Below are 115,343 nucleotides of genomic sequence, written 5' to 3' on the forward strand. Positions count from 1 at the left end.
ACAGTTACAACGGTTACCACTCACCTGTAGCAGCGGAAAAGCTGGCGGCGTGAGAACCGAAAAAAATGTCCAAAATTACTGGACCAGTTCAGCCTCGCTCCTACAGGGGATTGTGCTTGGGCTTACGCGAGTTTGGCGTCGTAGCCTTCTTCGGCGATCGCAGCGATCACTTGATCGCTCGTCAGCGTGCTTTCAACACCGACTTCTTTGGCCGCCAGATCGACTCGCACGCTGGCCGCAGGATCCTTGGCTTGCAGCGCCTGGGTAATGGCTTTGACGCAGTGACCGCAGGACATGCCTTGAACGTTGAACACTTGCATGGTGTGGCTCCTTTTATGAGGTTGCGAGCAGTCTCGAGCTTGCCACCATGGCAAGGTCAAGTTCTGCAGAAGTCTGCCGGGCTGGCAATCGGCGTCGCGCTCGGCCAAGCTGCGTGCATCAATGACTCGACTTCAGGAGATTCAGCCATGCGCTGGTCAGCTCTCAGCCTGTTTGGCTTCCTCAGCCTATTTGCCGCGACACCTTCGGTTCAAGCCGCCGGGGAGGACTATGGCGTACTGATCATTTCCCGCGAGCGCCTGGAAGTCGCGACCTCCTGCGAGATCGGCGTGTACATCCAGGACCAGCTGTCGGCGCGGCTGTTCCAGGAGCAAAGCACCTCGTTCAACCTGCCGCCGGGCAATGTGTCCCTGCGCCTCAAACTGTTGCCCGGCCAGGCACCGGGTTGCAACCCGGGCATGCTCGCACCGGGCTCGCAGAACATCACGCTCAAGGCCGGGGATGTGCTGAAGTACCGGATTGCGATGACGCAGGAAGGGATGTACCTGAAATCCACCGCCCTCGATTACTGAAACAATTCCCTGTGGGAGCGAGCCCTAGTGGTGAGGGGATTTATCCCCGTTCGACTGCGAAGCAGTCGTAAACCAGTGCACTCGGTGTAACTGATACGCCGAGGTTGCAGGTATTGGGGCGGCTTCGCCACCCAACGGGGATAAATCCCCTCGCCACAAGACCCGTTCCCACATGGGGTCTGCGGCGATTTGAAGACTGGCGCTTGACCTTGCCAGCATGGCAAGGTTGATCCTGTAGGCATCTTCTACAGGGAGCGCGACCGATGTCCGAATCCACTACGTTCGATCTGCCGATTGCCGGCATGACCTGCGCCAGCTGCGCGGGTCGTGTCGAGCGTGCCTTGAGCAAAGTCATCGGCACTTCTGCCGTCAGCGTCAACCTCGCCACTGAGCAGGCGCGGATCCAGGCGCCCAGCGACAGCTTGCCGGCGTTGATGGACGCAGTGCAGCAGGCCGGTTACAGCGTGCCGCAGCAAAGTCTGGAATTGAGCATCGACGGTATGACTTGCGCCTCCTGCGTCGGCCGCGTCGAACGGGCGCTGGCCAAAGTGCCCGGGGTGAAAAGTGTCAGCGTCAACCTGGCGAACGAACGGGCGCACCTGGAACTGCTCGGACACATCGATCCGCAAGCCTTGATCGCTGCGGTCACCAAGGCCGGTTATAGCGCCAGTGTCTGGGAAGTCGAACACCCGCAAACCGATCAGCAACAACAGCGCCTGCACCGTGAGCGCTGGGCGCTGATCATGGCGATCACCCTCGCCTTGCCGCTGGTCTTGCCAATGCTCCTGCAACCGTTTGGCGTGCACTGGATGCTCCCGGCCTGGGTGCAATTCGCGTTGGCCACGCCAGTGCAATTTATCTTCGGCGCGCGTTTTTATGTGGCCGCCTGGAAAGCCGTGCGCGCCGGAGCCGGCAACATGGATTTGCTGGTCGCCCTCGGCACCAGCGCCGGCTATGGCTTGAGTCTTTATGAATGGGCCACCGCGGCCGGGCGCATGCCGCATTTGTACTTCGAAGCCTCGGCGGTGGTGATTGCCTTGGTGTTGTTGGGCAAATACCTCGAAAGCCGCGCCAAACGCCAAACCGCCAGCGCCATCCGCGCCCTCGAAGCCTTGCGCCCGGAACGCGCCATTCAAGTGATTGACGGCCGCGAGCAGGACGTCGCCATCAGCGCCTTGCGCCTCAACGACCTGGTCATGGTCAAACCCGGCGAACGCTTCCCGGTGGACGGTGAGGTGGTCGAAGGCCAGAGCCACGCCGATGAAGCGCTGATCAGCGGCGAAAGCCTGCCGGTGCCCAAGCAACCCGGTGACAAGGTGACCGGCGGGGCAATCAATGGCGAAGGCCGGTTGCTGGTTCGCACTCAAGCGCTGGGGGCGGAAACCGTGCTGGCGCGGATCATCCGCCTGGTCGAAGATGCCCAGGCCGCCAAAGCGCCGATTCAGAAACTGGTGGATAAAGTCAGTCAGGTGTTTGTACCCACCGTTCTGTTGATCGCGTTGGCGACGTTGATCGGCTGGTGGTTGTACGGCGCGCCGATCGAAACTGCGTTGATCAACGCCGTCGCCGTGTTGGTCATCGCGTGCCCTTGCGCACTCGGACTGGCCACGCCGACCGCGATCATGGCCGGCACCGGCGTCGCGGCCCGCTACGGAATTCTGATCAAGGACGCCGAAGCCCTCGAGCGCGCTCATGAAGTCAGCGCCGTGGTGTTCGACAAGACCGGCACGCTGACCTCGGGTGCGCCGCGCATTGCTCATCTGAGTGCAATCGACGGTGACGAAGCCGCCCTGCTGCAAATGGCCGGTGCCCTGCAACGTGGCAGTGAACACCCGCTGGCCAAGGCTGTTCTGGACGCCTGCGCCGAACGCGGTTTGACCGTGGCCGATGTCAGCGACAGTCAATCGCTGACCGGGCGTGGCATCGCCGGCACGCTCGACCGTCGTCGTTTGGCCTTGGGCAATCGCAGGCTGCTGGAAGAATGCGGTTTGAGCGCAGGGCCATTGGCTGACTCCGCAACCGCGTGGGAAACCGAAGGCCGCACCCTCTCCTGGCTGATCGAACAAAACCCCGAGCCAAAGGTACTGGGCCTGTTCGCGTTCGGTGACACGCTCAAACCCGGCGCGCTGCACGCAGTGCAACAACTCAGCGCACGCAACATCAGCAGCCACTTGCTGACCGGCGACAACCGCGGCAGTGCCAAGGTGGTTGCCGAAGCGCTGGGCATTACCGATGTCCACGCCGAAGTCTTGCCGGCAGACAAAGCCGCCACCGTCGCCGAACTGAAGAAAACCGGCGTGGTGGCGATGGTCGGCGACGGCATCAACGACGCCCCGGCCCTGGCGGCCGCCGACATAGGCATCGCCATGGGCGGTGGCACCGACGTGGCCATGCACGCCGCCGGGATCACCCTGATGCGCGGCGATCCACGGCTGGTACCCGCCGCGTTGGAAATCAGCCGCAAGACCTGCGCAAAGATCCGGCAAAACCTGTTCTGGGCGTTCGTCTATAACCTGATCGGCATTCCGTTGGCAGCGTTCGGCTTCCTCAACCCGGTGCTGGCCGGCGCAGCGATGGCGTTGTCGAGCGTCAGCGTGGTGAGCAATGCGTTACTGTTGAAAACCTGGAAACCCAAGGACCTGGAGGACAATCGATGAACATCGGCCAAGCAGCCCGGCACAGTGGCCTGAGCGCGAAGATGATTCGTTATTACGAGTCCATCGGCTTGCTCAGGGCTGCCCATCGCACCGACAGCGGCTACCGCGTTTATGGCGACGACGACCTGCACACGCTGGCGTTCATCAAGCGCTCCCGGGACCTGGGGTTTTCACTGGAAGAAGTGGGAAAGCTGCTGACCCTCTGGCAGGACCGCCAGCGAGCCAGCGCCGACGTCAAAGCCCTGGCCCGCCAGCACATTGAAGAACTGAACCAGAAAATCCTCGAACTCGGTCAATTGCGCGACACCCTGCAAGACCTGGTCGAGCACTGCCAGGGCGACCATCGCCCCGATTGCCCGATCCTCAAGAACCTGGAGTCGGGCTGCTGCGCGCCAGCCGTTCGCCCCTGACCGCGAGCACCTTCACCACCAGCAACGTGGTCAGGGGAATACCGTGGAACAGCAGCACCACGACCCCCGGCGTCCACCACGAATAGAACGGCGCGGCGATCAACATGCCGACGCCGAACCCGGTCATTTGCAGCAGTGTCAGCAAGCTGAAGATTGGCAAGCGCAGGCTGTCCGGTTCACGTTGCAGACGCGACATCAGGCCGACTTCGGAGAAGCCGTCTCCCAACCCCGCCGGTAACGAGAACAACAGCAAACCGTAGAGGGTCTGCTGCTGGAACATCAGGATGAAACCGCAGGACATCAGCAGTACCCCGAAGAAAAAACGTCGCTCCAGGTGTGCATTGTCCGACCCTTTCAGGCGACTGGCGATTCGCGCGCCGATCAGTTTTCCGCAGGCCCAGACGGCCAGCATCAGGCCCAGCGTGGTGCTGGCTGACTCGGGGGTCAGCAGCCTGGAAATAATCGGGAAGCCGACGTTGTGCGCCGCGCTGCCCAGGGTGTCGGCCATGGTGACGGCGAGCATCGCGGCCACCACCGGCGTACTGCGCAGGCCTTGGCGCAAGGCGTGCCACTCACCACGCGGCGGGGTTGGCTCGGTACCGGACGCCGGTCTCGAAAACCGCAACGGCAGGATGAACAACGCGGCCAGCAGATAAGTAACCACGTTCAATGCAAACACCGTTTCAAAGCCAAACGCCGCCACCAACAGCCCTGCCACCAGGCTTCCGCCGACCATGGCCGCCGACGAGGCCGAGGTAATCCAGGCGTTGGTCTTGAGCAGGTGCTCGCCTTCGATGAGGTGCGGCAACTGGCTGTTGATGCCGATGGCGAACATTGAGTTGCCGAACCCCAGGCCGAAGGCGATCAATGGTAAAAGCAGCGCTTGCTGGGCGACCGGCAGCACCAGCAGCAGGCCCAACAACCCGGCGCGCAGCAGATCAAAGGCAATCAGCGGAATGCGCCCGGCCCAGCGACGATAGAACGAAGTGCCGATCAGGCTGGCGAAAACCCCTCCGCCCACGCGGCTGGCGAGAAAGATGCCGACGCTCATGGCGCTGTTGCTGAGCAGGTAGACGTAAGTGGCCAGGGCGACCATGTTGAGGAACGCGCCGAAGTCCGAGACCAGACGGGCTGCGATGATCAGTTGGGCGTTGCGGGTGGAGAGGTTCACATTCAGTCCTTGAGTGTGGGGAGCATGGTCGTTGTGGATTGTCTGATCTGACGCCATCGCGGGCAAGCCACGCTCCCACAGGTTTTGTGTCGGCCCCGGATTCCAGGGCCAACCTATAACCTGTGGGAGCGTGGCTTGCCCGCGATGCAGATGACGCGGTCCCAAAAAAAGGACATGTACAAAAAACCCGGCCGAAGCCGGGTTTTTCGTTAACCAATCACTGCATCCAGGGCGGAGGCGGCTCTTCGGTTTTGCCCGGTGGCGCATCATCTGCCGCGCGCACCGCTTGCTTGCGCTCTTCATCAAGGCGTGCCGCCTCGATCTCGCGCATGATCCCGCCCACGTCTGCCAACTCTTCCGGCTCGTCGAACTCGCCGGTCAAGACGCTGGCCGGGTGCAAGGTGCCGGCTTCGAACAGGGCCCACATTTCCTTGGCGTACTTGGTCTTTTTCAACTCCGGCGCAAACCGCCCGAAGTAGGACGCCATGTTGCCGACATCCCGTTCCAGCATGCTGAACGCGTGGTTGTTGCCCGCCGCGTCGACCGCTTGCGGCAAGTCGATGATCACCGGGCCCGTCGGGGTCAACAATACGTTGAACTCGGACAGGTCACCGTGCACCAGACCGGTACACAGCATCAGCACGATCTGCGAAATCAGGAACGCGTGGTATTCGCGCGCCTGGTCCGGCTCCAGCACCACGTCGTTCAGACGCGGCGCAGCATCGCCGTACTCGTCGGCCACCAGTTCCATCAGCAGCACGCCTTCAAGGAAGTCGTAAGGCTGAGGCACCCGGACACCCGCACCGGCCAGACGGAACAAAGCCGCCACTTCGGCGTTCTGCCAGGCGTCTTCGGTTTCTTTCTTGCCGAATTTCGAGCCTTTGGCCATCGCTCGAGCCTGACGGCTGTTGCGCACCTTGCGGCCTTCCTGATACTCGGCCGCCTGACGGAAACTGCGTTTATTCGCCTCCTTGTAGACCTTCGCGCAACGTAGCTCGTTACCGCAGCGCACCACATAAACAGCTGCTTCTTTACCACTCATGAGTGGGCGCAGCACCTCGTCGACCAGACCGTCCTCGATCAGGGGTTCAATGCGTTTTGGAGTCTTCATCAGCTTTTATTGGGGGTCCTTTATTACCAAACACGCGAAAGTCATTCGTTATACGGCAATCCACTCGTTCGGGGGAGGGGTTGCCGACCTATGAACGTCGTGAAGCACACAATGTGCCGAATTAATCGGCCAACCCCGTTCGGTCGTCATCGGCCGCCCGAGATCATAGCTGAGCCTGCGCCACTTGGTGGCTAAGGGGTTTGAAGGCATTTGCGACAGAAGCTGACACCTGAATTCATACCCTTCGTAGGATATTTCTCAACAGGCCTAAATTTCCCCTTGATTCAGCCGAAGTCCTCAGTGACAGAGTGATTTGTCCGACAATCGTTCCGACAACAAAAACGATGGCGCGCTCATGGATCCGGGTGATCAATAACGTTTACGGCTGCCAATAATCCGCGAGTCATCTGCACTGCGTGGGCCTACAAGAAAAATCTGGAGCGCGGATGAACATCAAACAGAAGTTGACCTGGGCGTTTGCAATCATCGCTTGCTTGCCCGTGGTGCTGGTCGCCACCCTCGTGGTGCTGAACTTGCGCAGTGACGCCAAGGAGAATTTCGTCGACGGCAGTGGTCGCGAAATTCGTCAGGTCAGCAACGCCATGCAATTGTTCTTCGACGGCATCAGCCAGAACGTCGACTACTTGGCCAAACAACCGCTGATCAAAAACTCCGACGACAGCCTAAAAACCTACATGAGCGCCAACGCCGAGAGCATTCCCCAGGGCGAGATGGACAAAAAGGTCTTCAGCCTCCTGCAGGACCTGGGCAACAGCCATCCGTCCTACGCTTATGCCATCCTCGGCACTGCGGCCGGCGGTTACGTGTCCTGGCCAGACGATGCCAAGCTGAACAATTACGACCCGCGCCAGCGCCCTTGGTACAAAGCGGCCCAGGCCAAACCGGGCAAGCCATTCCGTACCGAGGCCTATTACTGGGCCCAGGACGATGCGACCTACGTCAGCACCGTGCGCACCATCGACAACAAATTGGGCAGCAACGGCGGCGTGGTCAGCATCGACGTGACGCTCAAGCAGCTCACCGAAATCGTCAAACAGATCAAACTGGGTGAAACCGGCTACCTGATGCTGCTGGAAAACACCGGCACCGTGCTGGTCGATCCGAAGCGACCGGAACACAACTTCAAAGCCTTGAGCAGCCTCGGCGAGGGTTACGCGCAACTGGCCAAGGCTGGCAAAGGCCTGGTGGAAGTCGAGTTGAACGGCGAGCGCTACATGGCCAACGTCTGGCCGTCGGAGCAGTTGGGCTGGACCTTTATCGGCCTGATCAAGCAAAACGACGTGATGAGCTCCGCGACCCAGCTGACTTGGCTGATCGCAATCATCGCTGCCGTTCTGGCGGTGTTCTTCGCCATCCTCGGCGCCAGTTTCGCCAGTGTCATCGTGCGGCCGATCCGCAGCGTGGCCAGCGGTCTGGAAGGCATCGCCCAAGGCGAAGGCGACCTGACCAAGAACCTGGAAATCCGTGGCAGCGACGAAACCGCGCAACTGGCCAACTGGTTCAATCAGTTCTTGACGGCGATTCGCAACCTGATCCAAAGCATCGGCGGCGCCGCTACCAAAATCCTCGCCACCTCCAAGAGCTCGACCCAGGTCTCCAGCGACATGGCCGAAGCCGCCGGACGCCAGCGTGAGGCGGTGGACATGGTGTCCACGGCGTTCCACGAAATGGTCGCCACCGCCAACGAAGTTGCGCGCTCTTGCAGCCAGGCGGCGGAATCCGCCGACAGTGGCCAGCGTCAGGCGCGTCAAGGCCAGCAACAGATTGATGCAGCCGTGACCAGCGTTGATCGCTTGAGCCAGGAAATCGAACAGTCGGCGCAATCGATGCAACAGCTTGAACGCGACAGCAACGACATTCAGTCGATCCTCGGGACCATTCGCTCGATTGCCGAACAGACCAACCTGCTGGCACTGAACGCCGCCATTGAGGCAGCCCGGGCCGGTGAGCAAGGTCGTGGGTTTGCGGTGGTGGCGGATGAAGTCCGGGCGCTGGCCAAACGCACGGCGGATTCCACGGCGGAAATCGATGGCTTGCTGGGCAACCTGGCCAAGCGCACCAGCCAAGTGACTCAGCAGATGCATGCAAGCCTGGAAGTGTCGCAACAATCGGTGACCCGCATCGGTGAAGCGCGCAGCAGTTTCGGGCTGATCCGTGAGTCGGTGGATGTGATTCGCGACATGAACACGCAGATCGCCACGGCGGCGGAAGAACAGCATCAAGTGGCTGAAGACATCAATCGGCACATCAGCCAGATCCATGGCGATGCGCAATTGGTGGCGGAACTGGCGAACTCGGCGCGACTGGATTCGCAGAGCCTGGCCGGATTGTCGAATGAGCTGGATGGGTTGGTTCGCCGCTTCAGGACCTGATCCAGAATCGGTGGCCGCTTCGCGGCCATTCGCGGGCAAGCCTCGCTCCTACAGGTTTCGAGTCATACCTGATCTTGGTACTGACGCGATCCTTGTAGGAGCGAGGCTTGCCCGCGAAGGGGCCTTCACTGCCGAAACAACTCTCCAGGGGTAAACCCGAACAACCCCTTGAACGCCGCAATAAACGCCGAAGTCGAGTCATACCCGCAAGACAGCGCGGCATTGGTCACGCTGCCGCCCTCCTCCAGCAAACTCAACGACGACAGCAACCGCATCCGCTGCCGCCACCCGCGAAAACTCAACCCGGTCTCGCGCTGAAACAAGCGCATCAGCGTCTTCTCCGACGTGCCCAGGCGCTGCGCCCATTCCTGCAACGTCACGCTGTGCTCCGGATTTTCGATCAGCTCATTGCACAACCCGAGCAACCGCTCATGCCGTGGCAACGGTAGGGAAAACCCCACCTCCGGCAGATTCGCCAACTGATCCAGCAGCACATTCACCAACCGCGCTTCCTGGCTCTCGCCCTGTGGATATTCCACCGGCAGCAGGCAAAAACTCTTGATCAGTTCCCGGGCCAGCGGCGTGACTTCCAGCACCCGACAACGCCCGTCCGCCCATTCGCAATCCTCTCGGCGCACGTAGAGGCTGCGCATCTCGGCACGCGTCGAGGTCACCACCTGGTGCTCAAGATCGGCCGGAATCCAGATCCCCCACTGCGGCGGCGCAAAGAAACTGCCCTCAGTCGTGTGCACGCCGAGAACGCCGCTGATGGCGTAGGAAAACTGCACCCAATCGTGGCGATGAGGTGGCGTCCACGACCCGGCATTCAGACTTTCCGCCCGCGCGAACAGAGGACGCGGCAACGCCTTAAGCGTCGGAATGGCCCGTTCGAGGGAAAGTTGTCCGTTAGTCGGCATTGATTGGCCTTATGTCGCAAGACGGCAGACAGGCCCGACGTTAGGCTAAGTCATCAATTCTTACAAATGTATTCGGTGCCCGTTATGCATGCCTTCAAACACCTCAAACGCGTGGTCACCGACTGGTTCTTGTGCGGCATGCTGATCGCCACGTTGCTGTCGTATTTCTTCCCGGTCTTCGGCGCCACGGGCGGCGCAATGCATGCCGAGTATGTGATCAACATCGGCGTGTTCCTCGTGTTTTTCCTGCACGGGGTCAACCTGTCCAGCGAGCAGATCAGCCATGGCTTGAAGAACTGGAAACTGCACGTGATGGTTCAGGGTTTCACCTTCGCGGTGTTCCCGCTGATCTGGCTGCTGAGCGACAAACTGCTGGGCTCGCACATTCCGTCGCTGCTGATGCTCGGCTTCTTCTACCTCTGCGCCCTGCCGTCGACCATTTCGTCTTCCGTGGCCCTGACCGGCAGCGCAGGCGGCAACGTGCCGGCGGCGATTCTCAATGCGAGCCTGTCCAGTGTGCTGGGGATTTTTCTGACGCCGTTGCTGGTGAGTTGGGTGGTCGGCAGCGGTGCCGGCGGCATCGATCTGGGCTCAACCCTGCTCGACCTCTGCGCCATGTTGCTGGTGCCGTTGGTGCTCGGCCAACTGTTGCGGCCGTTGCTCGGCAAGTTCTTTGCCCGCCACAAGCGCTACACCAACATCGTCGACAAGCTGGTGATTCTGTTGCTGGTGTACTCGGCGTTCTGCAACTCGATGGTCTCGGGGATGTGGCAAAAACAGGGCTTCAGCGTGATTCTCAGTGCGCTGATCGGCAGCGCGATCCTGCTGGCGGTCATCCTGTGGATGACCACCCGCACCGCCCGCGCCTTGAAGTTCAGCCCGGCCGATGAGATCGCGGCGGTGTTCTGCGCCAGCAAAAAATCCCTGGCGGCGGGTGCGCCGATGGCCGCGTTGATCTTCGGTGCCAATCCGGGCCTGGGCTTGATTCTGCTGCCGATCATGATATATCACCCGCTGCAGCTGATCGTCTGCTCGGTGATGGCCGAGAACTACGCCAACCGCAACCGTGAACGCATCGCGCAGCAGAACGCCGAACTGATCAGCGCTCGATAATCGCCGTCACGCCCTGGCCGCCGGCGGCGCAGATCGAGATCAAGCCTCGGCCCTTGCCCGCCGCGTCGAGCAACTTCGCCAGGTTGGCGACGATACGCCCGCCGGTCGCGGCAAACGGATGCCCGGCCGCCAGTGAACTGCCTTTGACGTTGAGGCGGCGGCGGTCGATGGAACCCAGCGGCGCATCGAGACCGAGACGGGTTTTGCAATACTCGGGATCTTCCCAGGCCTTCAACGTGCAAAGCACCTGCGCCGCGAAGGCTTCGTGGATTTCGTAGTAGTCGAAGTCCTGCAGCGTCAGGCCGTTGCGCGCCAACAGACGCGGCACCGCGTACACCGGCGCCATCAACAGCCCTTCGGCACCGTTGACGAAATCCACCGCCGCCGCCTCGCCGTCGCGCAAGTACGCGAGGATCGGCAAGCCACGTTCCTTCGCCCATTCTTCACTGCCCAGCAGCACCAGCGACGCGCCATCGGTGAGCGGCGTGGAGTTGCCGGCCGTCATCGTGCCCTTGGCGCTTTTTTCGAAGGCCGGTTTCAGCGAGGCGAGTTTTTCCAGGGTCAGGTCCGGGCGCAGGTTGTTGTCGCGGGTCAGACCGAGGAACGGTGTCATCAGGTCGTTGTGCCAGCCTTCGGTGTACGAAGCCGCGAGTTTTTGGTGGCTCTCCAGCGCCAGTTGATCCTGTTCTTCGCGGGGGATATTCCAGGTCTGGGCCATCAATTCGCAGTGTTGGCCCATGGACAAACCGGTGCGCGGTTCGCCGTTGCGCGGGAACTCCGGGATCAAGTCCCGGGGACGCAGTTGCAGAAAGGTTTTCAGTTTGTCGCCGGTGGTCTTGGCGCGATTGGCTTGCAGCAGCACCCGGCGCAAACCTTCACTGACGCTGATCGGCGCATCCGAGGTGGTATCGACGCCACCGGCAATGCCGCAATCGATCTGCCCCAGGGCAATCTTGTTCGCGACCAGCAACGCCGCTTCAAGACCCGTGCCGCAGGCCTGCTGGATGTCATAGGCCTGCGTATAAGGGGACAACCGTGAACCGAGTACACACTCACGCGTCAGGTTCATGTCTCGGGACAGCTTGAGGACCGCCCCCGCGACCACCTCGCCGATACGCAGGCCATGCAGGTTGTAGCGTTCGATCAGGCCTTCGAGCGCGGCGGTGAGCATCGCCTGGTTACTGGCGGTGGCGTACGACCCATTGGAGCGGGCGAAGGGGATACGGTTACCGCCGATAATCGCGACGCGGCGCAGCTGAGTCATGAAAAGCTCCTGTCAAAAAATCCAATGTAAACACCAGCCCTGTAGGAGCGAAGCTTGCTCGCGAAGGCGCCGGCACATTCAATATCTCCTCGGAATGAAACATCGTCTTCGCGAGCAAGCTTCGCTCCTACACTGTTCAAGCGTAGGCCTAATCTCGTGGATCGAACGACTGATTGCCATTCGTGGTCCACACTTTGAACCCCAGCTGCCGGAGTGCGTTCCATGTCTGACCGTTATATCGACTTCGCCAATTCCTCCATCGGCCATCGCCTGGTCGGGGCCATGGGGCTGCCGTCTCCGGTACGCCTGGAGCGTTGGCAAGCAGGCCGGCTGCGGCCTGTCGAAGGGGCATTATTGATAGGCGGCGGCCCGCTGACAGAGAAAGTCAGCACCTTCGCCAACCGCCTGACCGACGCAATCTACAGCTACGGCGCCGAGCCTTCCCTGGCCACCGAGTGGATTCCCGGCCACGGCCCCAAACTCAAAGCCGTGGTGTTTGACGCCAGCGATCTGGTGCAGACCGATCAGCTCAAACAGCTGCGCGAGTTCTTCCAGCCGCTGATAAAAAACCTCGATCACAGCGCGCACCTGGTGATTCTGGGGCGTGCGCCAGAGACGTTGACCGACCCGTTCGCCGCCAGCGCACAGCGTGCGGTGGAAGGTTTCAGTCGCTCGCTGGCCAAGGAGTTGCGCAGCGGCGGCACCTTGCAACTGATCTATGTCGGTGAGGGCGCCGAGGATCAACTCGAAGGGCCGCTGCGGTTTTTCCTCTCGCCCAAAAGTGCGTTTGTGTCCGGTCAGGTCGTTCGTTTGCAGGCCTGCGCTACGCAGGTGTCGGACTGGACTCGGCCACTGACCGGGCGCAAAGCACTGGTCACGGGGGCCGCGCGCGGCATTGGCGCCTCCATCGCCGAAACTCTGGCCCGCGACGGCGCCGAGGTGATTCTGCTCGACGTGCCGCCGGCCAAAACCGATCTCGATGCACTCGCCGCACGCCTGGGCGGGCGCAGCATCACCCTGGACATTTGCGCCGACGATGCCGCCGCACAGTTGATCGAACACCTGCCCGACGGCATCGACATCGTGGTCCACAACGCCGGCATCACCCGCGACAAAACCCTGGCCAACATGACCCCGGAGTTCTGGGACGCGGTGCTCGCGGTCAACCTCAATGCGCCGCAAGTGCTGACCAAGGCACTGCTCGACAGCGGCGCCTTACATGACAACGGGCGGGTGATTCTGTTGGCGTCCATCAGCGGCATCGCCGGCAATCGCGGGCAGACCAACTACGCCGCCAGCAAGGCCGGGCTGATCGGTCTGGCCCAGGCCTGGGCGCCGCTGCTGAGTCAACGCGGCATCAGCATCAACGCGGTGGCACCGGGGTTCATCGAAACCCAGATGACCGCGCACCTGCCATTCGGCATCCGCGAGGCCGGGCGACGCATGAGTTCATTGGGCCAGGGCGGCCTGCCACAAGACGTCGCCGAAGCAGTCGCGTGGCTCGCTCAACCGGGGACCGGCGCGTTCACCGGGCAAGCATTGCGAGTCTGCGGCCAAAGCGTCTTGGGGGCTTAAAAGATGATCACCGATTGGCACATCCTTAACCGAGAACCGAGCCTGCCGGGCCTGTACGTGAAGGCGGCATCGCGGCGCAAAATCACCGGCACCACGTTGCCCGACACGGGGTTGCGCTGCTGGGTCGAGGTCGATCCGAAACGCCTGGCGGCGTACCGCAAGGTCTGCGGGTTTGCCGATAACGGGTTGCTGCCGCCTACCTATCCACACATTCTGGCGTTCGCATTACAGATGCAATTGCTCACGGCCAAGGACTTTCCATTCCCGCTGCTGGGGCTGATTCATCTGAGCAATCGCATTCGCGTCTTGCGCCCCATGGGCGGGGTGAGCCGAGTGCGGGTCAGCGTGCAGGTGCAGAACCTGCAACCGCACGCCAAGGGTACGACGTTCGATCTGGTGACGTCGCTCGACGATCAATTGGGCCCGCTGTGGGAGGCTGAAAGCCAGATGCTGTGCCGCGGGGTCAAGCTGGAAGGCGAGCCGGTCGAGGAAGTGTTGGCATCAACCCTGGAGATGATGGAGGTGGCTCGCTGGACAGCGCCGGCGGACATTGGTCGGCAATACGCCAAGGTGTCCGGCGACTACAACCCGATTCATTTGAGTGCGGCGAGCGCCAAGCTGTTTGGTTTTCCGACCGCCATTGCTCATGGACTGTGGAACAAGGCCCGGACATTGGCGGCGTTGAGTGAGCATCTGCCCACGGCGAATGCCGAGATTGCGGTGCAGTTCAGGAAACCGGTACGGTTACCGAGCGAGGTCACGTTGCTGGCCAGCGCGGCAGGGTCCATCGGGGACTTTCAGCTGGTGGGTGCGGGGGATCTGGAGCACATGGTGGGGCATTGGCGGCCGATTGCCTGATTGATCTCTGGTGCGTGAAACATCGCTATCGCGAGCACGCTCGCGAAGGCGGTGCTTCAGACACCACCGAACAGGATCAGAACGCGCACCTCAAAATGATGGGGTCAATTTATATAATGCTGAATTGCACTTTCGGTTGTGGAAACAGATTGTCCAGCGTCTCCAATAACCGCACGTGATAAATCGGCTTGCGGAACAAGTCTAGTACCTGCAAGCGCAACAGGTCACTGACGTCCTCCATGTCCGCATGCCCGGACGTCACGATCACGGGTAAATGCTGGCGGGACGTATGCTCTCGTAATCGCTTGATGAGCGACATGCCGCTCTCTTCCGGCATTCGCAGGTCGGTGATCACCAAGGCGATATCGGGATGGCGCGTCAAATGCTGCAATGCAAGCTTGACCGACGTTGCGGTGAAACAATTGAAGCCTTCACCCTCCAGCAATTCCGCGAGTTCCAGCAATGCATCCTCTTCATCATCGACCAGAAGTAGCTGTTGTCGAGGGAGTGCAAGAGAGTTCATGGCCGATACCTGCAATGAACGGGGCAATGACAGTTAGCCCCGGGTTGACGGCTTAGCATGCGAGCAACGCCCATCGCGCCGACGTCATAGCGCAGCCAGAATGCTGTTGAAAACGGTCGTTATCGCAGCGGGGATAGTGGTACTAAACGTCGCAATCACGACCGCCACCATGGCGGCGACAATCGCGTACTCGATACCTGAAGCCCCTTCGGTATCTTTGACCAGGCTTTTGCAGGACGCGGTGACGGATTTGAACGTCTGAGAAACTTTGGTGAAGGACATGACACGTCTCCTGACTGACTGCGGGTGTTACGTGATCGCAACATGACTCCCCTATGCCAGCATCAGCATTGTCGGCATTCCCCATACCAACAACTGTAAGAACGCATTAATACTTAAGTATTAACGGGCCGACCTACATGAAAAAATAACGTTTGGCGTTTTAGCCTCCTACTTTTCGCCAGATATTTCCCGATCAGTAGTGGCGTTTTGCTTTGCCTGCGCTACCGTTAAATAGCGAATTAGTTCCATGTTCATAGCTGCCTGATTGCGAAGTTGTCTCGTTAGATGTGACGGGGTCTTAAGCAGCAGGAAAGGGAGAGCCGTCATGAACAGTCGTATCACTCTGGGCCTGGCCGGGTTGTTTCTGGTGGGCGCCATCATTGCCGGTTACTGGGGCTTCACGCTGAGCCGTCAACCGCCCCCCGAGCCTGTCGCGCAACCCGCCATCATTCCGACCGCGCCAACCGCCCAGGCCGCGGTGCCGGTAAATGACCCCACTCGCCAACCGGTGGTGGTGTTGCTGCATGACATCGCGCCGTTCGTGCAGATCACCGCCGACGACGTGACCCTGGAAAAACTGCGCACCGTCCCGGCCGGCAGCCTGACCCGCCTTGATCAAGCGATTGGCCGTACGCCGTGGCGCGCCCTGACCGCCGGCAGCTGGCTCAATGATGAAAGTTTCGAAGCCGGCGGCAGGCTGGCGCGGATGATCCGTCCCGATGAGCGTGCCCTCGCCGTCGCGGTGGACGAAGTGATCAACGCTGGCGGGCAGCTGACGCCGGGGGACTATGTCGATGTGCTGCTGTTTTTACGCATGGACAATAATAATCCGCAGCCTTCGGCTCAACTGGTGGTGCCGGCATTGCGGGTGCTGGGGGTGGGCGAACAGCTAGGGCTGACCAACGACGGTCAACCCTCAAGCCCAGCCCGCAGCAATGAGGAAAAACTCAAGCAAGAACAACTGCGCGCCAGCGCTCGCAGCGTCCTGCTCGCTGTGCCCGAGCCGTTGTTGAGTCGCCTGATGCTCGCGGCCCAGGCCGGCGTCTTGCGGCTGGCCGTACGCAGCGCCGAGGAAAAACGCCTGGCTCATTATTGGGCGGGCGAAACCCACTCAGCGGCCAACCTCGCCAACGCCAGTCGCGAGTTGATCCAGTTCAGCCAACTGGCCATGACCGCTCCTGCCAAACCCGTAACCGCAAGCGTCAACGCAGCACCGCGCAAGTCGAGCGTGGAAATCATCCGCGGCAACGAAGTCACGCAACAGACCCCCTGAGTCGAACAAGGACGCATCTCAATGCGCAGCCGTACCCTGTCCGTGTTTCAAGGCCTGCTCTGGGTCTCCCTGCTGAGCGGCTTGCCGCTCACCCTGACATTCGCAGCGGTCGGCAACTGCGCAGCACTGGGCCCTTTGCCGGCCGTGCTGGAAGTTGGTGAAGGGATGCAACAGGCATTGCAATCGCCCGTGGCGATCACGCGGGTGGCGGTGGGCGATCCGAAAATCGCCGACGTGCGGGTCAATGGCAACCAGGCGTACCTGATCACCGGCATGGCGCCCGGCGCCACCAGTCTGATGGTCTGGACGGCCTGCGCCAGCGCGCCGCGCCAGAGCATGGTGTTCGTTCAGGGTCGGGCCACCACCGCCATGACCAGCGCTGCGCAACCGTCCGATGACCCACTGTTGCCGTCGCAAGTGCAGACCGACATTCGCTTCGTCGAAGTCAGCCGGACCAAACTGCAAGAGGCCGGCACCTCCATTTTCGGCAAGACTTCAAACTTCCTGTTCAGCTCCCCCGGCACCGTGCCGAACACCGCCGTGACCCCCAGGGTGTTTCCACTGCGCAACCTCGATCCGCGCATCGCCGTGCCCAGCATTCCCCTGGCCAACGACATGTTCAACATCGTCGCCGGCGGCGGTAATTTCCTCGCCATCATCAATGCCCTGGAAGGCAGCGGTTTCGCCTACACCCTGGCGCGGCCGAGCCTGGTGGCGATCAGCGGGCAAAGCGCGAGTTTTCTCGCGGGCGGTGAAATCCCGATCCCGGTCCCCAGCGCCAACAGCAACAGCTACTCAATCGAGTACAAGGAATTCGGTATCCGCCTGACCCTCACGCCGACGGTGGTCAGCAACAATCGCATCGCCCTCAAGGTCGCACCGGAGGTCAGTGAGCTGGACTACATCAACGGCGTGACCATCGGCGGCACCACCGTCCCGGCGTTTACCATTCGCCGCACCGACACCAGTATTTCCCTGGCCGATGGCGAGAGTTTCGTCATCAGCGGCTTGATCAGCACTCACAACGCGTCAGAAGTCAGCAAGTTTCCAGGCCTGGGCGACATACCGATTCTCGGCGCGTTCTTTCGCAATTCATCGATCCGGCGCGAGGAGCGCGAACTGCTGATGATCGTCACGCCGCACCTGGTTCAGCCCCTGGCCGCCAATGCGCAGCTGCCCTCGTTGCCCGGTGAAAACCTGCGCAACTACGACCCGAACTGGTATCGCCTGTACTTCCTCGAAAACGGCAACTTCGATAAACGCAGCGGGTTATCGCAATGAGCCAGAACCAAAGTTTGAGTCAGACCTTCCTGGCGATCACCCGCAATGGCACAGACCTTGAGTGGCTGCAAGGTGCCCTCGCCCCTCTAGGCCAGGTCGTCAGTGCCGGTAGCGGCAGCCTCGACGAACTGTTGGCGTTGGTGGACGTAACCTGCGCCAGCCTGGTGTTCGTGGGCCTGGATCGCGAACACGTGGTGGCTCAGAGCGCGTTGATCGAGGGCGCCCTTGAAGCCAAGCCGATGCTGGCGATCGTCGCGTTGGGCGACGGCATGGACAACCAGCTCGTCCTCAATGCGATGCGCGCCGGTGCGCGGGATTTCGTCGCCTATGGCTCGCGTTCCAGTGAAGTCGCCGGCCTGGTGCGACGCCTGAGTAAACGCCTGCCGCCCGTGGCATCGAACACGCAACTGGGTGGCCTGACCGTGCTTTACGGCGTGCAGAGCAACGCCGACGGCGCGCTACTCGCCAACCACATGGCGCAAGTGGTGCAGAAGAGCGGTCAGCAAACGCTGTTACTCGACCTTGGCCTGCCGCGCGGTGACAGCCTGGCCTTGCTCGGGCTGGAGAGTTCGTTTCATTTTGGCGATGCACTGCGACACCTGCGGCGCCTGGACGCCACGCTGATCGACAGCGCGTTCACCTGTTGCGACGCCGGGTTACGGATCCTCGCCTACGCCGGCAACGATGAGCCGCTGGAGCACACCAGCGCCGCCGAGTTGTACATGTTGCTCAGCGCCTTGCGCCAACACTTCCAGCACATCGTGGTGAACCTCACCGGCCAACCGGACAGTGAAGCGCTGCGCACCTTTGTCAGCCATTGCGACAAGCTGCTGTGGTACACCGATCAGAACGTGCTCGACTGCCGGCGCAATCTGGCAGTGCTCAACCGCTGGCGCGAAAAAGGCATGAAGCTCGACCACGCCAGGTTGCTGGTGGACCGCTATCTGCGCAACGTCGCCCCCGACTCAGACACCCTGGGAAAAAGCTTCGGCATGGAAATCATCGCGGTCCTGGACTACAACCCGCAGGTGCGACTCAACGCCAAGAACCAGGGCCTGACCCTGTTCGAACTGGCCCCCCGGGAAAGCCTGACACAAGGCCTGCGCACCCTCGGCGAACGACTGGCAAAACGCTCAGAAGCCCTGGTCAAACCCAAGACCGGTTGGTTCAACCGGTTGAGGGGCGCGCTATGAGCGGTGAAAAACTGTTCGGTGCACCTGTGCGCAACACCTGCGGCAATACCGACCACGAAGGCCTGAAGCTGGTGCTTCACCGCTACATCATCGACGCCATCGAGGAGTCCGGAAAAAACCTGCTGGAGGGTTCGCGCCAAGCCCTGGCGCAGTTCGTCATCGACAAGGTGGCCGAGTACATTGCCCGACTGCACCTGGCGATTTCCCGGTATGAGATGGAGCGTCTGGCCGAAGAAATCGTCGACGAACTGACCGGGTTCGGTCCGTTGGAAGTGCTGCTGCGTGATCCGGCGGTGACTGAGATTCTGGTCAACGGCCCACATCGCGTATTCGTCGAGCGCGACGGTGTGCTGCATCAAAGTGACCTGCGTTTTATCGACGCCCATCACGTCGAACGGGTCATGCAACGAATCCTCGCGCCTCTGGGCCGACGCCTCGACGAGTCTTCGCCCATGGTCGATGCGCGCCTGCCGGACGGCAGCCGGGTCAACGCGATCATTCCGCCGATTGCCCTCGACGGCCCTTGCCTGTCGATTCGAAAGTTTCGCAAGGACATGCTCAAAAGCGCCGACCTGATGGCGATGCAAACCATCGATCAGGCGATCTTCGAGTTCATTCAGGAAGCTGTGGGCAAGCGTTGCAACATTCTGATCAGCGGCGGCACCGGCACCGGTAAAACCACGCTGCTGAACATCCTCAGCCAATTGATCAATCCTCACGAACGGCTGGTCACCATCGAAGATGTGGCGGAACTGCAACTGGGCCACCCGCACGTGGTACGCCTGGAAACCCGCCCGCCTAATGCCGAAGGCCACGGCGAAGTGAAGGCCAGCGACCTGATTCGCAACGCCCTGCGGATGCGCCCCGACCGGATCATCCTCGGTGAAATTCGCGGTGTCGAAGTGGTCGACGTGCTCACGGCGATGAACACCGGGCACGACGGGTCCATGAGCACCGTGCACGCCAACACCGCCCAGGATGCCCTGCTGCGCCTGGAAACCCTGGTGGGCTTGACGGGTCGCACCATCGCCGAACGCACCCTGCGGCAAATGATCTGCGCGGCGTTGGACGTAGTGATCCAGTTGACGCGCATGCCCGATGGTCGCCGTTGCGTCAGCGAAGTGGTGGAGGTGATCGGCCTGCGCGACGACGTGTATGTCACCAACACGCTGTTCCGGCTCGACCGGCGTAGCGGTTTCGGTTTTCTGCGCGAAGCGGTCAACCCCGCCGGTAGCAAACTGCGCCGCGAGCCGGCGCTTTCTCCATCCCTGTATTGAAGGCCACGGCATGCTCAAACCGCTGCTGCTCACCCTGATTTGCCTGGCTTTGCTCGGCTTGTCGATTCGTTTGTTCTACCGTGGTTTGCGCCAGACCAGCACCGAGCGGGTGCTGGAGCGCCTGACTCAGGGCCAACCGGAAAAGAAGGTGGCGAAATCGTCGTGGGCAGGCCTGGATAGCGCCTTTTTGCGTGCTGGCCTGGGGCGGCCCACCGAGCGCCTCGGCCTGTGGCTACTGCTCTGGGCCTTGGGTGTGTTGATCGGGTTTGCCATCGGCAGCTGGGGTGGTTTGCTCGCGCTGTTGCTCCTGCCACCCTTGATCCTGCGACTCTATATCAGCTGGCGTTACCAGCGTCGGCTCAAGCGCATGATCGAACAATTGCCTACGTTGCTCGATCACTCGGTGCGCAGCTTGAAGTCCGGACGAACCCTGTCGGATGCGGTGCTGGGCGCCATCGATGCCGCCGAAGACCCGCTGAAAAATGCCATGGGCCGGGTCCAGCGCAACGTGCAACTGGGCGTCAGCCTGCCGGAAGCCGCCTCGGACCTCGCCGAGCTGTATGGGAAAGACGAACTGCGTTTGTTCGCCCTCGGCTTGAAGGTTAATCATCGCTACGGCGGCAATGGCAGCGAACTGCTGGAGAACCTGATCAAGATGATCCGCGAACGCGAACAGGCGGCGCGCCAGCTCAGCGCCATGACCGGTGAAACCCGGGTGACGGCGTGGGTCCTGGGCAGTTTGCCGATTGGCCTGGCTGGCTATTTCCTGGCGACCAACCCTCACTACTTGCTCGCGATGTGGCACGACAGCTCGGGGCAACTCATGCTCGCATCGGCGTTCGGCCTGCAGGTCGTGGGTAGCCTGGCGCTTTATCGCATGTTGCGCAGCGTATGAAGACAGCGCTGCTGATGAGCGCTGTGTTGTTTCTGGGGGCCATGCTGATGTTGCTCAGCGGTCTGCTGGATCAGCGTCGGCGCGCTCGCCAGGTCACCCAACGGCTGGATGGAAAACTGCCGAGCGACCACCGCGTCGGGCACTGGTTGCAGGTGTTGGGCAGCAGCCGGATCGGTCAGCACTCGGTCAAGCTCGACAACGAAACCCAGTCGCTACTCAACCGCCTGGGCTGGCGCAGCGCCCGCCAACGTTCGCTGTTCGCGGCCTTCCAAGTGGGTGTGCCGATGCTGGCGCTGGTTGTGACATTGCTGATTCAGGGAACATGTTTTCCGCAGGCGGATAATCACTGGATCGCCCCGGCCTTCGCCACCGCCATCGGCTACCTGCTGCCCAAACGCTGGTTGGCCGCGGCCGCGCAACGCCGGCAAAAACAATTGGCGACAGAGATCTCCATCTTTATTCCACTGCTGCGCATCCTGTTCGAGTCCGGCATGGCGGTGGAGCAATCGCTGCGCGTCTTGAGCGATGACGGCAAACAGTTGATGCCGGCCCTGACCCATGAACTGCGACTGGTCCTGACTCGGGTCGACTCTGGTCTGGAGCTGGGCGAGGAGCTGAAAAAGGCCACCCGCTTGCTGGCGGTAGACGAGTTCACCGAAACCTGCGTGATTCTTGAGCAGATGATCCATCAGGGCGGCGGCGCGATGAAATCCCTGCTGGCGCTCAAACTGCTGCTCGATGATCGGCGCCTGACGCGCTTGCAGGAATACATCTCCAAGATGTCCGCCAAAATGTCCGCCGTGATGATGCTGTTTCTCTTCCCGGCGTTATTGATCGTACTCGCCGGTCCGGGCTTCACCGCCCTGTCCCGGGCGTTTGGTTCATAGAGGGAGCGAGATGAAAGCAATCATTGCCGGTTTTAGTCTCCTGTTACTAAGCGGTTGCGCTACGAATGGCCAGGTCCCCTGGAGCGCTCTGACCAATAATGCCAGTTGCGGCAAATTGAACTCCGATGAACAGCTGGCGCTGAACCTCGCCGACGACATGGCCACCAATGGCAAATTGCACGCCAGCCTGGCCAACCTGCAAAACCTGCCCGATAACCTGTCCGACGTGCGCCTGCGCAAGGCCAAGGTCTATCGACTGCTCGGCCGCAACGAAGCCGAACCGTTATACCGCAGCCTGCTCGGCAGCTGCCGGGCCGCCGAAGCCGAACACGGCCTAGGCCAACTCGCCGCTGCCAGGGGCGACAACGGCCAAGCCCAGGCTCATCTGCTACGTGCCGTCCGACTGGCGCCCACCGACGAAAAAATCCGCAACGACCTCGGAGTGGTCTACCTCAATCAATTGCGCGTGGAGGATGCGCGCTTTGAGTTCCTGACCGCCATGGAACTCAAGCAAAGCGATCAGCTGGCGGCGGTGAATCTGGTAACGCTACTGATCTATCAGGACGACTGGAGCCGCGCCGCCGAACTGGTCAGCCGCCTCGGCCTGAGCCCCGCCCAAGTCACCGAAGCCCAGGCCCGCGCGGAGAAACTCAAGACACCCACCAAGACTGCTGCGACTGCGGTGAACCAGGTGGCCGTCGTCACCGCACCGACTCTTCAATAGGGAGATATTCTCGATGAAACCGAACCTCCTCTGTTGCCTCGTCTTGCTGGCCCTGCCGCTTACCTCGCACGCCATAAACCCAGGTCCCGCCTCGCCCCAACAACAGGAAACCGAAGGCTGGCTGCAACTGCAAAGCAGCAACAAGGCCGCCTCACAGAAACCACAGACCTCAACCGCGACCGAGCGCGAGCTGAGCATGCAGCGGTGGTTGAAGAGCTATGAACATGAGATACCGCAGTTCTTTGATCAGGATGAGGGGGGGGCGGTGGGCAGTGGGTCTGGGGAGTAGTGTTGAGATTTGTTGCGCCTGATCCATCGCCTTCGCGAGCAGGCTTGCTCTCACAGTGGACTGGGCACATCTGAGAGAGATTGGCCGGCTGTCAGGCCGCCATCGCGAGCAGGCTCACTCCTACAAGGGTTCGGCGTACATCAGCAAGATATTGGTCGGCTGTCAGGCCGCCATCGCAGACAAGCCAGCTCCCACAGGGTTTGGTGTTCACCTGCAAGAAATTGGTCGCCTGCCAGGCCGCCATCGCGAGCAGGCTCACTCCTACAAGGGTTCGGCGTACATCAGCAAGAGATTGGACGGCTGGTCAGGCCGCCTTCGCGAGCAGGCTCACTCCTACAAGGGTTCGGTGTACATCTGCAAAAGATTGGTCGGCTGTCAGGCCGCCTTCGCTGGCAAGCCAGCTCCCACAGGGTTTGGTGTTCACCTGCAAGAAATTGGTCGCCTGCCAGGCCGCCAACGCGAGCAGGTTCGCTCCCACAATGGATCGGCGTTTACCGCCTGCTTCTCACCACTCATCAGGCCGAGCGTTAGCTCGCCTGCAGCTCTTGATCTTGATCTACCCGCCCCTTCGGGAGGCTGAGTGGAGGTGTTCATCCGGGGAGTGGCGCGTAGCGCCGTTCGACGCAGTCGAACACGCTGCATGTAGGTCGTCGCGAAGCAGACCGGAGGGCAGTGTCCCCGGATGGATACCGGAGCGAAGGAACTCCGAGCCCAGGCGAGGGGCCGGACGCTCGGGGCGAGCCTTTTTTTGCTTACTTTTTTGAGGCGTTTGTCAAAAAAGTGAGTCGCCGTAAGGGCGAAACCGCCAGTCGCCGTTACCGCAGGAATGGATATGTACCCAGTCAACAAGAACCTGGTCGGCTTTAAGGCCGCCAAGGTCAAGATCAAGATAAAAAGATCGCAGCCTCGATTCACTCGTCAGCGCCTACAGGAGATTGATGTACAGGATCAGTGAGCCGTCACCCGCTGGCGCAATCCCGAATGACCAGGCGCCAACGCCAACGCCAACTGCGTCCGGTTATGCATATGCGTCAACCGCAACACCTGCGACACATACAACTTCACCGTGTTCTCGGTAATCCCCAACTCACAGGCAATCTGATAATTGGTCTGCCCCTTGCCCACCAACCGCGCCACCTCCAACTGCCGTGGCGACAACTGACTGAAAATCGCCGGCAACTGCTCACTGACATCGCCATCAGAAAAATCCGACGCCTGCGGACCACGCCGAACCTTATCCAGATCCTGATAAAGATCATCGATCGCCTCAGACAGATACTGCAGCTTCTGATCCAGATGCCCCAGCTGCATACTCTTCTGCCGCTCCTGCACAACCACTTCCTGACGCTGCACCCCTTCGAGCAACTCCCGCAGATCCAGCGGCTTCTGATAGTAATCAGCAACCCCGGCCCGCAGCGCCTTGATCACATCCTGCTTGTCCGCACACCCGGTCAGCATGATGGCTTCGAACACCCGGTACCTGCCGAACAACCGTTGCAACTCCTGAACAAGCTCAATCCCGTTCATGCCCGGCATGTGCAAATCGCAGAGCACCAGGCCGATATCTTCGTCCTCGTTGAAGCGTTCCAACGCTTGATGACTGGACTCGCAGGGCACGCAGCGGTAACCGCTGACTTCGAGGAATTCGCAGAGCTCTTCGACAATCGAAAGCTGATCGTCGACCACAAGGATTTTCACTGCCGAGGTAGGCTTGTTCACGTACAACTCCCATCGGGATCAAGACCGTTGTTGTACCGATAGCCATGGGCCGCACAACGAGTGATTTGAAAGTAGACGCACTTTCCTACTCTGTATATAGAACGGATACCCAGTGAATCCAGCCGAGCGTGAGTAAAAAACCCACCAGCACAAAGGGTGCAAATGGCTGCTTCTTTGACATTCCAGGCTTCAGGTATCGAAGACGACTCCTAAGCTCTTGACCCATATAAAGCCAGACTCTTGGCGCCAGCATCAGCCAAATCACACTGGCCAATCCAGCGCCGATAAAACTGCCTAGAACGTGCGTGCCATCTGTAGCCAGGCCCAGCGATGCCATCAGTTTCACGTCCCCGGCCCCCAGCCGTTTCATCGCGTAGCCAGGCAAAGTGAACGCCAGCGCCAGCAAAAATGCCCAGCCACCCTGCACAGCCTCGGTCCCCAGCCACGTGGTGCCGGTCCATAGCAAATATGCCAGCGCCAACACCGCGGCACCAAGGGTCAGGCCGTTGGCGATGTGCCGTTCTCGAGCATCCTGTGCTGCGCATAGCGTCAGCCAGATCAGTAGGACAAAGCTCTGCATCCGGTAAAAAACGTCCGTTTTGGCTGAATGATTCTATGCTGATATCACGTAGTGATTGTCAGGGTAGACGCAGTCATGGAAACAGGCTTCCCCCGCAAGCAAAAAGGCGCCGTCGCGATTGAATTCGCCTTGGTGTTTGTCATCTTTTTCGCGGTGTTTTACGGGATTGTGAGTTACAGCCTGCCGCTGTTGCTGATGCAGTCGTTCAACCAGTCGACCGCCGAAGCGGTGCGCCGCAGTGTGGCGCTGGATCCGAGCACACCCGGTTACGATGCCGCGCTGCGAAACGTCGCCACCACAGAGTTGAGTCGACAGCTGGCCTGGATTCCTGCAGCGTTGAATTTCAACGTCGCCACCGACGCCAGCGCCACTTATGTGGGCGGCGTGCTGAAGGTCAGCATCCATTACCCCACCAGTAAGTTGAACCAGGTCATTCCGTTTCTGGTGCTGCCGGGAATCGGCCCGGTGCCCAATCTGCCGGCGACGCTCACCGCCAGTTCGAGTCTGCAATTTTGAGTGCCGGGGATAAACTCTTCGGGCGTCTGCTCAACCGCCATCCGCCACCACCGCAGGAAACCGCGGACACCCTGAGTGTGCTGAGCGTCGGCTTGCAGATGCATCTGGATGCCGAAGGTCGAGTGACGCACCTGACCGGCCCGCTGCGGCATGCGCTGGCCCAGCAGAGACCCGCCGCGCAGGCTGCGCATCTACTCGACTTCCTGTTGCCACATTGCAGCCTCTCCGTGGAAGGCCGGCCTGCCGACTGGCAGGGACAACTCCTGGATCTGGATTTTTTCAGCCTCAGCGGACAACCCTTGCACCTGCGCGGCTGGGTCCAGCCGTTGGCTGACACCTGGCTGTTGCAGTTGCTGGACATCGGCGACTTGCTGCTCGAGCGCCGGCAATCGCGCAACCGCGACCAATGCCAGTTGCTCGCGGCGCACATCGGTGAACAGTTGCGTCTGTGCAGCCTGACGCGCCTGCCCGAGGTGCTGGAGGAACAACTGCAAGGCCTGGCCCAGCGCTTTGAGATCCCGTGTATCGCTATCGCGTTGCTCGATGAGCAGGAACAAGGTTGGCAGATTCACCAGCATTACGCGGCCGCCGATGCTCCCCAGCTGTGGCAAAACGGCCAGCGCCTGGGCAGCGGTCTCGACAATTTGAACGGCTCGGCGCCCCAGCGCCTGACGCCCAGTGAACACCCGCGCCTGCAAGGCACCTTCGGTAATGCCGAAGGATTCGCGGTGCCCTATCACGACGCCCAGGGCGTGGTTGCGTGGCTGCTGTGCGGCTTTTTCCCGGTGCAACAACGAGCGCCGGACCTGATCGACCGCGACTGGCTGCAGCTCGTCGGCGCGCTCGCCGCCCCTTTGCTGGAGCGCTTGCGTGAGAACCGGCACCATCTGCAGCTGGAACGGCTGGAATCCCTGCAAGCATTGCTCGGCACCGGATGGTGGGAAGTGTTCAGCGACAGTCGCGAAGTACAATTGGCGCCATCACTGGCCAGCACATTGAACCTGGCGAACACCCGTATGCCGCTGCAGGACTGGCTCGAGCAGGTGCATCCCGCCGACCGCGATGAACTGAACAGTCGACTGCAAGACTTGCAGAACGAAGGCACGTCGTTGCTGCTGTGCGTGCGCCTGCATCGCACCGACGCCGCGCAATCGCCCCTCTGGTATCGCCTGCAAGGCCAGGCGCTGGGCGTTGGCAGAAACCGGCGTCTGGTCGGTTTCATGCTCGACATCAGCGACATCAAAAACCAGCAGCAACACGCCGCCGCGGCCCACGCCCGCCTGGACAACCTGATCGCCAGTTCGCCGGCGGTGATTTACGTGCAGCGCTATGTAGAAGGTGCGCTGGTACCGACTTTCTTCAGCGATAGCCTGTTGCCGTTGCTCGGCTGGACACTCGCCGATTGCACCGCAGGGGCGTTGCTGGAAAGGGTCCATCCCGAGGACCGCGATCACTACTTCGAACGCACCCGCCACTTGCTGCGCGAAGGCTCGGTGCGCGCCCGCTATCGGTTGCGCGACAGTCGCGGTGATTACCACTGGCTGCTCGACGAGGCCAAACTGTTGCGCGACGATCTCGGCCTGCCAGTGGAGGCCGTCGGGCTATGGCTGGACGTCACTGAAGCGACCCTCGCCGCCGAGCAGGTCAAGCAAAGCGAGGAACGTTATCGAATCCTCGTCGAAGACTCTCCGGTGATGATCTGTCGTTATCGCCCGGACCTGACCCTGACCTTCGGCAACCGGCCACTGGCGACGTATCTGGAGTGCCTGCCCGAGCAACTGCCGGGGGTCAATCTGGGCAGCTGGATGTCGCAGGGGCAGCGCGAAGCGTTCCTCCAGCGACTCAGCCAGTTGAGCCCGGAGTTCCCGGTCAGTACGGCCGAGATCAACCTGCAATTGCCGGGGCGGGAACACGCGTGGTGGGTCTGGTCGGATCGCGCTGTGTTCGATGATCAGGGCCGCCTGCTTGAGATCCAGGCCGTGGGCCGCGACAACACCGAAGTACGACGCTCCCAGCAACAACTCACCCAGAGCGCGAAGATGGCCACCCTCGGCGAAATGGCCACCGGGCTGGCCCATGAAATCAATCAACCGCTGAACGTGATGCGCATGGCGATCGTCAACGTGCTCAAGCGCCTGGGCACCGGTGAGGTGCAGATCGATTACCTGACTGACAAGCTCAACCGTATCGATGCACAGGTCCAGCGCGCCGCACGGGTGGTGGATCACATGCGGGTCTTTGGTCGCCGCTCGGAGATCGAGCAGCGCCCGTTCAATCCGGCGCGGGCCATCGAGGGCACGTTGTCGCTGCTGGGCGAAGGCATGCGCGGCAAAGGGGTCGACCTGCGGGTCAGCGAGACCGGTTTTGACGTGCTGGTGCGCGGCCATGTTGATCAGCTGGAACAAGTCCTGATCAACCTGATGGTCAACGCTCGGGATGCGCTGCTCGCCCGACGCGAAACTCGTCCTGAGTTGAAGCCGTGGATTTCGCTGTACACCGAGCACGATGCGCATTCGGTGCGGCTATGGGTCGAGGACAATGGCGGCGGTATCGATCATCGCCTGCTGGAGCGGATTTTCGAACCGTTCTTTACCACCAAACCGGTGGGAGTCGGCACCGGGCTCGGGTTGTCGGTGAGCTACGGCATCGTCGAGAACATGGGCGGTCGCCTGAGCGCAAGAAATTCCGTCGAGGGCGCGCGGTTTTGCGTTGAGCTGCCAATCGCCACCGACGATCAGATCACCAGCGATGCTCGCCCGGAGTGACAGCTGAGGTTGGCGCCGACCTGAATTTTCCCGACCTCTATTCCCAGGGTTTTCAGGACCGTGTTGAGCAGGTTGTCCAGCAATGGACTGAGGATCGAACTCAATGTTGTCGTCAACAGCGATAACACGCCAGAGAGCAGTGAGTTCAGCAAATCGAAGACAGCGCTTAACAGGAAGTTTGGCGTGAACGACGGCGTGTGGACCGTCAATGGCAAGGGGTTGACGGCTTGCGACAAGCCGGAGATCGCGTTGGTGGCCGTCAAGGTGTAAGGCGGATTCGAGGGGGCCAGCCCGACCTTCGGTGGATTGATGAACGTGGACGTAGCACTGGTTGGGGCGACGGGACTGTCGATCCTGAGTTCAGCGCCACCGCCGGAAAACGGAACGCCGGCGTGCCGGATGTCGAGCAAGGTTATGGGCGTGACGCTCAGGGGTACCGTCGAGGAGGCCCAATCCGAATTGACCCGTCCAACCCTCAACTCGGCCACTGTGGTGGTGGCGAAGGCTGTCAGGCTTTTATTGGTCTCGCTGGCGCAGGTGTAATCGGTGACGTAACTGCTGCCGCCACCCGCTTCAAGACTCACATCCAGATTTGGACTGGGCAAAACATACAAGTCGAGTCCCAGTAACCCGGTGACAACGGACAAGATCCCCGTCACTGCACCGAGCAGATTGGTGACCAAAGACAAATCCAGGGTCACCAACACCCGGACCTGGGCGGTTCGCACGTAGATTCGATCGACACCCATTGGCGCAAGTTTTGCCAAAGCTGGATTGCCCACCACTGACAACTGCGGAGGGGCGATCACTTTGAGTTTTGCGGTTGCCCCGAGGCCCAGCCCCAGCAAATTCACTGGAAGGGTGCCTGCCACCGCACTCTTGCTGTTGCCCAGTTCGATAAAAGCCTGAACTAGCTGAAGTGCGTTTATGTTGGCGTTCAAACCGGAAGCAGTGCTGCCCGCCTGCAACTGCAAAATGTCACCCAAGTGCACCTTGAGAGGGCTGACGAGGGTGCTGGCCAGCGCATTCAAACCGATCTGTACGTCCGCCGTAGCGCCATTGGCCTGAGCGACCGTCGCGGCGGCCCGGAGTAACTGGCCCACAGTGACATCGGCACCGAGCAGTTGGGTGTAATCGCCTGCGGCGACCTGCAGGTCAATGGCGAGCTGGTCCATGTATTTGAGCAGGTTGATATTGGCGGCCACTAAACCGTTCCAACTCGCGACGCTCAGGTTGATAGGAGCATCGCTTAAACCGGACAAAAAATCGTTCAGCAAATTAACGTCAACCAACGTGCTGCGAATGCTCAATTGAGCAATCGGCGGTCCCGTAACTGCCGCGACCGCCGTGGCGCTCAGGTTAATGGTTGAGTTAGCAGGAGCGCCACCGAACAGGGCGCCGATGCCGCCGGCGAAACTCTGCTGGACCGAATGGCTGGCGATCACCCGAATGGCTTCACTTTTGCTCGGGTCGGGGCCAAACACTCGAAGGTTATTGGCGTCCAGGGTCAAGGCACCGCAAGCGACCAGCAGGTTGCGATCGGGGCCAGGAAAGGTGAAGCCGTTACGGTTTGCACTGGCGCTGGCATAGACGGTTGCCGTAGCCCCGGTGGCGCAATCCCCCCCTAGCGTGGAAGCTTCGAGTGCGGCCATGTCCGCCACGCGCTGCAGGTCGCGTTTTTCCAGATACAAACGACCGCTGTCGACCACGACCAGCATAAACATCAGGGCCATGCCCAGTGTCAGCGCCGCCATCAAACCGATAGCGCCCCGTTGCCGGACCGGGCCGCAAAACTGCAAGCGGTGAGACATCGCGCACTCCTTTGCCGGTGCACAGCCGAGGGCTACCTCCATGGGTGAACAGCAGTGTAGTCAAGACTTGGCGAAACTGCTGGCAACATGCCAGTGGTTTTGTGGTGTTTATTTGGGTGGGTAGTTGGCGAGAATTCGCCCGACCGTTTCGCGTATCGCCGTGCTGCGATCCGACGGGTTCGTTGTGCGGCTGAGTATCTGCTCGTCACTGCCACGCCACACCAGTTTGCCGTCCTTGCCGTCGAGCAGGTCGATCTGGATGATCGCCACTTTGTAGCTGACGTTACGGGTTTCGTTGTACATCGGCCCGCCCCAGTAGCCGTTCCATGGATTACCCCAAGCGCCGCCGCCGCCGTAGTTGGTGGTTACTTGTTGCTGGCGCTGCTCGACGATCAGATAGGTCTGCACGCTCAAATCGCCCTTTTTGCCATCCGCAGCCGGACGCAGGCCACGCTGATCCAGTTGATCGGTCACCGATTGGCGGATGCGTTGTTCAGTCAGGTCGCTCTTGATCCGTGGGTCATCGGGGCGATATTGCAGGGCGGGTTCTTTCCAGCTCCAGCTGCGATAGGCGGCGAAGTCGCGGCTGGCATCGAAGTCATTATTGACCTGGCTGCCGGCGCAGGCAGTGAGCAGCGCGGCCACAGCCAGTAAAGCGAGACGGCGGAACATGATATTTCTCCGGTTGAAGACATGAACCTGCGCAATGCTTCTTACCTACAGAAGCTAACTAGGAGGATACGCCGACATCGCCTTTTCTACAGCCTCGCGTATCGCATCGGCACGCTCGCTCTGGCTGCCCCGGTTGCTGGTTTCGGCGCTGGCACTCCACACCGGTTGACCGCTCTGAGCGTCAAACAAATCAACGCGCACCACCACGACTTGTTCCTGATAAGTCCGAACGATCGGCACGGTGTTGTACATGCCGTAACCGCTGCCGTAGCGGTTGTAACCGCCATAACCGCCGCCGTAGTAACCATAGTCGTCCCGAACCTGACGCAAGCGGGTTTCCAGGTGCAGGTCGGCGCTGACAAACAGGTCAGCCGGGCGGTTGTTATCGTGCAACGGACGCAAGCCGCGCTGATCGAGGGCGTTGCTGACCGCTTCGGCGACCTGGGCCGAGTCTGCCCAGGCGCTGCCCGGTGGCAGTTGCCCGTCGAGCCAGGCCCAACTGCGGTAACGCCCATAGTCACGCGGCGCTGCCGGGTAGGCGCTGCGGTCGAAGGTGTTGGCCGCCTGAGGCGGTGCGGGCGGCAAGGGGTTGGAGGTCGCCACATAAGGGTTGCTGCCCTGGCAGGCCGCCAACCCGAGACAGATCACCAGTAACCCTGAACGACTTTTCATGTTGCGCTCCGATCAGACTGGCCGACAGATCCAGTGCAAATAGCGCCCAAGCCCGGCAAAACTTGGGTGACGACGGTGAGCCAGCTCCATTTCGAGCAGGTCCACGAGTTCGGCGCGGGCCTGGAATTCCACCGGCATGTAGTCGTGGAAAACCCGCACCCCACTCTGGGTTTCGACCTGCCACAGGCCCTCAAGTTGCGCCGCCAGTTCACGTGGATCAAGGGGCTGCTGCGGGGTCAGGCTCTGCTTCTCGCCGGCCATGTCGTTCTTGCGCATCTTGCGGAAATGGCCTTTGAGCAAGTTGCGGTAGATCAGCGCATCGCGGTTGTAGAAGGCCAGGGAGAGCCAACCCTCCTGTTTGGTCAACTGATGCAGCACCGGCAAGATGGCATGGGGTTCGGCCAGCCATTCGAGGACGGCGTGGCACAGCACCAGGTCGTAAGGCTCGGTGAGCCGGCCGAGCAAATCCTGCCACGGAGCCTGAATGAACGTGGCGGTCTGGCCGGCGGCGGCGAAACGCTGGCGGGCGCCGTCGAGCATCGGTTCGGCGGGTTCGGCCAGCGTGACGTCATGACCACGCTGGGCCAGCCACAACGACATGTGGCCGAGGCCCGCGCCGATATCCAGCACGCGCAGCGGCCGGTCCGGCAGGGTTTCGGCCAGGTCGGCCTGAAGCACCGCCAGGCGGATCGCGCCTTTGGCCCCGCCGTAGATTTTTTCGGCAAACCGGGTCGCCAGTTGATCGAAATGACGATCGCTCATCAGCTGAACCTCCGTTCACTGTCCGCGAGTTTGTTGCGCACCACTTCATTCATGTCCAGTCCCAACTCGCTGCACAGCAGCAATAGATAGAGCACGATGTCGCCAATTTCCTGCCCGGCGTGGGCCAGTTTGTCCGTCGGCAATTGGCGCGACTGGTCTTCGGTCAGCCACTGGAAAATCTCCACCAGCTCGGACATTTCCACACTCGCGGCCATGGCCAGGTTTTTCGGGCTGTGAAATTGCCGCCAGTCATTGCGGTCACGGATGGCGTGCAGGCGTTCGGTCAGTTCAACAAGGTTCATCGGGCTCTCCTGAAGGCGTATAGCTTCGGGGGGATGATCGGGGATGGCAAGTGGGTAGATTGAGTGTGGGAGCAAGCCCGCTCCCACAGGTGCGATGCAACGCTCTATGCTTGTGGGGAACTCGGCACCGTAATCCATGGCCCAAGTCCGGCAAGCACGCCACCACTTACATCAGGACGTTCACGACATGCAGGTAGAAAGTTTCTTCGAATGGCTCGGCCAGGCACTCGGTTCGGTCATCCGGTTTATCGTTGATGGCCTCAGCGGCTTGTTCAACCTGCTGAGCCATGCCGGCAGCAATTTTGTCGAAGGCTTGTCCAGGGCGCTGGGCATGGACACATCGATCATCAGCATCATTACGCTGATCCTGGGGTTGATGCTGCTGTGGTCGGCGATCCGGGCGTTCATGAATGCGTCGATCATCATGGGGATCATCTGGTTGGTGCTGGGGCTTTGGTTGCTGAGCTGGATCATCCACTAACACTCCCGCTCCCACATTAATACGACACCTCCCGCTACAATGCCCGCTCCTCAAGGAGCCTGCATGTCCAACCTGATTGCCGACTGGCGCGACCGCCCTACCCATCGTCGGGTCTGGGCGCTGGCTGCGCCGATGATTCTTTCAAACATTTCGGTTCCGCTGGTGGCACTGGTCGACAGCACCGTCATCGGCCACCTGCCCCACGCCCATCAGTTGGGCGCCGTCGCGGTCGGGGCCAGCCTTTACACCTTCCTGGCCTGGGGCATGGGTTTTCTGCGCATGGGCACCACCGGTTTCGCCGCCCAGGCCGCCGGCCGCGAGGATGGTGCGGCGTTGCGGCAGATTTTGCTGCAGGGTTTGTTGCTGGCGATGGGGCTGGCCATTGTCCTGGGCGCATTGGGCGTTCCGTTGAGCGGCGTCGCGTTGCACTTCATGCAACCCTCGACCGAGCTCGACCAACTCACCCGCGAGTTTTTCCACACACGGCTATTCGGCCTGCCGGCGGCGCTGGCCAGTTATGCACTGGTCGGCTGGTTCCTTGGCACCCAGAACGCCCGGGCGCCGCTGGCGATTCTGCTGAGCACCAACCTGGTGAACATCGCGCTGAACCTGTGGTTCGTGCTCGGACTGGACTGGGGCGTGGTCGGTGCAGCCCGGGCGTCGGTGATCGCCGAATGGACCGGCGCGCTGATCGGCCTGTTCATGACCCGTAAAGCCCTGCGCGCCTATCCCGGTCACATCGCCTGGGCCGCGCTGGCGCTGTGGCAGAGCTGGCGGCCACTGCTGGCGGTCAACCGCGACATTTTCATCCGCAGCCTGGCGCTGCAATCGGTGTTTTTCCTGATCACCGTACAGGGCGCACGGCTCGGTGATGCCACCGTCGCCGCCAATGCTTTGCTGCTCAACGGTTTGCTGCTGACCGCTCACGCACTGGATGGTTTGGCCCATGCCGTGGAAGCCCTGTGCGGGCATGCCATCGGCGCGCGCGATCGAGAGGCGCTGCGTCGCTCATTGGTGGTTGCCTGCGGCTGGTCGTTGCTGGCGAGCCTGGGCTTTGCGGTGCTGTTCGCCTTCGCCGGGCATTTGTTCATCGAAATGCAGACCGACATTCAGAGCGTGCGCGACACCGCGTTTATCTACCTGCCCTACCTCGCCGCGCTGCCGCTGATTGCGGTCTGGAGTTACCTGCTCGACGGGCTGTTCATCGGCGCCACCCGCGCCCGGGAAATGCGCAACGGCATGCTGCTGACGGTCATTCTGCTGCTGCCGTTCGCCTGGGCGCTGCAAGGCCTGGGCAATCATGGGCTGTGGATAACTTTCTTGTTGTTCATGTTGCTGCGCAGCCTGACCCTCGGCGCTTTGGCCTGGTATTTACGCAAGATCGACGGCTGGTTCGCAGGCAAAGCTCACTGAGTCGGCATGGATTTAACGAAGGACGTGACCTCATCCAGCACCGGCGCCAAACCCCGCATGGGCCGAGACAGCGTCGCCACCAGCGTGGCGTGGCCGGTGCGGGCAAAATAGAAGTCCTGAACCCGCACCCCGGCCTGGCGCAACTTCAGCGCCAGGCCACCAGTGTTACGCGTCGGGTTGACCACCTCATCGTCGCGCGAAGCCATCAACAAGGCTGGCGGCGCGCCTCGACTGACGTGGTTGATGGGCTGCGACTGGGGCGGTGAATCCGGCCAGAAGAATACCGGCCGCACATCCGGATTCTGGATAGGCAGAAAATCATAAGGCCCGGCCAGACCGATCCAGCCACTCAGATCGTGCGGCGACATCCCCACCGCTCCCAGCAAACCGGGGTCCAGCGCCAGCATGGCGACGTTATAAGCCCCGGAGCTATGACCCATCAGGTACAGCCGCTGCGGGTTACCGGAAAATTGCCGAATGTGTTTGTGAGTCCAGGCCACGGCTTTGGCGCCATCCTGGAGGAACAATGGATAGCGCACCTGTGGATACAGCCGATAGTCCGCCAGCACCGCAACGATCCCTCGCGACGCCAGTGCCTCGCCGACAAAACCGTAATCACTGCGTGAACCGCTGTTCCAGCTGCCGCCGTAGAAAAACACCACCACCGGAGCGCTCTCCAGAGAATGACGAGGCACATACACATCGAGTTTCTGCCGCGGATCATCGCCGTAGGCAATGCCCTCGGTCTTGTCGAACGTGCTGTCGGGGGTCAGGGCATTGAGCATTTTCAGCGGTGAACATGCCGTCACCATGGCCAGCAAAAAGACGCCCATGGTCAGGCCGAACAGCCAGCGGATTTTACTCGGCATCAATGTCGAACCTCGTGTTCAGGGTTGATCGTTCTGCCACAGGTTGCGCAGGCTATCGAGACGCTCCTGCTGAGTGATGCCCGGTAATGGCTGCACGGGCAAAGCGTCGGGATACTGCAAGCGTAGCCATAACCAGCCATCGAGCACCGGGCGTTCGCTGAAACCCAGCGCCAGCCCCTCCTGCACGAGGGCCCACAGACTGTTGTAGTCGGTCCCGGTGGACCGGCTCCAATGCCAGGCGTGCTGTTCAAGCAGGCAGGTTTGCAAGGTGTCCCGCTGACGAGGCGTCAGGTTTTCTTCGATGGCCAACGGGATGACGGCAAGCCCCGGATTGAACAACTGCTGCCAACCCTGACTGCCGATGGCCCGGTCGGCCCAGGTGCCGCCGAACCAGCGCAACTGACTGATCGGCCCCAGCCAGCGACTCAGTTCAAGAGCATCGCAAGCATCGAAAAAGTAACTGGCGGTGTGGGGGTTGTAGTAGCTCAACAACGCGCGGTGGTGCAGGCCAAAGGTGACCGTGAGCATGCGGCGCAAATGCTCGAGCAACTGCGACGGCGAAGCCTCACTGACCAGTAACAAGCCGCTCCAGATGTGCGGTTCGCGCAGGCACAACTCGGCCAGCGCCGGGCATCCCTTGAGGTCGACCAACACCGGCCCGTGCTCGCGTAACGACTGCAATTCGGTGCCCTCGAACAGCCAGAACCGTCGGGCCTGCGCAAACTGCTCACGCAGCATCGCACCGGCCCGGGGCTGCCCCGGTACGTCGAGCAACAGCCATTGCGCGGTTGAGTCCGGCGCCTGGGCGACGATCATGCCGCACCGCTCTGGCCAAGCCCCGTCACTGCCCGGCAGGTGCAAAAAGCTTGCGTGCAATGGCTGAAACTGCCCCCGCCAGGCAACAGACACAGCAGCACGATCGGTTCGCTGGATTGCAACAAGCGCAATAAACCGTCGCCAGCAGTGTTGTCATCGGTCGCCGCGATGGGTGGAAGTTCGGGCAAGCCTGACGCTTGAGTGAAAGGGGCACCGGGAAGAAACCCGGTGATTAACGGTTGATCCGGATCCCCTTCGATAAAGCTCACCAGCACCTGCGCACCTTCACCCAACGGCATGGCATGCGCGCCACCCAATTCCGGCGCCAACGGCAGCCAGCAGTGGCTGGGGGCAGCGCCTTCACCCTGATAGACCCAGTCAAATTGCACGGCAACCGGCCTGGATGAATCGGGTTGCGGCTCATCGACATCGACCACCCACGCCCGCTGCAGGCTATGCATCCGGGGGCTGATGACCAAATGAGGCGCCGCGAGCGGTAACGCCCCCGCAACAGCGCGGATCTGGTTGCCATAAGCAGACCCCGGCGTCTGCCCTCCCTGATGCTCGACATGGATCAACAGCCAGAGACGGTTCCAGTCCGTACACGGATGGCCGGACAGTAGAACCCGCTGGCCGCTGCGCAACGTGGTCAAGTTCGTCTGACCTTCGCCAGCCTGCGTGTTGCCTTGAACCTTGAACTGCTGCACGCCAGGCTGTTCGGTGTCGAGGTCAAAGACCATCTCGGCTTCCCACTGAAATGGCCCCGGCCCATCACTAAAGACCAGACTGTGCCCGCGCCGGCGATGCTCGAAGTGGTAGTGAAGCCGTTCCTGAGCACACAGACGCTGGAGGAACTGCAGATCCGATTCCCGGTACTGCGTGCAGAAATCACGCGGTGGATAATCGCCGCTCAAGTCAAAGCGCCGATCCTTGCCGGCAATGCCATGTTCCTTGAGTACCTGGGCGAGGATCTCGGGTACAGAGCGGTTGCTGAAGATGCGCTGGCTGAAACGCTGGGCCAGGCAGGCCAGTTTCGGCTTCAGGCGTACACGACAAAGCCTGGGCCCGGCGCCATGGGCAGCCTGGACAAGCTCATGCAACTGCCCATGAAACCCGGTCCCCGGCGGCCCGAGATGCAAAAAGGCCGGGCGGTACAGCAGGCTTGCCAGGTCCAGTGTCGGGTCATCGATCAGCAGATCCACGTCGAACACAAAGGGTTCGCTGATCGCTTCACTGCCGGTAAAGGCCAAAACCTCAACGGGGTCGGGCAGACCCTCTACATCCAGACGAAATGACGGCTCGTTGACTGGATCGAACATCGGCGATTCTCTACAGGAGGGGCGGCCGGGGATTCTCTCCGAGAGAGTTGGCCGAGTAGAGAGCCGAAGTACAACTTAGGAAATGACCTACGCGAAAAGAGGACCAGATCGCTTGGATAGCCGGGGATGTGAGTCATTTCGCTTTAAATCGGGGAAGCATCCCAACAGGCCATCTGAAATTTCCCGCAGCGTGCGGAAAGTTTTCAGACAACCTGCTGAGAGCGGTGCCTTACCTCAAGAAGACAGGTAAGACGAACGGGTCAGGCCCAGGCGCAGAGCGTCGAGGAACTGGGTACGCTCGGCGGCGGTGATGCGCGCACTGGCGCATTTGTCGCGGTAGTGGGTCATCAGCTCTTCCGGCGACAAGTGCACGTAACGCAGCATGTCTTCGATGGTGTCGTGGGTTTCGATACCGGCGTGGTACACGCTACCGTCGGCGTTCTGGTAGATGTTCACCGAGTCGGTGTCACCAAACAGGTTGTGCATGTCGCCGAGAATTTCCTGATAGGCGCCGACCAGGAAGATACCCAGCAGGTAGTCCTCGCCTTCGTTCAAACCGTGAACCGGCAGGCTGGTTTCGATGCTCTGCTCGTCGACGTATTGCTTGATCTTGCCGTCGGAGTCGCAGGTCAGATCCTGCAGCACGGCGCGGCGCAGCGGCTCTTCATCGAGACGGTGCAGCGGCAGAATCGGCAGGACCTGGCCGATGGCCCAGGTGTCCGGCAGGCTCTGGAAGACCGAGAAGTTACAGATGTACTTGTCGGCCAGCTTGTCGTTGAGCTCGTCGAGCACCTGACGGTGCGAACGTTGACGCGCCTTCAACGAGTTGTGCAAGCGACGGCACACGGCGAAGTAGCATTGCTCGGCCAGGGCTTTCTCGGCCAGGGTCAGCTTGCCATCGGCGTACTGGGTGGCCACGTCGCTCATGTAGTGCGTGGCGCGCCAGTAGGTTTCGGTGACCATCTCGATGTCGGTCGGGCCCAACAGGTCAACCAGCCACTGCACGGTTTCCGGCAGCGCTTCCTTATTCTCGATTTGCGGCACGTCGTCGTTGTGCTTCTCGACGTCGGTCACTTGCACCACCAGCATGGCGTGGTGAGCGGTCAGCGAGCGGCCGCTTTCGGAGAAGATGTTCGGGTGCGGCAGGCTCTGCGCGTCGCAGAATTCCTTGAGCATCCCGACCACGACACCGGCGTAATCGTCCATGTCGTAGTTGATCGAACTGGCGTTACGCGAGTGCGTACCGTCGTAGTCAACGCCCAGACCGCCGCCAACGTCGATGTGATCCACCGGCAGGCCAAGGTTACGCAGCTCCCCGTAATAACGGATCGCTTCCTTGAAGCCGTGCTGGTAATCCGCCAGGTTGGCGATCTGCGAACCCATGTGGAAGTGCAGCAGGCGAATGCCCTGATCCAGACCGGCAGCGCGGAAACGCTCGACCACCGACAGCAATTGTGCCGCCGACAGGCCGAACTTGGATTTTTCACCGCCGGTATCTGCCCACTTGCTCGACGCCAGGGACGACAGACGCACGCGCAGGCCGACCTGAGGCTTGACCTTCAGCGAGGCGGCTTCTTCGATCACCAGCCCGACTTCGGATTCTTTCTCGATCACGATGAACACATTGTGGCCCAGCTTCTGGCCCATCAGCGCCAGACGGATAAACTCGCGATCCTTGTAACCATTGCAGACGATGGTGCCGCCCTTCGGCGCCAAGGCCAGCACGGCCAGCAGCTCAGGCTTGGAGCCGGCTTCCAGGCCGATGGACACGTCTTGGGTAGCGATGATGTTCTCGATCACCGCTTCTTGCTGGTTAACCTTGATCGGGTACAACGCGGTGTACTTGCTCTGGTATTCCAGGCGCTCGATGTTGGCGTCGAACGCGCCGGTCAGCTGACGCACGCGGTCTTGCAGAATGTCAGGGAAACGCACCAGCAGCGGCAAGGACAGGCCGCTTTTGCGCAGCTGGTCGACTTGCTCGAAGAGGTCGATAGGCGAACTGGTCGGACCGTTCGGACGAACTTCGACGCGACCGGCGTCATTGATCGCGAAATACCCGGCCCCCCAATGGCGAATCCCGTAAACACTGCGGCTGTCCGCAACTGTCCATTGGCTGCCATCGTCTTTGCGTGTGCGTCTTACGGACATTGAAGTCCCCTATAAAGAAGTCATAGAGCGTCGCCTGGGTTCAGGCCGGCGCAGTCTAAAGAATGAAAATGACGATTAGCCTGCATGCAAGGGCCATAGACCTCACATTCAGCACTGAGTTTAGAAACCGTTCAGAACAGGCTCTGTGAAAACCATGTAGACGACGCCAGGCCAGAGTTGAATCGGGACTGGATCAAGCCGAGGGTGGTTTTCACAGAGGCTGCTAGCCGCCGGACTTCTTCGCTTTGAAACCCAGCTTGATCAGTTCAGCCAAGAGTAGCTCGACATGATCGCCCTGGATTTCGATGATTCCGTCTTTCAACGCTCCCCCGGTCCCACAGCGTTTCTTCAACGTAGTGGCCAGGTCCTTGAGCGCTTCTTCCGCCAACGGCACGCCGGTGATGGTGGTCACCGTCTTGCCGCCGCGCCCCTTGCTTTCGCGACGCACGCGAGCGATGCCGTCGCCGGCGGGGATAACGGTCTGTTTGCAGATGCAGGCGTCCACCGGTTTACTGCAATCCGGGCAATGACGACCTGCGTCGGTGGAAAATACCAGGCCACCAAGGGCGGCGAAGGATGCGGCTTTTTTGGCCACCGGCAATCCTCTTGGGAGGACAAAGACTGGTCGCGGCAACTTGGGAAGCTGCCATCGACCGCGAAGCCCCACTCAGGCAGGGGCAGCGCTACTGAACCGGTACAGACGTGTAGGAGCGAAGCTTGCTCGCGAAGAACGCAAGGACGATGCATACAATCTGGATGCACGCGTTTTCGTTAACGTACTTCGCGAGCAAGCTTCGCTCCTACAGAGAGCAATGCTGGTTCAGCTTGAAAAGGTCGCGCAGTGTAACGGCAAAAAGCCGACTTGCTAAGAGCCAATCGGCGCCAATTTACAGCTCTTTTGCGACGTCCTCGCCAAGGGCGCGCAGATAGCGCTTCAACGCGGCCAGGGAGTCCGGGCAATAAGGCTTTTGCTGAATTTCCAGAAGGACCTGATCGATGGGGAGGAAGCGCGCTTCCAGCACCTCTTCCGGTTGCAGGATCAACGGGCCGTCCCACACAGCCGAGAACGCCGAACACCAGAGGCGATTGCCGGTGTCCTCGAAGAAAAAGTGATCGTGGGCGGTCAACTCCACGCCGCTCACGCCCAGCTCTTCTTCCAGTTCACGGGCAGCCGACTCGGCATACGTCTCGGTGGCGAGCACCATGCCGCCCGCCGCCACATCCCAGTAACCGGGGTAAATGGCTTTGCTCAGGGTTCGACGGTGAACGCACAGCTCACCGGCCGAATTGAACAGCATGATGTAGGTGCCGCGCCCGATCAGCCCGCGTTCGCGCAGGTCGGAACGGACCAGGGCGCCGAGCAGGTTGTCCTGCTCGTCGACCCAGGCGATCTGTTCGGCATCCGAGGCCGCGCGATGGGCGGCCTCTTTGGCGTTATCACCCATGACTCAGCCCTGATTGAGCAATTGACGCAGATCGATCACTGCGGCGTTGGCCCGGGAGATGTAATTGGCCATGACCAGCGAGTGGTTGGCCAGCACGCCAAAGCCGCTGCCGTTGAGGATCATCGGGCTCCACACCGGCTCTTGCGAAGCTTCCAGCTCACGAATGATCTGACGCACGCTGACCGTGGCATTCTTCTTGGCCAGCACATCGGCGAAGTCGACTTCGATAGCGCGCAGCAGATGGGACAAGGCCCAAGCCTGGCCGCGGGCTTCGTAGAACACGTTGTCGATCTGCATCCACGGGGTTTCAACGATTTCTTCATCGACCTGCGGCACCTGACCCGGGGCCAGGACTTCGGTTTTCAGTGCAGTATTGAGCTTGACCCGGCCGACGCTGGCCGACAGCCGTTGCGACAGCGAACCCAAACGGGTACCGACATCGCCCAGCCAGTTGTTCAGGTTGTCGGCGCGAGCATAGAACAGCGCGCTTTTCTGACTTGGATCGGAGAGGCGAGCCTGATAACGGCTCAGGGAATTGATGCCTTCCTGGTATTCGGACTCACTGGAGGGCAGCACCCAACTCTTGTTGTCGAAGTTGAAACGCGGCTCGGCCTTGGCCAGGTCGGCGTCTTCGGTGGACTGCGACTGAGAACGCGCGAAGTCTTTACGCATGGCACGACTCAGGTCGCGGACCTGGACCAGCACGCCATATTCCCAACTCGGTGTGTTGTCCATCCACAGGCCCGGCGGGAAACGGTCGTTGGAAATATAGCCGCCTGGCTTGCTCAGCAACGTGCCGGCGACGGTCTTGAGGGTTTCCACCGTGGTGTACCCGATGACCATTTGCTTGCCTTCTTTCTCGGCTGCCACCTGGGCATTTTGTTGAACCGGGAACAGCGCAGGCTCCTGGCTCCAATACCAACCCAGGCCAATCGTCACCAGCAGGTAAAGGCCAATCAGCGTGGCCAGCGCCCGGCTGAACAACAGGCCGCCGACGTAACTGCGGGTGGCCGATTTCGGTTCAGCGGCACGTTCAGGCGCGCTGCCCGCGCGATTCTTCCAGTCCAGCATGGCGATATCCTTTCAATCACTTGAGTTCATCGGTTCGACCACAACCCTACGCCATCGTGCCTCGTTTGCCGCGCATTAATCGGGTCGAGGCACCACTATAAATGAAGCACACATCTTTGTAGCAGCTGGCGTAGCCTGCGTTCGGCGGCGCAGCAGTCGTGAAATCAGTCGATGCGGTGTTTCAGGAATACCTCGCGCTCAGGTTTTACGACTGCTTCGCAGCCAAACGCAGGCTTCGCCAGCTGCTACAAGTATTGCGTACCGCGGCGAGCCTATGCGACCAGCCAGTCAGAAACTGAATGATGCCGCTTTGCAGATTATTGACACACGACGCTCATGGGATTGGAAAGAGGTGCTAGCATAGAGCCACCAGTCGATCTCAGCATGCACCCTAACTAGTAGTCAGGATATGACCGAGCCAGAAGACCCCAGCCGTGAGCGCCTCAAGCACCACTTTGCCCAGCGGGTAATTCATCAGGCACGTCAGATTCTTGAGATATGGCAGCGCCTGCAACGCAGCGAGTGGTCCACCACCGATTTATCGGAACTGAGCGAGGCCAACCTGCGCCTGCTGCGGTTCGCCGAGCGTTTCGAGCAACCTGAACACACCCAACTGGCGCGCCACATCGGCCAGTCGCTGGAGGCTGTCGACGCCAATCGCGGACGCCTGAGCAGCGGGCTGATCACCGACCTCAACCGCTTGATGCAGCGCCTGTCGCGCACCGGCCTGCGCCACGGCGATCAGCTGGAACAAACCTTTCTGCCGCCGCTGCGCAAGCCGATCTACGTGATGCTGCAGGATCACGACCGCGCCGAGCGCCTGGCCAAGCAGCTGGAATTTTTCGGGCTCAGCGCCCAATCCCTGGACAGCGTTGCTGCGTTTCGCTCCTCAATGGTCGAGCGCCTGCCGGCGGCGATCGTCATGGACGTGGACTTCAGTGGCGCCGGCATCGGCCTGAAACTGGCCGCCGAGGCCCAGGTCGGACTGGACGAGCCTTTACCGCTGCTGTTCTTCAGCTTGCACGAAACCGACACCCCGACCCGCCTCGCCGCCGTGCGCGCCGGTGGCCAGGAATTTCTCACCGGCACCCTCGAAGCTTCGAGCCTGTTGGAGAAGATCGAAGTCCTGACCTGTGTCGCCCAGTACGAACCTTATAAAGTGCTGATCATCGACGACTCCCGCGCCCAGGCCTTGCACACCGAGCGCCTGCTGAACAGCGCCGGAATCGTCACGCGCACCTTGATCGACCCGATTCAGGCCATGGCCGAACTGGCGGACTTTCAGCCGGACCTGATCATCCTCGACATGTACATGCCGACCTGCACCGGCACGGAACTGGCCAAGGTGATCCGGCACAACGACCGCTACGTCAGCGTGCCGATCATTTACCTGTCGGCCGAAGATGACCTGGACAAGCAACTCGACGCCATGAGTGAAGGCGGCGACGACTTCCTGACCAAGCCGATCAAGCCGCGGCACCTGATTACCACCGTGCGCAACCGCGCGGCGCGGGCGCGCAATCTGAAAGCGCGGATGGTGCGCGACAGCCTGACCGGTTTGTACAACCACACCCACATCCTGCAATTGCTCGAAGACTGCAGCTTCCGCGCCCGCCGCGAGAGCAAGCCGCTGAGTTTTGCGATGCTCGACATCGACCACTTCAAACGGGTCAACGACAGCCACGGCCACCCCATGGGCGACCGGGTCATCAAGAGCCTGGCGCTGTTCCTCAAGCAGCGGTTGCGCAAGACCGATTTCATCGGTCGCTATGGCGGTGAAGAATTCGCCATTGTCATGCCGGACACCGATCTCGAAGCGGCGCACAAAGTGCTCGATGAAATCCGTCAGCGGTTTGCCGAAATCCACTACCCGGCCCAGCCCCAGGATTTGTGGTGCACCTTCAGTGCCGGGGTGGTGGAGCTGTGCGAACACTCCGACAGCCTGATGATGGCCAGCCAGGCCGACGAAGCGCTGTACCGCGCCAAGGACGGTGGACGTAACCGCGTGCAGGCTGCGCGGACGTCAAAGCAAAGTGCCACTTTTTCATCGGAATGGACCCATTCGGTCATAACCCTGTAACAGAAACGCAATAACTTCAGGCGCTTACCATTCTGCCGTTGGTAGACCCGCGATGCGCCTGAAGCTGCTGACCAATCTCAATACCCTCCTTTTAGTCGCCGTGTGCGTGGCCCTTGGCGCGACGCTCTGGTGGTCACAAAAAGCCCTCGAGCGCCCCTATCTGCTGATGGAGCGTTACCTCGGTTTGTCCCAGCAATTTCAAAATGAAGTGGCGCGCAACGTCGAGGATTACCTCGCCAGCGGCGATGCCCTGCGCCTGAGCAGCGCCAGCCAGGCCATCGACAACCTGCAAAAAGAGCTCGGCGAGTTGCCGCCGGCCCTGTCCGACACCTTGCGTCCGAGCCTGTCGAACCTGAGTGAATTCAGCAAAACCGATCTGCTGGCCGCCGGCAAACTCGCCGGCGATCCTCAGGCGCTGCTGCTGCAAGCCGAACGCGAACTCGGCGCAAGCCTCGACCAACTCAGCCAATACGCCAGCGGCAACGCGGCGTACCTCGCACCCTTGCTCGCCGCATCCCAGCATTTGGGCAAACTGTCGTTGGCCCGGGACAAACTGGTCAGCAGCGGTCGCAGTGAACTGGCCGCCGATGTCGAGCGCGAAGTCGCCAGCATCCGTGCGCAGTCTGAGCTGATCGGCGCCTTGCCGCTGCTCGGCGTGGCCGCGAGCAGCGAATCCGGCACCGATGATTTCGCCGCGATGATGGGGTTGGAGAACACCGAAAAAACCGTCGCCGAAGATGCCGGTGTCGGCCTCAAACGGGAACTCAACAGCTTGCTGACGCGTTACCCCGCTGAACTGGCGCGCACTCGCGAGCAGATCCAGAAACGCACCGACCTCAGCACCGCGACGCACCTGAAAATTGCCGACGTGCAGCAGGCCATTGCCGGACTGGAGCCGGTGGTCCGCGCCCAGCACGGGCAGATCCAGGGCGAAGTGCGCTTGATGCAAGGCGTGATGATCGGCCTGATCCTGCTGATCGCGTTGCTGATCGACACCTTGCAACGGAAACTGGCCCGGACGCTGACCAACCTCGCCCCGGCCCTGTCGACCTGGGCCGAAGGCGACTTCAGCCAGGACATTCAACTGGGCAAAACCAATCGTGAACTGCATGACATTGAAGCCTCGCTCAATCGCTTGCGCGCCTATCTGGTGGACCTGGTGGGGACCATTCGCCTCAATGCCGAGCAAGTCGCCGGCAGCAGCCGCACCCTGGCTGAGTTGAGCAACGACTTGCACAGCGGCGCCGAACACCAGGCCGGCGATACGGCGCTGATCCGTGATTCTCTCGGTGAACTGGAGGCGACGATTCAACAGGTCGCCGGCGATGCCAGCCAGGCCGCCGACGCCAGTCGCCATGCCGGACAAGCAGTCGAGCACGGCCAGAAAGTCATCGGCCTGAGCCTCACCGGCCTGCATGCGCTGGTGGGTGAAGTGCAAGGCAATGCGCAAATGATCGAGCACCTGGCCGAAGAGTCGGCGACCATCGGCGGCGTGTTGACGGTGATCCGCTCGATTGCCGACCAGACCAACCTGCTGGCCCTGAACGCCGCCATCGAAGCCGCCCGCGCCGGGGAGATGGGTCGAGGGTTTGCGGTGGTGGCGGAGGAGGTTCGCTCACTGGCGCAACGCACGGCCGGGGCCACGGCAGAGATCCAGACCCTGATCGCCGGCCTGCAAACCGCCGCGCGGCAATCGGTGGAAGGCATGCGCTCCCAGGTCGAACACGCCGAAGCCACGGCCAATCAGGCTCAGGCTGCCGATGGCGCGCTGGATAAAATCGTCGGGGCGATCCAGACCATTTCTGACACCGCCGTGCGCATTGCCGATGTCACTGCGCAGCAGAGTGGTGCCGTCAGTGAGATCCGCGATCACAGCGAACGTATCCACCAATTGGGTGGGGATAACTTGCTGCGCATCGGCGAAGGACGCGTGCAGGGGGAGAATCTCTTGGTGTTGGGCGGGCGGTTGCATACAGCCGTTCAGGCTTTCCGCGTTTGACAGACCACCACGCCCTGTAGGAGCGGGGCTTGCCCGCGAACCATACTGCGGTTACTCAGGCAAACCGCGTAATCGTTCTTCGCGGGCAAGCCTCGCTCCTACAGGGGCGGGGCAATCCGAACGACTGTCCGCTATCATGCCCCCAATTCCGATACGCGAGATTGTCATGCGCCGTTTGCTTTGCCTGCTGCTTTTAGTGCTCGCCCTGCCGGCCGCCGCCGCCGGGTTGCTGGAGAGTCGGCCCAGTTCCACCCTGGGCTCGATCAACAACAGCGCCGACTTCCTGCCGGTGCGCGAGGCGTTTCAGTTGAGCCTGGTCGACAGCACGCCGCAATCGATCAAGCTGCGTTTCGTCGCGACCGAGGGTTATTACCTCTATCGGCACCGCTTTCAGTTTCGCGCCGAACCGGCCGAGGTTGTCCTTGGCGCGGCGCAATTGCCCAAGGGCGAGCAAAAGCACGATGAGTACTTTGGCGATGTCGAGGTCTATCACGGCATTCTCGACATCGAAGTACCGCGCACCGATCCGCGTGCCTTCACGCTGGCGGTGACCTATCAGGGCTGCGCCGACAAGGGCCTGTGTTATCCGCCCGAAACCGAACGCCTGAACATTGAAGGCGTTGGCGCACCGACACCCACCACGGCCCAGAGCTGGAGTTGGCGCGAACTCGCCTTGTTCTTTCTCGCCGGCTTGGGATTGACCTTCACCCCGTGCGTGCTGCCGATGCTGCCGATTCTCTCGGGCGTGGTATTGCGTGGTCAGGTCGGCGGGTTGCGCGGCTTCAATCTGTCGCTCGCTTACGTGCTGCCGATGGCCGTCTGCTTCGCCATTCTGGGGGCGTTGATGGGCATGTTCGGCGCTCAGCTCAACCTTCAGGCGCGCCTGCAATCGGCGTGGGTGCTGGTGCCGTTCGCGATGTTTTTTGCGGTGTTTGCCCTCGCGATGTTCGGGGTGTTCGAACTCAAGTTGCCACAGGCCATCAGCAGTCGCCTCGACCGGATCGCCGGGCGCACCGAGGGCGGTTCGCTCTGGGGCGCCGCTGTGCTGGGCGTGGTGTCCAGCCTCCTGGTGTCGCCCTGCGTGTCGGCACCACTGGCCGGTGCGCTGCTGTACATCAGCGCCAGCGGCGATGCGTTGGGGGGCGGATTGAAACTGTTCATGCTCGGCCTGGGCATGGGCGCTCCGCTGTTACTCGTGGCCACCGGCGGCGCAGCCTGGCTCCCGAAAAGCGGGCCGTGGCTGGTCTATGTGAAAAATGCGATTGGCGTGTTGTTGCTGGGATTGGCGATCGGGCTGGTCAGTCGCGTATTGCCGGGGCAGATCACCTTGCTGCTGATCGGTTTGCTGGCCGGTGGCGTCGGCTTGTTCATGGGCGCACTGGAGTTCGTCTACAAACCGCCTCGAAAACGCCTTGGCCAACTGCTCGGGATGTTCCTGCTGTTTTACGCGCTGGCCTGTTGGTTCGGGGCGTTCAGCGGGCAGACCGACCCGTTCAACCCGATTGGCCAACCGCGCATGACTGCCGGCAATGAACAGCCGCAAAACACCAGCGCCTGGCAAACCATCAGCACCCCGGCGGACCTCGATCGCGTCCTCGCCGAAGCCCGATCCGCCGGCACCCCGCTGCTGCTCGACTGGTACGCCGACTGGTGCATCAGCTGCAAAGTCATCGAACGCGAAGTGCTCAGCGACGCCACCGTCGTCGAACGCCTGAAGGGCTATCGCCTCGTCCGCTTCGACATCACCGCCAGCAACGCCGAACAGCGCGCCCTGCTTGATCGTTACAAACTGTTCGGCCCTCCGGCCCTGATGTTTTTCGGCAAGGACGGTGTCGAACGCGCCGATGTACGAGTGATCGGCGAGATCAGCGCCACCGACTTCGCCGAACGTGTTGCGAAAGCAAATGACCGGATTTAATAAGCCGGTCACATATTTCGCGCAAACATCGGCCATCGTGCTGGCTATTGCATAGAACTGGACAGTCACAAAGGCTTTGCGGCATAGTCGCCGGGTTCTGACAACTGCACACAGATAACAAGGAACAGCAGATGGCGACGCTATTGGTTCTGCACGGCCCCAACCTGAACTTGCTCGGCACCCGCGAACCGGGCACCTATGGCGCTACGACACTGGCGCAGATCAACCAGGACCTGGAACGCCGTGCCCGTGAAGCCGGCCATCATTTGCTGTACCTGCAAAGCAACGCCGAGTACGAATTGATCGACCGCATCCACGCCGCGAAAGGCGAAGGTGTGGACTTCATTCTGATCAACCCAGCAGCTTTTACGCACACAAGTGTCGCATTACGTGACGCGCTGCTGGCGGTGAGCATCCCATTCATCGAAGTGCATTTGTCTAACGTGCACAAACGCGAACCTTTCCGCCATCACTCTTACTTCTCCGACGTAGCGGTGGGAGTGATCTGCGGCCTTGGCGCCAGCGGTTATCGACTGGCCCTGGAGGCTGCCCTGGAACAGCTTGAACAACAAGCTATACGCCCCTGACCGACCCTTGGGAGTTGATGATTCATGGATATCCGTAAAGTTAAGAAACTGATCGAACTGCTGGAAGAGTCCGGCATCGACGAGCTCGAGATCAAGGAAGGCGAAGAGTCCGTACGCATCAGTCGTCATAGCAAGACCCCGGCTCAGCAGTTCTACGCACCGGCTCCGATGCAAGCACCGGCGGCTGCGCCAGTGGCTGCTGCTCCGGTTGCCGCTGCAGCGCCTGCTGCTCCGGCCGCGCCAGTGCTGAACGGCACCGTTGCCCGTTCGCCGATGGTCGGCACCTTCTATCGCAAATCTTCGCCAAGCTCGCCGTCCTTCGTTGAAGTCGGCCAGACCGTGAAAAAAGGCGACACTCTGTGCATCGTCGAAGCCATGAAGATGATGAACCACATCGAAGCTGAAACCAGCGGTGTGATCGAATCCATCCTCGTCGAAGACGGCCAGCCGGTTGAGTACGACCAACCGCTGTTCACCATCGTTTGAACCGCGGAGAAACTTTGATGACTGCGAAGTTGGAAAAAGTTCTGATCGCCAACCGCGGTGAGATTGCCCTGCGGATCCTGCGTGCCTGCAAAGAGATGGGCATCAAGACTGTCGCCGTTTACTCCAAGGCCGACAAAGAGCTGATGCACCTGGGCCTGGCAGACGAATCCGTCTGCATCGGTCCGGCCTCGGCCGCACACTCTTACCTGCACATTCCGGCCATCATCGCTGCGGCCGAAGTGACCGGCGCCACCGCCATTCACCCAGGCTACGGTTTCCTTGCGGAAAACGCTGATTTCGCTGAACAGGTCGAGAACTCCGGATTCGCGTTCATTGGCCCGAAAGCCGACACTATTCGCCTGATGGGCGACAAGGTATCGGCCAAGCACGCCATGATCGCTGCAGGCGTTCCAACCGTTCCGGGTTCTGACGGCCCACTGCCTGAAGACGAAGAAACCGCTCTGCGCATCGGTCGCGAAGTCGGTTACCCGGTGATCATCAAAGCCGCTGGCGGCGGCGGTGGTCGCGGCATGCGCGTTGTGCATAAAGAAGAAGACCTGATCTCCTTCGCAAAACTGACGCGCACCGAAGCTGGCGCGGCGTTCGGCAATCCGATGGTCTATCTGGAAAAATTCCTGACCAACCCACGTCACGTGGAAGTCCAGGTGCTTTCCGATGGCCAGGGCCACGCCATCCACCTGGGCGACCGCGATTGCTCGCTGCAACGTCGCCACCAGAAGGTTCTCGAAGAAGCGCCGGCACCGGGCATCGACGAGAAGGCTCGCGCTGAAGTCCTCGCCCGCTGCGTCAAGGCGTGCATCGACATCAACTACCGTGGCGCGGGCACTTTCGAGTTCCTGTACGAGAACGGCGCGTTCTATTTCATCGAAATGAACACCCGCGTTCAGGTTGAGCACCCGGTTTCGGAAATGGTCACCGGCATCGATATCGTCAAGGAGATGCTCAGCATCGCCGCTGGCAACAAGCTGTCGTACACCCAGGAAGACGTTGTCATCCGCGGTCATGCTCTGGAATGCCGGATCAACGCCGAAGACCCGAAAACTTTCATGCCAAGCCCAGGCACGGTCAAGCATTTCCACGCCCCAGGCGGCAACGGCGTTCGCGTCGATTCGCACCTGTACAGCGGTTATGCTGTTCCGCCGAACTACGATTCGTTGATCGGCAAGCTGATCACCTACGGCGCAACACGTGACGAAGCGTTGGCGCGCATGCGCAATGCGCTGGACGAAATCGTTGTCGACGGGATCAAGACCAACATCCCGCTGCACCGCGACCTGGTCCGCGATGAAGGCTTCTGCAAAGGTGGGATCAACATCCACTACCTGGAACACAAGCTGGCTGGCGAAAAGCACTAAGCTTTAGCCCGATCAACAAAGCCGCCTTCGGGCGGCTTTGTTGTTTCTGGAGGTTTCATCCACTCCCTGCGGGGTTTAACTGACAGGCACTGACCTGATCGGGCTGACTATAATCGCCCTCTAATCAGCGCAACGCCGACAAACCAGAGCCTGCCTATGCCTCAAAAACTCCCCATAAATCTCAATGATTTACTGCGCCAGCGAACAGTCGAGAGTGAGCGAATCGAATACAAAACGGGCTGGAACCCTGACCCGATCATTCGCACGCTTTGCGCCTTCGCCAATGACTTTGAAAATCTGGGCGGCGGGTATGTGGTGATTGGGCAAGACTGCGATGCAAATGGTCAGCCGATCTTCCCTCCATTGGGGCTTTCCGATCAGTTGTTAGACAAGATTCAGCTCGAATTGCTGGCAGCTTGCCAATCAATTCAGCCTGCCTACTTTCCGGTGCTGAGCGTAGAAGAGGTCGAGGGTCGCAAGTTAATCGTGCTGTGGGCACCGGGCGGGCAAAACCGCCCCTACAAAGCCCCTGCCGCAGTGACTGCGAAACACCGAAGCTTGCACTATTACATCCGGCGCTACAGCAGCACGGTGGAAGCCAAGGGAGAAACCGAGCAGGAACTCTTGAGCCTTGCTGCCAAGGTGCCTTTCGATGATCGATTCCACTTGGGTGCTCGTGTCGGCGACCTGTCCAAACCACTGATGAAAAATTTCCTCAAAGAGATTGGAAGCGCCCTAGCAGAAGATACTGACAGCCTGTCCACTGAGGCGCTAGCCCGACAAATGAATATCGTGGGCGGCCCGACTGAGTCGCCGTGGCCCAAGAATGTCGGCCTGATGTTCTTCAGCGACGCGCCAGATCGATTCTTTGCGGGAACGCAAATTGATGTGCTCTGGTTTCCCGAAGGAGCTGGCGGTGACCGCTTTGACGAAAAAATATTCAAGGGCCCTCTTGCAACCATTACCCGCGAAGCCTTGGCCTATATCCAGCGCAATTATCTTCGTGAAACGGTGATAAAGCACCCAGATCGCGCCGAGGCCACACGAGTCTGGAACTTCCCTTTCCCGGCTATTGAAGAGGCATTGGTCAACGCCGTGTATCACCGTTCCTATGAGGAGCGTGAACCCATCGAGGTCCGCATTAGCCAGGAAGAGTTGGTGATATTGAGCTTTCCGGGACCTGATCGTTCTATCCGCCTGGAAGATCTGCGAGCGGGTCGCGCCGTGAGCCGCCGCTACCGTAATCGGCGAATTGGGGAGTTCTTGAAAGAGCTGGACCTGACCGAAGGCCGCTCCACAGGGATCCCGAAAATCCTCAAGGTCATGGCTGCCAATGGCTCGCCTGCGCCGATATTTGAAACCGACGATGACCGAATTTCGTATGTCGTGCGGCTGCACGCACACCCTCAATCGCAACGCACGAAAGCTACGACCATGGAAGTCACCATGGAAGTCACCATGGAAGTCGCTGCGCTTTTGAAGGTTGTTGCTGGCGAAATGAGCAGGCAAGAACTACAAACCGCCATGAGTCTGAAAAACGCCGATCACTTCCGCAAGGCTTATATACTGCCAGCCATTGCTGCCGGAGCCCTTGAAATGACCCTGCCTGGGCAACCTAACAGTCGCCTGCAACGCTATCGCCTGACGAATAAAGGCTTGCAATGGCTCAAAGCCAATAATGCGACGAATCAGCACTAAGATGTGATCCACACCTACAAAGCCGCTTTCGGGCGGCTTTGTTGTTTCTGGGGATTGCTGAATTCGCTTGATGCATACAAAAACCCCTGTGGCGAGGGGGCTTGCCCCCGCTGGACTGCGAAGCGGTCCCAAAACCGTCGATCCGGATTTTCCTGATGCTGCGCGGTTGAATGGTTTTGCGTCTGCTGCGCAGCCGAACGGGGCGATGCGGCGTTCCGACAAGCCCCCTCGCCACAGGTGATTTGTTCACACCTGATCCTTGGCTACCCGGTCGTCTTCTGTCGCGCGCTCGCGTAAACTTGCGCGCTTCTCGCAGCCCGCTAGGCTGCAATCAATATTTTTCAAAGGTGCCCGCCATGCCTTGGCTGCAAGTCCGTCTCGCCATCAGCCCAGAACAAGCCGAAACCTACGAAGACGCTTTCCTTGAAGTGGGCGCCGTGTCGGTGACCTTCATGGACGCCGAAGATCAGCCGATCTTCGAACCTGAACTCAACACCACGCCGCTGTGGTCGCACACTCACCTGTTGGCCCTGTTCGAAGGCGGCACCGAAGCGGCCAGCGTGCTGGCCCACCTTGAACTACTGACCGGCACCCCGCTGCCCGAGCATCACAGCGAAGTCATCGAAGACCAGGACTGGGAACGCAGCTGGATGGACGATTTCCAGCCAATGCGCTTCGGTCAGCGCCTGTGGATCGTTCCAAGCTGGCATGCGGCCCCTGAACCCGACGCCGTGAACATTCTGCTGGACCCGGGTCTGGCGTTCGGCACCGGCACCCACCCGACCACCGCACTGTGCCTGGAATGGCTCGACGGTCAGGACCTCAAAGACTGCAACGTCCTCGACTTCGGTTGCGGCTCGGGGATTCTGGCGATTGCCGCCCTGCTGCTGGGCGCCAAGGAAGCCGTCGGCACCGACATCGACGTGCAGGCGCTGGAAGCCTCCCGCGACAACGCCGGGCGCAACAACATTGCCGATGCACTCTTCCCGCTGTATCTGCCGGAAGATCTGCCGCAGGTTCAGGCCGACGTGCTGGTGGCCAACATCCTCGCCGGCCCGCTGGTTTCCCTGGCGCCGCAATTGTCCAGCCTGGTCAAACCCGGTGGTCGTCTGGCGCTGTCGGGGATCCTCGCCGAGCAAGGTGAAGAAGTCGCCAAAGCCTACGCTCAAGACTTCGATCTGGACCCGATCGCCAATCGCGATGGCTGGGTGCGCATCACAGGCCGTCGGCGCTAGAATGAGCGCCTGCATAAACCGGATTACCGCATGACCGACAGCTTCGTCACCCAGTGCCCGCATTGCCAAACCAGCTTCCGCGTCAGCCATGCTCAATTGAGCGTGGCCCGTGGAGTGGTTCGTTGCGGCTCGTGCTTGCAGGTGTTCAACGCCGCCAAGCAGTTGCTTGAGCAACGGGCCGGCAAGGAAGCGGTCAAACCGGTCGCCCCGGCCATTGTCGAACCGCCGGCACAGCGCGCGATCAGCCAAAAGCAATGGACGGCCTCCGAACTGGATCTGGATAGCCTTGACCTGGATGAAGAACTCGCCCGGCTCGAACAACGGGAAATCCAGCCCACCACGGAATTCGGCCGGCACCGCGAAAACGGCCTCAGCGCTCGCCGCGATTCTGTCGAGCATGACGATGAACCCTGGTCCGATAGTCTCTTCAGCGAATCGGCGGCCGATCGCGCGCAGGCGGCCGCCCCCCCCGCTGCACCAGAACCAATGATCGAGACGGGTATCCTCGCGCGTACCGAACCTTCGCTGTCCCTGGAACCGGTGGAACCGGACGACGAACCTCCGCGGCCACACCTGCGCCTGCACGACCCGCTCGATGCCCCTCTGCACCATGATCGCCTGTCGGCAACTGACGTACCTGACGACCTGCCCCCGATTGCCCCCTTGCGCAAGCGACACGAACGAAGCGAGTCGACCGAACGTGCCGACGCCTTGCAGGATCTGACCGACGACCCGTTGCAACTGGATTGGCAAAAACGTCGCTCCCCCTGGGGCCGACGGCTTTTCTGGCTGCTGCTTGTGCTGCTCGGCGCTGCCGCTCTCGCCGGCCAATACATCGCTTACCACTTCGACGAACTGGCGCGTCAGGATCAGTACCGTCCGTGGTTCCAGCAGCTTTGCCCGCAAGTCGGCTGCACAGTGCCATCGAAAGTCGATATCGCGAAAATCAAAAGCAGCAACCTGGTGGTCCGCAGCCACCCTGAATTCAACGGTGCGCTGGTGGTCGATGCGATCATCTACAACCGTGCGCCGTTCTCCCAACCCTTCCCGCTGCTGGAACTGCGCTTCGCCGACCTTAACGGCCACCTGATCGCCAGCCGTCGCTTCAAGCCCGGCGAGTACCTCAACGGCGATCTCGAAGGCCTGGCAGAGATGCCGCCGCAAACGCCGATCCACATCGCACTGGATATCCTCGATCCAGGCTCCAAAGCGGTGAATTACAGCCTGAGCTTCCATTCGCCCGAGTGAAACGCTTCAGTGATACGGCATTGACGGCATATTTCTGACTTTGACCGCTCATACCAAACCGCTGGCGATAACAGAATTACTGTTCAGATTTTGTTCAATTCAGCCTTTATCCAGTCATCGAGAGCGGGTATCATGCCAACCCTTTTTCGAACTCTCATGATCCGGCCCCACAACAGGGAAGTCCTATGTCGGCGGTACGCATCGGTCCATATACATTGCACAACGGCTTGATTCTCGCCCCCATGGCGGGTGTCACCGACCAGCCCTTTCGTCAGCTGTGCAAGCGACTGGGCGCAGGGCTTGTAGTCTCGGAAATGGTCACCAGCGACATGAGTTTGTGGAACACCCGCAAATCGCGGATGCGCATGATTCACGAAGGTGATCCCGAGCCACGCTCGGTGCAGATCGCCGGGGGTGATGCACAGATGCTGGCGGATGCGGCCCGGGCCAACGTCGAACTGGGCGCACAGATTATTGACATCAACATGGGCTGTCCGGCGAAGAAGGTCTGCAACAAGGCCGCCGGTTCCGCCCTGTTGAAGGATGAGGCATTGGTGACCGAGATCCTGCAGGCCGTCGTGGCTGCGGTTGATGTGCCGGTTACCTTGAAGATCCGTACCGGCTGGGACCGGGACAACAAGAATGGTTTGACGGTGGCGAAGATCGCCGAGCAGGCAGGCATTACGGCGTTGGCGGTCCATGGCCGCACCCGTGCCGACCTGTACACCGGTGAAGCCGAGTACGACACCATTGCCGCGATCAAGCAGGCGGTGTCGATTCCGGTCTTTGCCAACGGCGATATCGATTCGCCCGAAAAGGCCCGGTACGTGCTCGACGCGACCGGTGCCGATGGCCTGCTGGTAGGCCGGGCCGCCCAGGGGCGGCCGTGGATTTTTCGTGAGATCGATCATTTCCTGCGTACCGGCGAAAAACTCCCGGCGCTGGAATTGATCGAGGTGGAACGCATTCTGCTAGAGCATCTGGCTGCGCTTCACGTCTTCTATGGAGACGTGATGGGCGTCCGTATCGCTCGAAAGCATGTGGGCTGGTATCTCGCAACCTTGCCGGGCGCCAGGGAGTTTCGCGCCCACTTCAATCGTTTGGAAGATACGGAAGCACAATGCGCCAACGTTCAGGGCTTCTTCGCCGAACGTTACAAGAGCCTGACAGGGGACGGAGAAGGGGTGGCCGCATGACGATGATGACCGAGACTTTAGTGAGTGGAACAACACCCGTGAGCGACAACGTGAATTTGAAACAGCACCTCAATACGCCAAGCGAAGAAGGTCAGACCCTTCGCGGGAGTGTCGAGAAGGCGCTGCACAATTATTTCGCCCACCTTGAGGGCGCTGCCGTCACGGATGTGTACAACCTGGTGCTCTCCGAAGTCGAGGCGCCCCTGCTCGAGTGCGTGATGAACTACGTCAAGGGCAACCAGACCAAGGCCAGCGAGCTGCTCGGGCTGAACCGAGGCACGCTGCGCAAGAAACTCAAGCAGTACGATTTGCTGTAAGCATTCAATCAAACCAGAAAGGCGCCCGCGTAAAAACGGTCGCCTTTTTTGCTGACTCCTTTGCTTTTGATGGAAATTGAAATGACCGACCAGACTACCCGCCTGCCGATCCGCCGCGCCTTGATCAGCGTTTCCGACAAGACCGGGATCCTTGAATTCGCCAAAGAGCTTGAAGCACTGGGCGTCGAGATCCTCTCCACCGGCGGAACGTTCAAGCTGCTGCGCGACAACGGTGTTGCCGCAGTGGAAGTCGCGGATTACACCGGTTTCGCAGAAATGATGGACGGTCGGGTGAAAACCCTGCACCCGAAAATCCACGGCGGGATCCTCGGTCGTCGCGGTATCGATGACGCCATCATGAACGAGCACGGCATCAAGCCGATCGACCTGGTCGCGGTCAACCTGTACCCGTTCGAAGCCACCATCAACAAGCCAGGCTGCGACCTGCCGACCGCCATCGAAAACATCGACATCGGCGGCCCGACCATGGTCCGTTCGGCAGCAAAAAACCATAAAGACGTGGCCATCGTGGTGAATGCCAGCGATTACGCCAGCGTCCTGGAAGGCCTGAAGGCCGGCGGCCTGACCTACGCTCAGCGTTTCGACCTGATGCTCAAGGCCTTCGAACATACCGCGGCCTACGACGGCATGATCGCCAACTACATGGGCACCGTGAACCAGGCCGCTGACACCCTCTCGACCTCCGGTCGCAGCGAGTTCCCGCGCACCTTCAACAGCCAGTTCGTCAAGGCACAGGAAATGCGCTACGGCGAGAACCCGCACCAGAGCGCGGCGTTCTATGTGGAAGCCAAGCCTGCCGAAGTCGGTATCGCCACCGCGACCCAACTGCAAGGCAAAGAGCTGTCGTACAACAACGTGGCCGACACCGACGCCGCGCTGGAATGCGTAAAGAGCTTCGTCAAACCGGCCTGCGTGATCGTCAAGCACGCCAACCCGTGCGGTGTTGCCGTCAGCCCGGACGCCGAAGGCGGCATCCGTCAGGCTTACGAACTGGCCTACGCCACCGACACCGAGTCGGCGTTCGGCGGCATCATCGCCTTCAACCGCGAGCTGGATGCTGAGACCGCCAAGGCCATCGTCGAGCGTCAGTTCGTCGAAGTGATCATCGCCCCGTCCGTCAGCGAAGAAGCCCGTGCCATCGTGGCTGCCAAAGCCAACGTGCGCCTGCTGGCCTGCGGTGAGTGGTCGGCTGATCGCGCCGCTGCGTGGGACTACAAACGCGTCAACGGTGGCCTGCTGGTACAGAGCCGCGACATCGGCATGATCGGTGCCGACGACCTGAAAGTCGTGACCAAGCGTGCCCCGACCGAACAGGAAATCAACGACCTGATCTTCGCCTGGAAAGTCGCCAAATACGTTAAATCCAACGCCATTGTCTACGCCAAGAACCGTCAGACCATCGGTGTCGGCGCTGGCCAGATGAGCCGCGTGAACTCCGCACGCATTGCTGCGATCAAGGCTGAACACGCTGGTTTGCAGGTGGCAGGCTCGGTGATGGCCTCCGACGCGTTCTTCCCGTTCCGCGACGGCCTGGACAACGCGGCCAAGGTCGGTATCACCGCAGTGATCCAGCCAGGCGGCTCGATGCGTGACAACGAAGTGATTGCTGCGGCTGACGAGGCCGGCATCGCGATGGTATTCACCGGCATGCGCCACTTCCGTCACTAATCCGACAACGGCCGCACTGAAGCCGGCATCTGCTGCGTTGGAGCCGACCTCGATGATGCTCATTGCCAAAAGGCAACTCCGCTCATCGAGGTCGACTCCGCCTTGCATCTACCGACTTCATTGCGACCTCCTACAGCGTGAAGCGCTTTAGGTTCTAAAACAGAATTAGCGTCATCCGAGGTTTTTGAAATGAATGTTTTGATCATTGGCAGCGGTGGCCGTGAACACGCACTGGCCTGGAAAGTGGCTCAGGATCCGCGTGTGCAGAAAGTGTTCGTTGCCCCGGGCAACGCCGGCACCGCCATTGAAGCCAAGTGCGAGAACGTCGCTATCGACGTGCTGGCCCTTGAGCAGCTGGCCGATTTTGCCGAGAAGAACGTGTCCCTGACCATCGTTGGCCCGGAAGTGCCGCTGGTCGCTGGTGTCGTCGATCTGTTCCGCTCCCGTGGCCTGGATTGCTTCGGCCCGACGGCCGGTGCTGCCCAGCTGGAAGGCTCGAAAGCCTTTACCAAGGATTTCCTGGCACGCCACAAGATCCCGACCGCCGATTACCAGAACTTCACCGAGATCGAGCCAGCCCTGGCTTATCTGCGTGAAAAAGGCGCGCCGATCGTGATCAAGGCTGATGGCCTGGCCGCCGGTAAAGGCGTGATCGTTGCCATGACTCTGGCCGAAGCCGAAGACGCCGTGCGCGACATGCTCGCGGGCAACGCATTCGGCGACGCCGGTTCGCGGGTCGTGATCGAAGAATTCCTGGACGGCGAAGAAGCCAGCTTCATCGTCATGGTCGACGGCAAGAACGTGCTGCCGATGGCCACCAGCCAGGACCACAAACGCGTCGGCGACGGCGACACCGGCCCGAACACCGGCGGCATGGGTGCCTACTCCCCTGCCCCGGTCGTGACCGCTGAAGTACACAAGCGCGTCATGGACCTGGTGATCTGGCCGACCGTGCGCGGCATGGCCGATGAAGGCAACGTCTATACCGGTTTCCTGTATGCCGGCCTGATGATCGACAAGGCTGGTAACCCAAAAGTTATCGAGTTCAACTGCCGTTTCGGTGATCCTGAGACCCAACCGGTGATGCTGCGTTTGCAGTCCAGCCTGGTGTTGCTGGTCGAAGCGGCCCTGGCGCAAGCCCTGGACAAGGTCGAAGCGCAATGGGATCCACGTCCGAGCGTCGGTATCGTGCTGGCTGCTGGCGGCTATCCTGGCGACTACGCTAAAGGCATCGCCATCAACGGCCTGGATGCAGCCGCCGCACTGGAAGGCAAAGTCTTCCACGCCGGCACTGCGCTCAAGGACGGTCAAGTGGTGACCGCCGGTGGTCGCGTGCTTTGCGCTACCGCCATGGGCGCCAGCGTTGATGCTGCCCAGCAACAGGCTTACAAACTGGCGGCAAAGATTGATTGGGAAGGCTGTTTCTATCGCAAGGACATCGGCTACCGTGCCATTGCCCGCGAGCGTGGCGAAAATCAGGAATAAGCGATCCGTTCGGCAGGGCTTGTGCTTCAGGCCCTTGCCGGACTGTTCCGGCGCCGCGCATAGTTATAATCTGGCCTCAACCTACGAAGGGATTTCGCCGTGCGCTGGCTCAGGATTGCCATAGGTTTCACTGTCACGCTGCTGACCTTGCTCTGCATGCTCCCGGCTCAGGCCGCGCAAGGCAGTGGCTGGGCGGTATTGCTTGACGAACAGGGCGACCTGCAGCTGAGCGACATCCGTTCCGCTCGCTACACCAATCAATTCAGCCCCATCGAACTCGACCGCCTCACCGCAGCCGAGCCCGAAGGTGCGTTGTGGCTGCGCTTCCGGCTGGCACCCGGCAAGCACGAACAATTGCTGCGAGTGTTCGCCCCCGACCTGTCGCGCCTCAATCTGTATGTGCTCGACGGCGACACGCTGATCGATCAACTGAACACCGGCACCGGGCAACCCCAGGCTGACCGTCCCCTGCCCAGCAGCGATTTCATGTTGCCGCTGCCGCAGAGCGACAAACCCCTCGACGTCTACCTGCGGCTGGTGTCCGAACACCAGTTGCGGCCGTACATCACCCTGCAATCGGCGATCATGACCGCGGCCAATCAGAACCAGATGCTGATTTACGGCCTGCTGTTTGGTTGCCTCGGGATGCTGATCCTGCACAGCCTCGTCCGCTACGCCTATACGCGCTCGCGCAGCAGTCTCTGGCTGGCCGGATGCGAAGCACTGTTGATGCTCAGCCTGTTGCTGTTGCTGAATCTGGCGGGGCCCTGGTTGCCAAACTGGCACGCGGTGCAGACACCCGGCACCTACCTCGCCCTGCTGCTGACGGCGCCATGCGGCCTGATGTTCGCCTATCGTTTCTTCGCGCCACTCGGCCCGCACCCACTGAACAAGCTCCTGCTGGGGGACATTCTGTTCATCGTGGTGTGCGGTTTGCTGCTGCTGTTCGTCAATACGCTGCCGCTGAACATCATGACCTATGCCCTGGTCGCTCTGGCAGGTCTGAGTATGTTGTTTGTCAGTGCCTATCACTGGCAAAAAGGCTATCACCCAGCGCGCCTGTTCGTCGCGGCGATGGTAGTGTTCAACATTGGCACGCTGATCATGTTGCCGGCCCTGCTGGGGCTGACGCTGGTCGCGCCGCAGGGCTTGATCATGACGCTGCTGGGGTTGATCTGCATCAGCGGCGTGTTGATGAGCATTGCGCTGAGCGAACGTCAGCGCAGCATCACCGAAGATCGTTTCAGCGTCAGTCGCGACCTGGCGGCCAGCAACGCCGAGATCAACGCCAAGGCCGAGTTCCTGGCGAAGATCAGCCACGAAATCCGCACCCCGATGAACGGCGTGCTGGGCATGACCGAACTGCTGTTGGGCACGCCCCTGTCGGTCAAGCAGCGTGACTATGTGCAGACCATCCACAGCGCCGGCAACGAACTGCTGACCCTGATCAACGAGATTCTCGACATCTCCAAGCTCGAGTCCGGGCAGATCGAACTGGACGACGTTCAATTCGATCTCAACGCGTTGATTGAAGACTGCCTCAGCATCTTCCGCGCCAAGGCCGAACAGCAGAACGTCGAGCTGATCAGTTTCATCCAGCCGCAAGTGCCGCGCGTCATCAGCGGTGACCCGACGCGTCTGCGCCAGACCTTGCTGAGCCTGCTGGAAAACGCCCTGAAGAAAACCGACGAGGGCGAGATCCTGATCGTCGTCGCCCTCGACGAACGCAGCGCCCATCCGCGCCTGCGCATCGCCGTGCAGGACAGCGGCGTGCCGATGGAGGCCGAAGAACGCGACGCACTGATGCACGCCGAGCTGCACAGCAAACACTTCCTCTCGGCGACCAGCCTGGGCGGCAATCTGGGGCTGGTGATAGCCCGTCAGTTGATCCGCCTCATGCAGGGCGAATTCGGCATCAAGAGTGGCGCCAACCAAGGCAGCACGTTGTGGCTGACCCTGCCGCTGGACCCTGATCGTCTCGAACACCCGACCTCCGACCTCGACGGGCCGCTGCAAGGTGCGCGCGTGCTTGTGGTGGACGACAACGATACCTGCCGCAAAGTGCTGGTGCAGCAGTGCAGCGCCTGGGGACTGAACGTCAGCGCCGTGCCGTCCGGCAAAGAGGCACTGGCATTGCTGCGCACCAAGGCTCACCTGCGCGACTATTTCGACGTGGTCCTGCTCGACCAGAACATGCCCGGCATGACCGGCATGCAACTGGCGGCCAAGATCAAGGAAGACCCGAGCCTGAACCACGACATTCTGCTGATCATGCTCACCGGCATCAGCAACGCGCCGAGCAAGATCATCGCGCGCAATTGCGGGATCAAACGCATCCTCGCCAAACCGGTGGCCGGCTACACCCTCAAGACTACCCTGGCGGACGAGCTGAACCAGCGCAACAAGGGCCCGGCCGTCTCGCCGCACCTGCCCTGCGGTCCGACGCTTCCGGTCAAGGTCCCGAGTGATTTCCGCATTCTGGTGGCCGAAGACAACAACATCTCGACCAAGGTGATTCGCGGCATGCTCGGCAAGCTCAACCTGCAACCGGACACCGCCAGCAATGGCGAAGAAGCCTTGCAGGCGATGAAAGCCCAGCGCTACGACCTGGTCCTGATGGATTGTGAGATGCCGATCCTCGATGGTTTCTCTGCCACCCAGCAGTTACGTGCCTGGGAAGTTGGCAACCAGCGGATTCGCACCCCGGTGGTGGCGTTGACCGCGCACATCCTTGCCGAGCACAAAGAGCGCGCGCGCCAGGCCGGCATGGACGGACACATGGCGAAACCGGTCGAACTGTCGCAGTTGCGCGATTTGATCGAGCATTGGGTTGCACAACGGGATCAGCAGAACCGGGCGACGGCTCAGACCTCCTGAGCCTCAGATCTCCAGCTCATGTAAATGACGGGTGGTTTCGGCGACAACCGCAGCCGCGACTTTTTCCCGGAAGGTTGCGTAATGCAGGGTGCTGAAGGTAATGATCGCCATTTGTTCCTGACTGCTTTCCACGACGTCCTCGATGGGCCAGAAAAGAAACTTCGAAACCCGTGATCGAGTGTTGAATTGCATGTGATACAGGGCTATTTCAACTTTCCCGGGCGATTTCAGTGCACAGGGAATCATCTGGAAGATCCCCCTCTCACGTAGCAGACTGGTCCCTTCAAATGTCTCAAGCGCGGTGCTGTTACGCTTCAGAGCCGCTAACGCCAGACTTGCCGGTCGGGAAAAGCGATCGCCGACCGAATCTGAAATTTGCCGCGACACACTATCCGCCATCTGCCCCCGCCCTACCTGCTCAGGTGTGACAGAACGCGCGGTATCCCATCCCAGGAACCTGAGTTTGTTCTTGTAGTAATCGAACCAGTTGCCAACCAACCCGTCCTCGTATGCCGAGCGGGTAGCGAGCTGCGCATACAAATTACTCAGGTAGATATCTTCCCTGTCCTGGGGAGACAGGCCCTCACTGAATGAAACAATGCTACTGCCCACCACTGCTGCGCCAGGAGAGGTGCCATCGTCGACGGTCTGATTGACTGCCATCCGAGCGCTCAGGGTATTCATAAAGCCGCTCCTGGCTCTAACGGCACTTCGCCCGTCTGGACGTCAACGGCAAAGATGTTATTCGCGGCCTTGTCCCCCGGTTTCCTTACCACGGCTTCACGAATGGAGTCATAAAGCACAGGCGACAAGTTGGCATGAAACCACCTTAGATCGATATTCCCCTGCACCTCATCGGCAGAAAAAAGATAGTCCAAGGGATAATTGGCCCCTTGCCCGGCGGTCTTGAACTCTACAAAAAAACTGTCCATCAACACCCCTTGTCGGGCCACGATGATCTGCAACCTGACGTTACTACTCGCGGGCGAGTCCTCACCCCTGTCATTTTCTGGCCTCAGTGTTTGTTCCCGCAGCCGTTCAATCGCCGGGTGGGTACCAGGCAAGTGGGCAATATCGTCGAAGGCACGCATGACATGGGCCATCGTGCGAGCCGAGGGCGCTTCGAACCGAGTCTCAACCCAATCGACCATGGCGCGTTTCGACGCGTCGTCAACGGCGAAACTGTCCCACGCAACAGAACGCTGCAACCAACTGTCTTTCAATACTCCCAGATAGGTCTCATGCCACCCATCAGCGCGGGCGAATCCCGGGTATTTCTTGTTAGCCACTAATTGCGCAAACAATACCGAATTCAATACATCCTGCCTCTCCTGTTCCAACAGCGCAGAGGACAGCAATACAACGGCACCCGCATTAATAAAAACCGAATACTGATCATCCATCACATTCTCCTGACCCATTCAGAATGACGACTGCAACGCAGTCGCCAAACGATAACCCTTGATCAGAGTTCGTATTCGTCGATTTTGGTCAGCGCACGATCACCCAACTTCGAGATGATAGTGGCACGAGTACGCGCAACAATGGATGGCACCATGGTCATATGGCACTCGCCCTTGTACAGATCAACCGAACTGGCATCCCAATCAACAAACAGGACTTTGGTCTGGTTGGTGTGTTTGATGAAGCGCACCGCACCCAGAGCCAGAATGACTTCACCGTGCTGGCTCTCGATACAGGACGCCACACCAAAACCACCCGTTCCGGAATCCTTGATGTTCTGGTCGAAGACCTGAAGCGGCTTATCACTGGCTTGTAGCGCGGCCAGCGCATCGCCGGCAACTTTCAACAACAGCGCCGAGGTCGGACCGGGTACGGCAGCAGCGGCAACGGCGGAACCCAGAACTTTCAGGGCCAGTTGATCCATTTTGAAGCTCTTGCCCGAGGCCGCAACGGTGTCGTAATACTTCTGCAGGATGGTCCAACCCGAATCCTGCATGACTTGCAGGAAGTACTGATACCACTCCTTGCCTTGATCATCGCGCGGATACTTTTTGTTCGCCACTAAAGAGGCAAACAAATAAGTGTGTTGAATGTCGGTCTTGTTTTGTTCAGACATCCCCGACACAAAGGACAGCACACCGTCACCGACAATCGATGCACGATCCGGCTGTTCGATAGCGTCATTAATCTGCACCGACTTAATCGCCATACCCCGTGGAGCGATAACGACATTATCAGGAGCAACATCATAAGCGTTCAAACGCTCAAGACGATCAGACAGAGTGACAACTGGATTAGATTCATTATTCATTTCAATTTCCTTTGATTTAATCAGAACCCTCCATGGGCCCGAACGACAAACTTACGCAACTTATAAAAAACCAACAAGCACGCAACTGTAACTCAACATAATGTAATTTATTATTATCCAGACAAACCAATCCCCAACTATCAATCAGCACAAGAACAACTAAATCACTATCAGCACAACAATAACTTTTGCACTTTCAGCCGCCCCATGACTGCAAGCCGACAGACTGCCCGTCGCCTGATAGACTCCACGTCAACTTCAATCGCCGCGAGCTTCGACCATGCTCCACGTGTTATTCAGCGTTTACCTGAAGATGCTGGTGCTCTACAGCCCGTTCTTCGTGTTGTCCTGCTTCATCAGCCTGACCCGCGGTTATTCACGCAAGGAACAACGACGCCTGGCCTGGAAGGTGGCCACCGCCACGCTGGTGTCCAGCGTTTTGCTGTACCTGTTCGGGCGGGTAATTTTCAGTGTCTTCGGCATTACCGTGGATGCGTTCCGCATCGGTGCAGGCAGCGTGCTGTTTATCTCGGCGCTGGGCATGGCCCAAGGCAAGTCGGCGGTGCAGACCGACAATGTGCAGCAGGACGTGACCATCGTCCCGCTGACGATTCCCTTGACGGTCGGCCCCGGCACCATCGGTGCGCTCTTGGTGATGGGCGTGAGCCAGCCGCATTGGGACGACAAACTCACGGCCATTCTCAGCATTGCCCTGGCCAGCTTCACGGTCGGCGTGGTCCTTTATTTGTCCAACCGCATCGAACGGATTCTCGGCGACCAGGGCTTGCAGATTGTCAGCCGATTGATGGGATTGTTTGTGTGCGCGCTGGCGGCACAGATTATCTTCACGGGCGTGAAAGGTTACCTGGTGCCCTGATCAGCCAGGGAGCGCAACGTCCTGAATTGCCAATTCTGCGACCTGAGAATTCGACATCAGCTCCGTTAACGTAGCGCTGCCGGCAGCGCCTTTTAACCTCAGCAACTCGGTCACTATTTCCGAAACCGCACGTGACCGATAGCCATTGAGCGAAAGGAACACGTCACCTCGCAACGCCACATCCGCGGAGTAAACGCCGCGAAAAATCAGGCTGTGCCCGCTGTCCAGGCCGTTCATCACCAAGTGTTCATCGACCAGACTGACCCATAACTGATCCATGATTGAAGGGTCCAGAATCAGTTTCCCCGGCACCGAGGGTGGCCGCTCAAGCGGATAACGACAATCGACAATGACCGATTCGAGTTTCAACCAGGCCGCGCGGGTCAGCCGACTGGTCGTTGTCCCCTGACCCATTTTGAGCACCAGGATGCTGACATCATCGGCAATCCACGGCAGAAGGTCATGGGTCGTCTTCGGCCCCTCGACCACCAGCACTGCGGCGTTTCGCTGGACATAGTCGAGCGGCCCGACCGTGCTTTTTTGCGGATAGGTGTGCAACAAACCATCTTCGCGTTCGTGCAGCATCACACTGGTTTGATCCCGGGTGCCCACCAGCGTGTAGTGCGCAGCAACGGCAGCTTTCGGAACCCGGATCAATCGTCCGCTGCGGACCACATACCATTGAAAGTTGTCAGGGTCTTTGACGGACAGGAAATCGGCGCAGCGATATTCGTTCGCCAGCCCCGCCAGCCCCTCAATCAAGGGTCCTTCCAGTGCCGTGACCCAGCGGCTGCCAACCCCCGTAATCCGTACCGGTTCGTTGTGCTGTAACTCCACCTCCAGACCATCAAGCGTCGTTGCCTTCAGGCCAGCGCCCTCCACTTTCACGTCGGTAAAGGTCCAGGGTGCCCATTCCTGCATCGGGGCGGGCAATGCCTCAGCTTGCAAAAGCCGGGTTGCCTGGCCGAATGCAGCGTTCAAGTGTGGCGTTTCGATAAAGCGCTGGCTGAAAATCATGCCCGTTGAAAGATCGAATAACCAAGCGGCCTGATTGTCCGGAACAATACTCAGCAACCGCACTTCTTTGCCATGGCCAAGGTCCGCGAGCAACAGCCGATCCTCCAGGTACCAGGCGCACAAACCGGCGTCCCCCGTAAAGTTGCTCAACCCAAGGAGGGCGAAACTCGACACCGGATACTGCGTCGACACCGCTGGCAGTTCGGACCACCACCGAGTTCGATCCTTGAACCAGGTTTCGGTCAATCCGCCCAAGCGCAGATAGCCGTCCGGCGTCATAGTGAAAAACAGGCCCGAGTCGGTCAGGGCGAGATGGCCCTGCTCAACCGCGACAACATTTTTCAGCCCTGTGGGGGCAATTTCTGTGGAAGACCATTGCACCCGCCCCTCGACCATCGACCTTTGTTGGCGCACGAGGCTTTGAATGTCCTTGTCGTAGGTAACGAACACCTCGCCCTCGGCACCGTCGGGAGCGATAAGTAAAAGGGTATTCAGGTCCTTGATCGAATCCTTCCAGCCCCGCGCATGATGACGCCGGGCAGGCGCACGGATGATCAACCCGTCAACATCGCGGACCCAGACCAGATCACGGGATTTGTCTTCGCGCTGCCAACAGATCGAAACCAGCGCAGCGGGGCGCCAGTCCACGGTATCGACGGACTCTCCCGGCAACACATAATTGCCCAGTACCGGCTTCCAGTCCGTCAGCGTGTCAGCCTCTAAAACAGCCTGCAGTGCTGGATCCTGACCCAGGGTGATCGAGCCGAGCAGGACGGCTTGCCCCTGGATCAGGAAGGTCAGTTCATCGCGCTGGCCATCCTTGGGAACGGACTGCTGCACGATCTGAATGCCGCCGTTGGCCACGGCTTCACAGCGGGCAATGGTCAAGCCATCCCTGAACAGCAAACGGTAGCGCTGAACCAGCGTGCCGGTGATCGCGTCGACCTGCCAGACATCGAAACTCTCGGGGTGATAGAAATAGGCCGAGCCCTCGACCACGGCGCCCAGCACGGCCTCATCGGCCAACAGGACATTCGGGTCGCGGATATACAGAAAACGATCCTGAGCCGAGTCGTAATACGCAGCCACCGTCCTCGGTTCGTCCAGTTTTTCAAACGGCACCACGAAGTTGTGAACGGGGGTGTAAGGCATGGCCAGTCGATGTTCACGGGCCAATGACTTGAAGTGATCCAGCAGCGCTTGCTCCCCCAGCGCCGGATCGGCCTCTTCCTCGACCACCTCCAACTTCAGGGCAACAAGATCAACGCGCATGATTGTGTTACCCGCCAGCTTGAGCAACACATCGTGAACGCCGCCGCCACTGAACTTCACACCCAACGTATCCGAAACGAGCCTGCCCCCGGCGGCAATCCGGATGTCTGCCTCCGCCAGCCAGGGAGCCTGCAGCACCCAGCGCATGGCCGTGTGACCGGGCGCCTCGAGGATAAGGTTCACCCCGGGATTAAGCAGAACGGAACACTGGGCGCCGGCGCCTTCGATCCGGTAGGAAACCAGGCCGTGCCACGCTTTTGGCAGGGCCGGCACCACCAGCGAACGTTCGATGTTGTCGAGACGCACGTTGAACACCGTGGGTTTGTAGACCGGGTTCAGCCGGCTGACCACGTACTCGCCGGGAAACGAGTAGAACGAAAACAGAAACTGCCATTGCCCCTGTTCATTCTTTTTCTCCAGCCGACGGGCCGTATCGAAGCCGCCCGCATGACGAAACGTGACAAATGGCAGCACCGTGTACTCATAGCCGTACCAGGTTTTGGGAGTGCCGGGCAAAACAATCGCCTGCCCGGGCTGCGGCGAGAAAGGCGCCGAATCGGGTAACCCAAGGCCCCGACGGATATCGATGGCGCGGACGTAATCGACATCGAAATCAGGTACCCCGAAATGGTCTCGAAGCGGGAACAGTTTCGGGCTGTCAAAACGGACCGTCGATGCGCGCAAATCAAGCTCGGCGAATACCGGCAAGGGATGCGCAATCCAGGCATTCGAGGCCTTGTCCAGATGATAGCCGCCCTGTCGATAAGCCTTTTCCAGCCCCTCAAAAAACAGAGCGACCTCTTTGGCTTCCTCGGCAATGGTGGCAAACCCTTCGGCCAGCGCAGCGACGCCCACCGCCAACCCGCCCAGAATCACCCCGGCACCGCCCAGCACCGCCGCCACGGTACCCGCCCCGGCCAATGCCGCACCCAGTCCGGCAGCGCCCAACACGGCGCTCGCGGAGTCGAACGCCAGCTGCGTGCCGAACTGCGCCTTCTCAATGTCATTGGTTGCACGGCTCAACTGGTAAATATCAAACCCGACATTCACCATCCCCAGCACAGTACCGACGCCTTCATTGGCGACATGCCCCAACGCCTTTTGCACCAACGGCGCGCTGGTGCGGGCGATCAGTTTTTCATCGTCCAGTGCCTGACGTACCAGTGTCACAACGCCAACCACATCCACCACGTTGCCGTGGACCAATTGGGCGTAATTGACATAGGCATGCAAGCGAATGGCCGTGGTCAGTGCCTTGTCACCCCCGCTGGTCGCGCCTTCGTGATGACGCAGCGCATTCATCAAGGCTTGCACGGTGAAACCGGCATTGAGCGTATGGACGCTGCCGGCCTCCGTGGGGTCAGACAAGCTGGCCGATTCATGCGGTTGCGCTGCCAGCGTATGGAAGGTTTGCGAGAGGTAGTTCTTGATCCTCAGGAATCGCGGATCATCGGTGGTGACGCGCACAATGGTCTGCGCTGGATCGGTATCGACCAGACTGATTTTGTATTCGCCTGCGGGGGTGATCTCCAGCGTCTCGAACAACGCAACAGCGCCCGACGACAGCCCGTGCTGCGCCTGCAACTGCCGGGTCGCCTGCGCGATCTGACCGCCCCACCAGTGGGCGTCCAGCTCCAGCAACGAACTGCCCAGCACCCCATTGTTGACCAGCGACTGCCCTCGCGCGCTGGCCAGCCGCTGCCTGATCCGGGGCGCCTGTTCCGGCAGGCTGCCCGAATCGGAAAGACTCGACACCCGGACACCCGACGACAACACCTTTGCATTGAGTCGGCCAGCGTCGAGTTCAATCAAATCAAAGGCCGGACGATCGGGCTCCCCATAAGCAGCGTAAGGCCTGGCCATCTCTTGGTTAACGAAAAAATGGGTCAACGCTGCGCTGAGCGCTTGCGCGGTATCGAACTCGAAAACACCAAAGTTCGGATCGTAGAAATGATAGGTACTGCGCTCGCCCACAACACTTTTGGCCAGCAGCATCGAGTGGTTATCCGAGTTGAGCATCAGCGTGCTGCTGCCGGTTTTCGCTTCAAGCGTCGTGATCACCGCTGCCAGATCGGAGCGCACCACCGGCCCGCCGAGGTCATGGACGTCGACGTCACGAAGCTCTTCGATAACGCTCACGAATGCATTCGAATCGCGGGTACCGGGTTCAATGACCGCCAGGTAAAACCGCTCACGAAGGAGGTTGCTCGCTTCACTGCCCTTGCTGATCGCTGCCGCCATGGCCAAGGCCAACGGATAGCAACGCCCGGCGATCCGGTCACCGGAGCCCTGCAGCAACAAGTCCTGCGGCACCAGTTTGAAGGTGCCTTGGTCGAAGCTTTCCAGCACATCGGTCATGCGCTCGCTGATGCGGTCACGGAATTCGAGTTTGGCGACCTGCTGAATCCGGGCGACCTGGCGTCCCCATTGCAGCAAGGTCAGCGACTGCTCCAACGCCTGCTTCTTCAGTTCAATGCTGGTCTCGGACAACGCCACGGACGGCGTCGAGGCACTGGCCAGACCGTCAACGAACGCCGGGTGATTTTCTTTGAACAGCTCCCGTTCAATGGCCCCGTAACGGTGTGACACGCCCAATTCAGACACGTTATTGGCGAGGTTTTCCAGGCGCGCGCGGACTTGATCAAAGTGGTGTTGATCCATGGCCCGCGCGCCGAGCAACGATCCGATCAGCAACCGCTGCCGGGGGTCAAGCTGCTCAACCTGCAAGGTCCCTCGGCCAATTCGGTGAAGCAATTCATCCAGAGCCAAATCTGCGGTGGCCGGTTCACCGACCAGCGACGGCGGTGGCGCGATCTCCTGCGCGAGGATGGATTGACGCTCGTCAAAACCCAGCAGCAATGGCTTGTCGAAAGTCACCTCACCGGTGGTCCGCTGGCTCATCGTGCGCAAAAAGGGTTCGCCAAGCTGTTGCGCCAGGGATTGCAGCAGTTCAGTCGACAACACATGTCGACCTTCAATGACTGGCCAGCCATGATCGAAAAGGATCGTCTGCCCCTTTAGCAACTGATCCACTTTGCCCGCGTAACGCGTCTTGAATTGTCCGGCTTCCCAGCGTTGTTTTTCGTTCTTGAGCCACTCCTCGGTGTCACTTTCATTTTCTTTCCAGGAGTGGTCCAGCTCCTCCTCGGTGGCCCGGTTCACCGTTGCCGTGGGGTCAATCGCCACATCCATTCGCCAGGCGCCGGCTGCGCGAGGGGTGAAATGCACGTTTGCGTAATCCGCGAGCGCATCGCGCATCGCAGCGGGGCCGGTCAGATAGATGGTCACTTCGCTCTGAGGACGGATACCGTCGCTGTAATACGTCGCTGCCGCTTGAACCAGAAAGCTGAGCGAGAGCTCCGCTTCCGGTGGAAGTGCGCGTAAGGGACCCAATTTTTTCTCAATAACCTCCAGCGCAAGACCACTCATGGACTCGGCGTCGATAGAAGCCACTTGCCTTTCCATGGCCAGGCGGGCCGTGGCATCAACCATTTCATAGTTGAGTTTGAAGCGATCGATCACGGCACTGACCATCGCCGATCCGGAATGCGCCATCAGAAACGCATTACTCAGGCTGCCCCGTTCGGCAACCGCTCGCAGTCCGTCCGGCCGAACGAGACGTTCTGCGGGCGCGCGAAAAACGCTATTCAACGGCGGACGACTGTTGGCGAACCGCTCCAGCGCCGGGCGATGTTCTTCAGGGATGCGCTCAAAGTAGCTTGTGTACTTGCTTCTTGATGCCTCACGACCGGGCATCCACTCCGGGTTCTGATCCAGCAACAACTGCAAGACGCCCAGGCGCGCATCCTCTTTGAATTGACGAGTGTCCACATCGCCGAGCGTCTCCTGGAGAGGTGGCAGGTTATCGACATCCGCATAACTACCGCCTTCAGCCATCAAGGCTTCAATGCGCACCACATCGGAAGCCGCGGCAAAGTTGCCTCGCAGACTGATTTCCCGTTGGTAAATGGCCTGCAAGTGCATCGGTGTTTCATTCGCTGCAATATTGCGAAGCTCCACACCGCCCTCGCCCATTGCCGAGACACTCTGGTTATTCTTGTCCCGCAAGGCTTTCAAGTTCGCTTCATTCTGGCCATATCCACGAACCAGAAGATCAATTCGCGCATCATCCGCATTAATACCGCGCGCTACCGCTTTGTTGATGTGGGCGAACATTTGTTGTTTGAGAACAATGGCCCGTTCCTCATACTTATCAACAAGATCAAGATACGATTCGCTGCCTTGACCGCCATTGACCATCGCATCGGCCTTCGCGGCCTCGACAATGATCCGGTTGGTTTCATAGGCCAGTAATGCATCGCTGTCGTACCAGAGCTTCACGGTATAGCCCTGCCCGGCCAATACCTTTAGCCAGACATTAATATAGTCGCGCTGAAGGGTTCCCAAGCCACCGCCAAGCCAGACGAAGTGCAGATTTTTCGGGACTTCGGTGGCCGCGGCATTCAGCTGTTCAATGCTGTTGGACAAGCGCGAGTGAAAGCCTTCGACCCTGTCGCGGATCTCGGTCAGCCCCGGCGCGGCGTCGCCCTGCTGTGCAGTGGGCTGTTCCACACCTGCTGCGCGTCGACGCCGGCGCTTGGGTTCAACAAAAGACCCAAGGGCCTCGCGGAGCAAACCCAGCGGTGCAAGCATTCTCGGAAAATCGAGCACTGCGATACAAGCAAAGTAATATCGAAATACCGCGTCGTATTCGTCTGTACCTTTATATTCCTGTAACGCCTGCTCAAGATCAGACAGTTTGAATAGATCAATAAAATTGACGTAGCCGTTTACATGACGAGCTGCTTGTTCACTCATAAAGACACTTCCCTGTATAAATAAAAAACAACATCCGGTTATAAAAGCGGCCACAGAACGAGGCCGCCGACTCTCACGAAGATGAATTGTCGCCGTACCAATGACGTGTATACATCCACTTGCCGCCCTCGGTTTTCTTAGACCGAGTTCAACTTCTCGACGAGTACTTTTAATTCAAGGCTGTCTTGCCCCTGATCGAACAGGGTCTTCCACAGTTCATGGATGCTGACCTCAAGCGTATCGCCAAGGACTTGCACACTCAGGTTCAGCGACTGGGTCAATGCCCAATCCTCAGATTGCGCCGAACGAAAAACAAGGCTGCTGCCGTTGTCGGGGTCGGTGAGCAACAGATGGGTGTCCACCCGATCGACACGCCAGTCATCCTGCGCTCCGGTTGCCAGAATCAGCCGCGAGGGCATTGCGGCAATGTCCGGCCAGTCAGTGCAGTCGACCACTAGGCAATCGAGGTGTTGCCAGGCGGTTTCCGACACGTGATAAGTCGATCCCGTTTCAGCGCCTCCCAGAATCAGTGAACTGACACCGTCGGGCACCAGAGCCAGAAGGTCTTTTACCTCTCCCGCGACCTCCAGCGTCATGACATCCCCCTCTCGACTGGCCTTGTTCGCCGCAACCCACAACACCTCTTTGGTATTGCGGTTGAAGATCAAGCCGTCCACCGGATCAAACAACAGCGGAACACTCCCCTGTTTCGTGCCGAGGAAGTTTGCCCACTGCCCATCCGCTCTACCGGCAACATCAAATACACGGTTGAGCTCGGGTACGTAATAAGCGTAACGGTTGGTCGACTGGCCGATGGGCAGATAAGGCGCATGAGCCTGACCGGACACTAAATCGTTCAGGCGTTTTGTCAGCGCTTCAGGCGACTCCATGTAACGATAGGACCAGGCGTTCTCGACACTGATGATTCGGGCCGGTTCACCTTCAATCAGTTCGAGATTGACCCCGTCACGGGTACGGCCACGCAGACCGGTGCCGTAAGGCAGCACTTCAGAAAATGTCCAGGGTCCCCAGACCTTTTCTGGTTGTGGCAGCGCGTCGGCATTGATCAGCCGCCTGCCACTGCCGAACGCGCGGCTCAGCTGCTCAGGCTCGATAAACGCCTGACGATAGAGGTGGCCGCTGCTCAGGCCAAGTAACCAGGCGTGCTTGCCATCACGAGTGACGGACAGCAGACGGCAACCCTTTTCAGAGATCAGGTCGGTTACCAACAGCTTATTGCTCAGGTAACGCGCGTAGACAGGCTCCTGGCCGGTGACGTCCGACAGTCCGGAGAGGGAAATCAGCGAAACCGCATGCTCCTTGCCAAGGGTTTCCAGATCGCTCATCCACATCGGATGAGCATCCAGCCATTCCCCCGTCACGCCGTTGAGGAAAAAGCTCGCGTCCTGACGAACGTCAAACATCAATCCAGATTCATTGACGACCAGATACCCCCCGTCGCTGATCCTGAGCTTGACGTTGCCTGGCAATGGAACCCGTTGTGCCTCATTGCCGGTAAAGGGTTGGTGATAGAGGTTTTGACTGTGTGCATCGTGAAACAGGAACGCTATGGCATCAGGATCATTCGGTGGCAGCAGGCTTAACTGAGGCAGCGCCGAAGCGGTTTCGCTGACAGGCAGGTGCGGCGTCAGCAGCTGGTGGCTCTCCCCGTTGATCCACCTCGGCAGCGACGGCTTGTCGAGGTCGCCGGACGTCACCGTAACGAAGGATGCAGGTTTCCAGGACGTTTGCCGTTCGGCGTCGTCGCCTTGCGCAACAACCGCAATATCAACCTGCTGTAACAGGGCAATGACGTCTTTCAAGGTATCGAAATAGTCAGGCGGTTCGCTCGACACCGATACCAACGAGATTTCCTCGCCGTGAATCAGATAAATCACCAGGTACCGCTGAGTCTTGTTCAGGCGCACCCGCTGGGTGACTTGAACGACGCCCGCTCCCCGATCAAGGCAACCGATGATCTGCGCCTCTTCACTTCCCCGGTTGAAAACGTTGTAGCGCCAGGTGGTCAAACCCGTGATGGCATTGACGCGCCATATCGTGGATTGATCCGGGTGATAGAAGTAAGCGTGATCTTCTTGCACCGCAGCCAGTTGAAGTTTCTCGCTGACCGCGCCCAGGAATTGACGGCCATAAACGAACCGTTCCTTTGCCACTTCGTACCAACCCACGGTGTATTGCGGCTTTTCCGGATTGCCAAAAGGCAGCACAAACTTGCCCGCAGAAATTAAAGCACTGTCCACGCGTTGCTGTTGGTGAAGCACTTTCAAACGGTCAAGCTCCGCCTGCGAGTAATGTCCGTCGGCCGCTTGAAGTGAAGCCAGGCTCAGTTGCCGGCGTTCGCGATCAACGCGGTAGGTTTCGAGGTTTTTTGTTCGAACATACACGTCGATGTCGGGATCGATGCTCAGCTCGATACCGTCAATGTTCAACCCCGCGTCGCCGACACTGATGTGTTGTGGCGTGATCCAGTCGGCGATCAACACCCAGCTCACGCGTTCGTCACCGGGAAGCGCACTGAGGTGGACCGCCACGAGTCCTGGTCTAAGTGCGAGAGAGTAAGCCCCCCTCATCGTGTCGATGCGGTAAGAAACCCTGCCCCGCATCTCTCGCGGTAATTCAGGAACGTACAGCGCCCGCGTTTCATTTCCTACGCGCACGTTAATGGTCGTGGACTCATAGACAGGATTGAGTTTGTAGAGGATGTGCGGGAAAGGTCTGGCGTGGGTGAAGAAAAAACCTTCCTCCCTGGCTTCAAGATCACGCAAAACGTCATATTGCGGATACACCTTGCGAGGCAGGAAGCTCGAGCCACCGACCACGTTCAACAGCAGATCACTCCACTCAAAGACTTCCGGATCGGAACCCAGTTGATACTCATAACCGTAATAACACTTTGGAGTACCCGGAAGCAGCAAGGCCGAATCTGCCGGAACAGCGTTAAATCGACCATGAACACGCGGGCCGGGAATCGCGACCTGTTTTGGCAGCCCCAAGCTTTCGCGAACAACAATGGCGTTCTGTTTGTTTCCATCGGGACGCGGGAGCCCTGAGCCACCCAAAGGGCGAAAGAGCCCCTGGCTGCCGAACACCATGACTCCTTCGCGAAGATCAAGCGTGTCCACCACCGACTCGGGCATGATCGATACGACCCCTTCTTTGACCGAGAAAGCCTGCGGGCTGTACGCCGTTTTGAACCGGGTAAACAATTCGGCAACTTTCTCTGCCTTGTCCATGATTTGCCCGAGATTGCCGGCAATCGCCGTGACGCCGATTCCGATGCCAAGCAGTGGCACCGACAAAAAACCTGCAACCGCACCCGCCGTTCCGCCGACCACCAGCGCAACGCCGTCGAGCACAAGCGCACTGACATCGAACAGCAGCTGAGTGCCGAAACGCGCTTGTTGCTCGTGGTCTTCTGCGTTGTAGAACTCGTAGAGGTCAAAACCGATATTGACCACGCCCAATACCTGTCCCAGCCCCGGGCCAGCGATACGCGCCAGGAGTCGCCCGCCCGCCGAAGCGGTCTTGACCGCTATCGCTCGCTCTGCGTTCACCAGTTGTCGAACCAGGTTCGCCATTTGCAGCGTGTCGAGGCCGATACCGTGGACCAATTGTGCGTGGCCCAGGTAGCCATGAAGACGAACGGCGACGGCCAGGTTCGATTCTGTTCCAGGCTGCGCCATTTGATCGCGGTTGCGAAGTTCGGTGATCAACGCCTGGAAACCAAACGCAAAACTCAGCCTGCTTCCCTCGGAAACATCCGTTGGATCAACAGCTTTATGTCCATCGTTGCTGCCTGCCAGGTACTCGATACTCTTGTCCAGGAACGACTTGATTTGCCTGAGAAACGGTTCCTTGGTTGTCACCTCGCGGATCTGTTGTGTTTTGACGTCCACGAACGACAGTGCGTAACCGTCATCCGGTTGAGCCTGCAGGGTTGCGAATACAGGAACGTATTCGCTCCCGAGCCCATTGGCCGATCTCACGCGGTTTGTGACCTGATCCATTTTGGTCGCCCAGACGCTGGCATCCCGCTCGGAAAGGCCACGTCCCAATCGGGCATTTTCAGACAGCGCGCGTGAGCGCAACCGGGCGTGATGGGTCCATGGCGCGATATTTTTTCCTGAGCTCAGGGATTCATTGCCCAACAGCTTCGCCACTGGCAGTTCCGAAGCCAGGTGCTTGCTGGCGAGGCGATTGCCATCAAGCTCGATCACATTGAAGGGTGAGTGATCCGTCGACTCGATTGCATACTGCCTGGCCAGGTCGGCCATGCTGAACAGCGTCTTCATCCCAAGCTTGAGGTTGTCTATCCGGTCAAAACCAAAGACACCGAAATTGGGATCGTAGAACGACCAGCTACTGTGTTCGGCCGTCCCGGTCCTGGCCACCATCATTGAATGGTTTTCGGTATTGAGCATCAACGTGCAAGGTGCAGTTTTAGCTGCCAACACCTCAAAGACGCCGTCGAAATTCAACGCGCCGAGCTTGTCGCCGAAATCGGCCTGGGGTATGGCGCGCAATTCGTCGAGCGCCTGAAGAAATGCATGAGTATCACTTTCACTGGGCGAGAAATGCGCATTGGCCAATCTGCCGCTCAGTGCCTGTACCGCATCGCGGCCTTGATGAGTCGCCGCCGCCATCAGCAGCGCCAATGGATAACAGCGTCTGCCGGGGTCGCCATCGCCCCTGACCAGCAACCCCTGAGGCATTAACCTGGTCATTGACGCGCCCGCCTCCAGGAGCGTTTTACGCACCGAAGCACTGCGCTGGAGAATGTATTTACGTAGCTCGTACTCCGTCTGGTGCCTGATGCGAGCCACGCTCTCGCCCCATTGACGAAGCGTCAACGGTTTCTCGAATGAGAGAATCTTGAGTACCTGGGCGCTCTCCATGGAAGGTTCAAACGGCACTTTTACAGCGGCAAATGCCGTTTCGAACTCGGGGCTTTTGTGCGTGAGCAACACCTGCTCGATAGCCATGTAACGCTCGGATATACCCCGGTCGGCCGTATTTTTCGCGAGCGTGCCGAGCTGCTGCCAGGCGGTGGCGAAACCGGTTTCGTCCAGCGTCGGTGCGCCGAACAGGCCACCGAGTACCACCCGATGGACCGGGCTCAACTGATCGAGCGGCAGAGCCCCATGACCGATGCGAACGATCATTTCATTCAGATTGCCAATCGGATAGAAACCAAGGGAAACCGGAAGCTCGGCAAGGGGCTGGGTCAGAATCCTTTGACGCTCATCAAAGTCCAGGGAAAAAGGTTTATCGAAGTTCAACTCACCGCTGAGCTTTTCGTTCATCGCACGGATGAAGGGCGCCCCCAACTCATCCATCCAACGCTGCAGGATTGCGGTCAGCAAAACCGGTCGCCCCTCAATGATCGGCCAGCCTTTTTCGAAGCTAATGGTTTGCCCTTTCAACAGCTCGGAAAAATTCCCCTGATAGCGTGTTTTTAATTTACCGTCGACCCAGTTTGCTTGCTCTTTTTGCAGCCATTCTTGCGGTGTTGCGTTGATCGTCCAGCCAGAAACCTTCTCTTCTTCGGTGGCCACGTTGTAGCCATCCGACAACTTCAACCGATCCCGTATTTCGTTTTTTCCATCAAACAGGAGATGCTTCTCCACGTACTCCTCAAGGCCTGTAATAGCGGCCCCAGGTCCGGTCAAATCAATGGTTCCTCGGGATTCATAGCGAATACCGTCACTGTAGTAAGCGCCAATGGCGCTAACCAGTTTGCCTAAATACCCTCGGCGCGTTTTCGACAGCCCAGGCACCTCAGCAGTTTTTTCATTCACCATCGTCACGAGAATATCTTGAACGGCAGCGCTGTCGCTCCAGTCCACACCCGTCGTGTTCAATCGAGATTCAAACGCTGACAGGAAATCGTAATTGAACCTGATCAACTCGATAATTGCCTGGGTTGAGCCAGCGCCGGCATGTGCCACGATATGGGAGTTCATTTCACTGTTGATCTGAATCGCCATGCGAATACCGTCCATGGGCGTCTGACTATTCTGCGGCGCAGAGAATATGTCGTTGGCACCTGGACGCTGCAACGCAAATTCGTTTAATGCTGTCCTGTGTTGTTCAGGAATACTCATCGTGCGGTCAGGGTATCGACTGGGGTCGCGTCCTGGCATCAATGATTCATTGTTATTGAGCAGGAGTTGCAATACGCCAATACGCGCGCTTTCATCGAACGCCGTGATATCGACTCCGCCCAGTATGTTTTTCAATTGCGGCAAGTAATCCACATCACTGTAGCGGCCACCCTCCAGCGCTTCGACCTGCAGACGAACCACATCGCTGGCCGCAGCAAAGTTCCCTCGCCCTGCCACTTCGCGTTCATAGACGTCCCATAAAAGGTGTTCTCTGAAGACCTCACGAACGTCGCGCAACCGCAGATGCTCATCAACCATGGCCAAGTGACTGTCCAGGCATTTTTGTCTGAAAGCAATGAGGGTGGCTTCGTCCTTGCCATAGGCACGGACCATCAGATCAATACGTGCTTCATCCGCCTTGCCAGCCCAGCGTTCCTGGCTGAGATGAGCCGACATCTGCATTTTCAGCACCCGGGCCCGATGCTCGATCATCCGGGCCAGCTCCACAGGCGTGGCGATTGTTGCTCCCCCTGACTCCATGGCATGCGCCCTGGCACTTTCCAGGATCACTCGATTCATCTCGAACGCCAGTACTGCATCACTGTCGTACCACAGGTTGAACGTATGGCCTTCCTTGGCCAAGACCGCCTTCCATATATTGATGTAGTCTCGTTGAATAGCGCCTACTGCGCTCCCGCCCACCCACACGAAGTGCATTATTTTCGGCACTTCGGGTGCAACGGGATTCAACATTCGAACGGTCTGGACCAGTCGATTTGTATAGTTTTCAAGCCGCGCAGAGATGTCGGCCAACGCGGGCGAAATCGGCCCGGCGCGCTGGCGAATCAGTGAGTCCAGCGTGTCTTTTAGCAATAACAATGGCGCCATCTGCTCTGCCCAGCGCTGATCCTTTGCGCACGCGGAGTAATAGCCAGCCAGGGTTTCATATTCCGGCGTGGTGCGGAACTCGTTCGCGAGTGTTTGAAAATCATCGGGTCTGAAATGCTGAAGAAACGACTTACCCGCAGTGTTTGATACTTGATATTGATTCATAACATCCATGCCCTTATAACAAACTTTAAAAACACGCAGCCCGCAGCGTCGCGCACAATCCATCCGTCGATGTTTGCGAACCTGAACTGACATTTAAAACCAGCGCTGAAAGCTCTGGCATTGCCTAGTAACCGATACCGCTGTTCGAGTGGCGTTCAAATCGAAACAGCAGACAAGTAAAAAATATTTAAGCTGCCACACCCAAAAATACTAAGCGATAAAAATAACAACCTCAATCCAATGGCCGTGCAATTAATTAATTACAGTTAAGTTCGACAAACAAGTGTAACTTTTATCTTTTACCGAAACGGTTATTAACAAACTGCGCGCAGCCACGAACCAAACGGCCTGCGTCGGTTGTTTCAGAACATGAAGCGCCGAATTTTGAATTGTCTGATGCGCTCAAACGCACTTTCCGGATGTGCCCAGTTAAAGTACGTCGGGCATCCGAGAGTCTTTCGGTCGATGCGCGGTGAAAAATCTTACGCACTGGAAGGGGAGGACTGCGGCCAGCACCTCTGGCCGCAATGACTTACCCGGCTGGCTTGTCACCGTACCAACGAGGCGTATACACCCACTGGCCACCCTCGGCACGCGGGAACACGCAGGTGGTGGAAGAGCCGACCAGCACCATGGTGCGCATGTCGACCTGATCGGGGGTCAGATCACCCAGCGTGGTGACACGCAATGTCTGGCCCGGACGACCGATGTCCCGCCCCAACACCACCGGCGTTTCAGCGGTGCGGTGCTGCGCGACAATCTCGAGTGCCCGACCCAGTTGCCAAGGACGCGACCGCGAAATCGGGTTATAGAACGCCAGCGCCAGATCGGCCTGAGACGCCAGGTCCAGACGCTTCTCGATGATCGACCATGGCTTGAGATTGTCCGACAGGGACATCACGCAGAAGTCGTGACCCAGTGGCGCACCGGCCTGAGCCGCCGTTGCCAGGGACGCGGAGACGCCCGGAAGAATCTCCAGATCAACGCTGTGCCAGCCCGGCTCACTCGACTCGTGCAGCGCTTCGAGCACGGCGGCCGCCATGGCGAATACGCCCGGATCCCCCGACGAAACCACCACCACCGACCGCCCTTGGGCCGCCAGTTCAAAGGCGTGGCGAGCGCGCTGCATTTCCTCGCGGTTGTCGGTGCAATGCAGCACTTGATCCTCGCGAAATGGCCCGGCCATGCGCACGTAGGTTTCATAGCCCAGCACGTCATTGGCGCGCGCCAGTTCGGCCTTGACCGCCGGCACCATCAGTTCGGCGGCGCCAGGGCCCAGGCCGATCACGGCCAGACGGCCGCGCGCACGCCCGATCTGCGCAAGCTCCAGTGGCTCGTTGGCCGCCGCGATGGCGATGCCGGTATCCGCCGACACAACGGTAGCGTTCGGCACGGTGTGGCGGGCCAGCTCGCTGACGCCGCCGCTGACCGAGGCAAACCGCAGCGGCACGCCCAGCTCAAGCGCCGCTTCGCGCAACGCAGGGTTGGCCATGTGCAGATCGCTGGCCAGCAGGCACGCCAGTGATTGCACGGCGATGTTTGCCTGATGCAGCGCCGCGCGAATCGCGTTCGGCAGATCCGCCACCTCGGCGTTCACCGCCACCAGCACGCTGCGCGGGTAGATCAGCAATTCATTGGCCGCCGGCGTGCGCTCGGCACTGCCGACATGAATCGACAACGGCGCCTGCGGATCTTCGGGCAACTGCGCTTGCGCCAGCCACGGCGCGGTGCCTTCGATGCGCACGCTTTGGCCGGACAGCAAGTCCGAGACAAAACGTTTGCCCAGTTCCAGATCGCCGAGGGCGTAGCCGCTGGGTGGATTGAGCAGGCAGGTGCCGAAGCGCAATTCACCGCTGGTGGTGATCGCCGCCGCCACTTCGAGACCGGCAGCAATCTCCCGCGCCATGACGTTCACGCCACCGAGGCCGCCCAGCAGCGGCACCACCGCGCTGCCGTCTTCGGCCACCGCCAGCACTGGCGGCTCGGCGCCCTTCTCAAGCAGCAACGGCGCCAGGGTGCGGATCACAATCCCGGCCGCGCACAAGGCAATGATCGGTGTGTCCTGCTGATAGAACTCGCGCACGGTGGCGCCGAACTCGTGATAGGCACGATCCGCACCTTCAACCCGTCCGGCCAGACCATGAATCAAGGCGCCAGGGTAGACCTGCTGGATCTTGCGCGCGGTCGCGAGGCTGCCATTGCCAAGGATCACAATCGCCGGAACTGGACGGGCCATCAGCCTTGCCACCTTTCACCCGGAACAATGATCAGCGAGAAGTACGGTGACGACATCGGCTCGACCTGATCCAGCGGCACGATCTTCTGATTGGCCATGGTCGCGCGCTCGACGTACAGCGCACGTTCTGCCAGGCCTAGTTCTTCGAGCACCTGACGGACCTTGGGAAAGTTGCGTCCCAGCTTCATGATCACCGCCGCATCGGCATCGGCCAGACGACGTTTAAGGTCCTCGTGCGGCAATACGCCAGAGAGCACCGACAGGCTCTGATTGCGATACACCAACGGCGCGCCCAGCACCGAAGCACCGCCGAGCATCGAACACACGCCCGGCACCACTTCGGCTTCGTAGCGTTCAGCCAGGCGATCGTGCAGGTACATGTAGGAGCCGTAGAAGAACGGATCACCCTCGCAGATCACCGCCACGTCGCGACCGGCATCCAGATGCGCGGCGAGTTCTTCGCCCGCCGCATCGTAGAAATCGCTGATCACTTGCTCATACGACAGCGGCGCCGGCAGCGCTTCGGTGGTCACCGGATACACCAGCGGCAACAGCGTTTGTGCGTCCTGCAAATGCGCTTCGATGATGCCGAAGGCGTTGCCCTTCTTACCCTTGGCCACGAAGTACGCCACCACGGGCGACTCGCGCAACAGGCGCAGGGCTTTGACGGTAATCAGCTCCGGGTCACCGGGGCCGACGCCCAGGCCGATCAAGCGTCCAGGCTGCTGCATCATTCGATCTCCGTGGCGAGGGCATTGACGGCGGCGGCGGCCATGGCGCTACCGCCCAGCCGGCCTTGCATGATGACAAACGGCACGCCGCGACTGTCGGCCGCCAGCGCTGCCTTGGACTCGGCGGCGCCGACGAAGCCGACCGGGAAGCCGAGGATCAGCGCCGGTTTCGGTGCGCCGGCATCGAGCATTTCCAACAGATAGAACAATGCGGTCGGTGCGTTGCCGATCACCACCACGCTGCCTTCCAGATGCGGGCGCCACAACTCCAGCGCGGCGGCGGAACGGGTGTTGCCCAACTCACGAGCCAGTTCCGGAACGCTTTCATCGCGCAGGGTGCAGATCACTGGGTTGTTGGCCGGTAACCGCGTGCGGGTCACGCCTTCGCTGACCATCCGCGCGTCGCACAGGATCGGCGCACCGGCGGCCAGCGCCTCACGCCCGGCCTTGCCCGCGCCTTCGGAAAATTGCAGGCCGTCGATGGCGTCGACCATGCCGCAGGCGTGGATCACCCGCACCGCGAGTTTTTCCAGATCGGCCGGGATTCGCTCGAGGTTGGCCTCAGCACGAATGATCGCGAAGGAGTTGCGATAGATCTCCTGACCGTCGCGGATGTAATCAAGCATCTAAAGGGCTCCGTGAGCGGGCGTCGAGCAAGGCCGCGACCGCTTCAATAGTAAGATTGCGTGCGTGCAGCGCGCCGAAACCCGGCTGCGCTGCATCGCGAAAATAGAGGTCGTAATGACCGGGAGAAACCGCCAGCAACGTGACCGGCGCGATGTGCGCCGCCGCGCAGGAACGCGGGCAGCCGGACAGGTGCACGTTCAGCGTCTGGCCGTGACGTTGCAACAGCGCCGCCAGTTGTCGGGCATCGCCCTTGGTGTCGGCCAGGCCTTTGCCGCAGCCGGTCGAGCCGGTGCAGGCGATGAGATGCGCCAGGGCATCGTCGGCCGAGCAGCGCAGGCCGAGGTGTTCAAGTGTGTGGATAACGTGAGGCGCCTCGTGGTCATGAATGCCGGGCACCAAGAGGCTTTGCCAAGGCGTGAAACGCAGCGTGCCGTCGCCCTGTTCGCGGGCCAATTGTGCGGCGCCTCGGAGCTTCGCCGGATCCAGGCGGCCCAGCGACGGCACTGCGCCGATGTAGACACGGCCGGCGTCACGCTGTGGATGGGCACCGATGTGCAGCGCACTTGGAGTTGCCTCGCGTTGCCACCCCTCTATGGCCATCAACGGCACACGCTCGGCGAGACGCGCGAGAAACCCGTCGAGCGAACATTCGGCGAGCAAATGTCGCATGCGGGTCTGCTCGGGGCGCGCCTGTTCCAGAAACAACTCCAGCACCGCGACCACCAATCCATGACCCTGCTCCAGCGACACCGCGCCTGCGGCCAGGTCGACAAGGCAACCCGCCAGGCCGAATACAAACACTCGCTCACCGTCTCGCTCAGCCGCGGACAACCAAAGATCATGAGGGTGTTCGAGCATTGCCAGCCCTTCGCCGCCATCGAGTTGCACGGCGAACTTGGCGCTGAGGTCGTGGAAGCGTTTATCGCTTTGTAGGGTGGCGAGGATCTGTTCGGCCAGTGGGCGCGTATCGATCAGCATCTGTTGATCAATGCCGGCACCGGGGCTGAGCATCAGATTGCGCACGTCATCGCCTGCTGCGCTGGTCGGGCCGAGACCGGCCGCCATCAGGCTGTCGATCAAGGCACCGTGCTCACTGCCGATCCCGCGAATCTGCAGGTTGGCGCGGTTGGTTGCCTCGATCACCCCGCCGGCGAAACGCTCGGCCGCATCCGCCACCGCTTCGGCCTGAGCCGCGCTGATCGAACCGCCATTCAATTTGATCCGGCAGATGCCGCCATCCAGTGCCTGGACAATACGCAGCAACCCCGGGCAGGCCGAGGGGCGTAAGGCTGAGGACATCGGGCGTTCGTTCAAGGGGGCGACCGGCAATGGGGAAAGGCGCTTCACGGGCGAAGGCGCGGTATTATGCCTGCTTTGTCAGGCGGCATGAAAAGCCTGCCCGTCGGAACAGCGCGTTTGAAGACTATTTTTGAGGGCTACAGATGTCACCCTGGCTGACAGTAGTAGGAATCGGTGAAGACGGCTTCAAGGGCCTGGGGAAAAATGCCCGGCACGCCCTGTTGCGCGCTTCGCGGATCATTGGCGGCCAGCGACAACTGGATTTGCTGCCGGCGTGCATCCGTGGCGAGCGGCAGTTGTGGCCCAGTCCGTTTTCCCTTGACCCCGTTCTGGCGCTGCGTGGCGAACCGGTCTGCGTGCTGGCCAGCGGTGATCCGATGCTCTTCGGCGTCGGCGCCAGCCTTGCCCGGCAAGTGCCCAACGCTGAAATGCTGATTCTGCCCGCGCCCTCCTCCTGCTCGCTCGCGGCGGCGCGAATGGGCTGGCCGTTGCAGGAGGTGGTGACGCTTTCGGTGGTTGCCCGGCCGCTTGCCGCACTGAACGCGCAGTTGTTCAGCGGCGTGCGTTTACTGGTGTTGAGCAACGATGGCCAAAGCCCGGCCGCCATTGCCGCACTGCTGCGTGAGCGCGGTTTCGGTCCGAGCCGTCTCAGTGTGCTGGAACATCTGGGCGGCGCCGCCGAGCGACGCATCGATGGGGTGGCCAATGACTGGAACGCTCCAGTGGTCGCCGATCTGAATCTGATCGCCATCGAGTGCATCGCCGCGCCGGACACACCGCGTCTCTCGCGACTGGCCGGCCTGCCAGACTCGGCCTACAAGCACGACGGTCAACTGACCAAACGCGACGTCCGCGCGATCACCCTTGCGCGCCTCGCCCCGGTCCCCGGCGAACTGCTGTGGGATGTCGGCGCCGGCAGCGGCTCGATCGGCATCGAATGGATGCGCGCCCACCCCAGTTGCCGCGCACTGGCGATCGAAGCCGATGAAGGTCGGCAACAGCTGATCGAACACAATCGCGACGCCCTCGGCGTACCCGGTTTGCAGCTGATTCGCGGCAGTGCACCGCAGGCTCTGGCCGGGCTCGAACGCCCGGATGCGATCTTTATCGGAGGCGGGGTCACTCGTGAAGGTGTACTCGACACCTGTTGGGCGCAACTCAAACCCGGTGGCCGATTGATCGCCAACGCCGTCACGTTGCAAAGCGAAGTGACCCTGATGGCCTGGCGCGAACGCCACGGCGGTGAGCTGACCCGCATTCACGTCGCTCAGGCCCAGCCGCTGGGTGAGTTCGACACCTGGCGCCAGGCGCTGCCCATTACCTTGCTGGACGTGACGAAGCCCTTCGATGCGTGACGAAACCGCTGAACAACCCGCCCCGCTGCGCAGCGGCCTGACCACGGGCAGTTGCGCTACCGCGACCAGTCTGGCGGCGGCCCGCTTGTTATTGGACGGGATGAGCGCTGACGCCGTGGAGATCGTGCTGCCCAAGGGCAAGCAGGTGCAGATGCGCCTGGAATTCTGCCGACTGATCGACGATGGCGCCGAAGCCGGGACGATCAAGGATGCCGGGGATGACCCGGACGTGACCCATGGCGCTCTGTTGTATTCCCAAGTGCGATTGAGTGACGCGCCGGGCATCCGCTTCAACGCCGGTCACGGCGTTGGCACGGTCACCCGCCCGGGGCTGGTGCTGGGTGTCGGCGAACCGGCGATCAACCCGGTGCCGCGCAAAATGATCACCGAGCACCTGACCCTGTTGGCCGAAGAACTCAGCTACGGCGGCGGCTTCGAGGTCACGGTCAACGTCGAGAACGGCGAGGCGCTGGCCTTGAAAACCATGAATCCGCGCCTGGGCATTCTGGGTGGGCTGTCGATCCTCGGCACCAGCGGTATCGTCCGGCCGTTTTCCTGCGCGGCCTACATCGCCTCGATCCACCAAGGCATCGACGTCGCCAAAACCAACGGTTACCTGCACATCGCCGCCTGTACCGGCAACGCCAGCGAAGACACCATGCGCCGCGTCTACGACCTGCCGGAAATCGCCCTGATCGAAATGGGCGACTTCGTCGGCGCCGTCCTCAAACACGTGCGCAAAGTGCCGGTGGATAAACTCAGCCTGTGCGGCGGGTTCGGCAAGATCAGCAAACTGGCGGCCGGGCACATGGATTTGCACAGCCGGCACTCAAGCATCGACCTGCCGCAACTGGCCGAATGGGCCGCCGCGATCGGCGCCGACGAGGCGTTGCAACAAGGCATTCGCGACGCCAATACCAGCCAGCAAGCTTTGGCGATGGCCAGCGCGGCGGGCATCGCCCTCGGTGATGCGGTGTGTCAGCACGCACTGGACTTCGCCCGCAGCGTGGTGCCAGCGCAGGTTCAGGTTGAAGTCTTTGCCATCGATCGCCAGGGCGGGATTGTCGGCCATGCAGGGGCTTTTCGATGAAGCGCATTTTACTGCTGGGCGGCGTGACCGAAGCCTTGGCCATCGCCCGCACCCTCGGGCCAGAACACATCTACAGCCTCGCCGGTGTCGGGCGCGTGCCGACGGACCTGACCTGCCAGGTGCGCGTCGGCGGCTACGGCGGTGCCGAAGGCCTGGCGCAATTCATTCGCGATGAAGGGATCGATTTGCTGCTGGACGCGACCCACCCCTACGCCGCACAAATCAGCCACAACGCCACGACCGCCGCGCATCTGAGCGGCATTGCATGCTGGGCGTTACGCCGTCCTGCCTGGCAGCCACAGGCTGGGGATGACTGGCGGGACGTCAGCGATTGGGCCGAACTGATCGAAGCCCTGAAACCCTTCCGCCGACCGCTGTTCACCCTCGGCCGCGAACCGTTGCAGCACCTGCACGAAATCCCGCCGGAGCAATTCTGGACCTTGCGCGCCCTGGACGTTTACCCCGGCAACGAACGCTGCGAAGTCATCGGCGCACGCGGGCCGTTTCTGATCGAGGATGAACGGGAGCTGTTTGAACGTCGGCACATTGATGTGCTGATCAGCAAGAACAGCGGCAGCACCGCGACCGAGCCGAAACTGGAAGTGGCGCGGGAGCGTGGGGTGCCGGTGATTGTTTTGCGGCGGCCGGTGTTGCCGGGGGTGGATCGGGAGTTCCAGACGCTTGAAGAAACACTTGTTGAATTGGCGACCTTGGATCAGTAGGGCAGGATCATCGACTTGCATGAACAGTAACCTATTTGTTACCTTCAGAGCCGTCTGTGATCACACTCGAAGAATACTTGCAGGAAAACGAAACAAGCCCGTTTGGACGCTGGTTTTCCACCTTAAATGTACAGGCAGCGTTTAAGGTATCTACTGCCTTGGTCCGACTGGAGCGGGGCAATACCTCCAATATCAAGTGGTTTGAAGGTCTCGGCGAATACCGAATAAATTGGGGGCCCGGCTACAGAATCTATCTTGTTCAAGAGGGAAAACGCTTGATCATCCTTTTTGGTGGAGGCGATAAGTCCACCCAAAAGGCCGACATCAAACAGGCAAAAACACTGATAGCTGAATTTAGGACCCGTAAGAAAGCGGAACGAACCCGGAGATAAAGTCATGGCGCTCACCCGAAGCTACAAACACACCATCGCCGAGCGTGCCCAGCGTGACCCCGAGTTCGCTCAGGCATTGCTGGATGAGGCTGCTACTCTGTTTCTTAATGGTGAACCTGAAATGGCCAGGATCATTTTGCGTGATCTCGTCAACGCCACCGTTGGTTTTGAAGAGCTGGCGAAGGAAACAGCAAAACCAAGCAAAAGCCTCCATCGAATGTTGTCTGCCAAGGGCAACCCGAGCATGGATAATCTGGCTGCGATATTTGCCGTAATTCGCGCTACGCTTGGGGTAGATATGCAAGTGCACGCGGTACGTGCGCACTGATGAATCGAAAAACAATCTGTTTTTCCTGCGACACCACACCGCACGCCGCTTTTTTACTTATCGGCCCTGATCAGGCTAAATAGCCGCGCCTGATCGCCCACCCAACGGATTTTGTCCCATGTCCCGACAACGGCTCGCAATTGCCTGGATCGCCTGCTTCGCAGTGCTGTTCAACATGCTCGCCATGCCGATGACCGGAGCCATGGCGCAGTCGGCGAAATCACCCGCCGAGCAATTGTTGTGGGGCAGTTTCTGTACGTCCAGCGGCACGAAGATGGTGGCGATTGCCCTGAGCGACCTCGAGCAGAAGGCCCCGCAAAACGACGACCATTCCAACATGCAGCATTGCTGGTGCTGTTCAGGGTCCGCCCCGCTGGTGGCGTTGCCCGGGCATGTGCCGCAACTGTATTTCGCCCGTTTCGAGGCCAATCGAAGCGTGCCAGCCGCCTCTCTCGATACACCCACTCCGCGCCAGCAATGGCCGAGCCTCAACCCCCGCGCGTCCCCTCTGGTGTGATTCCTTCTCGCAATTGAACTGCGTCTTGAATCGCTCTGGAGAACTGCCATGTTGAACAAACTCATCGTTCTGGCTGCGTTGCTGCTGCCTGCCTGCTTTGCCAATGCCCACGAATACAAGGCCGGGGAGTTGGAGATTGCTCACCCGTGGTCGCAGGAGTTGCCGTCCAACGCGCCAACCGTAGCGGCCTATTTTGTCATTCAGAACCCAGGCAAAACCGCCGACCGCCTGCTCAGCGTCGACTCGCCGATTGCCGGTGAAGCGCAATTGCATGAGCACGTCATGCAAGCCGATCTGATGAAAATGCAGCAAGTGCCGAGTGTCGAGATTCCTGCCAGTGGCAACGTCACCTTTGCGCCGATGGCCTATCACGTGATGCTGGTAAACCTGAAAGACCGTAGCCTGCTGAGCGACGGCAAACGCTTCCCGCTGACGATGCACTTCGAAAAGTCCGGTGATGTGACCGTCGAAGTCGCAGTGCAGAAGAAGCCGCCGGAAGACATGCAGATGCACGCCCACGCCCAGTAATCGACTGAGCTGAACACGCCCATGCGCCCGCTTAGCGCCAGGTCATCCGCACACTGTCGTCAGCCGTTAAGCCTGACGCGCGGTAGCTGGATCAGCCTGTTCGCCATGCTGATGATCTTTATCGGCCCGCTGATTTCCCAGTCGATGCCGATGGATCAACGCGCCTCGTCGATGTCGATGAGCATGTCGATGGACATGAGCATGGACATGTCGGCAATGGAGCATGCCGACCACGGCGCGCAACCCGCCGCCGAGCACTGCCCGCCCAAAGCCTCGCATCATGCGCTCTGGGAAAAATGCGGCTATTGCAGCCTGCTGTTCAATTGCCCGGCGCTGACCGGCGGCCAGTCCTTCGCCGCGTTCGATACACCCACAGCCACCACCTTCACCACTCCCGCCCCTCGTCTGGGCCATGCCCGGCACACCGTCTTCCCCGGCGCCCGCACCCGCGCCCCACCCATCGTCGCGTAAACACCCACCCGATCTCACACGGTCCGTAAGACTGCCAAGGCTCGCTCCCACAAGGGATTGCGTTGGCTGTCGGCCGTGTCGTTTACGACTGTTCGATGGAAATTGTCATGTCCAGGTTTGCTGCTGACACACGCTTGAGCCCTGCCCAAGCTTCTTTTGCCCCAAACGAATCGAGTATTCGTTTCAGGCACGCCACCGCCGTCCTTTGCGGCGCATTGCTGACACCCACGGTGCTGGCCAACGAACACGCGGGCCACAGTGAAGAACTGAGCCCGACGGTAATCACCGCCATCGCGCCGAGTTCGCCACTGACCATCGTCACCAACCCCAAGGACCCGCGCCAACCGGTGCCGGCCAGCGACGGTGGCGACTACCTGAAAACCATCCCCGGCTTCGCCCTGGTACGCAACGGTGGCACCAACGGAGATCCGGTGCTGCGCGGCATGTTCGGTTCGAGGCTGAACATCCTCACCAACGGCGGCCAATTGCTCGGCGCCTGCCCCGGCCGGATGGACGCGCCCACCTCCTACATCTCGCCGGAAACCTACGACAAACTCACCGTCATCAAAGGCCCGCAAACCGTACTGTGGGGACCGGGTGCATCGGCCGGTACGATCCTGTTCGAGCGTGAGCCGGAAAGCTTCGGCGAACTCGGTACGCGCATGAACGCCAGCGTATTGGCCGGTTCCAACGGCCGCTTTGACAAAGTGGTGGACGCCGCTGCCGGCGGGCCGCTGGGCTACGTGCGCGTGATCGGCAACACCGCGCACGCCGACGACTACAAGGACGGCAACAACGACACCGTGCCGTCGCGCTACGACAAATGGAACGGTGACGTGGCGCTCGGCTGGACGCCGGACGCCGACACCCTGCTGGAGCTGACCGCCGGCAAGGGCGATGGTGAGGCGCGTTATGCCGGGCGCGGCATGGACGGCTCGCAGTTCAAGCGTGAAAGCCTGGGCCTGCGGTTCGAAAAGTCCAACATCGGCGAGGTGCTGGACAAGGTCGAAGCGCAGATCTACTACAACTACGCCGACCACGTGATGGACAACTACACCCTGCGCACGCCATCGGGAACCGGGATGATGGCCGGTCCAATGGCCTCCAACGTCGACCGCCGGACCCTCGGCGCGAGGATCAAAGCCACCTGGCGCTGGGCCGATGTGCAATTGATCAGCGGCATCGACGCGCAGACCAACGAGCATCGCCAACGCGGCAGCAAGGGCGTCGATACCTATAAGGACCTGCCTTATACCAAGGATGCCGATTTCCATAACTACGGTGTGTTCAGCGAACTGACCTGGTACGCCGCCGACCGTGACCGGCTGATTACCGGCGCACGTCTGGACCGTGCCTCGGCCAAGGATTATCGGCAGACCATCGGTTCCGGGATGATGACTCGCCCCAACCCGACCGCCGACGACACCCGCGCCGACACGTTGCCAAGCGGTTTCGTGCGCTACGAGCATGACCTCGCCGACAGCCCGACCACGCTCTACGCCGGCCTCGGTCACACCCAGCGTTTCCCGGATTACTGGGAACTGTTTTCTCCCAAGTCCGGCCCCGCCGGATCGGTGAACGCTTTCGATTCGATCAAGCCTGAGAAAACCACCCAGCTCGATTTCGGCCTGCAATACAAGACCGAAGACCTTGAAGCCTGGGCCTCGGGCTACGTCGGGCAAGTACGCGATTACATCCTTTTCAACTACACCCCGACCCTGATGGGCACCACCTCTCAGGCTCAGAACATCGACGCGCGAGTCATGGGCGGCGAATTGGGTGCGGCCTACCAACTGACCAGCCACTGGAAAGCCGACGCGACCCTGGCCTACGCCTGGGGCAAGAACAGCAGCGACGGCAAGGCGTTGCCGCAAATGCCGCCGCTGGATGCGCGTTTCGGCCTGACCTACAGCGAAGACAACTGGAGCGCCGGGGCCTTGTGGCGCGTGGTCGCGGCGCAAGACCGCATCGACCGGAACAAGGGCAACGTGGTCGGCAAGGACTTCGACAAGACCTCCGGTTTTGGCGTGTTCTCGCTCAATGGCGCCTACCGCATCAACAAAAACTGGAAGGTCAGCAGTGGCGTCGACAACCTGTTCGGCAAGGCTTACGCCGAGCATTTGAACCTGGCCGGCAACGCCGGTTTTGGCTACCCGGCCAATGACCCGCAGGCCATTAAAGAACCGGGGCGAACGCTCTGGACCAAGGTGGACATGAGCTTTTAAAAGCTTCGCGGGCAAGCCTCGCTCCTACATTATTCGCGTCGATCACAAACGATGCGAACGACACAACTCCTGTAGGAGCGAGGCTTGCCCGCGAATGACTGCGCAGCAGTCACCGGACAACAACAAAAGAACCAAGCCAAAGCGGAGCACACGTGATGAAACAGCCCAAAGTGAATTTCTACAACCTGGCCTGGCGCTGGCATTTCTATGCCGGTCTGTTCGTCGCGCCATTCATGGTGATGCTGGCCTTGACCGGCGTCATTTACCTGTTCAAGCCGCAACTCGACCCGTTGATGTACGGCAGCCTGATGAACGTCCCGGCCGGGCATCACAGCGTCCCGGCCGACGACCTGCTCAAGCGGGTCAAAGAGGCGTATCCACAGGCCACGATCAAGCAGTACCTGCCACCGGTCAACGCCCAGCGCAGCGCTCAGTTTGTCGTGATCAATGGCGGTAGCGAACTCAACGTTTTCGTCGATCCCTACCAGGGCGACGTCCTCGGCGAGCAAGACGCCAAGAAAAATCTGCAAGCGGTGGCGCGAGCGATTCACGGTGAATTGATGATCGGCACCGTCGGTGATCGGCTGGTCGAACTGGCCGCCGGCTGGGGCGTCGTGCTGGTGGTTTCCGGCGTGTTCCTGTGGTGGCCGCGTGGCCAGGCGGCCGGTATTTTGTGGCCGCGCCTGACCAGTCGCGGTCGGGTGCTGTGGCGTGATCTGCACGCGGTAACCGGCTTCTGGGGTGCGTCGCTGCTGTTGGTGATGCTGCTCAGCGGCATGACCTGGACCGGGTTCTGGGGCCAGCAATATGCGCAGGTGTGGAACGTGTTCCCGGCGGCGATGTGGGACAACGTGCCCAAGTCCGACGTCGAGGCCCGCAGCCTCAACACGGCCACTCGCCAGACTGTGCCTTGGGCGATGGAAAACACGCCGATGCCGATGTCCGGCGACCACGCCGAACACATGGCCCACGAGGGTGCGCAAGCCGGCCCCGCAGCGCCGACTATCAGCCTGCAAGACGTGCAGAACATCGCTGTGCAACGCAAGGTCGAACCGGGTTACAGCATCACCTTCCCGAAAACCGCCACGGGCGTGTTCACCATCGCCGTGTTCGCGGACGACCCGCGCAACGACGCCACCTTGCATGTCGATCAGTACACCGGCGACGTACTCGCCGATGTGCGCTACGAGCAATACGGCACCGTCGCCCGCGCCACGGAAATCGGCGTGATGTTGCATGAAGGCAAGATGTTCGGCGTATTCAACCAGATCATCGTGCTGCTGATCTGCCTGATGATTTTGCTCAGCGCGGTCAGCGGCGTGGTGATCTGGTGGAAACGCCGTCCACAAGGCAAGTTCGGTGTTCCACCGCTGCGCCACGACCTGCCGAAATGGAAAACCGCGATGGTCATCATGTTCGCCCTGGCCGTGGCGTTTCCGCTGGTGGGAGCTTCGCTGGTCGTGGTGTGGGTGCTGGATCGCGTGCTGTTTTCGCGCTTCACCCGGCAAACTGAATCGGCCTCATCTTCATCATGAAGCAGGCGAGATGCGCGGTTTAGAGGGATCTGTAGACTTTCCGCGCTTATCTCCCGGTGAGCTTTAGTGTTACTGTATAACCAGAATACACCGTTTTGATCCGCTGGCCCCATCGCGGGCAAGCCCGCTCCCACAGGATTTTTGCGATTCCTGTGGGAGCGGGCTTGCCCGCGATTTGCGTCATCAGCATCACCCATGATCTCAGAGCAAATGCATGACCTCGCTGAACCTCACAAACCTCGCCTGGACGCCCCTTGGCCACGGCCACTGCCATCACCAGTTTCAGCTGCGTGATGCTTCCCTGCAGGCGGCCGCCGGTGAGTTCGTCGGGTTGATCGGCCCCAACGGCAGTGGCAAGACCAGCCTGCTGCGTTGCGCTTATCGCTTCAGCAAGCCCGAGAGCGGCGAGGTCCGGCTCGACCACCACAACGTCTGGAAGCAATCCTCGCGCTGGTGCGCCCAACGCATCGCCGTGGTGTTGCAGGAGTTCCCGGACGCCTTCGGCCTGACCGTCGACGAGGTGATCGCCATGGGCCGCACGCCGCACAAAGGCCTGTTCGACGGCGACACAATTGAAGACCGAAATCTAGCCACTCAAGCATTGGAGTCTGTCGGCCTCAGAGGCTTCGAAGACCACGCCTTCGCCACCCTCTCCGGCGGTGAAAAACAGCGTGTGATCCTCGCCCGCGCCCTGGCTCAGCAACCGCAATTGCTGATCCTCGACGAGCCGACCAACCACCTCGACCCGCGCTATCAGCTCGAACTGTTGCAGCTGGTCAAACGCTTGAAGATCGGCACCCTGGCCAGCATCCACGACCTCAATCTGGCGGCCGCTTTCTGCGATCGTTTGTACGTGATCAATCACGGCCGCATCGTCGCCAGCGGCACACCAAAAGAAGTGCTGACCACCCCGCTGCTGCGCGACGTGTTCGGCGTCGAAGCACTGATCGATGAACACCCCCTGCACGGCTACCCACGAATCACCTGGATAACCCAACCATGACTTTGCGTTCCCTGCTTTGCTTCACGCTGTTGCTGGGCAGTGCCCACGCGCTGGCCGAGGCCACGAAATACCCGTTGACGATCCAGAGCTGCAACCGCGAAGTGACCTTCAAGCAGGCGCCGAAACACGCGGTCAGCCACGACATCAACATGACCCAGATGATGCTCGCCCTTGGCCTCAAACCGCGCATGGCCGGCTACAGCGGCGTGACCGGCTGGAAGTCAGTCACGCCCCAGATGCAGACCATCCTCGACGGTTTGCCTGAGCTGGCAGCGAAATACCCGTCGGTGGAAACCCTGCTCAATGCCAACGTCGATTTCTTCTTCGCCGGCTGGGATTACGGCATGCGCGTGGGTGGCGATCTCACGCCGCAAACGTTGCAACCGCTGGGCATCAATGTCTACGAGCTGACCGAGTCCTGCGCCTTTGTCATGAGGCGTCCACCGGCCAGCCTGGAAGACACCTACAACGACCTGCGCAACCTCGGCAAAATCTTCGACGTGCAGGATCGCGCCAATTCCCTGATCGCCCAGATGCAGGCGCAAGTCACCAAGGTGCGCAAGGATCTTCCCACCGACAAACCGCGGGTGTTCCTCTACGACAGCGGTGAAGACCGCGCCATGACCTCCGGCCGCCTCGGCATGCCGCAAGCGCTGATCGAAGCCGCGGGCGGGCGCAACATTCTGGAGGACGTCGAGGCGAGCTGGACCCGCGTCAACTGGGAAAACGTGGTCGAGCGCAACCCGCAGGTGATCGTGATCGTCGACTACGGCGAAGTCACCGCCGAACAGAAGGAGCAATTCCTGCGCAGCAACAAGGCGCTGCAATCGGTGGACGCGATCAAGAACCAGCGTTTCATTGTGATTCCGTATGTGCAGGCCACGCCGGGCATCGACAACGTGCTGGCAGTTGAAACCCTGGCCAAAGGTTTCCACGGCGAATGATGGATCGTCGCTATGCCTTGCTGCTGGTGATGCTCGGTGCGCTGTTGCTGGGGTCGTGCGTGGTGTCGCTGGGCTTCGGCCCGGCGCGGGTGTCGGTGGACGTGGTGTGGAAGATTCTGCTCCACAAGGTGTTCGGTGTGGGTGAAGTGAGCTGGACGGCTGGACAGGAACACATCGTGTGGTTGATCCGTGTGCCCCGCATGCTGTTAGGCGCGCTGGTGGGTGCTGGTCTGGCGCTGATCGGCGCGGTGCTGCAAGCGGTGACGCGCAATCCGTTGGCCGACCCGCACCTGCTCGGGGTCACTTCCGGTGCGACCCTTGGCGCGGTGATTGTGGTGCTGCACGTCGGCGAAATCGTCGGCCTGCTGACCTTGCCGATCGCGGCGTTTATCGGCGCGCTGCTGAGCATGTTGATCGTGCTGATGATCGCCAATCGCAATGGCCGACTGGACAGTGACCGACTGCTGCTGTGCGGCGTGGCGGTGTCGTTCGTGATGATGGCGATTGCCAATTTGCTGCTGTTCCTCGGTGACCATCGGGCGAGTTCTGCGGTGATGTTCTGGATGCTCGGCGGGCTCGGACTGGCGCGTTGGGAGTTGCTGGCGGTGCCGGCCGCCAGCGTGTTGCTGGGATTGGTCTTGCTGCTTGGCATGGCCCGACCGTTGAATGCGCTGATGGCTGGCGAACAGACGGCCGTGACCCTCGGCTTGAATGCTCGCACTGTGCGGCTGCGGGTGTTTTTGATCGCCTCGCTGATGACCGGCGTGTTGGTGTCGATCAGTGGCTCGATTGGTTTTGTCGGGCTGATGGTGCCGCACATTGCGCGTCGACTGGTCGGGGCTGAACACCGACGATTGTTGCCGGTGTGTGTATTGCTGGGCAGCGTGTTTCTGGTGTGGGTCGATGTCGCCGCGCGCACCCTGATCGCCCCCGAGGACTTGCCGATTGGCGTGGCCACGGCAGCGATTGGCGGGTTGTTTTTCATCGGCCTTATGCGCAAGCGCTAACCGGGGGCGAGGTGGTCAGGCTCCTGACACGGTTACAACTCATCCCGGGGGTATTGGACGGATACATCGGGAACCTGCTGGCGTATGTCTTTCCAGTCGACGCCCAGTCGCCCGGCCTGGCGCCAATAACCGGCGGCCTTCAATACGTCCAAATGGCTGTGGTTAGCCAGCCTGGAAATGAACGACTCGAACGACAGCACGGTGGTCCATCGATCATTGGGAGGTTGCACCAGCTTTACTTTAAGCAGTGCTTGCTCCGCTATCGAATAAGTCGGTGCGTACTTCAGCAATGCACCGTCGCGTGTCGAATAGTAGAACGCCGTCATATCGAAGCCTTTGTTTTTCAGAGCCTGGGTGTGCGAATGAATCGACTCGGGCGAAGCGAAGTTCGCATTGTCAGCGTCAGCGTTTGATCCCGGTTGTGCGTCATCTGACTGAACAATCTGATGGCTGGCCATCCATTTGTAGCCGTCAGGCAAGCGCGGCAATCTGGTGCCTGGTGCAGCTGAAACGTCGCTCGCCGTGCGGAAGATCAGCCTGATGGCTTCATCGGGATGACCTGTGCCAGCGAGGGGTTGCATGCCAACGTATGAGTAGGTATCGGGTTTGGCCAGGATTGCGCCTGTACACGCCAGGCCTTTACTAAATCGTGCCGCTCGAAGCTGAGCATAACGAGCCGCATCGTCGGGATGATGAAACATCGGCCCCAACGGCAGCCGGGATTGGCTTACCCACCTGGCTTCGACGGACACCGACGGCATACGAGCAAGCCAGTCCTGCCCAACCTCACCCGGACGGGACCAGTAAGCGCTGGTCAATAGCACCTCCAGTTTCCCTGCCGCCGCCATACGCCGAATGTAATCAGTCAGCTTGAATGAGCCACGGTTGATATCGTCCTGATCACGCTGAGCTTGCGCCGTTGTCGCAAACGGATTGTCCCTGATCTGAACCTGACCAAATTTGTCCAGAGACGGTACCGGATCGAACGGCGCGAGCTCAAAACGTAACAGCGCGCCGTCAGCACAGGAAAAATAAATAGGCCTGTACCCGTTGGTCTTACGGACGCTGTCCCGCGCCAGGCTCACATCCATCGGTGAAAAGAAGTGCCGGTAGTCATCGTCCGACAGGCCCGGCGGCGTAGCCGTCGCACACAGGATGAGCCCACTGTCCACGTAGCGGTAAGGCAATACACCGGGAAAGACACGGTCATACGCTAACCGTGAGTTGCGCACACTCACGGGCAGCGTCGCGAGGAATGAACCGTCGCGAGCGTCGCGCAAGATAAATCCAAAGCCGAGTAATGAACGACTGCCTGCCTGTTCATGTGCCAGGCGTGCGGCATCCTGCTCCTGGATGCAGACCGCACTGTAAGCCGGTTCCACCAAAGCCCGTGGGTAACCCGTCGTGTGGGGCTTCGTCTGGTACGGCTCAAACTCTGTGACTTCTCGAGCCGGGCCCCATAGGCGGCTTCCTTCAACCACTTTCAGATACCCGGAATTGACCAGTTTTTTAACCCACGCTGTCGGTGTCAACGTACCGGCATGGATCTGTTCCTTGATCCATGTGGCATCCAGATCACGAGCCGGTGTACCCGACATGCTTATCGCAATGCCCAGATCCGCGCGAATACGCTCCCAAGTGCCGGTCCGGTAACGAATGGTTGCTCCGTCGGGCGCAAACAGGTACTCATCGAGCGCCTGCGTTCTGCTCATGAAGGCGGTGTAGATAGAATCGACAGAGAGCATGTTGCGATAGAGTTCTTTGTCCACGGTGGATAACAGGACAGGCAACGCGCGCAGTACCCGTGAGCGATAACGCGCAACGATCGTGCAGTCTTGCGGAAAGTGGCCGAGTTCGACCGCTGCATTCGCAAAGATCCAACTGATGTCAAAGTCTTCCTGGGGAATGTCGACAGGATCAGTGGCCACATACTTTCCGTCAGAGCGCCAGAGAATCAGGCCACCAAATGCACTTGCCGTACCCGCAGGGACTTGCGAACGCGCGTACACGGCTGCGTCATCCGCGGTCAGGAACACCGGACCGAGCGAACGACGCTGCAAGTTCTGACACGGCGCCCAATGGCTGCCAACCAGCCCTTTCCTGTCCCAGCACACACTGGTGCGCAACACCTGCAATGAATCGTTGCTGGCGACCGTCGCAACAAAATCGGTTGCGCTCGACACGCCCTTGGCCAGATTGTTTTGAATGGCCTCCAGGCCCATGTTCGGGACGTCGTTGTCGAACAGCCGGGTGTCCGGGCGAGGCACATACTTCAGCAGTGCGCCGTCCGGAGTCGACACGTAGAGTAAGGCCGGAACTCTTTCCCCAAAGACAGGGCGTTTTTTTGCGTTGTAGACAACGACCCATAGATCTTTCGGAACAATGAAGTGCTCGGCCAACCAGCGTCGGGGCGCATCCCGCTCGTGCTTGACCCACCGGCGCGAATAGAAATAGGAGTGAGGGGTAAATGACTCGGGATAGAGGTATTCCCCGGACTTTGGGGAACGTCGGAACGCACTGCGCTCCAGGAAAAGCTTGTCTCTTGGATAACTAACGGGAACCAGTTCTGAAGCGACATATTCTTCTTTGTCCTTGTGCTTGAGAATGAACCCGAACCAGGTCCGTCCTTCATCGCGTTGTACGTTGCTTCGGGCATAACGATCGAACGCCGCTTCGTCGGATGACTGGAAAACCGCACCCAACGACACCCTCTCCGGTACATTCCGCTCCCAAGGGCCAGGAGCGAAGCGCTCCATGACTTTCCCCCGAGGTCGCCAGCGACCGTTGCTGATAATGACCTGCAAATCGCCGGCGGCCGCCACCTCTGTCACGAGTTGTTCCGGTTTGACCGCTCCCTTTTCCAGGTCAAGGGCAAGTTTTCCGGGCGACTGGGTGGTTCCCAACTGTTTGAGCAGCGCCTGCGAGCGCGAGTCATCAGAAGTGAAACGGATCAAACTGTCTTCGGCGCCCGACAGATAAACCGACAAGGTGGTTCCCAGGGCCTTGCGCAGCTCTTTGACACTGAACATCAACAAGCTCGTCGCCGCATCATCGATGGACCATTCCAGCTCCGCGACCTTGTGCACATCGAGTGTCGAAAGCGCGGGGTGAGAATAAAACTGACTGTGCAAGACATGATTGTCGGGGACAAACTCGTGATGCGTACTCGAACTGGCCGATTGTTCGGCAGGCTCAGTAATTACGTACCGCAAATCATTTCGCTGAAGAATATAGCCGTAATATCCGCGATTACGGCGCCACCCTACCCGTTCGTGGGCATAACAGGCGGCGTCGTCCGCCGAAAGAAAGGTCCGGCCCAACACACTTAGTGTTGATACAGCGTTTGTCGAATCAGGCTGTTGTGGTTGTTCATCCATGATGGGCGTACTCCATTGAGTCTTCATTGAACACTCACTGTCGCACTGTGAAATACGCCCATGGCGGTACATAGTTACTCCTCCTCCCAGACTGATTGCGTTCGCGTGGGCACGGCTCATCCGGCGCTCATATCAATGAACGCCGAGCTTCACAGTTCGTCACGACCCGGCTTCGCCGCCGGTTGCACAGGTGGCTGCCAGGTCGCATTCAATTGCCCGCGACGGTGCCAGTAACCATCGGTGTCCAGCACCTCAAGCCGGCCGACGCCTGCGAGTCCGGCGAGGTAGGCCGCTACCCCGTCTCCTGCCTCCTCGTTCAACAAGACCGTTTCCTGCGGCGAGAAGCTGGGGGTGAATTTGAACAGGGCCCCGCCACGACCGGTGAAATAGCAACTGCCCCCGGAGACGCCGCTCTTTTTCACGACGTCTCTGCAGAACCACAGGTCGGCCAGGGCCAGGTTGTCCATCAGTAATCGATCAGATGCATTGGGGTCCTTCACGAACAGGTTGAAGCGTTTGTAGAACTGATGAACAGCCACCCATTTGTAGTCACGGGGAAAAACCGGCAATGGCAAGGGCTGTGCTCCCGGCACCGTGACCGGTGCAATGGGCCCGCCCGGCCCTGAGTAAAACAGCGCACTGGCAGCACCACTGTTGGCGCCGTCCTCAAGCGGCTCGACGGCCACGAACGAAGAAGACGCCTGGTGTATCAGCACGCCACCCAGATACTGCTGGCCGACGTACTCGCCAATCTGTCTTTGGGCCGAGCGAGCCGCATCATCGGCATGTGCGAATACAGGCCCGAGAGCAAAGCGGTTATCCGACGCCCACCTCACCAGCCCGATGCCGGTTTTGACCCCCCGGGCATCAACCCTGAGCGGCGACCAGAAAGCACTGCGCACCACGACCTGCAACTCACCGTTGGCGATCACTTTACGCAGATACTCGAACAGCGACTCCCGGCCTGATTCCACTACTTTCTCGTAGGCCACCGTGGCATGAAACAGGGTCCACTCAGGTGCTTTGCTCCTGGGTGCGTAACGCAACAAGGCGCCATCGGCGCAGGACAGGTAGACGTTGAGGTACGTGGATCTTTCAGCCGTGCGCACACCGACAGCGTCCAGCCCGTAAGACAGATCCCGAGGCGAGAGGAAGTTGTGCGTCACGTCATGGGGTAATCGTCCCGGACTTGTCGACGGACACAAATAGAGGCCCTCGACTCGATACCCCAACGGTAGTAAGCCTTCGGGAAATACCCGTTCGACCGTGAGATGCCCTTGCCGCCCGTCGATCGGCAGCGTCGTCACGTAGCGTTCACCGTTCAGCGCCTTGAGCACAAAGCCGAACATCAGGCTCGCGCGGACGCCCACCGTGCTATGGATATGCCGCACGGCGTCGTCCACCTGTGTGAAGACCGGGCTGAGCGCCGGCTCGGCAATGGCAAATCGATGCACGTCCGATGAGATAACGCCGGGATAAGCACTCCAGTGTGACAGTTGCCTGGCCTCGCCCCACAGTCGGCTCCCCTGAATCAGGTTGCAACCGGCCGGCGTTTGCAACCTGATTGACGTATTCACTGGGGGTTCGCGTGCCGTTGCGCATTTGCAGTTCTATCGGTGTGTGCCAGCGCTGCAACTGGCTGGGTGGCGCCAATGCCCCGGCGAGCTGCTTTTCGCTGACGCTTGCACTGAGGGTGTAGCTGATCAGGCTGCCGTCGAGGCCCAGCAGGTATTCCTTGCCGGGCGACAGAGACGGGGAGCGCCCGGAACCGGTCAGGATGTCCGCCAGAAAGTCGGTGGAAAACATATTGAGATACACGTCCCGCTCGCGGTTCGACAGCGCGAAAATCGGTTCGACCTGGATTCGGGAATGGTACCGGGCGACGACCGTACTCCCTGCCAGAAACAACCCCTGTTCAGTCAATTCGTCCAGACGAATCCAGCTGGCAGGGAAGTTCTCGACCTCGACGGCCACCGGCAACGTTGCGACAAACAAACCGTCGGCGCGACGCAGCACCAGGCCACCGTAGACCCGCTCACGCCCCGCTCCCAACTGCGCCAGCGCATAACGCGCGGCATCGTCCTGCGACAGAAACACCGGAGTGAGGGCTCGCCGCTGGATCTGCACGAAAGGTTTCCAGTCAGGGCCGACACTGCCCGGCTCGTCCCACAGCTCACTGGTGCGCAGCACCTTCAGTTCTCCGGCCTTGGCGACCCTTTGAATGACGCTGGCATAGGGTGGCGCGTCCTTGCCCAATGCTGACGTCAGTTGCTGCACACCCTTACTGTCGAATTGTGTTGAAGAGGCCGAGTATTGGTACTGCAACAATGCCCCATCCAGTGTTGCGATAAAAATGTTCAGGTCCTGAAAATGCGTCAGCCGTTGCGTGCCCTTGTCGTCGTAGATCGCAGCTGCCAGATCGCTGATGGATGCAAAATGCCGGGCAAACCAGGCCTCCGCGGTCGATGACCCTTTAGGCATCCAGCTTGCCGCGTAATAAAGCCCGAGGGTCCGAAACTCGTCGATCAATACGGGAGCGCCGAAGTCACTCGCCTGGTTCAGCGCCCCCAGGCGCCTGGGCGTAACCGTTTCGGTCGCCACGTACTCGTCGTGGTCCTTGTGCTTGAGGATAAATCCCCAACCCGCCGCGGCTGCGCGGTAGTCGAGTCTGGCTCGATGGCGGGCGTTCAGCACCGCGTCTTCGGCGCTGGTAAAAATTGCCCCGAGCACCGGAGCCAAGATGCCTGCGGGAGTTGACTCATCACCCAGCACCGTTCCCCGCGGTCCCCACACGTCGTTGCCGACCACCACGCGCAACTTGCCCGTGGTGGCCAGTTCGTCGACCACTGCGCCGGGCTCAAGTGTGCCGGTCGCCAGCTCCCGGTCGATCAGTGTTTTGCCATCGGCGAGTACGGCAACCCGCTGTTGCAGTCTGTTGCGAACCGCCACTTTCGATACGTCGGGGCTGTAAACCAACAAGCTGTCGGCCGAGCCGGACAGGTAGAAATCGACAACATGCGCGCTCTTGTCGAACACCGAGCGAATGTCTTCGGCGGTGAACATCTGCGCTTGCGTCAGCTGCTCTTGCAAGTCAGCCCGTTTGATGGATCCGTCATCGGCTTGCCAGCGCGAAGCGTACAGCCCATGAAACGAGTGTCCCTCGACCAGCACGATCGGTGCACCGGCAGCGTCGAGGGGGCAGAGCCTGTCCAGTGCAAACCGTTTTGCGGCAAACACCGGCTCGGTGGCGACGAAGCGTTTGTGTCGATCCTGCAAAATCATCCCGACAAGGCCCTGTTCACGCCGGCTGCCGATGTACTCATGGGCAAAACGTGCGGCATCGTCCGCCATGAGGAACGCAGGACTCAAACGCCGCGACCTGGCATAGGGTTGCCAGTCAGAGCCCACGGTTCCGACAACATCCCACAACGCGCTGTCCTTCAGCACCGTCAGCTCGCCGGCGGCAGCGACCTGCCTGATGTAATCCGCAGGCTTGAGCGTGCCAGCCTTCAGTTGAGCGTCAAGACCGGTGCTGTCCTTCAGCGGAATTTCACGCAGGTGCGCCGAGGGGCGGTACTGCAACACGGCGCCGTCCCGGGTCCGGGCGTACACTTTCAGGTAGTCCGGGTATTCCTGCCGGTGAACGTCCCCTAGCGAAAACCTGATGCCCGCAGCCAACTCCTCCGGTGAAAAAAACCGCTCATAAAGCCAAGGCTCGCTGGCACTCTGAGCCGCATCGCCCTGCGGCATGAAGTAGACGCCGTTCAGGTCGAAATCGAGCAGGCGCTCCAGCGTGCGATCAGCTTTCATCACAAAGGTCTTGAACAGTTCGGCTGCCGGCTCGCTGGAAAGTACCGGATAGGTCGCCATGCACTCCGAGCTGCCGGCAGAGGTCACGACAAACCCCAGATAAACGCTGCCGGTGGACGGGGTTACTGTGGCGGCGGCCGCTTCGATGGCCTTGTCCACTTGATCGAACACCGCACAAAAAAACGGCTGCAGCGGGGTCGGACTTCGCACCGCAGCGGTACCGAGCGTCCAGTTCGTCGGCACGTTTCCTCTTACTTCGCCCCACGGCGCGTTGGCCACCAGTACGCTCAGCGTGCCGGTCTGGGCGACTTTCTGAATCAGGTGTTCAACGTCGGAGAACGGCCCGAAAGCCTTGAACCCCTGCTCAAAGAGCTTTTTCTCTTCTGCCGGCTGAGTGGACTCGTACTTGATCAGTGAACCATCCGGCCCCGACAGATAATGACGCTGGCCATAGGCACCCGGGTCCTGCATATGACTCAGGATATGTCCTCTGGAAAAAAATCCGAGGCTCAACTTGATCTGGTCGGTCGTCCAGCCTGGATGAACGCGCAGGACTTCAGCGTGACTGGCCGAATGGGACAGGTAATACGCCGCGCCACTGTAGCCCGGTGGAGCAAACAGCTCTCGGGGGTCTTCAGCAGACAGCAGGAAGTCGAAATCGAAATGCCCCATCCTCCCCGCCACTGGCAACGTGGGCTGAAATTTTCCGTCGCCACGCTGCACGATCACACCGCCGTAAGCCTTGTCACGGCGCGCGCCGATCTGCCGGTGAACCCAGTAGGCCGCGTCGTCCGCGCTGATGAATGTCGGCCCCAGGGCAGGAAAGGTTGCCGCCCTTCGGGGTGTTGAAGGTGTGCTGATTGAGGTGCCGTTCATGCGCTGCTCACTCGATTGAGAAGCCACGATGATCAAGATCCCGGAGCGCAGCGGGTGGTACATATGTATCGCCCACGGGATTCAGCCAACATCTATGTGACAGACACACCGCTTTCGCGAGCAGGCTCGCTCCCACAGGGGGAGGTGTGATTCTGGGGTTGTTTATGTGTGTTTATACGGTCGCAAAAATACCAGACGTTTCCCACGACTTTTTCAGGTTGTTCGTCGGACGTGGGCTGTCTAGTCTGGGGCTGTCACTGCACATCAGTGATCGGGCGTGAGAACCCGGGAAACATTAGCCATGCAGTACTCGTATCAGCATAATTGCCGTCAGCTTATCCGCTGCCTGTAAATGCGTTATGGCGGCTGTGTGTGGGCGGACTTCGGTCCGGCCGGTTTCTTGGTTCCCCGGTTTCTCACCCTGCACATAGCTGCCACCCTCTTCGCCGCGTGAGAAACGGCAAGTGGTGGCTCCAACTTGAAAACCAAGGCAGGCACATGAATAAGAAAATTGTTCCAGATCCACCCATCGACACCACCACGCCCGAACCCGAAACATCTCGCGACGAAGACCTGCTCCGAGACCGCGAAGCCATCAAACGCGCCCTCGACTACTACCTGGATCCGCCTGCGCTCTACACCGAAAAACCCCGCCGCCCCAGCACCATGTACATGATCGCCCCGGACAACGACAGCGAAAGCCTGCTGGTCCACGCCTGTGAATCCCTGGCCTCCGCCAGTGTCCTGGCCAGCGATTTCGCCGCTGACCTGATCGGCCCGCAGCGCCACAAGGCGATGGCCATCCAGCAGATCATCATGCTCGCCGAACTGGCGGTGAACCGCGCGGTGGATAACGTCGTTCCTACCTAGAAACACAACCTGTGAAAGTGAGCCTTTGTGGCGAGGGGGCTTGCCCCCGTTGGGTCGCGAAGCGGCCCCAAAACCTGCAAGCACGGTATATCAGGTGTACCGCGTGCGATGGTTTTACGACTGCTTCGCAGCCGAACGGGGGCAAGCCCCCTCGCCACAAGGTTTGTGTTCGCCGCAGAATTTTCTGCGCCCCAATGTGGCGCACCCTCTCGCACCACCGCCCCGCCCTCGTCCCTTCGTGGTGCGCCGCCACCGCGCGCGACCGCTCTAAAACGACATTTCCCTGCCTTTTGCCGACCGGGCACAGCCTTTGCAAAACACCCTTCAGTAGTCCGCATCTGCCAACCAAAAAATTCATAAGTTCATGGAGATCGCACAATGAAGCGTCGTAGCTTGATCAAGGCTTTCACACTCACGGCAAGCATTGCCGCGATGGGCATGACCTGGACGGTCCAGGCCGCCGAGACCATCAAGGTCGGGATTCTGCATTCGTTGTCCGGCACGATGGCGATCTCCGAAACCTCGCTCAAAGACATGGCGTTGATGACCATCGACGAGATCAACGCCAAGGGCGGCGTGAACGGCAAGCTGCTGGAGCCGGTGGTCGTGGACCCCGCATCGAACTGGCCGCTGTTCGCGGAGAAGGGCCGTCAGTTGCTGACTCAGGACAAGGTCGCCGTGGTGTTCGGTTGCTGGACGTCGGTGTCGCGTAAATCGGTACTGCCGGTGTTCGAAGAACTCAATGGTCTGCTGTTCTACCCGGTGCAATACGAAGGCGAAGAGATGTCGCCGAACGTGTTCTACACCGGCGCCGCGCCGAACCAACAGGCGATCCCGGCGGTGGAATACCTGATGAGCGAAGAAGGCGGCAGCGCCAAGCGTTACTTCCTGCTGGGCACTGACTACGTCTACCCGCGCACCACCAACAAAATCCTGCGCTCGTTCCTGCACTCCAAAGGCGTGGCGGACAAGGACATCGAAGAGGTCTACACCCCGTTCGGCCACAGCGATTACCAGACCATCGTGGCCAACATCAAAAAGTTCTCGGCCGGCGGCAAGACTGCGGTCATTTCCACCGTCAACGGCGACTCCAACGTGCCGTTCTATAAAGAACTGGCCAACCAGGGCCTGAAAGCCACTGACGTTCCGGTTGTAGCGTTCTCGGTCGGCGAAGAAGAACTGCGCGGCATCGACACCAAACCGCTGGTGGGCAACCTCGCGGCATGGAACTACTTCGAGTCGGTCGAGAACCCGGCGAACAAGAAATTCGTCGCCGACTGGAAAGCCTACGCCAAGAAACACAACTTGCCGGGCGCCGACAAAGCGGTGACCAACGACCCGATGGAAGCCACCTACGTGGGCATCCACATGTGGGCGCAAGCGGCTGAAAAAGCCAAATCCACCGACGTCGACAAAGTCCGCGAAGCCCTCGCCGGCCAGACCTTTGCCGCGCCGTCGGGTTACACGCTGACCATGGACAAGACCAACCACCACCTGCACAAACCCGTGATGATCGGCGAGATCCAGGCCGACGGTCAGTTCAACGTGGTGTGGCAGACCGAAGGGCCGATCCGTGCCCAGCCGTGGAGCCCGTTCATTTCGGGTAACGACAAGAAGCCGGATTATGCGGTGAAGAGTAACTGAGCAACCCCGCACAGCCTGATCGTTCCCACGCTCTGCGTGGGAATGCAGCCAGGGACGCTCCGCGTCCCAAAAGCGGACGCGGAGCGTCCGGTGAGGCATTCCCACGCAGAGCGTGGGAACGATCAATACGCAAGGCCAATGACATGCCCACTGCCCTTTACCGTCTATTTCTCGCCCTCGCGCTGTTGTTGCCGATGGCCGTCCATGCCGGCGACGCCGAAGACTTCGTCGCCGCCAATCCCGTGCAGCAAGCCAGGCTTCTGGAAACCTGGGCTGCGCAGCCCGATCCGGCCCGTGTCGAATTGATCAACGCCCTGCAACAAGGCGAGTTGACCGTCGACAGCCAAGCAAAAACCCTGCGCCTGAATAACCGCCTGCGGGGTCTGATCGACACCGCGCTGTCCAGCCACCAATTGCTCGCCGCCGACGCCAAGATCCGTCTGACCGCCGCGCAGCAATTGCAGAAAAGCGCCAAACCGGCCCAGCTGAAATTCCTCGACCAACAACTGGCGGGCGAAAAAGATGAAAGCGTCCACGCGGCCCTGAGCCTGGCCCTGGCCAACCTGCAGCTGGTCGACACCGACCCGGCCGTGCGCCTCGCCGCCGTGCGCCTGCTCGGCGAAACCGGCGATCCGCTGGCACGCACCCGCCTCGAAAGCCTGCTGGAACCGGGCATCGAAGCCGACGCCAACGTGCGCACCGCCGCCGAAACCAGCCTCGCTCAGGTCAAACGCAAACTGCTGATCGGCGAGATCCTCGGCCAAGCGTTCAGCGGCATGTCCCTCGGCTCGATCCTGCTGCTCGCCGCCCTGGGACTGGCGATCACCTTCGGCCTGCTCGGCGTGATCAACATGGCCCACGGCGAGATGCTGATGCTCGGCGCGTACTCGACCTACGTGGTGCAGCTGATGTTTCAGCGCTTCGCCCCGCAAGCCATCGAGTTCTACCCGCTGATCGCGTTGCCGGTGGCATTTTTCGTCACCGCCGCGATCGGCATGGCGCTTGAACGCACGGTGATTCGTCATCTCTACGGCCGCCCGCTGGAAACCCTGCTCGCGACATGGGGCATCAGCCTGATGCTGATTCAGTTGGTGCGGCTGGTGTTCGGCGCGCAGAACGTCGAAGTGGCCAACCCGGCTTGGCTCTCGGGCGGGATTCAAGTGCTGCCCAACCTTGTGCTGCCGTACAACCGCATCGTCATCATCGCCTTCGCCTTGTTTGTGGTGGTGCTGACCTGGCTGCTGTTGAACAAGACGCGCCTGGGCCTGAACGTGCGCGCCGTCACCCAGAACCGCAACATGGCGGCCTGCTGCGGCGTGCCGACCGGGCGGGTCGACATGCTCGCCTTCGGCCTCGGCTCCGGCATTGCCGGACTCGGTGGCGTAGCCCTCAGCCAGATCGGCAACGTCGGCCCGGACCTCGGCCAGAGCTACATCATCGACTCGTTCCTGGTGGTGGTACTCGGTGGCGTCGGCCAATTGGCCGGTAGTGTGCTGGCCGCGTTCGGCCTCGGCATCGCCAACAAAATTCTCGAACCACAAATCGGTGCCGTGCTCGGCAAGATCCTGATCCTCGCGCTGATCATTCTGTTCATTCAGAAACGTCCGCAAGGCCTCTTCGCACTGAAAGGACGGGTGATCGACTGATGAACCAGCCCCTGATGCTCACGGCCACGCAAAAGGCCGGCCCCAAAGTCACGATTGCTGTCGGCGCGGTGATCCTCGTTTTGCTGCTGACGTTGCCGTTGCTGTCGTTGTTGTCGCCGGACAGCGCGTTTCACGTCTCGGCTTACACGTTGACGCTGGTGGGCAAGATTCTTTGCTACGCCATCGTCGCCCTGGCCCTTGATCTGGTCTGGGGTTACGCCGGTCTGTTGTCCCTTGGCCACGGTTTGTTCTTTGCCCTCGGCGGCTATGCGATGGGCATGTACCTGATGCGCCAGGCTTCCGGTGATGGTTTGCCGGCATTCATGACGTTCCTGTCGTGGACCGAACTGCCGTGGTACTGGACCGGCACCAGCAGCTTTCTGTGGTCGATGTGCCTGGTGGTCCTGGCGCCGGGGTTGCTGGCGCTGGTGTTCGGGTTCTTCGCTTTCCGTTCGCGGATCAAGGGCGTGTATTTCTCGATTATGACCCAGGCCCTGACTTTCGCCGGAATGCTGCTGTTCTTCCGCAACGAAACCGGGTTTGGCGGCAACAACGGCTTCACCAATTTCCGCACGATTCTCGGGTTCGGCATTACCGAGCCGGGCACGCGCGCGGTGCTGTTCTTCGCCACGGTGCTGTTGCTGGTGGCGAGCCTGTTTATCGGCTGGCGTCTGGCGCAAAGCAAATTTGGCCGGGTGCTGACCGCATTGCGCGATGCGGAAAACCGCCTGATGTTCTGCGGCTACGATCCACGCGGTTTCAAGCTGTTTGTCTGGGTCTTGAGTGCGGTGCTGTGTGGTCTGGCCGGTGCGTTATACGTGCCGCAGGTCGGGATCATCAACCCGAGTGAAATGTCGCCGACCAACTCCATTGAAGCCGCCGTCTGGGTGGCCCTTGGTGGTCGCGGCACGCTGATCGGTCCGCTGCTCGGTGCTGGTGTGGTCAACGGCATGAAGAGCTGGTTCACCGTGGCGTTCCCCGAATACTGGCTGTTCTTCCTCGGCGCGCTGTTCATCGTCGTGACCTTGTACCTGCCCAAAGGCGTGATCGGTCTGCTGAAAAAGAGAGGTGAGCAATGAGAGTCACTGCGACGGCTGAATTCATGCTCGAACCGGCGTTTTTCCCGCCGCTGGAACCGAACAAGGACGCCGGCAGCAGCCGCGACGCCATCGGCCTCGGGCAACGCGTCGGCCCCGGCCTGAACACTCGCCACGGCACAATCCTGACCCTGGAAGACATCAGCGTCAGCTTCGATGGTTTCAAGGCACTCAACAATCTGAACCTGTACATCGGCGTCGGCGAACTGCGCTGCATCATCGGCCCCAACGGTGCGGGCAAGACCACGTTGATGGACGTCATCACCGGCAAGACTCGCCCCAGCCACGGCAAAGCCTGGTTCGGTGAAACCCTGGACCTGACGTCGATGAGCGAAGTGCAGATTGCCCAGGCCGGCATCGGCCGCAAGTTCCAGAAGCCAACGGTGTTCGAAGCCTTGAGCGTGTTCGAGAACCTGGAGCTGGCGCAGAAAACCGACAAGTCGGTGTGGGCCAGCCTGCGGGCTCGCTTGAGTGGTGAACAAAAGGATCGAATTGCCGAGGTGCTGGAAACCATTCGCCTGACCAGTTCGGTCAATCGCCCGGCGGGGTTGTTGTCCCACGGTCAAAAGCAGTTTCTGGAGATCGGCATGCTGCTCATGCAAGACCCGCAACTGCTGTTGCTCGACGAGCCGGTGGCGGGCATGACCGACGCCGAGACCGAGTTCACCGCCGAACTGTTCAAAAGCCTGGCCGGCAAGCATTCGCTGATGGTGGTGGAACACGACATGGGGTTTGTCGGGTCGATTGCCGACCACGTCACCGTGTTGCACCAGGGCAGCGTGCTGGCCGAAGGGTCGCTGGAACAGGTGCAGGACAATGAGCGGGTGATTGAGGTGTACCTCGGAAGATGAAATGGCTCTTGTAGGAGCGAGGCTTGCCCGCGAAGGGGACGCCTCGGTCCAACCGCAAGACCGCGTCATCGTTCTTCGCGGGCGAGCCTCGCTCCTACAGGGGATTTAAGGAGAATCTGAGAATGCTGCAAGTCGACAAGCTGCACCAGTATTACGGCGGTAGCCACATCCTGCGGGGCCTGACGTTTGACGTGAAGGTCGGTGAAGTCACGTGCCTGCTGGGGCGCAACGGTGTCGGCAAGACCACCCTGCTCAAATGCCTGATGGGTCTGCTGCCGGCCAAGGAAGGCGCAGTGAACTGGGAAGGCAAACCGATTACCACATTCAAGCCGCACCAGCGGGTGCATGCCGGGATCGCTTATGTGCCTCAGGGACGCGAGATTTTCGGCCGCCTGACCGTGGAAGAAAACCTGTTGATGGGCCTGTCGCGGTTCCCCGGCAGCGAGGCGAAAGAAGTGCCGGCCTTCATCTACGAGCTGTTCCCGGTGCTGCTGCAAATGAAGCAACGACGCGGCGGTGACTTGTCCGGCGGCCAACAGCAGCAATTGGCGATTGGCCGCGCACTGGCCAGCCGACCACGGCTGTTGATTCTCGATGAGCCCACCGAAGGCATCCAGCCCTCGGTGATCAAGGAGATCGGCGTGGTGATCAAGAAGCTCGCAGCCCGGGGCGACATGGCGATTCTGCTGGTCGAGCAGTTCTACGATTTCGCCGCCGAACTGGCCGACCAGTACCTGGTGATGTCCCGGGGCGAGATCGTGCAGCAAGGTCGCGGCGAAAATATGGAAGCCGAGGGTGTACGTGGTCTGGTTACGATCTAATCTGAAGCGTCCTGACGATAATTAGAAGACATGAATTTACCTCTCCCCACTGCCCTGTTTACCCCGAGCTGGCATGCCGAGCTGGAATTGGGCTACGCCCGGTTCGGCGACAGCACACGCCCGGTCCTGCGCCGGCACAAAGGCCCGCTGCGGGTGCAAAAGCACCTGTATGCCGAAGGGCCGCAAGTGTGCCAACACATCATCGTTCATCCGCCGGGCGGCATCGCGGGCGGTGATCGACTGGATATCTCCGCCAGCGTCGGCACGGACGCCTGGGCGCAAATCACCAGCCCGGGCGCTGCCAAATGGTATCGCGCAGCGGGACCCGCCTATCAGCGGCTGGAATTGAAAGTGGCGAGCGGTGCGACACTGGAATGGCTGCCGCAGGAGACGATTATCTTCAGCGACGCTCAGGCTGAGCTGAGCACCTCGATTGATCTGGAAGGCAACGCCCGGTTGTTTTACTGGGACGTTGTAGCACTGGGCCGCCCGGCCAGTGGCGAGCGCTTCGACCTCGGGCATTTTCAGGCACAACTGGACATCCGCCGCGACGGCCAGTTGCTCTGGCACGAACGCCAGCGCATTGTCGGGGATGACGGGCTGCTCGACTCGCCGATTGGCCTGGATGGGCAACCGGTGTTTGCGACGTTGCTGGTGACGGGGGAGATTGATAGCGAACTGCTGGAAACCTGTCGCTCGCTGACCAATGAAGTGCGTGGAGACCTGACGCAATTACCGGGACTTTTGGTGGCTCGCTGCCTGGCCAGTGAAGCGCTGTTGGCGCGGGGCTGGTTGATTGATTTGTGGCGTTTGCTCAGGCCTGCGTTACTCGACCGAGAAGCCGTCCCACCCAGAATATGGAGCACCTGAACACCAATCCCCTGTAGGAGCGAGGCTTGCCCGCGAAGAACGATTACGCGGACTCCCCGTTAAACCGAGGCGCACCCTTCGCGGGCAAGCCTCGCTCCTACGGAAGCTTTTTTAACTGCCGAATTTGGATTCCAACGATGGACCTGACCCCACGCGAAAAAGACAAGCTGCTGATCTTCACCGCCGGCCTCGTGGCCGAGCGGCGTTTGGCGCGCGGCGTGAAACTCAACTACCCGGAAGCCATGGCCTACATTTCCGCAGCGCTGCTCGAAGGCGCGCGTGACGGCCAGACCGTCGCCGACCTGATGCACTTCGGCACCACCCTGCTCAGCCGCGAACAAGTGATGGAAGGCATCCCGGAAATGATTCCGGAGATCCAGGTCGAAGCGACGTTCCCCGACGGCACCAAACTGGTCACCGTTCACCAACCCATCGCCTGAGGACGCGTCATGACCTATCACATCCGCGATGCGCTGCACGCCGACCTGCCGGCGATCCGCGACATCTACAACGACGCCGTGCTCAACACCACGGCGATCTGGAACGAACAGGCCGTGGACCTGGGTAACCGTCAGGCCTGGTTCAGCGCCCGGCAAGCCCAGGGTTATCCGATCCTGGTGATTGTCGACGGTGATAACACGGTGCTGGGCTACGCTTCATTTGGTGACTGGCGGCCGTTCGACGGTTTCCGCCACACCGTCGAGCATTCGGTCTACGTGCGCAGCGACCAGCGTGGCAACGGTCTCGGCCCGCAATTGATGACGGTGTTGATCGAGCGCGCCAAAGGCTGCGACAAACATGTGATGGTCGCGGCCATCGAAAGCGGCAATGCCGCGTCTATCCATTTGCATGAACGGGCCGGTTTCGTGATCACCGGTGAGATGCCGCAAGTGGGCACCAAGTTCGGCCGCTGGCTGGACCTGACCTTCATGCAACTGACCCTCAATCCTGGCGCGGAGCCGCCACCCGCCAACAAGGAGTAATTGCCGATGAACGCCGCCCAACTGCGCCGCGTCAATGTTGAAAGCTTTGCGCACTATCGTCAGGGTTTGATTGATCTGCTGCTCGACGCCGTCGGTTATGGCGCCAGTGTCGGGTTCATGGCCAATCTGGATGCCGCTGCGGCCCGCGCCTATTTCGATGACGTTCAGGACAACCTGAACAAGGGCAACGTGCTGCTGTGGGTGGTGGTCAAGGACGAGCAGGTTCAGGCCAGCGTGCAGCTGACCCTGTGCCAGAAAGCCAATGGCCTGAACCGTGCCGAAGTGCAGAAACTGCTGGTACGCGAACATGCGCGCCGCCGTGGCCTGGGCCAACAATTGATGAGCGCGCTGGAAAAGGCCGCGCTCCAGCACAAGCGCGGCATGCTCTATCTCGACACCGAGGCCGGCTCACCGGCCGAGGATTTCTATAAGGCATTGGGTTACACCAAAGCAGGTGAAATCCCTGATTACGCCTGCGACCCGAGCGGCCAGTACAAGCCGACCGCCCTCTACTACAAGATTCTTCAGGGAGCCCATTGATGATTCCCGGTGAATACCAGATCCAGCCCGGCGACATCGAACTCAACGTCGGGCGCCGCACTGTCAGCCTGAAAGTGGCCAACAGCGGAGACCGGCCGATCCAGGTCGGCTCGCACTACCACTTCTTCGAAACCAACGACGCCCTGACCTTCGACCGCGCGGCCAGTCGCGGCATGCGCCTGAACATACCCGCCGGCACCGCCGTGCGCTTCGAGCCGGGGCAGAGTCGTGAAGCTGAGCTGGTGGACCTGGCCGGACATCGCCGGGTGTTCGGGTTTGCCGGCAGGATCATGGGTGACCTCGACTGACTGATCGTTCCCACGGTCCCCGTGGGAATGCATCCCGTGACGCTCCGCGTCACATAACGGCGGACGCAGAGCGTCCATGGCGGCATTCCCACGCAGAGCGTGGGAACGATCAATGAAGGAACTGCAATGAAGATTTCCCGTCAGGCCTACGCCGACATGTTCGGCCCCACCGTCGGTGACAAGGTCCGTCTGGCCGATACCGAGCTGTGGATCGAAGTGGAAAAAGACTTCACCACCTACGGCGAAGAAGTGAAATTCGGCGGCGGCAAAGTCATCCGTGATGGTCAGGGGCAGAGCCAACTCTTGGCCGCAGAGGTCGTCGACACCCTGATCACCAACGCGCTGATTATCGATCACTGGGGCATCGTCAAAGCCGACGTCGGCCTCAAGGACGGCCGCATCGCCGCCATCGGCAAGGCCGGCAACCCGGACATCCAGCCGGACGTGACCATCGCGGTCGGCGCCAGCACCGAAGTCATCGCCGGGGAAGGCATGATCCTCACCGCCGGTGGCATCGACACGCACATCCACTTCATCTGCCCGCAGCAGATCGAAGAAGCACTGATGAGCGGCGTCACCACCATGATCGGTGGCGGCACCGGCCCGGCCACCGGCACCAACGCCACCACCTGCACCTCCGGGCCGTGGCATCTGGCGCGCATGCTCCAGGCTGCCGATGCATTCCCGATGAACATCGGTTTCACCGG

The 115,343-nt window shown here is 60.3% G+C and carries 92 protein-coding genes and 1 pseudogene (1 of these 93 running past the window's edge); 60 read left to right on the forward strand and 33 right to left on the reverse strand.

The window, feature by feature from the left end; genetic code table 11:
- Positions 1-122 precede the first annotated feature (122 nt).
- The gene (locus ACIQV9_RS15240; RefSeq protein ID WP_403102776.1) at positions 123-320 is read right to left on the reverse strand and encodes a heavy-metal-associated domain-containing protein; all 198 of its coding nucleotides are present in this window, start codon (positions 318-320) and stop codon (positions 123-125) included.
- Positions 321-467: 147 nt separating this feature from the next.
- Between ACIQV9_RS15240 and ACIQV9_RS15245 the strand changes: the two genes are divergently transcribed.
- The 3 genes from ACIQV9_RS15245 to cueR all read left to right on the forward strand — a co-directional run bounded on the left by ACIQV9_RS15245 (position 468) and on the right by cueR (position 3,918).
- Positions 468-851 (forward strand): hypothetical protein, encoded by a 384-nt coding sequence (locus ACIQV9_RS15245; RefSeq protein WP_109627809.1) that lies wholly within the window; start codon positions 468-470, stop codon positions 849-851.
- A 263-nt stretch (positions 852-1,114) separates the two neighbouring features.
- Positions 1,115-3,508: a heavy metal translocating P-type ATPase gene (locus tag ACIQV9_RS15250; RefSeq protein WP_403102779.1), complete on the forward strand. Its 2,394-nt coding sequence runs from the start codon at positions 1,115-1,117 to the stop codon at positions 3,506-3,508.
- Positions 3,505-3,918, forward strand: coding sequence for a Cu(I)-responsive transcriptional regulator (cueR, locus tag ACIQV9_RS15255; RefSeq protein WP_403102781.1), 414 nt, complete (start codon positions 3,505-3,507; stop codon positions 3,916-3,918). Before ACIQV9_RS15250 ends, cueR begins: the two co-directional genes overlap by 4 nt.
- On the opposite strand, the gene ACIQV9_RS15260 is transcribed toward cueR, so the two are convergent.
- Entirely contained in the window at positions 3,872-5,089 is a 1,218-nt protein-coding gene (locus tag ACIQV9_RS15260) for an MFS transporter (protein WP_403102783.1), read from the reverse strand. The two genes, cueR and ACIQV9_RS15260, sit on opposite strands and share 47 nt — an antisense overlap.
- 217 nt (positions 5,090-5,306) lie before the next feature.
- Positions 5,307-6,200 carry a PA4780 family RIO1-like protein kinase gene (locus ACIQV9_RS15265; protein WP_123369234.1) on the reverse strand — a complete coding sequence of 298 codons (894 nt, stop codon included), beginning with the start codon at positions 6,198-6,200 and terminating at the stop codon, positions 5,307-5,309.
- Positions 6,201-6,646: 446 nt separating this feature from the next.
- Here ACIQV9_RS15265 and ACIQV9_RS15270 point away from each other — a divergent pair.
- Together ACIQV9_RS15270 and ACIQV9_RS15275 are read left to right on the forward strand one after the other, a co-directional pair.
- A pseudogene (locus ACIQV9_RS15270) lies at positions 6,647-7,735 on the forward strand (cache domain-containing protein); the annotation flags it as partial.
- A gap of 129 nt (positions 7,736-7,864) precedes the next feature.
- Positions 7,865-8,593: a methyl-accepting chemotaxis protein gene (locus ACIQV9_RS15275; RefSeq protein ID WP_370654461.1), complete on the forward strand. Its 729-nt coding sequence runs from the start codon at positions 7,865-7,867 to the stop codon at positions 8,591-8,593.
- Positions 8,594-8,718: 125 nt separating this feature from the next.
- Here the strand turns inward: ACIQV9_RS15275 and ACIQV9_RS15280 are convergent, their stop codons facing one another.
- Positions 8,719-9,510, reverse strand: a complete 792-nt coding sequence (locus ACIQV9_RS15280) for an AraC family transcriptional regulator (protein WP_403102787.1) — start codon at positions 9,508-9,510, stop codon at positions 8,719-8,721.
- An 84-nt stretch (positions 9,511-9,594) separates the two neighbouring features.
- Between ACIQV9_RS15280 and ACIQV9_RS15285 the strand changes: the two genes are divergently transcribed.
- Positions 9,595-10,623, forward strand: a complete 1,029-nt coding sequence (locus ACIQV9_RS15285; protein WP_403102790.1) for a bile acid:sodium symporter family protein — start codon at positions 9,595-9,597, stop codon at positions 10,621-10,623.
- On the opposite strand, the gene ACIQV9_RS15290 is transcribed toward ACIQV9_RS15285, so the two are convergent.
- Positions 10,610-11,887 carry an acetyl-CoA C-acetyltransferase gene (locus tag ACIQV9_RS15290; RefSeq protein ID WP_403102793.1) on the reverse strand — a complete coding sequence of 426 codons (1,278 nt, stop codon included), beginning with the start codon at positions 11,885-11,887 and terminating at the stop codon, positions 10,610-10,612. The two genes, ACIQV9_RS15285 and ACIQV9_RS15290, sit on opposite strands and share 14 nt — an antisense overlap.
- A 222-nt stretch (positions 11,888-12,109) precedes the next feature.
- Between ACIQV9_RS15290 and ACIQV9_RS15295 the strand changes: the two genes are divergently transcribed.
- Complete coding sequence (locus ACIQV9_RS15295; RefSeq protein ID WP_403102795.1) at positions 12,110-13,462, forward strand: 3-oxoacyl-ACP reductase; 1,353 nt, start codon at positions 12,110-12,112, stop codon at positions 13,460-13,462.
- 3 nt (positions 13,463-13,465) lie between these two features.
- The gene (locus tag ACIQV9_RS15300; RefSeq protein ID WP_403102797.1) at positions 13,466-14,320 is read left to right on the forward strand and encodes a MaoC family dehydratase; all 855 of its coding nucleotides are present in this window, start codon (positions 13,466-13,468) and stop codon (positions 14,318-14,320) included.
- A 109-nt stretch (positions 14,321-14,429) separates the two neighbouring features.
- Here ACIQV9_RS15300 and ACIQV9_RS15305 read toward each other — a convergent pair whose 3' ends face one another.
- Positions 14,430-14,843, reverse strand: coding sequence for a response regulator (locus ACIQV9_RS15305; RefSeq protein WP_403102799.1), 414 nt, complete (start codon positions 14,841-14,843; stop codon positions 14,430-14,432).
- Between the two features lie 84 nt (positions 14,844-14,927).
- Positions 14,928-15,125 carry a Flp family type IVb pilin gene (locus ACIQV9_RS15310; protein ID WP_403102802.1) on the reverse strand — a complete coding sequence of 66 codons (198 nt, stop codon included), beginning with the start codon at positions 15,123-15,125 and terminating at the stop codon, positions 14,928-14,930.
- A 325-nt stretch (positions 15,126-15,450) separates the two neighbouring features.
- Between ACIQV9_RS15310 and cpaB the strand changes: the two genes are divergently transcribed.
- The 8 genes from cpaB to ACIQV9_RS15350 are packed head-to-tail and all read left to right on the forward strand — an operon-like array spanning position 15,451 to position 22,944.
- Positions 15,451-16,398 carry a Flp pilus assembly protein CpaB gene (gene cpaB / locus ACIQV9_RS15315; RefSeq protein WP_403102805.1) on the forward strand — a complete coding sequence of 316 codons (948 nt, stop codon included), beginning with the start codon at positions 15,451-15,453 and terminating at the stop codon, positions 16,396-16,398.
- Positions 16,399-16,419: 21 nt separating this feature from the next.
- On the forward strand, positions 16,420-17,679 hold the full coding sequence (locus ACIQV9_RS15320; RefSeq protein WP_403102808.1) for a type II and III secretion system protein family protein: 1,260 nt from the start codon (positions 16,420-16,422) through the stop codon (positions 17,677-17,679).
- Positions 17,676-18,872, forward strand: coding sequence for a CpaE family protein (locus ACIQV9_RS15325; RefSeq protein ID WP_403102810.1), 1,197 nt, complete (start codon positions 17,676-17,678; stop codon positions 18,870-18,872). The genes ACIQV9_RS15320 and ACIQV9_RS15325 overlap by 4 nt, the downstream gene beginning before the upstream one ends.
- Positions 18,869-20,149, forward strand: a complete 1,281-nt coding sequence (locus ACIQV9_RS15330) for a CpaF family protein (protein WP_403102813.1) — start codon at positions 18,869-18,871, stop codon at positions 20,147-20,149. The genes ACIQV9_RS15325 and ACIQV9_RS15330 overlap by 4 nt, the downstream gene beginning before the upstream one ends.
- A gap of 10 nt (positions 20,150-20,159) precedes the next feature.
- On the forward strand, positions 20,160-21,044 hold the full coding sequence (locus tag ACIQV9_RS15335; protein ID WP_403102816.1) for a type II secretion system F family protein: 885 nt from the start codon (positions 20,160-20,162) through the stop codon (positions 21,042-21,044).
- Positions 21,041-21,931, forward strand: a complete 891-nt coding sequence (locus ACIQV9_RS15340) for a type II secretion system F family protein (protein WP_403102819.1) — start codon at positions 21,041-21,043, stop codon at positions 21,929-21,931. The genes ACIQV9_RS15335 and ACIQV9_RS15340 overlap by 4 nt, the downstream gene beginning before the upstream one ends.
- Before the next feature lie 10 nt (positions 21,932-21,941).
- Positions 21,942-22,655 carry a hypothetical protein gene (locus tag ACIQV9_RS15345; RefSeq protein ID WP_403102822.1) on the forward strand — a complete coding sequence of 238 codons (714 nt, stop codon included), beginning with the start codon at positions 21,942-21,944 and terminating at the stop codon, positions 22,653-22,655.
- Between the two features lie 13 nt (positions 22,656-22,668).
- Positions 22,669-22,944, forward strand: coding sequence for a DUF3613 domain-containing protein (locus tag ACIQV9_RS15350; RefSeq protein WP_403102824.1), 276 nt, complete (start codon positions 22,669-22,671; stop codon positions 22,942-22,944).
- Between the two features lie 948 nt (positions 22,945-23,892).
- On the opposite strand, the gene ACIQV9_RS15355 is transcribed toward ACIQV9_RS15350, so the two are convergent.
- Both ACIQV9_RS15355 and ACIQV9_RS15360 read right to left on the reverse strand, forming a co-directional pair.
- Positions 23,893-24,663: a response regulator transcription factor gene (locus ACIQV9_RS15355; RefSeq protein ID WP_403102827.1), complete on the reverse strand. Its 771-nt coding sequence runs from the start codon at positions 24,661-24,663 to the stop codon at positions 23,893-23,895.
- Between the two features lie 85 nt (positions 24,664-24,748).
- Positions 24,749-25,243, reverse strand: a complete 495-nt coding sequence (locus ACIQV9_RS15360) for a prepilin peptidase (RefSeq protein WP_403102830.1) — start codon at positions 25,241-25,243, stop codon at positions 24,749-24,751.
- Positions 25,244-25,318: 75 nt separating this feature from the next.
- Between ACIQV9_RS15360 and ACIQV9_RS15365 the strand changes: the two genes are divergently transcribed.
- Together ACIQV9_RS15365 and ACIQV9_RS15370 are read left to right on the forward strand one after the other, a co-directional pair.
- Positions 25,319-25,759, forward strand: a complete 441-nt coding sequence (locus ACIQV9_RS15365) for a TadE/TadG family type IV pilus assembly protein (protein WP_403102833.1) — start codon at positions 25,319-25,321, stop codon at positions 25,757-25,759.
- Entirely contained in the window at positions 25,756-28,524 is a 2,769-nt protein-coding gene (locus tag ACIQV9_RS15370; protein ID WP_403102834.1) for an ATP-binding protein, read from the forward strand. Before ACIQV9_RS15365 ends, ACIQV9_RS15370 begins: the two co-directional genes overlap by 4 nt.
- On the opposite strand, the gene ACIQV9_RS15375 is transcribed toward ACIQV9_RS15370, so the two are convergent.
- From ACIQV9_RS15375 to ACIQV9_RS15395, 5 genes are all read right to left on the reverse strand, one after another.
- Entirely contained in the window at positions 28,494-30,335 is a 1,842-nt protein-coding gene (locus ACIQV9_RS15375; RefSeq protein ID WP_403102836.1) for a pilus assembly protein TadG-related protein, read from the reverse strand. The genes ACIQV9_RS15370 and ACIQV9_RS15375 overlap by 31 nt on opposite strands.
- Positions 30,336-30,443: 108 nt before the next feature.
- Positions 30,444-31,007, reverse strand: coding sequence for a DUF4136 domain-containing protein (locus tag ACIQV9_RS15380; RefSeq protein WP_403102838.1), 564 nt, complete (start codon positions 31,005-31,007; stop codon positions 30,444-30,446).
- A gap of 54 nt (positions 31,008-31,061) precedes the next feature.
- Entirely contained in the window at positions 31,062-31,679 is a 618-nt protein-coding gene (locus ACIQV9_RS15385; RefSeq protein ID WP_403102841.1) for a DUF4136 domain-containing protein, read from the reverse strand.
- A gap of 12 nt (positions 31,680-31,691) precedes the next feature.
- Entirely contained in the window at positions 31,692-32,441 is a 750-nt protein-coding gene (locus tag ACIQV9_RS15390) for a methyltransferase domain-containing protein (RefSeq protein WP_403102844.1), read from the reverse strand.
- On the reverse strand, positions 32,441-32,743 hold the full coding sequence (locus tag ACIQV9_RS15395; RefSeq protein ID WP_403102846.1) for a MazG-like family protein: 303 nt from the start codon (positions 32,741-32,743) through the stop codon (positions 32,441-32,443). Before ACIQV9_RS15395 ends, ACIQV9_RS15390 begins: the two co-directional genes overlap by 1 nt.
- Positions 32,744-32,930: 187 nt before the next feature.
- Here ACIQV9_RS15395 and ACIQV9_RS15400 point away from each other — a divergent pair, with 187 nt between their 5' ends.
- Positions 32,931-33,224, forward strand: coding sequence for a hypothetical protein (locus tag ACIQV9_RS15400; RefSeq protein ID WP_403102849.1), 294 nt, complete (start codon positions 32,931-32,933; stop codon positions 33,222-33,224).
- A 63-nt stretch (positions 33,225-33,287) separates the two neighbouring features.
- Positions 33,288-34,637: an MATE family efflux transporter gene (locus tag ACIQV9_RS15405; RefSeq protein WP_403102851.1), complete on the forward strand. Its 1,350-nt coding sequence runs from the start codon at positions 33,288-33,290 to the stop codon at positions 34,635-34,637.
- Here the strand turns inward: ACIQV9_RS15405 and ACIQV9_RS15410 are convergent.
- The 7 genes from ACIQV9_RS15410 to ACIQV9_RS15440 all read right to left on the reverse strand — a co-directional run bounded on the left by ACIQV9_RS15410 (position 34,631) and on the right by ACIQV9_RS15440 (position 42,305).
- Positions 34,631-35,506, reverse strand: coding sequence for an alpha/beta hydrolase (locus ACIQV9_RS15410; RefSeq protein ID WP_403102854.1), 876 nt, complete (start codon positions 35,504-35,506; stop codon positions 34,631-34,633). The two genes, ACIQV9_RS15405 and ACIQV9_RS15410, sit on opposite strands and share 7 nt — an antisense overlap.
- 18 nt (positions 35,507-35,524) lie before the next feature.
- Positions 35,525-36,322, reverse strand: coding sequence for a DUF4123 domain-containing protein (locus ACIQV9_RS15415; protein ID WP_403102864.1), 798 nt, complete (start codon positions 36,320-36,322; stop codon positions 35,525-35,527).
- Positions 36,319-37,641 (reverse strand): type VI secretion system Vgr family protein, encoded by a 1,323-nt coding sequence (locus tag ACIQV9_RS15420; RefSeq protein WP_403102867.1) that lies wholly within the window; start codon positions 37,639-37,641, stop codon positions 36,319-36,321. The genes ACIQV9_RS15415 and ACIQV9_RS15420 overlap by 4 nt, the downstream gene beginning before the upstream one ends.
- Positions 37,642-37,875: 234 nt before the next feature.
- On the reverse strand, positions 37,876-39,789 hold the full coding sequence (speA, locus tag ACIQV9_RS15425; RefSeq protein WP_403102869.1) for an arginine decarboxylase: 1,914 nt from the start codon (positions 39,787-39,789) through the stop codon (positions 37,876-37,878).
- A gap of 223 nt (positions 39,790-40,012) precedes the next feature.
- On the reverse strand, positions 40,013-40,384 hold the full coding sequence (locus ACIQV9_RS15430) for a translation initiation factor Sui1 (RefSeq protein WP_010463867.1): 372 nt from the start codon (positions 40,382-40,384) through the stop codon (positions 40,013-40,015).
- Positions 40,385-40,676: 292 nt separating this feature from the next.
- Positions 40,677-41,234, reverse strand: a complete 558-nt coding sequence (locus tag ACIQV9_RS15435) for an NUDIX hydrolase (protein ID WP_403102872.1) — start codon at positions 41,232-41,234, stop codon at positions 40,677-40,679.
- 3 nt (positions 41,235-41,237) lie between these two features.
- On the reverse strand, positions 41,238-42,305 hold the full coding sequence (locus ACIQV9_RS15440) for a DUF2333 family protein (protein ID WP_403102875.1): 1,068 nt from the start codon (positions 42,303-42,305) through the stop codon (positions 41,238-41,240).
- 409 nt (positions 42,306-42,714) lie between these two features.
- Between ACIQV9_RS15440 and gcbA the strand changes: the two genes are divergently transcribed.
- The 14 genes from gcbA (at position 42,715) to ACIQV9_RS15510 (ending at position 62,496) form a co-directional block, all read left to right on the forward strand.
- Complete coding sequence (gene gcbA / locus ACIQV9_RS15445; protein WP_403102884.1) at positions 42,715-44,385, forward strand: diguanylate cyclase GcbA; 1,671 nt, start codon at positions 42,715-42,717, stop codon at positions 44,383-44,385.
- 955 nt (positions 44,386-45,340) lie between these two features.
- Positions 45,341-46,384, forward strand: a complete 1,044-nt coding sequence (locus tag ACIQV9_RS15450) for a methyl-accepting chemotaxis protein (protein WP_403103095.1) — start codon at positions 45,341-45,343, stop codon at positions 46,382-46,384.
- A gap of 166 nt (positions 46,385-46,550) precedes the next feature.
- Complete coding sequence (locus ACIQV9_RS15455; RefSeq protein WP_403102887.1) at positions 46,551-48,302, forward strand: protein-disulfide reductase DsbD; 1,752 nt, start codon at positions 46,551-46,553, stop codon at positions 48,300-48,302.
- 131 nt (positions 48,303-48,433) lie between these two features.
- A complete protein-coding gene (aroQ, locus tag ACIQV9_RS15460) occupies positions 48,434-48,889 on the forward strand; it encodes a type II 3-dehydroquinate dehydratase (RefSeq protein ID WP_010463880.1) in 456 nt (151 codons plus the stop codon).
- Positions 48,890-48,913: 24 nt separating this feature from the next.
- Positions 48,914-49,375, forward strand: a complete 462-nt coding sequence (gene accB, locus ACIQV9_RS15465) for an acetyl-CoA carboxylase biotin carboxyl carrier protein (RefSeq protein WP_403102889.1) — start codon at positions 48,914-48,916, stop codon at positions 49,373-49,375.
- Positions 49,376-49,392: 17 nt separating this feature from the next.
- Positions 49,393-50,751, forward strand: coding sequence for an acetyl-CoA carboxylase biotin carboxylase subunit (accC, locus tag ACIQV9_RS15470; protein ID WP_008153754.1), 1,359 nt, complete (start codon positions 49,393-49,395; stop codon positions 50,749-50,751).
- Positions 50,752-50,907: 156 nt separating this feature from the next.
- The gene (locus tag ACIQV9_RS15475) at positions 50,908-52,449 is read left to right on the forward strand and encodes a Fic family protein (protein WP_403102893.1); all 1,542 of its coding nucleotides are present in this window, start codon (positions 50,908-50,910) and stop codon (positions 52,447-52,449) included.
- 356 nt (positions 52,450-52,805) lie between these two features.
- A complete protein-coding gene (prmA, locus tag ACIQV9_RS15480; RefSeq protein ID WP_403102896.1) occupies positions 52,806-53,684 on the forward strand; it encodes a 50S ribosomal protein L11 methyltransferase in 879 nt (292 codons plus the stop codon).
- A gap of 30 nt (positions 53,685-53,714) precedes the next feature.
- Positions 53,715-54,932 carry a DUF3426 domain-containing protein gene (locus ACIQV9_RS15485; protein ID WP_403102898.1) on the forward strand — a complete coding sequence of 406 codons (1,218 nt, stop codon included), beginning with the start codon at positions 53,715-53,717 and terminating at the stop codon, positions 54,930-54,932.
- 185 nt (positions 54,933-55,117) lie between these two features.
- Entirely contained in the window at positions 55,118-56,128 is a 1,011-nt protein-coding gene (gene dusB / locus ACIQV9_RS15490; protein WP_056746229.1) for a tRNA dihydrouridine synthase DusB, read from the forward strand.
- Positions 56,125-56,445 (forward strand): DNA-binding transcriptional regulator Fis, encoded by a 321-nt coding sequence (gene fis, locus ACIQV9_RS15495; RefSeq protein WP_007907419.1) that lies wholly within the window; start codon positions 56,125-56,127, stop codon positions 56,443-56,445. The genes dusB and fis overlap by 4 nt, the downstream gene beginning before the upstream one ends.
- Positions 56,446-56,526: 81 nt before the next feature.
- Positions 56,527-58,134: a bifunctional phosphoribosylaminoimidazolecarboxamide formyltransferase/IMP cyclohydrolase gene (purH, locus tag ACIQV9_RS15500; RefSeq protein WP_403102903.1), complete on the forward strand. Its 1,608-nt coding sequence runs from the start codon at positions 56,527-56,529 to the stop codon at positions 58,132-58,134.
- Between the two features lie 189 nt (positions 58,135-58,323).
- Complete coding sequence (purD, locus tag ACIQV9_RS15505; protein ID WP_403102906.1) at positions 58,324-59,619, forward strand: phosphoribosylamine--glycine ligase; 1,296 nt, start codon at positions 58,324-58,326, stop codon at positions 59,617-59,619.
- A gap of 99 nt (positions 59,620-59,718) precedes the next feature.
- Positions 59,719-62,496, forward strand: coding sequence for a response regulator (locus ACIQV9_RS15510; protein WP_403102909.1), 2,778 nt, complete (start codon positions 59,719-59,721; stop codon positions 62,494-62,496).
- Positions 62,497-62,499: 3 nt separating this feature from the next.
- Here ACIQV9_RS15510 and ACIQV9_RS15515 read toward each other — a convergent pair whose 3' ends face one another.
- The 3 genes from ACIQV9_RS15515 to ACIQV9_RS15525 form a co-directional block, all read right to left on the reverse strand.
- Positions 62,500-63,180, reverse strand: coding sequence for a hypothetical protein (locus ACIQV9_RS15515; RefSeq protein WP_403102911.1), 681 nt, complete (start codon positions 63,178-63,180; stop codon positions 62,500-62,502).
- On the reverse strand, positions 63,177-63,899 hold the full coding sequence (locus tag ACIQV9_RS15520; RefSeq protein WP_403102913.1) for a hypothetical protein: 723 nt from the start codon (positions 63,897-63,899) through the stop codon (positions 63,177-63,179). The genes ACIQV9_RS15515 and ACIQV9_RS15520 overlap by 4 nt, the downstream gene beginning before the upstream one ends.
- Positions 63,900-63,961: 62 nt before the next feature.
- On the reverse strand, positions 63,962-64,771 hold the full coding sequence (locus ACIQV9_RS15525) for a hypothetical protein (RefSeq protein ID WP_403102916.1): 810 nt from the start codon (positions 64,769-64,771) through the stop codon (positions 63,962-63,964).
- A gap of 280 nt (positions 64,772-65,051) precedes the next feature.
- Between ACIQV9_RS15525 and ACIQV9_RS15530 the strand changes: the two genes are divergently transcribed.
- On the forward strand, positions 65,052-65,648 hold the full coding sequence (locus tag ACIQV9_RS15530) for a MarC family protein (RefSeq protein WP_007937197.1): 597 nt from the start codon (positions 65,052-65,054) through the stop codon (positions 65,646-65,648).
- On the opposite strand, the gene ACIQV9_RS15535 is transcribed toward ACIQV9_RS15530, so the two are convergent.
- The 6 genes from ACIQV9_RS15535 to cobG all read right to left on the reverse strand — a co-directional run bounded on the left by ACIQV9_RS15535 (position 65,649) and on the right by cobG (position 84,826).
- Positions 65,649-72,755 (reverse strand): TcdA/TcdB pore-forming domain-containing protein, encoded by a 7,107-nt coding sequence (locus ACIQV9_RS15535; RefSeq protein WP_403102918.1) that lies wholly within the window; start codon positions 72,753-72,755, stop codon positions 65,649-65,651.
- A 137-nt stretch (positions 72,756-72,892) separates the two neighbouring features.
- Positions 72,893-79,933, reverse strand: a complete 7,041-nt coding sequence (locus ACIQV9_RS15540; RefSeq protein ID WP_403102919.1) for a TcdA/TcdB pore-forming domain-containing protein — start codon at positions 79,931-79,933, stop codon at positions 72,893-72,895.
- A 532-nt stretch (positions 79,934-80,465) separates the two neighbouring features.
- Complete coding sequence (cobJ, locus tag ACIQV9_RS15545; protein ID WP_403102922.1) at positions 80,466-82,169, reverse strand: precorrin-3B C(17)-methyltransferase; 1,704 nt, start codon at positions 82,167-82,169, stop codon at positions 80,466-80,468.
- A complete protein-coding gene (locus ACIQV9_RS15550; protein WP_010463910.1) occupies positions 82,169-82,900 on the reverse strand; it encodes a precorrin-2 C(20)-methyltransferase in 732 nt (243 codons plus the stop codon). The genes cobJ and ACIQV9_RS15550 overlap by 1 nt, the downstream gene beginning before the upstream one ends.
- A complete protein-coding gene (locus ACIQV9_RS15555; RefSeq protein ID WP_403102924.1) occupies positions 82,900-83,526 on the reverse strand; it encodes a precorrin-8X methylmutase in 627 nt (208 codons plus the stop codon). The genes ACIQV9_RS15550 and ACIQV9_RS15555 overlap by 1 nt, the downstream gene beginning before the upstream one ends.
- Entirely contained in the window at positions 83,519-84,826 is a 1,308-nt protein-coding gene (cobG, locus tag ACIQV9_RS15560) for a precorrin-3B synthase (RefSeq protein ID WP_403102926.1), read from the reverse strand. Before cobG ends, ACIQV9_RS15555 begins: the two co-directional genes overlap by 8 nt.
- Before the next feature lie 143 nt (positions 84,827-84,969).
- Here cobG and cbiE point away from each other — a divergent pair, with 143 nt between their 5' ends.
- The 13 genes from cbiE to ACIQV9_RS15625 all read left to right on the forward strand — a co-directional run bounded on the left by cbiE (position 84,970) and on the right by ACIQV9_RS15625 (position 96,943).
- Complete coding sequence (cbiE, locus tag ACIQV9_RS15565) at positions 84,970-86,181, forward strand: precorrin-6y C5,15-methyltransferase (decarboxylating) subunit CbiE (RefSeq protein WP_403102928.1); 1,212 nt, start codon at positions 84,970-84,972, stop codon at positions 86,179-86,181.
- Positions 86,174-87,271, forward strand: coding sequence for a cobalt-precorrin-5B (C(1))-methyltransferase (locus ACIQV9_RS15570; protein WP_403102930.1), 1,098 nt, complete (start codon positions 86,174-86,176; stop codon positions 87,269-87,271). The genes cbiE and ACIQV9_RS15570 overlap by 8 nt, the downstream gene beginning before the upstream one ends.
- Positions 87,268-87,993: a cobalt-precorrin-6A reductase gene (locus ACIQV9_RS15575; RefSeq protein WP_403102933.1), complete on the forward strand. Its 726-nt coding sequence runs from the start codon at positions 87,268-87,270 to the stop codon at positions 87,991-87,993. Before ACIQV9_RS15570 ends, ACIQV9_RS15575 begins: the two co-directional genes overlap by 4 nt.
- A 56-nt stretch (positions 87,994-88,049) precedes the next feature.
- Positions 88,050-88,385 carry a type II toxin-antitoxin system RelE/ParE family toxin gene (locus ACIQV9_RS15580; RefSeq protein WP_403102936.1) on the forward strand — a complete coding sequence of 112 codons (336 nt, stop codon included), beginning with the start codon at positions 88,050-88,052 and terminating at the stop codon, positions 88,383-88,385.
- Between the two features lie 4 nt (positions 88,386-88,389).
- Complete coding sequence (locus ACIQV9_RS15585) at positions 88,390-88,713, forward strand: DNA-binding protein (protein WP_131058881.1); 324 nt, start codon at positions 88,390-88,392, stop codon at positions 88,711-88,713.
- Between the two features lie 118 nt (positions 88,714-88,831).
- Positions 88,832-89,230 (forward strand): DUF2946 domain-containing protein, encoded by a 399-nt coding sequence (locus tag ACIQV9_RS15590; protein WP_403102940.1) that lies wholly within the window; start codon positions 88,832-88,834, stop codon positions 89,228-89,230.
- A 48-nt stretch (positions 89,231-89,278) separates the two neighbouring features.
- Positions 89,279-89,758 carry a copper chaperone PCu(A)C gene (locus tag ACIQV9_RS15595; RefSeq protein ID WP_403102942.1) on the forward strand — a complete coding sequence of 160 codons (480 nt, stop codon included), beginning with the start codon at positions 89,279-89,281 and terminating at the stop codon, positions 89,756-89,758.
- Positions 89,759-89,779: 21 nt separating this feature from the next.
- Positions 89,780-90,229, forward strand: coding sequence for a DUF2946 domain-containing protein (locus ACIQV9_RS15600; protein WP_403102945.1), 450 nt, complete (start codon positions 89,780-89,782; stop codon positions 90,227-90,229).
- 107 nt (positions 90,230-90,336) lie between these two features.
- Positions 90,337-92,454, forward strand: coding sequence for a TonB-dependent copper receptor (locus ACIQV9_RS15605; protein WP_403102948.1), 2,118 nt, complete (start codon positions 90,337-90,339; stop codon positions 92,452-92,454).
- Between the two features lie 155 nt (positions 92,455-92,609).
- Positions 92,610-93,989 carry a PepSY-associated TM helix domain-containing protein gene (locus ACIQV9_RS15610; protein WP_403102951.1) on the forward strand — a complete coding sequence of 460 codons (1,380 nt, stop codon included), beginning with the start codon at positions 92,610-92,612 and terminating at the stop codon, positions 93,987-93,989.
- A gap of 214 nt (positions 93,990-94,203) precedes the next feature.
- Complete coding sequence (locus ACIQV9_RS15615) at positions 94,204-94,992, forward strand: ABC transporter ATP-binding protein (RefSeq protein ID WP_403102953.1); 789 nt, start codon at positions 94,204-94,206, stop codon at positions 94,990-94,992.
- A complete protein-coding gene (locus ACIQV9_RS15620) occupies positions 94,989-95,936 on the forward strand; it encodes an ABC transporter substrate-binding protein (protein WP_403102955.1) in 948 nt (315 codons plus the stop codon). The genes ACIQV9_RS15615 and ACIQV9_RS15620 overlap by 4 nt, the downstream gene beginning before the upstream one ends.
- Positions 95,933-96,943: a FecCD family ABC transporter permease gene (locus ACIQV9_RS15625; protein ID WP_403102957.1), complete on the forward strand. Its 1,011-nt coding sequence runs from the start codon at positions 95,933-95,935 to the stop codon at positions 96,941-96,943. The genes ACIQV9_RS15620 and ACIQV9_RS15625 overlap by 4 nt, the downstream gene beginning before the upstream one ends.
- Before the next feature lie 32 nt (positions 96,944-96,975).
- Here the strand turns inward: ACIQV9_RS15625 and ACIQV9_RS15630 are convergent, their stop codons facing one another.
- The 3 genes from ACIQV9_RS15630 to ACIQV9_RS15640 all read right to left on the reverse strand — a co-directional run bounded on the left by ACIQV9_RS15630 (position 96,976) and on the right by ACIQV9_RS15640 (position 105,006).
- Positions 96,976-100,320 carry a hypothetical protein gene (locus tag ACIQV9_RS15630; RefSeq protein WP_403102960.1) on the reverse strand — a complete coding sequence of 1,115 codons (3,345 nt, stop codon included), beginning with the start codon at positions 100,318-100,320 and terminating at the stop codon, positions 96,976-96,978.
- Positions 100,321-100,469: 149 nt separating this feature from the next.
- The gene (locus tag ACIQV9_RS15635) at positions 100,470-101,711 is read right to left on the reverse strand and encodes a hypothetical protein (RefSeq protein WP_403102963.1); all 1,242 of its coding nucleotides are present in this window, start codon (positions 101,709-101,711) and stop codon (positions 100,470-100,472) included.
- Complete coding sequence (locus tag ACIQV9_RS15640; protein ID WP_403102965.1) at positions 101,695-105,006, reverse strand: hypothetical protein; 3,312 nt, start codon at positions 105,004-105,006, stop codon at positions 101,695-101,697. The genes ACIQV9_RS15635 and ACIQV9_RS15640 overlap by 17 nt, the downstream gene beginning before the upstream one ends.
- A gap of 498 nt (positions 105,007-105,504) precedes the next feature.
- Between ACIQV9_RS15640 and ACIQV9_RS15645 the strand changes: the two genes are divergently transcribed.
- The 12 genes from ACIQV9_RS15645 to ureC form a co-directional block, all read left to right on the forward strand.
- Positions 105,505-105,876: a DUF6124 family protein gene (locus ACIQV9_RS15645; protein WP_403102967.1), complete on the forward strand. Its 372-nt coding sequence runs from the start codon at positions 105,505-105,507 to the stop codon at positions 105,874-105,876.
- Between the two features lie 378 nt (positions 105,877-106,254).
- Entirely contained in the window at positions 106,255-107,520 is a 1,266-nt protein-coding gene (gene urtA / locus ACIQV9_RS15650) for an urea ABC transporter substrate-binding protein (RefSeq protein WP_403102970.1), read from the forward strand.
- A 143-nt stretch (positions 107,521-107,663) separates the two neighbouring features.
- Positions 107,664-109,166 (forward strand): urea ABC transporter permease subunit UrtB, encoded by a 1,503-nt coding sequence (urtB, locus tag ACIQV9_RS15655; protein WP_403102972.1) that lies wholly within the window; start codon positions 107,664-107,666, stop codon positions 109,164-109,166.
- On the forward strand, positions 109,166-110,245 hold the full coding sequence (gene urtC, locus ACIQV9_RS15660) for an urea ABC transporter permease subunit UrtC (protein WP_403102974.1): 1,080 nt from the start codon (positions 109,166-109,168) through the stop codon (positions 110,243-110,245). The genes urtB and urtC overlap by 1 nt, the downstream gene beginning before the upstream one ends.
- Complete coding sequence (urtD, locus tag ACIQV9_RS15665) at positions 110,242-111,114, forward strand: urea ABC transporter ATP-binding protein UrtD (RefSeq protein WP_403102977.1); 873 nt, start codon at positions 110,242-110,244, stop codon at positions 111,112-111,114. The genes urtC and urtD overlap by 4 nt, the downstream gene beginning before the upstream one ends.
- Before the next feature lie 122 nt (positions 111,115-111,236).
- Positions 111,237-111,935, forward strand: coding sequence for an urea ABC transporter ATP-binding subunit UrtE (urtE, locus tag ACIQV9_RS15670; RefSeq protein WP_077748951.1), 699 nt, complete (start codon positions 111,237-111,239; stop codon positions 111,933-111,935).
- A 30-nt stretch (positions 111,936-111,965) separates the two neighbouring features.
- On the forward strand, positions 111,966-112,805 hold the full coding sequence (locus tag ACIQV9_RS15675) for an urease accessory protein UreD (protein WP_403102979.1): 840 nt from the start codon (positions 111,966-111,968) through the stop codon (positions 112,803-112,805).
- A 137-nt stretch (positions 112,806-112,942) separates the two neighbouring features.
- Positions 112,943-113,245 carry an urease subunit gamma gene (locus ACIQV9_RS15680; protein WP_128874348.1) on the forward strand — a complete coding sequence of 101 codons (303 nt, stop codon included), beginning with the start codon at positions 112,943-112,945 and terminating at the stop codon, positions 113,243-113,245.
- Between the two features lie 9 nt (positions 113,246-113,254).
- Positions 113,255-113,788, forward strand: coding sequence for a GNAT family N-acetyltransferase (locus tag ACIQV9_RS15685; protein ID WP_403102982.1), 534 nt, complete (start codon positions 113,255-113,257; stop codon positions 113,786-113,788).
- A gap of 6 nt (positions 113,789-113,794) precedes the next feature.
- Complete coding sequence (locus ACIQV9_RS15690; protein WP_403102985.1) at positions 113,795-114,328, forward strand: GNAT family N-acetyltransferase; 534 nt, start codon at positions 113,795-113,797, stop codon at positions 114,326-114,328.
- Entirely contained in the window at positions 114,328-114,636 is a 309-nt protein-coding gene (locus tag ACIQV9_RS15695; RefSeq protein WP_403102987.1) for an urease subunit beta, read from the forward strand. Before ACIQV9_RS15690 ends, ACIQV9_RS15695 begins: the two co-directional genes overlap by 1 nt.
- A gap of 126 nt (positions 114,637-114,762) precedes the next feature.
- On the forward strand, positions 114,763-115,343 hold the beginning of the coding sequence (gene ureC / locus ACIQV9_RS15700) for an urease subunit alpha (RefSeq protein ID WP_403102989.1). Its footprint extends 1,120 nt past the window's final position; only the first 581 of its 1,701 coding nucleotides appear in the window; the start codon lies at positions 114,763-114,765; its stop codon lies off the right edge, out of view.

Source organism: Pseudomonas sp. NPDC099000, from assembly GCF_044759925.1.
Classification (GTDB): Bacteria; Pseudomonadota; Gammaproteobacteria; order Pseudomonadales; family Pseudomonadaceae; genus Aquipseudomonas.

Excerpts from the sequence above, each read along its gene's own strand:
- ACIQV9_RS15240 (WP_403102776.1), bottom strand. The coding sequence starts at position 320 with ATGCAAGTGTTCAACGTTCAAGGCATGTCCTGCGGTCACTGCGTCAAA.
- ACIQV9_RS15590 (WP_403102940.1), top strand. The coding sequence starts at position 88,832 with ATGTCCCGACAACGGCTCGCAATTGCCTGGATCGCCTGCTTCGCAGTG.
- ACIQV9_RS15615 (WP_403102953.1), top strand. The coding sequence starts at position 94,204 with ATGACCTCGCTGAACCTCACAAACCTCGCCTGGACGCCCCTTGGCCAC.
- urtB (WP_403102972.1), top strand. The coding sequence starts at position 107,664 with ATGCCCACTGCCCTTTACCGTCTATTTCTCGCCCTCGCGCTGTTGTTG.
- ACIQV9_RS15555 (WP_403102924.1), bottom strand. The coding sequence starts at position 83,526 with ATGCTTGATTACATCCGCGACGGTCAGGAGATCTATCGCAACTCCTTC.
- cobG (WP_403102926.1), bottom strand. The coding sequence starts at position 84,826 with ATGTCCTCAGCCTTACGCCCCTCGGCCTGCCCGGGGTTGCTGCGTATT.
- ACIQV9_RS15520 (WP_403102913.1), bottom strand. The coding sequence starts at position 63,899 with ATGGATGATCAGTATTCGGTTTTTATTAATGCGGGTGCCGTTGTATTG.
- ACIQV9_RS15600 (WP_403102945.1), top strand. The coding sequence starts at position 89,780 with ATGCGCCCGCTTAGCGCCAGGTCATCCGCACACTGTCGTCAGCCGTTA.
- ACIQV9_RS15285 (WP_403102790.1), top strand. The coding sequence starts at position 9,595 with ATGCATGCCTTCAAACACCTCAAACGCGTGGTCACCGACTGGTTCTTG.
- ACIQV9_RS15250 (WP_403102779.1), top strand. The coding sequence starts at position 1,115 with ATGTCCGAATCCACTACGTTCGATCTGCCGATTGCCGGCATGACCTGC.
- ACIQV9_RS15575 (WP_403102933.1), top strand. The coding sequence starts at position 87,268 with ATGAAGCGCATTTTACTGCTGGGCGGCGTGACCGAAGCCTTGGCCATC.
- purD (WP_403102906.1), top strand. The coding sequence starts at position 58,324 with ATGAATGTTTTGATCATTGGCAGCGGTGGCCGTGAACACGCACTGGCC.
- ACIQV9_RS15570 (WP_403102930.1), top strand. The coding sequence starts at position 86,174 with ATGCGTGACGAAACCGCTGAACAACCCGCCCCGCTGCGCAGCGGCCTG.
- ACIQV9_RS15360 (WP_403102830.1), bottom strand. The coding sequence starts at position 25,243 with ATGCAGAGCTTTGTCCTACTGATCTGGCTGACGCTATGCGCAGCACAG.
- ACIQV9_RS15640 (WP_403102965.1), bottom strand. The coding sequence starts at position 105,006 with ATGAACGGCACCTCAATCAGCACACCTTCAACACCCCGAAGGGCGGCA.
- ACIQV9_RS15340 (WP_403102819.1), top strand. The coding sequence starts at position 21,041 with ATGAAGACAGCGCTGCTGATGAGCGCTGTGTTGTTTCTGGGGGCCATG.
- ACIQV9_RS15625 (WP_403102957.1), top strand. The coding sequence starts at position 95,933 with ATGATGGATCGTCGCTATGCCTTGCTGCTGGTGATGCTCGGTGCGCTG.
- ACIQV9_RS15535 (WP_403102918.1), bottom strand. The coding sequence starts at position 72,755 with ATGAGTGAACAAGCAGCTCGTCATGTAAACGGCTACGTCAATTTTATT.
- ACIQV9_RS15475 (WP_403102893.1), top strand. The coding sequence starts at position 50,908 with ATGCCTCAAAAACTCCCCATAAATCTCAATGATTTACTGCGCCAGCGA.
- urtE (WP_077748951.1), top strand. The coding sequence starts at position 111,237 with ATGCTGCAAGTCGACAAGCTGCACCAGTATTACGGCGGTAGCCACATC.
- cbiE (WP_403102928.1), top strand. The coding sequence starts at position 84,970 with ATGTCACCCTGGCTGACAGTAGTAGGAATCGGTGAAGACGGCTTCAAG.
- ACIQV9_RS15630 (WP_403102960.1), bottom strand. The coding sequence starts at position 100,320 with ATGGATGAACAACCACAACAGCCTGATTCGACAAACGCTGTATCAACA.
- ACIQV9_RS15645 (WP_403102967.1), top strand. The coding sequence starts at position 105,505 with ATGAATAAGAAAATTGTTCCAGATCCACCCATCGACACCACCACGCCC.
- gcbA (WP_403102884.1), top strand. The coding sequence starts at position 42,715 with ATGACCGAGCCAGAAGACCCCAGCCGTGAGCGCCTCAAGCACCACTTT.
- speA (WP_403102869.1), bottom strand. The coding sequence starts at position 39,789 with ATGTCCGTAAGACGCACACGCAAAGACGATGGCAGCCAATGGACAGTT.
- ACIQV9_RS15290 (WP_403102793.1), bottom strand. The coding sequence starts at position 11,887 with ATGACTCAGCTGCGCCGCGTCGCGATTATCGGCGGTAACCGTATCCCC.
- ACIQV9_RS15275 (WP_370654461.1), top strand. The coding sequence starts at position 7,865 with ATGGTGTCCACGGCGTTCCACGAAATGGTCGCCACCGCCAACGAAGTT.
- ACIQV9_RS15395 (WP_403102846.1), bottom strand. The coding sequence starts at position 32,743 with ATGAACCTTGTTGAACTGACCGAACGCCTGCACGCCATCCGTGACCGC.
- ACIQV9_RS15320 (WP_403102808.1), top strand. The coding sequence starts at position 16,420 with ATGCGCAGCCGTACCCTGTCCGTGTTTCAAGGCCTGCTCTGGGTCTCC.
- ACIQV9_RS15385 (WP_403102841.1), bottom strand. The coding sequence starts at position 31,679 with ATGAAAAGTCGTTCAGGGTTACTGGTGATCTGTCTCGGGTTGGCGGCC.
- ACIQV9_RS15515 (WP_403102911.1), bottom strand. The coding sequence starts at position 63,180 with ATGAATACCCTGAGCGCTCGGATGGCAGTCAATCAGACCGTCGACGAT.
- prmA (WP_403102896.1), top strand. The coding sequence starts at position 52,806 with ATGCCTTGGCTGCAAGTCCGTCTCGCCATCAGCCCAGAACAAGCCGAA.
- ACIQV9_RS15610 (WP_403102951.1), top strand. The coding sequence starts at position 92,610 with ATGAAACAGCCCAAAGTGAATTTCTACAACCTGGCCTGGCGCTGGCAT.
- purH (WP_403102903.1), top strand. The coding sequence starts at position 56,527 with ATGACCGACCAGACTACCCGCCTGCCGATCCGCCGCGCCTTGATCAGC.
- ACIQV9_RS15455 (WP_403102887.1), top strand. The coding sequence starts at position 46,551 with ATGCGCCGTTTGCTTTGCCTGCTGCTTTTAGTGCTCGCCCTGCCGGCC.
- ACIQV9_RS15375 (WP_403102836.1), bottom strand. The coding sequence starts at position 30,335 with ATGTCTCACCGCTTGCAGTTTTGCGGCCCGGTCCGGCAACGGGGCGCT.
- ACIQV9_RS15620 (WP_403102955.1), top strand. The coding sequence starts at position 94,989 with ATGACTTTGCGTTCCCTGCTTTGCTTCACGCTGTTGCTGGGCAGTGCC.
- cpaB (WP_403102805.1), top strand. The coding sequence starts at position 15,451 with ATGAACAGTCGTATCACTCTGGGCCTGGCCGGGTTGTTTCTGGTGGGC.
- ACIQV9_RS15300 (WP_403102797.1), top strand. The coding sequence starts at position 13,466 with ATGATCACCGATTGGCACATCCTTAACCGAGAACCGAGCCTGCCGGGC.
- ACIQV9_RS15585 (WP_131058881.1), top strand. The coding sequence starts at position 88,390 with ATGGCGCTCACCCGAAGCTACAAACACACCATCGCCGAGCGTGCCCAG.
- ACIQV9_RS15450 (WP_403103095.1), top strand. The coding sequence starts at position 45,341 with ATGATCGGCCTGATCCTGCTGATCGCGTTGCTGATCGACACCTTGCAA.
- ACIQV9_RS15550 (WP_010463910.1), bottom strand. The coding sequence starts at position 82,900 with ATGCAGCAGCCTGGACGCTTGATCGGCCTGGGCGTCGGCCCCGGTGAC.
- ACIQV9_RS15440 (WP_403102875.1), bottom strand. The coding sequence starts at position 42,305 with ATGCTGGACTGGAAGAATCGCGCGGGCAGCGCGCCTGAACGTGCCGCT.
- ACIQV9_RS15415 (WP_403102864.1), bottom strand. The coding sequence starts at position 36,322 with ATGATCGTCGCCCAGGCGCCGGACTCAACCGCGCAATGGCTGTTGCTC.
- ACIQV9_RS15280 (WP_403102787.1), bottom strand. The coding sequence starts at position 9,510 with ATGCCGACTAACGGACAACTTTCCCTCGAACGGGCCATTCCGACGCTT.
- ACIQV9_RS15265 (WP_123369234.1), bottom strand. The coding sequence starts at position 6,200 with ATGAAGACTCCAAAACGCATTGAACCCCTGATCGAGGACGGTCTGGTC.
- ACIQV9_RS15405 (WP_403102851.1), top strand. The coding sequence starts at position 33,288 with ATGTCCAACCTGATTGCCGACTGGCGCGACCGCCCTACCCATCGTCGG.
- cobJ (WP_403102922.1), bottom strand. The coding sequence starts at position 82,169 with ATGGCCCGTCCAGTTCCGGCGATTGTGATCCTTGGCAATGGCAGCCTC.
- ACIQV9_RS15410 (WP_403102854.1), bottom strand. The coding sequence starts at position 35,506 with ATGCCGAGTAAAATCCGCTGGCTGTTCGGCCTGACCATGGGCGTCTTT.
- accC (WP_008153754.1), top strand. The coding sequence starts at position 49,393 with ATGACTGCGAAGTTGGAAAAAGTTCTGATCGCCAACCGCGGTGAGATT.
- ACIQV9_RS15420 (WP_403102867.1), bottom strand. The coding sequence starts at position 37,641 with ATGTTCGATCCAGTCAACGAGCCGTCATTTCGTCTGGATGTAGAGGGT.
- urtC (WP_403102974.1), top strand. The coding sequence starts at position 109,166 with ATGAACCAGCCCCTGATGCTCACGGCCACGCAAAAGGCCGGCCCCAAA.
- ACIQV9_RS15345 (WP_403102822.1), top strand. The coding sequence starts at position 21,942 with ATGAAAGCAATCATTGCCGGTTTTAGTCTCCTGTTACTAAGCGGTTGC.
- ACIQV9_RS15525 (WP_403102916.1), bottom strand. The coding sequence starts at position 64,771 with ATGAATAATGAATCTAATCCAGTTGTCACTCTGTCTGATCGTCTTGAG.
- ACIQV9_RS15350 (WP_403102824.1), top strand. The coding sequence starts at position 22,669 with ATGAAACCGAACCTCCTCTGTTGCCTCGTCTTGCTGGCCCTGCCGCTT.
- ACIQV9_RS15605 (WP_403102948.1), top strand. The coding sequence starts at position 90,337 with ATGTCCAGGTTTGCTGCTGACACACGCTTGAGCCCTGCCCAAGCTTCT.
- ACIQV9_RS15680 (WP_128874348.1), top strand. The coding sequence starts at position 112,943 with ATGGACCTGACCCCACGCGAAAAAGACAAGCTGCTGATCTTCACCGCC.
- ACIQV9_RS15690 (WP_403102985.1), top strand. The coding sequence starts at position 113,795 with ATGAACGCCGCCCAACTGCGCCGCGTCAATGTTGAAAGCTTTGCGCAC.
- ACIQV9_RS15400 (WP_403102849.1), top strand. The coding sequence starts at position 32,931 with ATGCAGGTAGAAAGTTTCTTCGAATGGCTCGGCCAGGCACTCGGTTCG.
- ACIQV9_RS15695 (WP_403102987.1), top strand. The coding sequence starts at position 114,328 with ATGATTCCCGGTGAATACCAGATCCAGCCCGGCGACATCGAACTCAAC.
- ACIQV9_RS15335 (WP_403102816.1), top strand. The coding sequence starts at position 20,160 with ATGCTCAAACCGCTGCTGCTCACCCTGATTTGCCTGGCTTTGCTCGGC.
- ACIQV9_RS15245 (WP_109627809.1), top strand. The coding sequence starts at position 468 with ATGCGCTGGTCAGCTCTCAGCCTGTTTGGCTTCCTCAGCCTATTTGCC.
- aroQ (WP_010463880.1), top strand. The coding sequence starts at position 48,434 with ATGGCGACGCTATTGGTTCTGCACGGCCCCAACCTGAACTTGCTCGGC.
- ACIQV9_RS15330 (WP_403102813.1), top strand. The coding sequence starts at position 18,869 with ATGAGCGGTGAAAAACTGTTCGGTGCACCTGTGCGCAACACCTGCGGC.
- cueR (WP_403102781.1), top strand. The coding sequence starts at position 3,505 with ATGAACATCGGCCAAGCAGCCCGGCACAGTGGCCTGAGCGCGAAGATG.
- urtD (WP_403102977.1), top strand. The coding sequence starts at position 110,242 with ATGAGAGTCACTGCGACGGCTGAATTCATGCTCGAACCGGCGTTTTTC.
- dusB (WP_056746229.1), top strand. The coding sequence starts at position 55,118 with ATGTCGGCGGTACGCATCGGTCCATATACATTGCACAACGGCTTGATT.
- accB (WP_403102889.1), top strand. The coding sequence starts at position 48,914 with ATGGATATCCGTAAAGTTAAGAAACTGATCGAACTGCTGGAAGAGTCC.
- ACIQV9_RS15435 (WP_403102872.1), bottom strand. The coding sequence starts at position 41,234 with ATGGGTGATAACGCCAAAGAGGCCGCCCATCGCGCGGCCTCGGATGCC.
- ACIQV9_RS15295 (WP_403102795.1), top strand. The coding sequence starts at position 12,110 with ATGTCTGACCGTTATATCGACTTCGCCAATTCCTCCATCGGCCATCGC.
- ACIQV9_RS15390 (WP_403102844.1), bottom strand. The coding sequence starts at position 32,441 with ATGAGCGATCGTCATTTCGATCAACTGGCGACCCGGTTTGCCGAAAAA.
- ACIQV9_RS15530 (WP_007937197.1), top strand. The coding sequence starts at position 65,052 with ATGCTCCACGTGTTATTCAGCGTTTACCTGAAGATGCTGGTGCTCTAC.
- ACIQV9_RS15685 (WP_403102982.1), top strand. The coding sequence starts at position 113,255 with ATGACCTATCACATCCGCGATGCGCTGCACGCCGACCTGCCGGCGATC.
- ACIQV9_RS15325 (WP_403102810.1), top strand. The coding sequence starts at position 17,676 with ATGAGCCAGAACCAAAGTTTGAGTCAGACCTTCCTGGCGATCACCCGC.
- ACIQV9_RS15485 (WP_403102898.1), top strand. The coding sequence starts at position 53,715 with ATGACCGACAGCTTCGTCACCCAGTGCCCGCATTGCCAAACCAGCTTC.
- ACIQV9_RS15305 (WP_403102799.1), bottom strand. The coding sequence starts at position 14,843 with ATGAACTCTCTTGCACTCCCTCGACAACAGCTACTTCTGGTCGATGAT.
- fis (WP_007907419.1), top strand. The coding sequence starts at position 56,125 with ATGACGATGATGACCGAGACTTTAGTGAGTGGAACAACACCCGTGAGC.
- ACIQV9_RS15365 (WP_403102833.1), top strand. The coding sequence starts at position 25,319 with ATGGAAACAGGCTTCCCCCGCAAGCAAAAAGGCGCCGTCGCGATTGAA.
- urtA (WP_403102970.1), top strand. The coding sequence starts at position 106,255 with ATGAAGCGTCGTAGCTTGATCAAGGCTTTCACACTCACGGCAAGCATT.
- ACIQV9_RS15310 (WP_403102802.1), bottom strand. The coding sequence starts at position 15,125 with ATGTCCTTCACCAAAGTTTCTCAGACGTTCAAATCCGTCACCGCGTCC.
- ACIQV9_RS15675 (WP_403102979.1), top strand. The coding sequence starts at position 111,966 with ATGAATTTACCTCTCCCCACTGCCCTGTTTACCCCGAGCTGGCATGCC.
- ACIQV9_RS15540 (WP_403102919.1), bottom strand. The coding sequence starts at position 79,933 with ATGAATCAATATCAAGTATCAAACACTGCGGGTAAGTCGTTTCTTCAG.
- ACIQV9_RS15595 (WP_403102942.1), top strand. The coding sequence starts at position 89,279 with ATGTTGAACAAACTCATCGTTCTGGCTGCGTTGCTGCTGCCTGCCTGC.
- ACIQV9_RS15380 (WP_403102838.1), bottom strand. The coding sequence starts at position 31,007 with ATGTTCCGCCGTCTCGCTTTACTGGCTGTGGCCGCGCTGCTCACTGCC.